This window comes from Bradyrhizobium sp. USDA 3650 (genome assembly GCF_054057395.1).
This window is the reverse complement of the sequence record NZ_JBSRZG010000001.1, coordinates 4428762-4540130: the sequence shown is the minus strand read 5'-3', so window position 1 is coordinate 4540130 and position 111369 is coordinate 4428762. Positions and strand designations below refer to the sequence as shown.

Sequence of the window (111369 nt, the reverse complement as noted above, 5' to 3'; positions counted from 1 at the left end):
ACGAAGGGCGGCCTCGCGGCCGCCCTTTTTGTTGAACACGTCTTCTGGCATCTCATCGCAGGATGCGAGCAGCCGAATAGCCAATTAATCCTTCTTCAGAATCACCGGCGGAGACGAGGCAGTGAGACTGTCTGCCGGATTCCTCGGAGCCTCTGCGGCGACCGTTGGCGCCGGCGGGCCAGGAAGCTTGGTCGCTTCGTCCATGACCAATTGATTGATCGCACAGATGAAAGACGAAAGACGATAGCCGCTGTGCTCGGCAATCACGTCGTCGAAAGCCCGCATATTCCAGAAAGGATCATTCGCACGCGTGACCGGCGTGATGCCGGCCATGTCGAAACCGTGAGTGATTCGCGTCGATAATGACTTCGCTGCCGGATCTTCATCTGGAGCGACCGCCGCCAGCTCGTTGCTATTCCAATTCGTGCCATGGGGCGACTGCTGACGGCGTGCCCGGCTCAGCCAAAAATGACTGATCGGACATTCCGCCAACTGGCTCGTTGCGAGGCTCGAATACGACATCGACTTGGCAGCATTCGCGAGGCCGCGCATCTCGTGTGTCGTTCCGAAAGGCTGGGAGGGGATCAGATAATCATCAAGGGTTCCAGCCGCGTGCCTGGGGACGTCCAAATTGCCAATGGTTCTGGTCTCCTCCATGTCCGAGTTCTGGAATGGCGCATCGCGCAGATGCGCCGCAACCTTTGCCAACAGCCATGGCCACCACGACTTGATCTCCGGTTCCCTTGCGCAGGAGAGTCGTGGCACCTTCTGCTCGGCAAGGTACCGCGCGTATCGATCGAGTCGATCCGCCATCGGACGGAAATCGAATTTGAAGAAGGGAAACAGATCGTGCGTCGCGGTATCGTAGACTACGCCGCCCTTCTTTGACTTCTGATCGACGTCATCGATTGCCGTGTGTAGCCGCTCTTCCTTCCGGCGCAGGGTATCCGCGCCCCCCGTCACAGGGGGATTGTCCCTAAACTCCTTGTCGAAGTTGAATGCGACGGCGCAGTCCTCCGTACGGATTCCGCCTGGCGGCCAGGCGAACGCAGACGTAACAGCGACGACAACCGGACGCTGGTAGTCCGGGAAGAACTCATGACCATAGTCCTCCTCCGATCTTGCCTCGCCTTCCCGGAAGACCATGTGCCGCCAAACCGCCCGCTGAATCGACGTCCATTTTCGGGCCTCCGCCGCCGGATTGATCAAGACGACAAGATTTCCGAGCGGTGGCTCAAAATAATTCTGCTGCTTCGCCGTCGATGAAGTGCGCTCCCCTGTTTGGAGTCTGCCTGCTCCCGCGCGAATCGGCATTACGGGCGGACTGCCATTCAACGCGCTTGAGCGCGTCGTGCTCGAGTGCAGTCGCTAATAGATTCCCACCCAAGCTGTGACCGACCACCAAGAGACGATTCGGATTCTGCTCCCTGTCGTAGTAGTGCAGCAGCTGCCCATTCTTGACGACGTCGAACGTGCTCTCGATTGATCGTATGGCGGTGAGGACATGTGGCGCGATCGTTTCACTGACCGGCTTCCGGTCAAACAACGTGAGGGCTGTAACGAGCGACGCCGCACCATTACCCCAGCTGCTCATAATTCTCCGCCAGCACCTTTGAGCACTTGGGCCTCCGCCGGCAGGCTTGGCGGAATCGTCTGCCCGGCATTTATCTGGTCCGCCGTCGAGCCAGTCTCCGATTGCGACAAGGGGGTCGACAATACGTGGTTCGTCGATCCTTGCCCCTCGCCATCCGATGTAGACCGCCGTCACAATACGTTCGCACTGCTCTTGTTCGCCGGCTCTGCATCGCTCCTTCAGGTAACGTGCGGCGTGTGCCGCATATCTACGAAGCGCGCCAACGTTGTCGTCTCCGATCCGAGCGTCATGCCGCCAGCCGTGGACGAACACCACCACGTAGTTCCGGCCGCTCGTTTGTCGCAGCAGGTTTGTCAGAGCCCGCAGCTGCGTGATCGGCTCGCGCTTGTTGCTACTGACAAAGCGAATGCGGCTCGATAGCTCTTCAATGGTATAGGGCTGCCCAAGGTCCTTGATCAGTTCGTAGGGCGAGCCATCTTCCCTGAACTCAACGAATGCCAGGTTGTAGAAGAGTGGCTCGCCACCGTTGACACCGGGGATGGTGTGCCGCTGAAGCGAACAGGAGAATTTCTTCTCCCATCCGCCAGATGGGAAATTCCTGATCGCCTTGATCTCGTCATTGTCAACCGGACCATCGGCCGCTCCAGCTGGATCGGCAAGAATCGCCCAAGCTCGATCGGGAGCGAAGCCGCAGGTTTCGGAAGCGGGATCTATGTTTCGATAGGCCACGTCGCGGGACGTCGTCGGCACGACCAAAACCAAAACCGCCAGCACCGCAATAGCAAGGGAGATTAGCCAGACGAACGGCTTGATAAGGTAGCGAATTGTACGAACGAAGAACCAGAGGACAACCGTGACCGCGGCCCAAGCTTTCTTCCACATGGCACACCCGGCGATTAACTATCTGAAAATTAATAAGCCAAACAATCTCCTTAAGATTGCATAGTCCAAGGACACCCGCAATGCCAACATTGCGAAGCGGCTGGCGAGTAAATCTCGCTACCTGCCAGAAACACGAAGGGCGGCCTCGCGGCCGCCCTTTTTGTTTGTCGCTTGCTGAGCTTCGGAATCAGGCCGCGATGTCGAACCGGTCCAGGTTCATCACCTTGGTCCAGGCCTTGGCGAAGTCCTTGACGAACTGCTCCTTGGAATCCGACGTGGCATAGACCTCGGCGTAGGCGCGAAGCTGCGAGTGCGCTCCGAAGATCAGGTCGACACGCGTGCCGGTCCACTTGACCGCGTTGGTCTTGCGGTCGCGGGCCTCATAGACGCCGTCGGTGCCGGCCGGCGTCCACTGCGTGCTCATGTCGAGCAGGTTGACGAAGAAGTCGTTGCTCAGCGTTCCCACCTTCGAGGTGAGGACGCCGTTCTTCGAACCGTTCGCATTGGCGCCGAGCACGCGCAGACCGCCGAGGAGCGCCGTCATCTCCGGGCCGGTAAGCCGGAGCAGCTGCGCACGATCGACCAGAGCTTCCTCGGGCATCATGAACTGCTGCCGCTTGCCGATGAAGTTGCGGAAGCCATCGGCCCGCGGCTCCAGCGGAGCAAACGAAGCGGCGTCGGTCTGCTCCTGCGAGGCATCCATGCGGCCCGGCGTGAAGCCGACCTTGACCTCGACGCCGGCATCCTTCGCGGCCTTCTCGACCGCGGCGGTGCCGCCGAGCACGATGAGGTCCGCCAGCGAGACCTTCTTCGCACCGGATGACGCGTTGAAGTCCTTCTGGATCGCTTCGAGCTTGCCCAGAACCTTCGAGAGCTGAGCCGGCTCGTTCACCTCCCAATCCTTCTGCGGGGCAAGGCGAATGCGCGCGCCGTTGGCGCCGCCGCGCTTGTCCGAGCCGCGGAACGTCGAGGCCGACGCCCATGCGGTCGAGACCAGCTCCGAGACCGACAGACCCGAGGCCAGGATCTTGGTCTTCAGCGAGGCGATATCCTGCTCGCTGGCCAGCTCGTGATTCACGGCGGGGATCGGGTCCTGCCAGATCAGCGTTTCCTTCGGCACCAGCGGGCCGAGATAGCGCACGACCGGACCCATGTCGCGATGGGTGAGCTTGAACCAGGCACGGGCGAAGGCGTCCGCGAACTGATCGGGATTCTCCAGGAAGCGGCGCGAGATCTTCTCATAGGCCGGGTCCATACGCAGCGAGAGATCGGTCGTCAGCATCGTCGGCCGATGCTTCTTCGACTTGTCGAAAGCGTCGGGAATCACGGGGTCGGCGCCCTTTGCCGTCCATTGGTTCGCACCGCCCGGGCTCTTGGTCAGCTCCCATTCGAAGTTGAACAGGTTCTCGAAGAAGTAGTTGCTCCACTTGGTCGGGGTCTGCGACCAAGTCACCTCGAGACCGCTGGTGATAGCGTCGCCCGAGTGGCCCGAAGAGTGCTTGCTCTTCCAGCCGAGACCCTGATCCTCGAGCGCGCCCGCTTCCGGCTCCGGTCCGACCAGCGACGGATCGCCCGCGCCATGGGTCTTGCCGAAGGTGTGGCCGCCGGCGATCAGCGCGACGGTTTCCTCGTCGTTCATCGCCATGCGGAAGAAGGTTTCGCGAATGTCCTTGGCCGCGGCGATCGGATCCGGCTTGCCGTTCGGGCCTTCCGGATTGACGTAGATGAGGCCCATCTGCACCGCGCCGAGCGGCTCGGCGAGCTGGCGTTCGCCGCTGTAGCGCTCATCGCCCAGCCACGTGCCTTCCGGACCCCAATACAGTTCTTCCGGCTCCCAGACGTCGACGCGGCCGCCGGCAAAGCCAAACGTCTTGAACCCCATCGATTCCAGCGCGACGTTGCCGGCCAGCACCATCAAATCGGCCCAGGAGATCTTGCGGCCGTACTTCTGCTTGATCGGCCAGAGTAGACGGCGGGCCTTGTCGAGATTGGCGTTGTCGGGCCAGCTGTTGAGCGGCGCGAAACGCTGCTGCCCGGCGCCGGCGCCACCGCGACCGTCGGTGGTGCGATAGGTGCCCGCGCTATGCCAGGCCATGCGAATCATGAGGCCGCCGTAGTGACCGAAGTCAGCGGGCCACCATTCCTGCGATTCGGTCATCAGAGCGGTCAGGTCCTTGATGACCGCGTTCAGGTCGAGCGACTTGAATTCCTTGGCGTAGTCGAAGTCCTTGTCCATCGGGTCGGACTTGGCCGAATTCTTGTGCAGCATCTCGATGCTGAGCTGGGTCGGCCACCAATCGCGGTTCGCCGGCACGCGTTTTCCACCCGAAAACGGGCACTTTGAAGAGTCGTCCATGAATACCTCCTCTGGTGGCGTCGAACTCGCGCCTTTGACCAGGTGGAAGCACTCTAAGCTTCACGTTCGATCAGGGGAAGTTGACTTTAATGATCGCAGCGATAAGATTTTCTGATGCTAAACCTCACCCTGCGCCAGCTCCGGTATTTCGACGCCCTGGCGCGTCACAGTCATTTCGGCCGCGCGGCTGAGTCCTGTTCGATCTCGCAGCCTGCCCTGTCGATGCAGATCAAGGAGCTGGAGGAGGCGCTCGGCGGCCTGCTGCTGGAGCGCAGCGCCCGGCAGGTGGCGCTGACCCGGTTTGGCGAGGAGCTCGCGCAGCGCGTCCGCGACATCTTGCGCTCGGTCGACGAACTCGGCGACTTCGCCCGCGCCTCGCAGGACCGGTTCTCCGGACGGCTGCGCATCGGCATGATCCCGACGATTGCGCCCTATCTGCTGCCGACGATCACCAAGAATCTGACCCGCATGCATCCGGAGCTCGACATCCGCGTCCGCGAGACGATGACGCCGCGGCTGATCCAGGAACTGGTGGAAGGCCGGCTAGATACCGCCATCGTGGCGTTGCCGGTGTCCGAGCCCGCGCTCACCGAGGTCGCCCTGTTCGAGGAAAAATTCCTGCTGGTGCGACCGAGCGCGGACGAGGGAACGCCGGCACCATCGCGGGAGATGATGCGCGAGATGCGGCTGCTGCTGCTCGAGGAGGGGCACTGCTTCCGCGATCAGGCGCTGTCATTCTGCAACATGCAATCGGCGCCGCCGCGCGAGATGCTGGACGCCAATTCGCTGTCGACGCTGGTCCAGATGGTCAGCGCCGGCATCGGCGTCACCTTGATCCCGGAGATGGCCGTGTCGGTGGAGACGCGATCGGCCTCGGTCTCGCTGGCGCGCTTCCGCGACCCGCAGCCGTCGCGCACCATCGGCATGGTCTGGCGCAAGACCAGCCCGCTGGCGCGGCAACTGCTGCAGATCTCCGAGGTGGTGTGCCTGTCGGCGGGCAAGGTTCGCGCGCGTCCATCCGTGCGCAGCAAGCCGACCTGAGGCCTCGATGTCGCATCCCACCATCCGCCCGGCCCGCGCGGACGAATACGACGAGATCGGCCGTGTCTGGATGGAGAGCTGGGTCTCGACCGAGCTCGGCGAGGCGAGCGAGTTCCTGCTGGCAAACCTGCGTGCACGCATCCGGCGCGAGATCGAGGACGGCTGGAGCCTGTTCGTTGCCGACGACAACGGCACGATCGCCGCGATGCTGGCGCTGCATCTGCCAAAATTCTATCTCGACATGCTGTTCGTCGCGCCCGCCTATCAGGGCCAATCGCTCGGCCGCCAATTGCTCGCCTTCACGCGCATGCAAATGCCGGATGAGATGTCTCTGCGCTGCGTCCGCGAGAACGAAAAAGCCTGGCGCTGGTACGAGCGCGAGGGCTTTGTGTTCGAGAAGGAAGAGGTCGAGCCGTCGAACGGGTTCATGATGAAGTATTATCGGTGGCGGCGGCAGCGGCCCGCCGGATAAGGCAGTGGTCGCCTGGTGCAGCTTGCGGTTGTCACGGTTCCAATTTAGTGTGGCGTACCCGCCGTCCTCCTGCCCCTGATCTCCCGGAATCGATGTTTCGAATTGCTGTCTCGCTGATCGCGGTGCTGTCCCTGCTCACTACGGCAGCCGCGCAGACCCCTCCCGCAACCGCCGCGCCTCCCGCTCGGACGGCGGCGCCGGCCAAGAAGGCAGTCAAGAAGGCGGCGCCGAAAGCCAAACCGGCTGCACAACTGCCAGCCGCGGCGGAGAGTGGCCCCTGTCAGATCGGCGTCATTTCCGCCATCGGAGACCAGTTCTCGGTGCAACATGTCGGCCTCACGATGCTCGGAAACGAGTACATGGAGGCGCCGATCGAGACGTGGGGTATCGATGATCTGTTCGTCGCGAGGGTTCGCGCCGCGGCGCCCGGCACCGCTGTCCGAAAGATCGCTTACGCAAGCGGAGCCTTCAAGCCGTACTATCATCCGGAAGTGAAACTGTTCCGCAAGGACCGCGACGACCTGACGGCGCTGGTGCGGCAGATCGCCGGAACTTCAAATTGCGAACGTTACGTCGTAGCCACGAAAGCCCGCGTTTCGGTTGATGGCACCAATCAATCAATCGAGGGCCTCGGGGTCTACAAGAATTGGGCGAGCCCTTCCGGGCGCGGCGTCGTTGTTTCCTATTTCCGCATCAACGTTTTTGACGGACGGACTTTCGACATCCGTCGGGCGCCTACCCGCAGCTTCGGCGATGTGATTGCTTCGAGTTTCTCCCACAAGAACGACAATATGCGAATCCTCAACAATCTCGAATTTCCCAAGACCCCTGAACAGGTGACCAGCAGTGCATTGCTGCGTGACAGCACACGCGGCCTGCTCACGGCCCAGCCGGACCAGTATCTACCCGCATACATCAAGGGCGAGTAAGCGCCTTTGCCGACGGGTCGCGACAAAGGCTATCGTTCGTCCGCTTCCTGCGGCTGGGCTGCATTTGAGGTCATGGCCCGGCTGCTCGTGGTGGCGGCTGTCGTGTGGTGCTTTTCGACATCTGCTTGGGCGCAGACCAAATCGGGACCACCAGGAACGGAGACAGCAGGATCAGCCGTCAAGCAAGCCAACGGCAAGACAACCACGCGGACGGCCAAGCCTGCTCCCGTGGTCGGTGGCCTGTGCGACTTCGGGGTCGTCGTCACCACCGGCGATGAGTTCACCGTGCTGACGACCGGCCTGACCGTATTTCAGAACAAGAAGACGGTCGTCCCGATCCCGGGCTGGGGACTCAATGATCTTATCTTCGCGCGGACTCGCGCCGCGATCCCTGCCGGCGTGTCCGTTCTGAGAATCCCCTACAACCCGGCGAAATTTCCTCCCCACGACGAGTCCAAGGACACATTGAAGGACAGGTTGTTCCGCGATCTCAATGCGGAGCTGGCCCAATACATGCGCGAGGTCGTGAAAGGAACGAATTGCCGGCACTACATCCAGATCCTCAATTCAATCAGCCCTTTCGGGTCATCCAACTATACGGTCCGCGGCTTCGGCATCCTCAACCATGATGTGGTGCTCGGGCGTCGCATCTATCTCTACGCCCTGGCGTTTGTCCGCATCTTCGACGGCCGCGACTTTTCCGTTGTCAGACAGAGCTCTGCGCTGATCAACACGCATCATTCCCTCATGGTGCAGAGGCTTCTGGGCGTGCAAATCGGCGGCCCCTATCGCGAACTACCCGCAGAATCGTTTCCAACCCGCCCTGAAGATGCCGCCGACAATCCCGCACTGCGCGACGGCGTGCGCGCCATGCTGGCGGAAAGCCTCGACAAGACGCTGCCGCTCTTGCTCGGGTTTCAACGAGCGACACGCAACAGCGACGCGCGCTGATCGACACGTCGCTCGCGGCAAAAGTTCGTGGCCCCAATTTTAAGAAATCGTGGGCACGTCGCTTGCGCGCCTTTGCCCACTCTACGAGAGCTAATCCGGCGTCTTCAGATCGTCCGGCCGCGGCATCAGGACGGTGTTGTAGCCGCTATCGACATAATGGATTTCGCCGGTCACGCCGCCGGAGAGATCCGACAGCAGGTACAGCGCCGAGCCGCCGAGCTCGTCGAGCGTGACGCCGCGGCGGAGCGGCGAATGTTTTTGCATGAAGGCAAACATCGCGCGCGCCTCGCCGATGCCGGAGCCGGCGAGCGTGCGGATGGGACCGGCGGAGATCGCGTTGACGCGGATGCCGCGCGGTCCGAAATCCGAGGCGAGATAGCGCACCGAGGCTTCAAGTGCCGCCTTGGCCACGCCCATCACGTTGTAGTTCGGCATCGCGCGTTCCGAGGCGCCGAAGGTCAGCGTGATCATGCTGCCGCCTTCCGTCATCAGCTCGGCGGCGCGTTTTGCCACTTCCGTGAAGGAGAAGCAGGAGATCACCATGGTGCGCGAAAAATTCTCGCGGCTGGTGTCGGCGTAACGGCCCTTGAGCTCGTTCTTGTCGGCGAAGCCGATCGCGTGGATCACGAAATCCAGCCGGCCCCACTTTTCGCGCAAGGCCGTGAATGTGGCGTCGACGCTGGCGATGTCCTCGACGTCGCAGGGCAGCACCATGTCGACACCAAGCTGCTCCGCCAGCGGCTTGACGCGCTTGCCCAGGGCCTCCCCCTGGAAAGTGAAGGCAAGCTCGGCGCCGTGAGCATGCAGCGTCTTCGCCATGCCCCAGGCGATCGAATGATCATTGGCGATGCCCATGATCAGACCGCGCTTGCCTTTCATTAATTCCTGCATCGTTTCGATCGCTTTCCGCTTTCGTCATGCCCGGGCTTGTCCCGGGCATCCACGCCCTTCGAAGCCGGAGGCCAAGACGTGGATGGCCGGGACAAGCCCGGCCATGACGAGAAAATTACCAGCGCGTCCGCAAGGACGTCACGCATCCAGCCGGCTGAACACCAGCGTGGCATTGGTGCCGCCGAAGCCGAAGGAGTTCGACAGCACGGTGCCGATCTTGACGTTGTCGATGCGCTTGCGCACGATCGGCATATCGGCGAACGCGGGGTCGAGTTCCTGGATGTGGGCGCTCTCGCAGATGAAACCATTGTTCATCATCAGCAGCGAATAGATCGCTTCCTGCACGCCGGTCGCGCCCAGGGAGTGACCGGTCAGCGCCTTCGTCGCCGAGATCGGCGGGCACTTCTCGCCACTTCCGAACACCCTGCGGAGCGCGTCGATCTCCGGCGGATCGCCGGCCGGCGTCGATGTCGCGTGCGGATTGATGTAGTCGACCTTGGTCTTCACGGTCGACATCGCCATGCGCATGCAGCGCTCGGCGCCCTCGCCTGACGGTGCGACCATGTCGTAGCCGTCGGACGTCGCGCCGTAGCCGACGATCTCGCCGTAAATGCGCGCGCCGCGCGCCTTGGCATGCTCGAGCTCTTCCAGCACCAGCACGCCGGCGCCGCCGGCAATCACGAAGCCGTCGCGGTTGACGTCGTAGGGACGCGAGGCCGTGGAGGGCGTGTCGTTGTACTTCGAGGACATCGCGCCCATGGCGTCGAACAGCACCGACAGCGACCAGTCCAGCTCCTCGCAGCCGCCGGCGAAAATGACGTCCTGCTTGCCGATCTGGATCGTTTCATAGGCGTTGCCGACGCAATGGTTCGACGTGGCGCAGGCCGAAGAGATCGAATAGTTCACGCCCTTGATCTTGAACCAGGTCGCGAGCGTCGCGGAGGCCGTGGAGGACATCGCCTTCGGCACTGCAAACGGCCCGACGCGCTTCGGACCCTTGGTGCGGGTGATGTCGGCGGCCTCGACGATGGTGCGTGCGGACGGGCCGCCGGAGCCCATGATGATGCCGGTGCGAATATTGGAAATTTCGTCAGGCGAGAGACCGGAATCCTGGATTGCCTGTTCCATCGCGACGTGATTCCACGCCGCGCCCTGACCGAGGAAACGCATGGCGCGGCGATCGACCACCGTCGAAGGATCGAGCGTCGGTGCACCCTGCACCTGCGAACGGAAGCCGAGCTCGGCATATTTCTCAGCCCGCGAAATGCCCGACTTCGCCTCGTGAAGGCTCGCAAGCACTTCCTGGGTGTTGTTTCCGATGGAGGAGACAATGCCCATCCCGGTGACCACAACCCGCCTCATGACAGCCTCGCCTCAATCGTTGTCTTCGTGGTGATGCGCTCAGCCCAGGCTCGTGCCCTGCTTGAACAGGCCGACCTTCAAATCCTTCGCGCGATAGATAATCTGGTCATCGACCGAAAGCCATCCGTCGGCGATACCAAGCACCAGCTTTGAACGCATCACGCGCTTGATATCGATGTTGTACACAACCTTGCGGGCCTCCGGCAGCACCTGGCCGCTGAACTTCAGCTCGTTCAGGCCAAGCGCGCGACCGCGACCTTCACCGCCGCTCCAGCCCAGATAAAAGCCGACCATTTGCCACAGCGCATCGAGCCCGAGGCAGCCGGGCATCACCGGATCGTTCTTGAAGTGGCAGCCGAAGAACCAGAGGTCGGGCTTCACGTCGAGCTCGGCGCGCACCACGCCCTTGCCGAATTCACCGCCGGTCTCGCTGATGTCCGCAATGCGGTCGAACATGAGCATCGGCGGCAGCGGCAATTGCGCATTGCCAGGGCCGAACATCTCGCCGCGGGCACATGCCAGCAGATCTTCATATTCGTAACCGTTGCGCCTGTTCAGCATGCGGAAGCCTTTGTGTTCAAACCCCGATTGAGCGGCGTTTCCGGCGAAAATGGGCCCTCTCCTGTTCGAAAGGCAACAGCTGTTGCCATTGTCGGACGAGAATACCGAAGGGCCCTGGATCGATAGCGAGCGGCCTTCAATGCCGGGTCGCGCCAAAATCGGTTAAGCGGAACCGCGGGCTCTCTAACACAGGCCATTTCGGGTAGCAAAGCGCTCTCATGAAGGTAAAATGACGGGCCAGCAAGCCGGTTCCCTACCTGATTAGAACCACTCTAGTTGCGAGAAACTTGCATCTGCATCTATCTCTCCATATATGTTTGGGGATCACAGTGTTCACGCGTGCCCGAAGCTGGAAATGAACGAAAATAACGCGCCCCATCGCGACGAAGAGGCCCATGCGGCGGCTCTTATGTCCGGCCGTCAGCCGGCTTTGACCGGTTGCCCGTGGCACGACGTCAACGAAATGCTCCAGTCCGCCGGGCTTCGCCCGACGCGCCAGCGCATGGCGCTCGGCTGGCTCCTGTTCGGCAAGGGTGCACGTCACCTCACGGCTGAAATGCTCTACGAAGAAGCGACGCTGGCCAAGGTGCCGGTCTCGCTGGCGACCGTCTACAACACGCTGAACCAGCTCACCGACGCCGGTCTGCTGCGTCAGGTCAGCGTCGACGGCACCAAGACCTATTTCGACACCAACGTCACGACCCACCATCACTACTACCTCGAGAACAGCCATGAGCTGGTCGATATCGAGGATCCGCATCTGGCGCTGTCCAAGATGCCGGAGGTGCCCGCGGGTTACGAGATCGCCCGCATCGACATGGTCGTACGGCTGCGCAAGAAGCGCTGAGCTTCGAATCTCGCGTCGTCCCGGCGAAGGCCGGGACCCATACCGCGTGATTTATCGATAATCACAGCAATCTGTATCGCAGGACGACCGGGTAACTACCCGTCTTCCTCAAACTACTGCCTGTGGTTATGGGTCCCGGCCTTCGCCGGGACGACAACGAGATCAGTTCACCTGCTCGTCCGAGTAGACGCCCCAGAGGCGCTCCTGCTGGATCCAGCCGTCAAAGCCGTTGCCGAGAACGTGGCACCAGTTTGCGCTGCACTTCTTCACCTGGGTGACGACGCCGGCCTGGAGCTTTGCGGCCACCGCGCTGTCGGGATCGGCGCGATCGTAGATCGGCGCGAGCTCGTCCTTGTGCTTCATCGTGACGACCGCGGTGCGGCGGCCCGACAGCAGCGAGTGATAGACCCAGCCCTCGGCGCCCTCGGAATCGCGCACCCGGCGCCAGTTCTCGAACTCGGCGGTGATTTCGACCGGCAGGCCGGAGCGGGTGTAGACCCAGGCGACGTCATTGTCCTTGGTCGGGCCGGCGCGGACGTTGACGTGATCCGATTTCAGGCTGACGTAGCGCGGCACCGGGAGGCCCGAGGCCGTCTGGGGTGTGCTGTCCTTTGCCGAATGCCCGGGACTGACCGAAGCGCTCAACCAGGTGCAAACGAGCGCCATCACCGAACAAAAACGCCCCAACGCCATCAACCCGTCTCCTGTCGAAGGTCCGGCCGAGCCGGGCCCTCACCCCAAAATTCCAAAACCAGGCCGCTGTCGCCCCTGACCCGCCCCACGCGGGTGTTCCCGAGCCCTTTGCCCGTGGTTCTTGTCTTGGCCCGGCCTTCTGCTAGAGAGGACGGACGTCTGAACAACCGGTTTGTCCCGATTTTCCGGCCGGAAATGTCGGGAGAGCTTGAAGGAAACGCCGGGGACGACACGGCAAGCGCAGTGTCGAACAACCGGGTTAATGAGGCCTCAACGGCCGGCCTTTGGCGACAGAGGCGGCTCGCAACGCCTCATGAGGGCAGGACATGTCGGTGAAGAAAAAGCCCCTCGTCGTCGTGACGCGCAAGCTTCCGGACTCGATCGAGACCCGGATGCGCGAGCTGTTCGACGCGCGGATCAATCTCGACGACACGCCGATGTCGCCCGAGCAGATCGCGGAAGCCGCCCGCACCGCCGACGTGCTGGTCCCCACCGTGACCGATCACATCTCCGCCGATATCGTCAACCAGCCCGACTGCAGACTGAAACTGATCGCCAATTTCGGCAACGGCGTCGACAACATCGATGTCGAGGCCGCGCATGCCCGCGGCATCACCGTCACCAACACGCCGAAAGTTCTGACCGAAGACACCGCTGACATGACCATGGCGCTGATCCTCGCCGTGCCCAGGCGGATGATCGAAGGCGCTTCGATCCTGACGGAAGGAAAACCCTGGCCCGGCTGGTCGCCGACCTGGATGCTCGGTCATCGCATCGGCGGAAAGCGCCTCGGCATCATCGGCATGGGCCGCATCGGCCAGGCGGTCGCACGCCGCGCACGCGCCTTCGGCTTGCAGATCCACTACCACAACCGCCGGCCGGTGGCGCCGAAGATCGCCGAAGAGCTGGGCGCGACCTATTGGGAAAGCCTCGACCAGATGCTGGCGCGGATGGACATCATCTCGGTGAATTGTCCGCACACGCCGGCGACCTACCATCTGCTGTCGGCGCGCCGGCTGAAGCTGATCCGCAAGGACGCCTACATCGTCAACACCGCGCGCGGCGGGGTCACCGACGAGGACACGCTGATCAAGCTGATCGAAGGCGGCGAGATCGGCGGCGCCGGCCTCGATGTCTATGAGCACGAGCCCGCGGTGAACCCGAAGCTGGTGCGGCTCGCCAAGGCCGGCAAGGTGACGTTGCTGCCGCATATGGGCTCGGCCACGATCGAGGGCCGCGTCGAGATGGGCGAGAAGGTGATCATCAACATCCGCACCTTCCTCGACGCCCACAAGCCGCCGGATCGCGTGCTGCCGAGCATGCTGTGACGTCTATTTGTTGCGTGTTTCGCGCTTGCGCCAGTCGGCGACGAAATCGATGAAGGCCCGCAGCGCCGGGGGCGTCTGGCGCCGGCTTGGATAATACAAGAACGGGCCCGGAAACGGCTCGCACCAGTCTTCGAGCAGCCTGACCAGCGCGCCCGACTTCAGGGCTTCGCCGACATAACCATCAAGCGTCGCCCAGACACCGGCGCCGTCGAGCGCAGCGCGCATGGAAAGGCCCATGTTGGTCGAGATCAGCTTTGCCGGCGGATCGACTTTCACCAGCTGACCGGCCTTCTCGAACTCCAGATCATGCATGACGCCGCTGGAGTAGCGGGCGCGGATGCAATCATGGTCGAGCAGATCCTTCGGATGCTCAGGCTTGCCGCGGCGCGCGAGATAATCGGGCGAGGCGATCACGACATAGCTCTGCGGACCGCTGAGCGAGATCGCGACCATATCCTGCGCGAGATGCTCGCCATAGCGCACGCCGGCATCGAAGCCCGCGCTGACGATATCGACGAACCCGCTCTCGGAGACGATGTCGAGATCGACCTGCGGATAGGCCTGAAGGAACGGCCCGATCATCGGCGCCAGCACGAGATCGACCGCCGGCGGCGGCGCGTTGATGCGCAGCCGGCCCGAAGCCACTTCGCGCAGGCCGCGGACCTGATCCAGGGCGTCGCCGACATCGCGCAGCGCCGGCGCCAAGCGCGACAGCAGCAGATCGCCCGCCTCGGTCAGGGCGACGCTGCGGGTGGTGCGGTTCATCAGGCGGACGCCGAGGCGCTCCTCCAGATCCCGAAGCCGCTGGCTAAGGCTCGACACCGACACGCGAATCTCGATCGCCGCGCGCCGGAAATTGCGGGTGCGGGCGACTGCCACGAAGACGTCGAGATCACGCAGGTCGGGCTCAGCCATTGTTCGCTAATGTGAACAAGCCATTCTCGATTGTCCAGCTTATCGGCGCAATCGATCAGGCGCATATCAGGCCTCGTCACGCGGCGCAGTCAGCGCCTTTTCGAGGAGAGCCATCATGGAACAGCGCAAACTCGGTTCAACCGGTCCCACCGTCTCCGCTCTCGGTCTCGGGTGCATGGGCATGTCCGAGGTCTACGGCCCCGCCGATCGCGGCGAGAGCATCGCCACGATCCACGCCGCGCTGGATGCCGGCATCACCCTGGTCGACACCGGCGATTTCTACGCCATGGGCCACAATGAAATGCTAGTGCGCGAAGCGCTCAAGGACGTGCCGCGCGAGAAGGTGCAGATCAGCGTCAAATTCGGTGCGCTGCGCGGTCCTGCCGGCGAATTCACCGGCATGGACACGAGGCCGGCCGCAACGAGGAACTTCCTGGCCTATTCACTGCAGCGGCTCGGCACCGACTACATCGACATCTACCGTCCGGCGCGGCTCGATCCCAACATTCCGATCGAGGAAACCATCGGCGGCATCGCCGATCTCGTGAAGGCCGGCTACATCAAACATATCGGCCTGTCCGAGGTTGGCTCCGACACCATCCGCCGCGCGCATGCCGTGCACCCGATCGCCGATCTCCAGATCGAATATTCGCTGATCGAGCGCGGCATCGAACGCGACATCCTGAAGACCTGCCGCGAGCTCGGCATCGGCATCACGGCTTACGGCGTGTTGGCGCGCGGCCTCATCAGCGGCCATTGGTCGAAGGACTCCGGCAAGACGGGCAAGGACTACCGGCTGATGACGCCGCGCTTCCAGGGACCGAATCTCGATGCCAATCTCGCACTGGTGGAGCAGCTGCGCGCCATCGCCGCCGAGATTGGCGCGACGCCGGCACAAGTCGCGATCGCCTGGGTGGCGGCGCAAGGGAAGGAGATCGTGCCGCTGGTCGGCGCCCGCACCCGCAACCGCCTCAGCGAGGCACTTGGTGCGGCCAAGGTCACGCTGACGCCGGCTCATCTCGCGCTGCTGGCAAAGGCCTTCCCGCCTGATGTCGCCGCCGGTACGCGTTACGCCGCCGAGCAGATGGCGCATCTCGACAGCGAGAAGCCGGCCACGGCGTAGCGGCTGCGGTCAGGTGCGATGGGCGCTGAGGTCAGTGATCACAGGCCCATCGCCGTTGAGCGGATTAGCCGGATCGCGCGCGTAACGCAGCGTCTCGAAGCGCATCGCGCGCGCATCGATCATCAGGAGGCGGCCAACCAGGCCGTCGCCAAAGCCGACGATCTCGCGGATCGCCTCCAGCGCCATCATCGAGCCCATCACGCCCGCGAGTGCGCCCATGACGCCGGCTTCGGCGCAGGCCGGCACGGTCCCGGGCGGCGGCGCCTCCGGAAACAGGCAGCGATAGGTCGGATTGAATTCGCCCTGCTCGTTCTTCTCATGGGCGCGGATGGTGGTCAGCGAGCCATCGAAGGTGCCGAGCGCCGCTGTGATCAGCGGCCTCTTGGCGAAGAAGCAGGCGTCCGAGGCCAGATAGCGGGTGGAGAAATTGTCGGAGCCGTCGAGCACCAGGTCATAGTCGCCGATCAGCGCCAGCGCATTGTCGGCATTGAGCCAGGTGGCGTGGCCGACGAAGCGGACATGCGGATTGAGCGCCGTGATCCGTTCGGCCGCGCTCTCGACCTTGTGCCGGCCGATATCGGGCGTGGTGTGAATGACCTGGCGCTGGAGGTTCGACAGCGACACCACGTCGTCATCGACCACGCCGAGCGTACCGACGCCGGCGGCCGCAAGGTACATCAAGGCGGGCGCACCGAGCCCGCCAGCGCCGATCACCAGCACGGAGGCCCGCTTCAGCGCTGCCTGGCCGGGACCACCGACATCGCGCAGCACGATATGGCGGGCATAACGTTCGAGTTCGTCCGGGCTCAGCATCGTTATCCTTCCAGATCCTCCCCTCATGGTGAGGAGGCGCGAAGCGCCGTCTCGAACCATGAAGGCCCCGCTGCAGCTGAACGGCCTTCATCCTTCGAGACGCCGCTTACGCGGCTCCTCAGGATGAGGAGCTAGACCTCTCCTGCCCGGCCTGAACCACCCCGAGATTGTTCGCGACCAACGAGATGTGCTTCAATGGCATTGCGTTCAATGGGCTGGCTGGATTTGTCATGAGATCGATGCTTGCGGCAACACTGATGTTTGCGGCTGCGACAGGCGCACACGCCCAGATGACGACACCGCAAATCCCCGGCACCAAGCCGAAGCCGGTCCAGACCGTTCCGATCCGGCCTCCTGCCTTGCAGACGCCGGCCGCGACGGCCGATGCCATGGCGCAGGCAGAGCGGTTGTCGCTGCAGTCCGACCTCGCCTGGGTCGGCCAATATAACGGCGCCATCACCGGCGACGTCAGCGCGCGCCTGGTCGAGGCGATCAAGGAGTATCAGAAGGCGAAGGGCGGCAAGCCGACCGGCGTGCTCAATCCGCAGGAACGCGCCGCGCTCGCCGAGACCGCGCGCCGCAAACAGGAGAGCGTCGGCTGGAAGATCGTGACGGAGATGACCAGCGGCGCGCGGCTTGGGATTCCCTCAAAGCTGGTGCCGCAGCAGGCGACCGACGCCAACGGCTCGAAATGGACCTCGCCCACGGGTACGGTGCAGGTGCTGCTCGGCCGCCGCAAGGAGGCGAACCCGACCACGGCCAAGCTTGCCGAAGCGGAGAAGAAAGAGCCGGGTCGCAAGGTCGACTACACCGTGGTGAAGCCGGACTTCTTCGTGCTGTCGGGTCTGCAGGGCCTGAAGAAATTTTACATGCGCGGCACTTCTCGGGGTGATGAAGTCCGCATCATGACGATCCTCTACGACCAGGCGACCGAGAACACGGTCGAGCCGGTCGTGATCGCGATGTCGAGCGCGTTCAATGCATTCCCGTCGGGGCCACAGGCCGGGCCGCCGCCACGCAAGACCGTCGAATATGGCACCGGCCTTGTCGTCAGCGAGGATGGCGCGATCGTCACCGACCGCCTCGTCACCGATTCCTGTCTCGCGATCACGGTCGCCGGCTATGGCAACGCCGACCGTCTCGCCGAGAACCGGGAACACGATCTCGCGCTGCTGCATATCTATGGCGCCCGCGGCCTGAAGCCGTTCAGCCTCGGCAGCGGCGCGGCGAAGTCGACTGTCGATGTCGTCGGTATCGCGGATCCGCAGAGCCAGGGCGGAGCGGCCGTCGCGTCGAGCCTCAAGGCTGCGCTGGCATCTGTCGGTGGCGGCGATTCCCCGCTCTCACCGCCACCGGCTGTTGGCTTCTCCGGCAGCGCCGCCATCGACGGCGACGGCAAGTTCGCCGGCATCGCGTTGTTGAAGCCGGCGATGGTTGCGGGCGCCGCGACGTCGGTACCGGCGTCGCAGGCGGTGATGGTCTCCGCGGAGACGGTGCGCGATTTCCTGAAGACAAACGGTGTCACCGCGAACGGCACCTCGATGGATGCGAAAGCCGCCGTCGTGCGCGTGATCTGCGTGCGGAAGTAACCTCGCCGAAGGCGCGCAACCTCTCCCGCAAGCCGAAGAGGTGATCGAGCCCGCGATCAGCGCGCCATTAGCTCAGCCTGAACCTGATCCCGGCCTTCGCGAGCCCGCCGGAAATTCCGACCGGCGTGCCGTCCGCACGCCAGCAGGCGGCGCCGATCATGGTGCCGTCGTCGTGGAAGGCGATACCGTTCATGCCGCCGGCGACTGTCGCAACAGGCTGCACCTTGTGGCCGAGGCGCTCGAGCTTCGCGCGCACGCTCGCCGGTACGTTCTGCTCGACTTCGAGCACATTGCCCTCCGTCCAGACCCGCGGCGCCTCGACTGCTTCCTGCAAGCTCATACCGTGGTCGATCAGATTGAGCAGCGCCTGCATCGCGCTCGGGAAGATTCGTTTTCCGCCGGGCAAACCCAGCGCATAGCGCAGCTTTCCATCACGGAGTGCCATCATCGGCGACATCGAGGTCGTCACCCGCTTGCCCGGCGCCAGCGACAGGGCGTGGCCTGGACGCGGATCGAACAGGTTCATGTAATTGTTGGCGATGGCGCCGAGGCCCGGGATCATGATCTTGGCGCCGAACAGATTGTTGATGGTCTGCGTGGTCGCAACCACGTTGCCGAACGCATCGGCCGCCGTCATGTGCGTGGTGTGCGCGCCTTCAAGCTGCGACACGCCGGCGCCCCAGCTCTGCGCCCGCGCCGGGTCGATCGCAGCGCGGCGCTCCTCGGCATAGGCCTTCGAGGTCAGCCGCTCCACGGGGACGCCGACATAATCAGGATCGCCGCTGGCAGCGGCGCGATCGGCGAATGCGATCTTCAGGACCTCCGCGAGATAGTGGATCGTTTCCGGTGTGCCGAAGCCGAGGCTGCCGACGTCGTAACCCTCCAGGATGTTCAGCATCTGCGCGATATGCACGCCGGAGGCCGCGGGCGGCGGCGGGCCAAAGATGGTCCAGCCGCGGTAATCGGCACGGATCGGTTGCCGCTCGACGGTCTTGTAGCTGGTGAGGTCGTTGCGCCGGATGAAGCCGCCGGCTTTTTCCATGTAGTCGACGAGGATGTCGCCAAGCGGCCCCTCATAGAGCGCCTTTTCGCCGTGGTCGGCGATATGCCGCAACGTCTCGGCATATTCGGCCTGTACCACGCGCTCGCCGACCTTGAGCGGCTCGCCGTCTGGCAGATAGATCGCCGCGATCGGCTTGTCCTTGCGCATTTCGGCGGCGCTCTCGCTGATGCATTCGTGCAGATAGGCTGTCGCCGCGTAGCCGCGCGCGGCGTGCTTGATCGCGGGCTGCATGACATCGGCAAGGCTCATGGTGCCGAAGCGGCGCAGCGTCTCGCACCAGGCTTTCAGCGAACCCGGTGTGGCGACCGCCTTTGGGCCGTTGAGATTTTCATTGCCGACGGTGTCGAACACGTCATGCGCGGAGCCCGGCATGGGGGTGTAGCTGGTGTCAAGCACCGCCCCGGGCACGGTGCTCTGCCCGTCGATGAAACGGTGGCTGCCGTCGGCGAGCCGGATGTGCGCCATGCCACCGCCGATGATGCCCACCATCATCGGCTCGACCACGGTCAGCGTGAACAGGGTCGCTATCGCGGCGTCGATGGCGTTGCCGCCGGCGGCCAGCATCTCCGCGCCGGCGCTTGAGGCCAGTGGATGGTTGCTGACCACCATGCCGCGGCTCGATACCGCGGGCATCTTCTGGCATTCAAAATTCGTCGCCGTCCGGTCGCGCCAGTTTCCGCCCATGCCTCTTGTCCTTCTTATTCACGGCAGCAAGCACAGCACACGTACGAGTACGGGTCCAGTAATGGTACGGATTCGCTGGCATTCCGGATTCCGACATCATCGTGACTGCTGATTCGGACCTCCGCGATCCCCTTTGGATTGGGCCGGCACGTCCTGAGCGAGAAGAGCTCAGCATCGAGATCGATGCACGTTCGCGTGGCGTTTCCCGAGACCCAAGCACTCCAAAGGATTGATCTTCAATGCACACGATCGTACTGGCCACCCAAAAGGGTGGCAGCGGCAAGAGCACGCTCGCCATCGGCCTCGCGCTGGCAGCCAAGCAGGCCGGCTTCACCGTTCGCCTGATCGAAACCGACCCGCAGGGCACATTGTCCAACTGGCAGCGCCGCCGCACCACCGATGATCTCGTCGTCGAGCCGATCTATCACGCCGCCGATATCGAGCCGCGCCTGAAGATGCTCGCCGACAGCGGCCTCCAGCTCGCGATCGTCGATACCGCCGCCGGCCTCAGCGCCGCGACCACCGCCGCGATCCGCCATTCCGACCTCTGCCTGATCCCGGCCCGCCCGAGCGTCGCCGACATCGAAGCCACCGTTTCGACGCTCAGCGTCGCGCGTGCCTGGAAGCGGCCTTACAGCTTCGTGCTGAACCAGACTCCTATCCGCGGCCAGCGCATCGACAACGCCGCCAACACGCTCGCCGAGGAAGCCGCGCTCGATCTCGCCGAGGTGCTCGCGCGTCCCCTGATCGTGATGCGCAACGACCACCAGGACTCGCTCGCAAGCGGCCTTGCGGTGAGCGAATTCGCCCCGAACGGCAAGTCGACCGAGGAGATCCGCGGCCTCTGGCATTGGATCGAGACCCGGCTCGAGCTCGCCGCCACCACCAAGGTCTTGATCGACCAGGTCATCGCGGCCGCGGACGGAATGTTGCACGTCGCCGCCGAGCTTGCAGCCGACGAGACCACGATACTGGCGTCCTGAGCGGGGCAATCGCTCAGACGCCAGCCGGCCCTTCGCCATCCGGAAGGGGCCTCAGCGACGAAGCAATCCGGCCACCAGCCCGGCCGGATTGCTTCGCTTCGCGTTTTTGGGGAAACTCTATCTCGGCCGTCATTGCGAGCGCAGCGAATTCGCTTTCGTAGCCTGGATGGAGCGAAGCGCAATCCGGGACGCCTCCATCCATTGCATGAAGATCCCGGATTGCGCTGCGCTCCATCCGGGCTACGGCACTCCATCATCGCGACGCTGCTGACTCACTTCTGACATTTCGGACACCAGAACGTCGACCGGCCGTTCTGCGTAAAGCGCTTCACGGTGCCGCCGCAGCGCGGCGTGGTGCATTTCTCGCCCTCGCGGTCATAGACCTTGAACGAGTGCTGGAAATAGCCGAGCTCGCCCGAGGTCTGGCGATGATCGCGCAAGCTGGAGCCGCCGGCCTTGATGGCGTCGTTCAGCACGGTATGGATCGCGCCGACCAGTCGCTTCGCATGGTCGGTGGTCTCGCCCTTCTTGGTCGACAGCGTCGCGGCGATCCGGCGCGGCGACAGATGCGAGCGATGCAGGGCTTCGCAGACATAGATATTGCCGAGCCCGGCGACCACGCGCTGATCGAGCAGCGCGGCTTTCAGGCTCGTGGTCTTGCCAGCACAGGACCGCGCCAGCATCGCTGCGTCGAATTCATTGCCGAGCGGCTCGGGGCCGAGCCCGCGCAACAGCGGCTCGTCGTCGAGCGCACTGCGCGCGATCACTTTCATGTAACCGAAGCGGCGCGGATCGTTGAAGATGATGTCGGCGCCGGAGGACATCCGAAACAGCACGTGGTCATGCGTGGAGTCCTTGGCCTTCGGATAGTGAAACTCGCCGGGCGCTACCTCGTTGTCCGGCTTGATGACGCGGAACGAGCCCGACATGCCCAGATGCATCAACAGCACGTCGCCGGAGGCGAGATCGGCCATGAGATATTTTGCACGGCGGCCGAGCCCCGTGACGACCTGCCCCTTGAGTCGGGCCACGAAGTCGGGCTGGAAGGGAAAGCGCAAATCCGGCCTGCGGGCCTCCGCGACCAGGATTTTCGCACCCTCCATGACAGGCTGAAGGCCGCGGCGGACGGTCTCGACTTCGGGCAATTCGGGCATGGTCAGGCATTCACCTTATGAGGGCGGTGTGATAGCGCCATTGCGGCGGGCGCGCTATGGTCCGCCTCGTGGAGTAGAGTAATGGATCGGCCGGGCGAAACCACGCATTTTGGCTTCAGGGACGTTCCCCTGGGCGACAAGCAGACGCTGGTGAACGATGTGTTTCACAGCGTGGCGTCGCGCTATGATTTGATGAACGATTTGATGTCCGGTGGCCTGCACCGGGTCTGGAAGGACATCATGATCACCGCGCTCGACCCGCCCAGAGGCGACCGGCCGTTCGCGCTGCTCGACGTTGCCGGCGGCACCGGCGACATCTCGTTCCGTGCCGCCAAGGCCGCAGGCGCGGGTTTCCATGCCACCGTCTGCGACATCAATTCCGGGATGCTGGAGGTCGGCCGCGAACGTGCCGCAAAGCGGCATCTCGAGACCCAGGTCGATTTCGTCGAGGGCAATGCCGAAGCGCTCGCTTTCGCCGACCGCAGCTTCGACGCATATACGATCGCCTTTGGCATTCGCAACGTGCCGCGGATCGATCGCGCTCTGGCCGAGGCCTATCGCGTGCTCAAGCCAGGCAGCCGCTTCCTCTGTCTGGAATTCTCCACCGTCGAGATGCCCGGGCTCGATCGCCTTTATGACCTGTTCTCGTTCAAGGTGATCCCGCCGCTCGGCCGCATGATCACGGGTGACGCCGAGTCCTACCAATATCTGGTCGAGTCGATCCGCAAGTTTCCAAGACCCAACGCCTTCGCCGACATGATCCGCAACGCCGGCTTCGCCCGCGTGAACTGGCAGATATTGTCCGGCGGCATCGTCGCACTGCATTCGGGCTGGCGTTTGTGATCTCTGCCATAACCCATAGTGCGCGCCTGATGCGCGCCGCGTTCGTATTCGCGCGCGAGGGCGTGTTCGGCGCCGTCGATCCGAGTTTGGTACCGCCGCACGGACAACTCGCGCTGAAACTTGCGCGCATCATCGAGCGGCGCGGTCCGAAGCAGGGCCCGCGGCTGTCGCGCGCGCTGACCCGGATGGGCCCGGCCTATCTCAAGCTCGGACAATTTCTGGCGACGCGTCCCGACGTCGTCGGCGTCATCATGGCGCGCGACCTCGAAAGCCTGCAGGACCGCTTGCCGCCGTTCTCGCAAGCCGAAGCGGAGGCTGCGATCGCGACGTCGCTGGAACGGCCGCTGACCGATGTGTTCGTGAGCCTCAGTGCGCCGGTCGCAGCCGCCTCGATCGCACAGGTGCATCGCGGCGAAGTCCTGCGCGACGGCATCCGCAAGGCGGTCGCCGTGAAAGTGCTGCGACCCAACGTGGCCGCTCGCTTCCGCCGCGACCTCTCCGACTTCTTCTTCGTCGCCTACAAGGCCGAATCCTATTCGTCCGAAGCGCGGCGCCTGCGCCTGATCGAAGTCATCAACACCATGTCGCGCTCGGTCGCGATGGAGATGGACCTGCGCCTCGAGGCCGCGGCGTTGTCGGAGATGGCGGAGAACACGCGCGACGATCCTGATTTCCGCGTACCGACCGTGGACTGGGACCGTACCACGCACAACGTGCTGACGATGGAGTGGATCGACGGCATCGCGCTGAACGATCACAAGCGCCTGGCCGAGTCGCAGGTCGACCTGCCCGATCTCGGCCGCAAGGTGATTCAGAGCTTCCTGCGCCACGCGCTGCGCGACGGCTTCTTCCACGCCGACATGCACCCGGGCAATCTGTTCCTGGATGACGCGGGTCGCCTCGTCGCGGTTGATTTCGGCATCATGGGCCGGCTCGGCATGAAGGAGCGGCGCTTCCTCGCCGAAATCCTGCTCGGCTTCATCACCCGCGACTATCGTCGTGTCGCCGAAGTGCATTTCGAGGCGGGCTATGTGCCCGCGCATCACTCGGTCGAGAACTTCGCGCAAGCGATCCGTGCCATCGGCGAGCCCATTCACAACCGCACGGCGGAAGAGATCTCGATGGCGCGGCTGCTGACGCTGCTGCTCGAGGTCACCGGCCTGTTCGACATGACCACGCGGCCCGAGCTGATCCTGCTGCAGAAGACCATGGTGGTGGTCGAGGGCGTGGCACGCGGCTTCGATCCCAAGCTCGACATCTGGAAGGTCGCCGACCCCGTGGTGCGGGAATGGATCGAGCGCAATCTCGGCCCGATCGGCCGGGTCCAAGGCGCGATCTCCGGCACAGGTGATCTCGCGCGGATCCTGATGCGTCTGCCTGATATCGCCGCGCGCTCGGTTGCGGTGCTCGAACAGCTGGAGACCATGACCCGGGAGGGCATCCGGCTGTCGCCGGAGAGCATCGCGGCGATGGGCCGCAGCGAGGGCCGCAAGAACCGTTGGCGCACCGTGGCGCTCTGGATCATCGCCGCGACCTTCATCGGCATCCTGATCGCCGTCCGGAATCTTTGATTGCAGTGCAATCATGCGAATGATAGCATCGCTATCATTCCGCGCCGGAGAGTGCCGTGGCAAGTCTGACCATCCGCAAGCTCGACGAGAACGTCAAAACCTTCCTCCGCCTGCGCTCGGCCAAGAACCGCAGGTCGGTCGAGGAAGAGGTCCGGGTCATCCTCGGGGAGCTGATCGAGGGCCGTGAGGAGCCCCTGACGCCATTCACGGCGCCGCCTGCGGCCTCGGCCACCCCGCTGCCCCAACGCACCGGCGCCGTTCCAGAAGCCAGCGTCACCCTGATCATCGGCGGCGGGATTGCGGCCTACAAATCGCTCGACCTGATCCGAAGGCTCAAGGAGCGGCGGATCGAGGTGCGTTGCGTGCTGACCAAGGCGGCACAGCAATTCGTCACGCCGCTGGCCGTAAGCGCACTCTCGCATGAGCGCGTCTACACCGACCTGTTCGATCCCCAGAGCGAGTTCGACGCCGGTCATATCCGCCTCGCGCGCGAGTGCGACCTGATCGTGGTGGCGCCCGCGACCGCGGATTTGATGGCCAAGATCGCCAATGGCCATGCCGACGATCTCGCCAGCGCCATCCTGCTCGCGACCAACCGCAAGGTCCTGCTCGCGCCGGCGATGAATCCGCTGATGTGGAACAACGCGGCGACACGGCGCAACGTCGCGCAGCTTCAACGCGACGGCGTGATGCTGATCGGGCCGAATTCCGGCGAGATGGCGGAAGCAGGTGAAGCCGGGATCGGCCGCATGTCCGAGGCGATCGAAATTGCGACCGCCGCCGAGCGCCTGCTGCGGCCGCCAGTGCCGCGCCCCCTCGCCGGCAAGCGCGTGCTGATCACAGCGGGGCCGACCCACGAGCCGATCGATCCGGTGCGCTACATCGCCAACCGGTCCTCCGGCAAGCAGGGCTTTGCGATCGCCGCCGCCGCACAGGCTGCAGGCGCCGAGGTGATCCTGGTCAGCGGCCCGGTCGAGCTTCGTGATCCCCCCGGCGTAACGGTCAAGCATGTGGAATCGGCACGACAGATGCTGGAGCAGGTGCAGGCCGCGCTTCCCGCCGACATCGCGATCTTTGCCGCCGCCGTCGCCGACTGGCGGGTCGCCAATGAAGGCGAGCAGAAGCTGAAGAAGACCTCGGCCGGCATGCCGCCGCTCCAGCTGGTCGAGAACCCCGACATCCTGGCGACGATCTCGAAACTGACCGACACGCGTCCGCCGCTGGTGATCGGCTTTGCCGCCGAGACCGAGCACCTCATCGACAACGCCAAGTCGAAGCTTGCCCGCAAGGGCTGCGACTGGATTGTCGCCAACGACGTCTCCCCCGCAACCGGCGTCATGGGCGGGGACCGCAACACCGTGCACCTCATCAGTCGCAAGAGCGGTGAGAAGAACGATGAGAAGGATGGCGAGATTGCCGTTGATTCCTGGCCGGCGATGACCAAGGAACAGGTCGCCATTGAATTGGTCGCGCATATCGCAAGGAGCGTGACCGGCAAATCCTTGAACGACAAAGCCCCGGAGCCCGCATCTTGAGCACCAAAGTCACGGTCGAACTGCAACGCCTGCCCCATGCGGAGGGGCTGCCGCTGCCGGCCTATCAGACCAATGATGCCGCCGGTCTCGACCTGATGGCGGCGGTGGCCGAGAACGAGCCGTTGACGCTCGCGCCCGGCCAATACGCGCTGGTGCCGACGGGCCTCGCGATCGCGTTGCCGCCCGGGTACGAGGCCCAAGTGCGGCCGCGTTCTGGGCTTGCGGCCAAGCACGGCGTCACCGTGCTGAACTCGCCAGGCACGATCGACGCGGACTATCGCGGCGAGATCAAGGTGATCCTGATCAATCACGGCCAGGCCGCCTTCGTGGTCAAGCGCGGCGAGCGCATCGCGCAGATGGTGATCGCGCCAATGGTGCAGGCCGCGCTGGTTCCCGTGGCGACCCTGTCCGCGACCGACCGCGGCGCCGGCGGATTCGGCTCGACCGGTCGCTAGGCGCGGCACATCCGGCCGAATCACCGAGGAACTACGTGAATCGGAACACCGCGCCCCGCATTTTTTTGGGACCGCCTTTGCGTTCACGATCTGGACTCTTACCGGTGGAGTCACGGTGAGGGTATTGTCGTTTGATTCGCGCGCGACGGGGGTCGCCGCGCGCAAATTCGTGCGATCTTGGGGCAACTATGTCAGGCGTGATCGTGTCGATGCGTCGGACGCTGCTGTCGTGCACATCGCTCGTGCGCAACGGCTTGTTGGGAAGCGCTCTCGCAGCGCTGCTGCCGGCTGCGCCGGCTGAAGCCGCCGACCTCGTCGACACACTCTCATCGTTGCTGGATTTCAACCGGCAGGAGCTCGCGGTGCTGGCCACCGCGCTGGCCTTGCTCGGCTTCTCGGTGGTGGCCGCGATCCTCCTGATGCGCACGCGCGTGCGCACGGCGAAGAACGAGGCGCGGCTGCGCGCACGGATCGGGGAACTCCAGCTCCAGGCCGACCGGTTCGGCGCACTGCTGTTCGCCGAGCCGCAGATCCTGATCTCCTGGCCGGCCGGCGACAATCGCGCACAGATCTCCGGTGACACCTCCATGGTGCTGCCGCGCGACTCCTCTCCACAGCGCGTGCTGGCGTTTGGAACCTGGTTGCCGCCGGAACCGGCGCTCCGGATGGATCACGCCGTCGATGCGCTGCGCGACCGCGGCGACGGGTTCCAGCTGACGCTCACCACCGCGCATGGCCACACGCTCGAGGCGATCGGCCGCGCCATCGGCGGCCAGGCCATCGTCAGGATTCGCGAACTCTCAGGGCTCCGCCGCGATCTGGCCGAGACCAATCTGCGTTACAAGGCCCTCTCCGACGAGACGGAGATGCTGCGCGGCTTCGCGACCGCCGCACCCTGGCCGATCTGGGCCAAGGGCGAGAACGGCGCGCTGGCTTACGCCAACCCCGCCTATGTCCGGGCGACCGAGGCGGCCAGCATCACCGACGCCCAGGAGCGCAAGCTCGAGCTGCTCGACAGCGCCGACCGGAGCGCGATGGAGCGGGGGCTGAAGGAAGCGGCCAATTTCACCTCGCGCCTGCCGATCGTGATCGGCGGTGAGCGGCGCATCTATGACGTGCGCGCCGTCAATGTCGGCGGCGGCAATGTCGGCGTTGCCATCGATGCCAGCGAGGCGGATGCGTTGAGCTCGGCGCTGGTGCGGATGGCGGAGGCGCATCGCCGCACGCTCGACCAGCTCTCCTCCGGCGTTGCCGTGTTCGACGGCCAGCGCCGGCTCGCCTTCTACAATGATTCCTACCGCCAGCTGTGGGACTTCGACCGCACCTTTCTCGACGCCAACCCCGATGATTCCAGCGTGCTCGACAAGCTCCGCGCCGCGCGCAAATTGCCGGAGCAGCCGGACTTCCGCGCCTGGAAGGCCAAGCTGCACGAGGCCTATCGCGCGGTCGAGGCTGCCAAGGACACCTGGTACCTGCCCGACGGCCGCGCGCTCTCCGTCGTCACCACGCCGAACCCCGAAGGCGGCGTCACCTATCTGTTCGACGACGTCACCGAGAGCCTCGAGCTTGCCCGCCGCTTCGACGGCATGATCCGCGTCCAGCGCGAGACGCTGGACAGCCTCGCCGAGGGCGTCGCGGTGTTCGGCAGCAACGGCAAGGCGCAGCTGTTCAACCCGGCCTTCGTCCGGATGTGGAAGCTGTCCGTTGACGCCATGCGCGACGAGCCGCACATCCAGACGGTCGAGGGCTGGTGCCATCAGCTGTTCGACGACGCGATCGTCTGGCGACAGATCCGCGAGGCCGTCACCTCGATCGAGAGCCGCGCCGACATTCCGCTGAAGCTGGAGCGCAAGGACGGCAGCGTTCTCGACGGCATGATCCGGCCCCTGCACGACGGCGCCACGATGCTGACGTTCCAGGACATCACCGACACCGAGAATGTCGAGCGCGCGCTGCGCGAGCGCAACGAGGCGCTGGAGGCGGCCGACCAGATGAAGGTGGATTTCGTCCACCACGTCTCCTACGAGCTGCGCTCGCCGCTCACCACCATCATCGGCTTCGCGCATTTCCTCAGCGATCCCTCGACCGGGCCGCTGACGCCGAAACAGGCCGAATATCTCGACTACGTCACCAAATCGACCAATGCGCTGCTGGCGCTAACCAATAACATCCTGGATCTCGCCACCATCGACGCCGGCGCCATGAAGCTGGAACTCGGCCCGGTCGACGTCAGCAAGACCATCGAGCTCGCCGCCGAAGGTCTCCAGGACCGGCTCGCCACCGACCGCATCCGCCTCAAGGTCGAGATCGCGCCCGATGTCGGCAGCTTCACCGGCGACGAGAAGCGCGTGGTGCAGGTGCTCTATAACCTCCTGGCCAACGCCGTCGGGTTTTCTCCCCCGGATTCCACCGTCGGCATCAGCGCCCGCCGCACCGAACGCAGTGTGGTCTTTACCGTGACAGATTCCGGGCCTGGAATACCTGCCGACATGAAGGACAAGGTGTTCAACTGGTTCGAAAGCCGCTCGCAAGGCTCGCGTCACCGCGGCGCCGGGCTCGGCCTGTCGCTGGTGCGCTCCTTCGTCGAGCTGCATGGCGGCAATATCCGGGTCGATTCGATCGTGGGCAGGGGCACGGTCGTGATCTGTGACTTCCCGACCGACCAGGCGGCGCATCGCGACGCCGCCGAATGACTGCGTCAACCACATTCTCCGTCGCGCTCCACAACGAGACGGCCACCGCGCAACTGATGGCCGACCTCGCGCTGCTGGTCGGCCCCGGCGATGTCATCACGCTCACCGGCGATCTCGGGGCCGGCAAGACCGCGGCGGCGCGGGCCATGATCCGCTACCTCGCCGGCGACGATGCACTGGAAGTGCCGAGCCCGACCTTCACGCTGGTGCAGGGCTACGAGCTGCCGCCATTCCCGGTGATGCATGCCGACCTCTACCGCGTCGAGGACGAGAGCGAGCTCGAAGAGATCGGGCTGTCGCCGTTGCCGGAAGCAACCCTCGTCCTGATCGAATGGCCGGAGCGCGCACCGTCGGCGATGCCTCAAGATCGCATCGACATCGCGCTGACGCACCGGCCGGCACTGGGCTCGAATGCACGCGCCGCCGACATCACCGGCCATGGCAAGGCCGTCGCCATCGTCGCGCGGCTGCAGGCGCTGCGCGAATTCCTCGATGCATCCGGCTACATGGAGGCAACGCGCAAACGCATGGCGGGCGACGCCTCCACCCGCTCCTATGCGCGGCTGCTGCGCGACGACCAGATCGTCATCCTCATGAATTCTCCGCAGCGCCCGGATGGTGCTGCCATGTACAACGGAAAATCCTACAGCGCCGCGGTGCATCTCGCCGAAAACATCAAACCCTTCGTCGCCATCGACGAGGGCCTGCGCGCGCAAGGAATCTCCGCGCCCGCGATCCATCATTGCGACCTCGAGCATGGATTCCTGATCAGCGAAGACTTCGGCAGCGAAGGCGTGATCGAGGGCGATCCGCCGCGCCCGATCGCCGAACGCTACGAAGCCGCGGTCGATTTGCTGGCCGTGCTGCACGGCAAGACGCTGCCGGAAACGTTGCCGCTCGGGGGCCAGACCTACACTATTCCCGTCTTCGATGCCGAAGCGCTGCTGATTGAAATCGGCTTGATGCCGGAATGGTACCTGCCCGATCGCAATGCCCCGCTGGACGACGAGAAGCGCGCCGAATTTTTCGCGATGTGGCGCGAGCTGCTGAAGAAACCGCAGGCCTCACCGAAGACCTGGATCATCCGCGACTATCACTCGCCAAACCTGATCTGGCTCGAGAATCGCACCGGCATCGAGCGCGTCGGCGTGATCGATTTCCAGGACACCGTGCTGGGGCCGCAATCCTACGACGTGGTGTCGCTGCTCCAGGACGCCCGCATCGACGTGCCCGAGGCGATCGAACTGACGCTGCTGTCGCGCTACATCAAGGCACGCCGCGCCAGCGCCGCGAGCTTCGACGCGGCCGGCTTCGCCGAGCTCTACGCCATCATGTCGGCGCAGCGGAACACGCGTCTGCTCGGCACCTTCGCCCGCCTCAACCGCCGCGACGGCAAGCCGCATTATCTGCGTCACCAGCCGCGGATCTGGACCTATCTCCAGCGCTCCCTGGCGCATCCCGCGCTTAGCTCTCTGCGCGACTGGTATCTCGCCAACGTCCCGCCACCCCAAAGGCCGGCCCAAGGCTGAAAGGCTATTACGGGCTGAAAAGGCTGATTCGGGGCCCGATTTACCGGCTGTTAGCCAAGACACCGGTAATCTGGCGGCGAGCAGCCGGGATGATTACGGGGCTGGAGCAGGGCAGATGGCGGTGAAGACGGACCAGCGCGGCAACAGCCGGGTTGTTTTCGAGCGCGGGATCGCGGCCCAGATGATGGGTATCGACGGTACCTGGCGGCGCGAGTGCACCATGGAGGACGTCTCCGACAGCGGCGCCAAGCTGACCATCGACGGCTCGGTCGAAGGCTTGCATCTGAAGGAGTTTTTTCTGCTGCTGTCGTCCACCGGACTGGCGTATCGGCGCTGCGAGCTCGCCTGGGTCAATGGCGACCAGATCGGCGTCAACTTTCTCAAGCTCGGCGACAAGAAGAAAAAAGCGCGTTCCACATCCATCGGGGCGTAACGGCAACACCCGTCGTACAAGCGTCACGGCAGGTGGTTAAGGCGGTTAAGACGCGGTGCGGCCAGTCGAACCTCGTGTTAGGATTGCTGCGAACGCGAAATCAGTAGGTCTGAGAAAGCGAAGGATGTCCGTCAAACCGACCAAAGCCATGGTGCTCGCCGCAGGGTTCGGCCTGCGCATGCGTCCGTTGACGGACAAGATGCCGAAGCCGATGGTTCCGGTGGCGGGCCAGCCGCTGCTCGACCACGTGCTCGACAAGCTCAGCCAAGCCGGCGTAAGCGAGGCGGTGGTCAACGTGCACTACCTGCCGGACCAGATCATCGATCACACCGCATCGCGCCAGCATCCGCGCGTGACCATCTCGGACGAGCGCGATCAGGTGCTCGGCACCGGCGGCGGCGTGGTCAAGGCACTGCCGCTGCTCGGGGACGCACCGTTTTTTCACGTCAATTCCGACACGCTGTGGATCGACGGCGTGCGCTCCAACCTGACGCGGCTCGCCGAAAACTTCGATCCTGAGCGCATGGACATTTTGCTGCTGATGGCGCCGACGGCGACCAGCATCGGCTATAGCGGCCGCGGCGATTACGGCATGCTGGCTGACGGCGCCCTGCGCAAGCGCAAGGAAAAAGAGGTCGTTCCGTTCGTGTATGCCGGCGCTGCGATCCTGTCGCCGTCGATCTTCGCCGATGCCCCGACGGGCGAGTTCTCGCTGACCAAGATGTTCGACCGTGCCAACGAGCAGGAGCGGCTGTTCGGCCTTCGCCTCGACGGCGTCTGGATGCATGTCGGCACGCCTGATGCCGTGCATGCGGCGGAAGAGGCGTTTCTGGAGAGCGTGGCGTAGGGCCGCAGCGTCGTGCCCCGCCTAGTGCGCAATTGCGCACGGGGGGCGGGGCATCCAGTACGCCGCGGCTTCTCGGCTGAATCTCCACCGTCTCTGGAATACTGGATCATCCGCCTTCGCGGATGATGACACCGGTCCAGGTGGCGCGAACAGCGGGGACTATCTCCCCTCCACCCATATCCATTTGAGTCCGCCTCCCTATATTGGCGCCTGATTCCCGAATCAGGCAGCTCATGCGCGTTTTCAGCGTTCCCGTCTCAGTTCCGTTCCTGCGCACCGTCGTCGCAAGCCTGCTCGACGGTCGGCTGGTCGACGGCTTTGAGGCGCGCAAGGAGCCGGCGCGGCTGGCGGACGCCACGCTGTACCTGCCGACACGACGCGCCATGCGCGTCGTCCGCGAGATCTTCCTCGATGAGATGAAGGCAGACGCTGTCGTGCTGCCGCGCATCGTCGCGCTCGGCGACATCGACGAGGATGAGCTCGCTTTCGCCGATGAGGGCGAACAGTTTTCGGGCGCAACGCCGCTCGACATTCCGCCGCGGCTCGGCGAGCTCGAACGGCGGCTGACGCTGGCGCAGCTCGTCGCCGCCTGGGCCAAGGGCCCGGTGCTGTCTCCGCTGGTCGTCGGCGGCCCCGCCTCGACACTGGCACTGGCGTCCGATCTCGCGCGGCTGATCGACGACATGGTCACGCGCGGCGTCGACTGGAGCGCGCTCGACGGCCTCGTGCCCGATATGCTCGATCGCTATTGGCAGCACTCGCTTGAATTCTTGCGCATCGCGCGCATCGCCTGGCCCGGTCATCTCGCCGAGATCAAACGCATCGAGCCCGCTGCCCGCCGCGACCTTCTGATCGATGCCGAAGCCAGGCGGCTGACCGCGCATCCCCATGGCCCCGTGATCGCGGCCGGCTCGACCGGTTCGATGCCGGCCACGGCAAGATTTCTCCACGCAGTCGCCTCGCTACCGCATGGCGCCGTGGTGCTGCCCGGCCTCGACACCGATCTCGACGACGATGCCTGGCGCAGCATCGGCGGCGTCCGCGACTCGCTCGGCAAGTTCGCGGAGCATCCGGTCTCGAACCATCCGCAATATGCCATGCACGCGCTGCTGGATCGGTTTGGCATCAAGCGCAGCGACGTCGAGATTCTCCAGCCACCGGCGGAAGGCGGCCGCGATCTGCTGGCGTCCGAATCGATGCGGCCGTCGGCCAAAACCGAGATCTGGCACGACCGGCTGAAGCAGCCGGATGTGGCCTTAAAGATCACCGGCGGCATGAAGAACCTCGCGGTTGTCGAAGCCCCCAACCCTGAAATGGAAGCGCTCGCGATCGCGATCGCGATGCGCGAGGCGCGGCATCTCGACAAATCCGCGGCGCTTGTCACGCCCGATCGCGCGCTGGCGCGGCGGGTGATGGCCGCGCTGAGCCGATGGGATCTCGCATTCGATGATTCCGGCGGCGACGTCCTGATGGAAACGTCCGCCGGCGTCTTTGCGCGGCTGACAGCGGAGGCCGCGACCAAGGGATTGGAGCCGCCGACGCTGCTGGCGATGCTGAAGCATCCGCTGTGTCGGCTCGGCCGGGCGCCCGGCGCATGGAAAGTGGCGATCGAAGGCCTGGAGCTCGCTTTGTTGCGCGGCACGCGCCCGCCCGCGGGCACCGCCGGCCTGCTGCGCGAATTCAATCGCTTTCGCGAGGAGCTGGCAAAGCTGTGGCGCAGCGAGGTCTCCGCGCTGCACAAGGCCGAGCCGCGCGCACGTCTCAAAGCGGAAGATCTCGATCGCATTCAGGTGCTGATCGATGGCTTGCGACAAGCCTTGGCGCCGATCGAGAGTCTTGCTTCATCAAAGCCGTATGACTTCGCCGAGCTCGCGCATCGGCATCGCGAGATCATGATCGAGCTGTCGCGCGACGAGCAGGGCATCCCGCTGGCGTTCGAGGAGCGCGAAGGCCTTGCGCTCGCGAGCGCCTTCGACGATCTCCTGCGCGGCGGCACCACCAGCGGATTGATGGTCACGCTGCCCGACTACGCAGATGTGTTCCAGACCGCGTTCAGCGATCGCGCGGTGCGGCGGCGGGACAGGCCGGGCGCGCGGCTGCAGATTTACGGCCCGCTGGAATCACGCCTTATGCAGGCCGACCGAATCATCGTCGGCGGGCTGATCGAGGGGGTCTGGCCGCCGGCGCCGCGCGTCGATCCGTGGCTGAGCCGGCCGATGCGGCACCAGCTGGGCCTCGATCTGCCGGAACGCCGTATCGGCCTCTCCGCGCACGATTTTGCGCAATTGCTCGGCGGCGACGAGGTCATCCTCACCCACTCCGCCAAGGCAGGCGGTGCCCCTGCGGTCGCCTCGCGCTTCCTGCACCGGTTGGAGGCCGTCGCGGGCGATGCGCACTGGAAGGCCGCGATTCGCGCGGGCGAGACATACGCGCAGTTCGCAGCCGCGCTGGACCAGCCCGACGAGGTGAGGCCGATCAAGCAGCCCGAGCCGCGACCGCCACGCGCGACCCGGCCGCTCAGGATGTCTGTGACTGGGATCGAGGACTGGCTGCGCGATCCCTATACGATCTACGCAAAACACATTTTGCGGCTCGACGCGCTCGATCCCGTCGACATGCCGCTGTCGGCCGCCGACCGCGGCTCGGCGATCCATGATGCGCTCGGGGAGTTCACGGAGCGCTACGCCACGAATCTGCCCGATGATCCCGCGCGCGTGCTGCGCGCGATCGGCGAAAAATACTTCGCGCCGCTGATGGAGCGACCCGAGGCGCGGGCGCTGTGGTGGCCGCGCTTCCAGCGCATCGCGCGCTGGTTCGGCGAATGGGAGACGGCGCGGCGCGACGCGATCGAGGCGATCGCCGCGGAAACTCGCGGCGAGATTTCGATCCCGCTCGACCATGGGCGCAGCTTCCGTCTCTCCGCCCGCGCCGACCGCATCGAACGGCGCCAGGGCGGCGGCTACGTCATCCTCGACTACAAGACCGGCCAGCCGCCGACCGGCAAGCAGGTCCGCATGGGCCTGTCGCCGCAGCTCACACTGGAAGCCGCAATCCTGCGCGAGGGCGGTTTTCGCGACATCGATGCCGGCGCGTCCGTGAGCCAGCTCGTCTATGTTCGCCTGAGCGGGAACAATCCGCCGGGCGAGGAGCGCGTTCTCGAGCTTAAGTATAGGCAAGGCGACGAGCCGCAGCCGCCGGACACCGCGGCTGCCGAAGCACGGGCCAAGCTCGAGGCGCTGATCCGCGCCTTCGAGGACGAGAACCAGCCCTACACCTCGTTAAACCTGCCGATGTGGACCAACCGCTACGGCGCCTATGACGATCTTGCCCGGATCAAGGAATGGTCCGCGGCCGGTGGATTGGGGATCGAGGAATGGTGAAGGCACCGCGCCCCATCCCGGATGAGGTGCGCGCGCGACAGGCGCGGGCATCGGATCCGACCGCGTCGGCTTTCGTGTCGGCCAATGCCGGCTCTGGCAAGACGCATGTGCTGGTGCAGCGCGTGATCCGCCTGCTGCTCTCGGGCGTGCCGCCGGAAAAGATTCTCTGCATCACCTTCACCAAAGCGGCTGCCGCCAATATGGCCGAGCGCGTGTTCACCACGCTCGGGCATTGGGTGACCCTCGACAACACCGCACTCGATGCGGCGATCCGCGCGGTCGGCATCCCGCACCCCACTGCAAAATTGCGGCGCGACGCACGAAAGCTGTTCGCCTGTGCGCTGGAGACGCCCGGCGGGCTCAAGGTGCAGACCATCCACGCGCTGTGCACCCGCCTTCTCCAACAGTTCCCGTTCGAGGCCAACGTTCCCGCGCGCTTCGCCGTGATCGACGAGCGCGACCAGACCGACATGATGGAACGCGCCAATCTGAAGGTGCTGCTGGAGGCCGCGCGCGACCCCGAAAGCATCACCGGCCGCGCGCTGCTGACCGCGATGGCGAGCGCGGCCGACGTGACCTTCAAGGAAGTGGTGCGCGAGGCCTGCCTGAGCCGCGATCATTTCATGGCCTGGACCGACGAAGCCGGCAGCGCGGAGCTGGCTACCGCGCAGATGGCAGCCGCGCTGGGCGTGGACGCGAGCGACCGGATCGAGGACGTCGAGACGGAGATTGTCGACGGTCCGTTCCTGCCGCGATCGCGCTGGGACGACATCGCTTTTGCACTGGAGGACGGCAGCAAGTCCGACAACGACCAGGCCTGCCGGCTCCGCGAGGCAAAGGTCTTTTCCGGCGCCGCGCAGGTCGATGCCTATCTCAGCGTTTTCCTGACCGACGAAAAGCTGCCGCGCAAGGCGGTACTGACCAAGAAGTTTTGCGATCACAACCCGTCCGTCGCCCGCCTGTTCGAGAACGAGGCGCAGCGCGTCAGTGGGTTGGTCGAGAAGCGCCGTGCGGTGACCATGCGCGATCGCACCGCAGCCCTGCTGCATATCGCGACCGCGGCTGCCGCAAACTACCGCCGCGAGAAGCAGGAGCGCGGGCTTCTCGACTATGACGACCTCATCGACAGGACGCTGGCGATGCTCGATCGCGTCTCTTCAGGTTGGGTGCATTACAAGCTCGACCGCGGCGTCGATCACGTGCTGATCGACGAAGCCCAGGACACCAGCCCGCGGCAATGGGACATCGTCGCGCATATCATCTCGGAATTCACCGCCGGCGAAGGCGCGCGCGAGGGGCTGAACCGCACCGTCTTCGCTGTCGGCGACGAGAAGCAGTCGATTTTCTCCTTTCAAGGTGCTCAGCCCCGAGAATTCGACGCGCGCCGGCGCGAGCTGCACCGCAAGTTCACCGCTGCCGGGCTGAAATTCGATCCGGTCGCCTTCACCTATTCGTTCCGCTCCGGCGCCGCGATCCTCCATTCCGTGGACCACGTCTTCCGCGAGCCCGCGATCTACAAGAGCATCCATTCGATCGAGACCGGCCATCCCCTGCACAATGCACTCGGCGATGCAGGTCCCAGCGTGATCGAGCTGTGGGACCTTGCGGAAGCCGACGACAGGCAGGAGATCGAGGGGTGGCGCGCGCCGTTCGACGGCGTCGCCGCCACCAGCCCCGAGGTGAAGCTCGCGCGCCGGATCCAGACCGAGATCAAGCGGCTGGTCGAGAGCGGCACGCTGACCGGGCACGAAGGCGAACGCCGTCCCCTGCGCTATGGCGATATGCTGATCCTGGTGCGCCGGCGCGGCAATGCGTTCGACGCGGTGATCCAGGCGCTGAAGCACGCCAATGTTCCGGTCGCCGGCGCCGATCGGCTCAAGCTCACCGAGCACATCGGAATCATCGACCTGATGAACCTTGCGGACGCGCTGCTGCTGCCGCAGGACGATCTCGCGCTCGCGGTGGCGCTGAAGAGCCCGCTGTTCGGGCTCGATGACGACGATCTGTTCCAGCTGGCCCATGACCGCAAGGGATCGCTGCGCCGCGCGCTTGGCGAGCATGCGGCTACAGCTGAGAAGTTCGCGGCGGTGTTGCGGCGCCTGGAAGCCTGCGAAATCCGCGCGCGCGAGGAGACGCCGTTCGCCTTCTATGCCTGGCTGCTCGGGGGCGACGGCGGACGCGCGCGCATGCTGCGCCGGCTCGGTCATGAGGCCAATGACGCGCTCGACGAGTTCCTGGAGCTGGCGCTGAATTACGAGCGCAAGGCGCCTGCGTCGCTGCAGGGTTTCATGGCTTGGCTGCGCTCGGCCGACACCGAGGTGAAGCGCGACATGGAGATCTCGCGCGACGAGGTGCGGGTGATGACCGTGCACGGCGCCAAGGGCCTGGAGGCCTCGGTCGTGTTCATGGTCGACACCACATCGTCGCCCGCGGATTCGCAGCGGCTGCGGCTGATCCATGTCCCGCGCGGCAATGGCGGCGAGGTGGTTGTCTGGGCCGGACGCAAGGCGGACGATCCCAAGCCTGTCGCCGACGCCCGCAAGGCGATGCTCGAGGAGACCGAGGACGAATATCGCCGCCTGCTCTACGTCGCGATGACGCGCGCCGCCGACCGGCTCATCATCGGCGGCTGCATGCCCGGCAACATGAAGACGGTCCGCAAGCTGAGCTGGTACGATCTGGTCGACACCGGCCTCGCCGGCTCGGGCCTGGCGAAAGAGACAATCGAGACGCCGCTCGGAAAGGTGACGCGCTTCTCCCGACCGGAGGATGTCGTGGCGCTGGGCACGCCTGCGACCTCGTTGGACCAGACGACCGCGCTCCCGGACTGGCTGCGGACGCCGGCACCGCGCGAGACCATCGACGACGATCCGGTGCGCCCCTCCGGCCAAGCGTCCGGGGAAGGCCGCGCCGTGCTGTCGGGCGAATCAGTGCAGTCCCGCGCGCTCGCGCTGCAACGCGGCACGCTGGTGCACCGGCTGCTGCAATCGCTCCCCGACATCGCCACTGAGCGCCGGCGCGAGGCCGCGCTCGGCTTCATGGCACGCAATGCCGCGGACTGGGCGGAGGCTGACCGCGCCGCGCTGGCCGACAAGGTGCTCGCCTTGATCGCCGAGCCGCGGTTTGCGCCGGTGTTTGCCGCCGGCAGCCGGGCGGAGGTCGCGATCGTCGGCCGGCTGGAGCGGCAGGGCCGCTCCCCAGCGCTGGTGTCAGGCCAGATCGACCGGCTGGTCGTTCGGCGGGATGAGGTCCTGATCGTCGATTTCAAGACCAATCAGGCGGCTCCCAAAAGCGCCGCCGCGGCGCCCGCCGCCTATGTCCGGCAGCTGGCGCTGTACCGGGCGGTGCTTTCGAAGCTTTATCCCCAAAAGCCGGTCCGCGCCGTCCTGCTCTGGACTGAGGCCCTTGAATATATGGAGATTTCGGCTCCCGCGCTGGACGCGGCGCTGGCATCTCTTCATCTCGGTGTGAGCGTCCTTGACCCGGCAAGGAGCCATTCATAGGTTGACGCCATGATCTCGGGCGCGATTCCCGTCGCGCCCTTCTCTCAGGTACGAGGTACTCCCATGGCCGTTGGTAAGGTTTCTGACACCGATTTCGAAGCCGAAGTGCTCAAGGCAAACGGCCCCGTGGTCGTCGATTTCTGGGCCGAATGGTGCGGCCCCTGCCGCATGATCGCACCTGCGCTCGACGAGATCGCCGGCGCGATGGGCGACAAGGTCAAGATCGTGAAGCTCAACGTCGACGAGAGCCCGAAGACCGCGTCGAAATACGGCGTGATGTCGATCCCGACCCTGATGATCTTCAAGGGCGGCGAGATGGCCTCCCGCCAGGTCGGCGCGGCACCGAAGGCGAAGCTGCAGCAGTGGATCACCTCCGCGGTCTGATCCGCCTCGCACAAGAATATTTTTGGAAGCGGCCGGCGAAAGCCGGCCGTTTTGCGTTGATGGGACAGTTCCAGCGTAAGACGAGTCCCTGCCTGTGCCTCCCCCTGCAAGACGCGCGCGAAAGTCGGCTCCCCTCGTGGCGATGGAGGCGCGCTCGGTCGACGCGATCCCGCGCGGCAAGGAGTGGCAATACGAGCCGAAATGGGATGGCTTCCGCTGCCTGCTGTCGCGCGCTGGCGGCAGCATTGATCTGCGCTCGAAATCCGGCGAGGACCTCGCGCGTTATTTCCCCGAGATCGTCGCCGCGGCGCTAAAGCTGAAGGCGGATCGCTTCACGTTGGACGGCGAGATCGTCGTACCGCACGGCAAAGGCTTTTCCTTCGACGCGCTGCTGCAACGGATTCACCCGGCGGCGAGCCGTGTGAAGAAGCTCTCGCAGGAAACGCCAGCGCTGTATCTCGCCTTCGATCTGCTTGCGACGACCAGGGAGAAACAGCTTGCCGAGCAGCCGCTGAGCGAACGACGGCCGGCGCTGGAAGCGTTTGCCAAAGCCAATCTGACAGGCAGCCTCTTCCGCCTCTCACCGGCGACCACGAGCTACGCCATCGCGAAAAAATGGCTGGCGCAATCCGGCGGCGGCTCGGACGGCGTCATCGCCAAGCGCATCGACCTGCCCTACCAGGCGGGAAATCGCGACGGCATGCAGAAGATCAAGAAATTCCGCAGCGCCGATTGCGTGGTCGGCGGCTTCCGCTATGCCACCAACAAGATCGCCGGCCGGAAGGTGGTGGGGTCGCTGCTGCTCGGACTGTATGATGACGAAGGTCTCCTGCACCATGTCGGCTTCACTTCGGCGATCAAGGCGACGGAGAAGCCTGATCTGACCGATCGACTGGAAGCGCTGATCGGCGAGCCGGGCTTCACCGGCAACGCGCCGGGCGGGCCGAGCCGCTGGTCCACCGAGCGCTCGGCGAGGTGGTGTCCGCTCAAGCCGAAGCTCGTGATCGAGGTCTGCTACGACCATTTCAGCGGCGAGCGCTTTCGCCACGGCACCTCGATCCTGCGCTGGCGCCCCGACAAGGCGCCGCGGCAATGCAGCTTCGAGCAGTTGAAGCAGAAGGTGGCCGATCCGATGAAGCTGTTGAAACAACCGTAGCCGGTAGCCCGGATGGAGCGCAGCGTAATCCGGGGCGGTCGTCATTTGTGGTGCGATTCCCGGATTACGCTGCGCTCCATCCGGGCTACGAACCGACCACTATCCGATCCATCCCGTCGCCAGCGCGTTCGCCAACTCCGGCTGGCCGTTGCGGCGAGCGAGCGCAGCCATCGTCTCGTGATCGTAGACGACATGGCGGAACGTGACCTGCCAGGCACCATCGGTTAGCTCGAGAATCGCATAGCGCGCGTGCGGCGTGCCGGCCTCGACGACATGCGGGAATGGATGCTTGTCACGAAAGCCCGGGCCGCCGACGCTGCCGGGATTGACGATCAGCCTTCCATCGCGAAGTCGCACCGCACGGGCGAGATGGGTGTGGGCGCACAGGATCAGCGATTGCGCGATGCCTTGCGCAAACTGCTCGATGCGATCGAGCGGCGACAGCGCCACCGCGCCGTCCGGATGCACGGTTTCGAGCCAATAGACTTCGTCATTGTCGGGCGTCGCATGACACATGAAAACCTGCTCGCGAAAGACGCGCGTCATCGGCTGCGCGCGCAGCCAGTCGAGTTGCGCGGCATCGAGCGCGGCATGGGCCGGGCGATCCCACGAGCCCATCTTCTCCGGCGGACGATCGAGCAGGTAGCGGTCGTGATTGCCGAGCACGTGTACGGCGTCGAGCTTCATCAGGATCTCGATGGTCCGGCGCGCATCGAGCGGGCCGCTGAGCATATCGCCGAGATTGACGATGTCCGAGACGCCCTGCGCGCGGATGTCGGCGAACACAGCTTCCAGCGCGAGGTAGTTTCCGTGGACGTCGGCAATCGCTGCAAAACGCATGGAGATTCCTGTAGCCCGGATGGAGCGAAGCGTAATCCGGGGCCTTTGTCGCTTTTGGTTCGGGCCCGGATTGCGCTTCGCTCCATCCGGGCTACGCAACCTCTATGCAGGAGGCGTGCCGTTGATGGCGAGCACGTGGCCGGCGAGATAGAGCGAGCCGGTGATCAGGATGCGCGGCGGCACTTCGTAGGCGAGTTTCGCCAAGGCGCGCAGTGCGGCCTCGACGCCGGGCGCGGGCTCGACGCGCATGCCGAGGCTGCGGGCGGCGTCCGTGAGGCGGTCGACCGGCATGGCGTTGTCGGTGTCGGGAATCGGCACCGCGATGATATGGCGGGTCAGACCGGCGAAATTGGCGAGAAAACCCCGCGCGTCCTTGTTGGCCATCATGCCCGCGATCACGACCAGCGGCCGCGACACCCGCTCTTCGAGATCGCCAAGCGCGGCCGCCGCAACGCGGCCGCCTTCCGCATTGTGGCCGCCGTCGAGCCAGATCTCCGAGCCCTGCGGCCCCCAAGCGAGCAGCTCTCCAGACGCAATGCGCTGCATCCGCGCCGGCCATTCCGCACCGACGATCCCGGCCTCGAATGCCGCCTGGTTGATCTTGAAGGCGTTGGTGGCCCGCAGCGTCGCGATGGCGAGGCCGGCATTGTCGAACTGGTGGCGGCCGAACAGGCGCGGCGCCGTGAGATCCATCAAGCCGCGCTCGTCGGAATAAACCAGCCGCCCGTGCTCGACATTGACGTGCCAGCTCTCGCCAGCGGCAAACAACGGTGCGCGCATGCGCTTGGCATGCGCCTCGATCACGGCCATCGCCTCACCCGGCTGCTCGGCGCACACCACGGGCACGCCACGCTTGATGATCGCGGCCTTTTCGCCCGCGATCGACGTCAAGGTGTCGCCCAGGAAATCCATGTGGTCCATGCTGACAGGCGTGATCACGCAGGCTGCTGGCGCATCGACCACGTTGGTTGAATCAAGCCGGCCGCCAAGGCCAACCTCCAGCAGAACCACATCGGCCGGGTTTTGCGCGAACAGATGAAACGCCGCCGCCGTCTTGAGCTCGAACACGGTGGCCGGCTCGCCGGCATTGACACGCTCGACCTGTTCCAGCGCCGCGCGCAACTCGTCGTCGCTGACGAGCACGCCGCCCCCGACGCGGCCGAGCCGGAAACATTCGTTGATGCGAACGAGATAGGGCGATGTGTAGGCGTGGACGCGCAGGCCGGCGGCCTCCAGCGTCGCGCGCAGATAAGCGAGCGTCGAGCCCTTGCCGTTCGTACCGGCGATGTGGATCACCGGCGGCAGCTTGCGCTCGGGATGACCGAGCCGCTCGAGCAGGCGGTGCATCCGCTCCAGCCCGAGATCGATGCGTTTCTGATGCAGGGCCGACAGCCGCCCGATCAATTCGCCGAGCGGCGGCTTTGTGCTGTCGGAGGAAGCGTTCACGCGTGCGGCGCGGCCGGCGCCGTTTCGGGAGCCGATACGATCTGCGCCGGGCTCACGACCGGCTGCACCGGTTTCGAGGCGGTCTCGAGCGCCGGCGCCCTGGTCAACAGTCGGCAGAGCCGCGCCAGGGTCGGGCGCAATTCGTGGCGATGCACGACCATGTCGACCATGCCGTGCTCCTTGAGGTATTCGGCGCGCTGAAACCCCTCGGGGAGTTTTTCGCGAATGGTCTGCTCGATCACGCGCGCGCCGGCAAAGCCGATCAGCGCACCCGGCTCGGCGATCTGCACGTCGCCGAGCATCGCATAGGACGCGGTGACGCCGCCGGTGGTCGGGTTGGTCAGCACGACGATGTAGGGCTGTTTTGCTTCACGCAGCATCTGCACCGCGACCGTGGTGCGCGGCATCTGCATCAGCGACAGGATGCCTTCCTGCATCCGCGCGCCACCACTGGCGGCGAACACGATGAAGGGCGACTTCTTCTCGACCGCGAGTTCGAGCCCGCGCACGATGGCTTCGCCCGCGGCCATGCCGAGCGAGCCGCCCATGAAGTCGAAATCCTGCACGGCGACAACGACGGCGGCACCTTCGAGCTTGCCGTAGCCGACCTTGATCGCATCGTTGAGGTTGGTTCGTGCGCGCGCATCCTTAATGCGATCGACGTACTTCTTCTCGTCACGGAACTTGAGCGGATCGGGCGTGACGTCGGGCAGCGCGACGTCGTACCAGGTCTCGTTGTCGAAAATCGACTTCAGACGCGCCACCGCATTCATGCGCATATGATAGTTCGAGCCGGGGATGACGAACTGGTTGGCCTCGACGTCCTTGTAGAACACGAGCTGTCCGGAATCCGGGCACTTGATCCACAGATTCTCCGGCGTCTCCCGCCGCAGCATGTTGCGGATCTTCGGCCGGACCACATTGGTAAGCCAGTTCATGGTTTGCTCCGATGTGCGATCCCGCCTGGGGACCGCCTGAAGGGATATATGGCGGCCGGGACCCGGCCCGGCAAGCCGCCGTATCGTCCGCCTTGCTCGTCGGACTTGCTCGTCGGACTTGGCAGCGGAATTAAGGCCTATTCCGCCGCCTGTTGCGCGCCTTTGACGCCCTGGGCCAGGGCCGCCGTCAGCTCGGCGACGGCGTTGACGGTTTTGCCGGTGGCGCGCCCGTCCGCATCGAGGCTGTTCTTGAGGGCGTCGACCAGCGCGGTGCCGACTACCGAACCATCGGCCTTCTCGGCAATGGCGCGTGCCGCCTCCGGTGTGCGGATGCCAAAACCAACGCAGATCGGCAGCTTGGTATGCCGCTTGATGCGCGCGACAGCTTCACCGACGGCGTTCGCATCCGCCGCTGCCGCACCGGTGATGCCGGCGATAGAGACGTAATAGACAAAGCCTGATGTGTTCGCGAGCACCGCGGGCAGGCGCTTGTCGTCCGTGGTCGGGGTCGCGAGGCGAATGAAGTTCAAGCCCGCCTTCAGCGCGGGAATGCAGAGCTCCTCGTCTTCCTCTGGCGGCAAATCGACGATAATCAGACCGTCAACGCCGGCCGTCTTGGCATCAGCCAAAAACTTGTCGACGCCGTAAATGTAGATCGGATTGTAATAGCCCATCAGCACCAGCGGCGTGACGTCGTCGTCCTTGCGGAAGCCGCGCACCAGATCGAGCGTCTTCTTCAGTGTCATGCCGACCTTGAGCGCGCGGAGCCCGGCGGCCTGGATCGACGGACCGTCCGCCATCGGATCGGTGAAGGGAATGCCGAGTTCGATGACGTCCGCGCCTGATTTCGAGAGCGCCTTGACGATCTCGAGCGACGTCGCCGGATCGGGATCGCCGGCCATCACATAGGTAACGAAGGCCGCGCGGCCCTGTTTTTTCAGCTCGGCGAAACGGTTGTCGATACGCGTGGTCACTTGCTCTTGCCCCTCAGGATGTCGCCGACCTGCGGGACGTCCTTGTCGCCGCGGCCGGAGAGGTTGACGACCATCAGGTGATCCTTCGTCCGCTTCGGCGCGAGCTCCATCACCTTGGCGATGGCATGTGCCGGCTCGAGCGCGGGGATGATACCTTCCAGCTTTGACAGCAACTGGAACGCTGCGAGGGCCTCGTCGTCGGTCGCGGAGAGATAGTTCACGCGGCCGATCTCGTGCAGCCAGGAGTGCTCGGGGCCGATGCCGGGATAATCGAGCCCCGCGGAGATCGAATGCGCGTCCTGGATCTGGCCGTCCGCATCCATCAGCAGATAAGTGCGGTTGCCGTGCAGCACGCCGGGACGGCCGCCGGCGATCGACGCCGCATGCAGTTGTGTCAGCCCATGGCCCGCAGCTTCGACGCCGAAGATCTCGACCGTGGAATCGTCGAGGAACGGATGAAACAGGCCCATCGCGTTGGAGCCGCCGCCGATACAGGCGACCAGCGAGTCCGGCAGGCGGCCTTCGATCTCCTGCATCTGCGCCTTGGTCTCGTTGCCGATGATCGACTGGAAGTCGCGCACCAGCGTCGGATAGGGATGCGGACCCGCGACCGTGCCGATGCAGTAGAACGTTTTGTGCACGTTGGTGACCCAGTCGCGCAGCGCCTCGTTCATGGCGTCCTTCAGCGTGCGCGTGCCCGACTGCACCGGAATCACCGTCGCGCCCAGCATCTCCATGCGGATGACGTTGGGCTGCTGCCGCTCGACGTCGACGGCGCCCATATAGACGATGCATTCCAGGCCGAAGCGCGCGCACAGCGTCGCGGTGGCAACACCGTGCTGGCCGGCGCCGGTCTCGGCGATGATGCGCTTCTTGCCCATGCGTCGCGCCAGCATGATCTGGCCGAGCACGTTGTTCACCTTGTGCGAGCCGGTGTGGTTGAGCTCTTCGCGCTTGAGGTAGATTTTCGCGCCGCCGAGATGCTCGGTCAGACGCTCGGCGAAATAGAGCGGCGAGGGCCGGCCGACATAATTCTTGAGATAGCCGTTCATCTCGGTCTGGAAGGCCGGGTCGGCCTTGGCCTCGGTGTAGGCTTTCTCCAGATCGAGGATCAGCGGCATCAGGGTTTCGGCAACGAAGCGTCCGCCGAAAATGCCGAAATGGCCGCGCTCGTCGGGGCCGCTGCGATAGGAATTTGGTTTTACAACATTCATCGGACGCTCAACTCTTGACTTGCATCTTGGCTTGCGCGCGCGGCGCGAATGAAGGCCTTGATCATCTCGGGGTCTTTCACGCCCGGGGCGCTCTCGACACCGGAGGAGACATCGACACCGCCGGCGCGGGTGACGCGAACGGCCTCGGCAACGTTGTCGGCGCTGAGGCCGCCCGAGACCATATACGGCAACGCGAGCTCCAGGTTTCCGAGCAGATGCCAATCGAACGGTGCACCGAGGCCGCCCGGCCGCGTTGCGTCCTTCGGTGCGCGCGCGTCGAACAGGATGCGTTCGGCAACCTCCGCGTAACCGGGCAGCACGGCGAGATCGGCTGAGGTCGCGACCGGCACGACCTTCATCACCGGGCGACCGAACCGCTGCCTGATGTCGCGCAGCCGCGCTACGCTCTCCGTGCCATGAAGCTGGAAAATGTCCGGCGACAGCGCGTCCATGATGTTGTCGAGCGTGGCGGCGTCGGCATCGACGGTGAGGGCGACCTTGAGCGCGCGCCGCTTCACCTGCCGTCCGAGCTCCCGGCCGGCCTCCAGCGATAAATGCCGCGGCGACGGCGGGAAGAACACGAAGCCCACCATGTCGGCACCCGCCTCGAGCGCCGTTTCGAGCGTCTCGGGCGTGGACAGGCCGCAGATTTTGACGAGCAAGGACATGTTCTCGACGGATGGGCTCAAAGCACAGGGAGGCCGCAGGTCCGCGGCCGGAAAACAGGCTTTTCGGTTGCGGCCGCTTCTACAACGTCGCGCGCTGCTTGTCTCGCCCGACGGGCCCGTAAAGCCCCACCCCGGAGGGAACGGGGAGGCGCTGGGACTCAGGCCTTGCTGCGGCCGCCTGGGCCCGCAGATCAGCCAGCTCGCCTCGCGCGGCCCGGGCATCCGCGTCATGCCGGCGCGCCGCACGCCGCCAGTGCCGCTGGCCCAACCAGACGGCACAACCGCCCGTGAGGACCCCAAGCGCAGCCACCACGATCAGGAGCAGGAACAGCGGCAGCGTGACCGAGAATGACGGGTCGTTGGCAACAAAGGGATCGAACGAGACCGTGACGAAATGCCGGTTGGCGACGGCAAAGACCATCAGGATCAGGCCCAGCGGAATTACGACCAGCGCGGTCAGGAATTTTCGCATCTCGGCTCGCTCGCCTTGAATCAAGCTTGCGGCCGCATCAATGGCGACCGCGGGAAACCCTGAGGTGGACCTCAGTCTGGCGCGCCTGGATCCGGGTGGTCGCGATTCAGCCGTTCGCGCATTTCCTTGCCGGTCTTGAAGAACGGAACGCTCTTCTGATCGACAGGCACATGGGCGCCGGTGCGCGGATTGCGCCCTGCGCGTGCAGGGCGATGCTTGACCGAGAAGGCACCGAAGCCGCGCAACTCGACGCGATCACCGCGCGCGAGAGCCGCTACGATCTCTTCGAGAATCGCATTCACAATGTTCTCGACATCCCGCTGGTACAGATGCGGGTTGTGCTCGGCGATACGCTGAACAAGTTCGGATTTGATCATCGAGAGATAGGACCCGGGAGCGTGCGGACGACCATTTCCGTGAAAATACCGTGATCTGTCAAGACGCTAAATGAAGGTTGAGCGTCGTGAAAATACGTGACAAATGCCGAAAAAGCGGGCTGGCCCTGCACGCGCCGAACGGGAAAAACCTCTGGGGCTCGCCCGGTTCCGGTCAGTTCGACGCCGCCGGCTGCCACAAAGCCAGCATCCCATCCATTCCGAGCCGATCGACCGCCTGCACGACGCCGGTTTGCGCGATTTGATGCGCAATCGAGCCTAAACCCAGTGCTTCCAGCGTCACTGCGGCCGCCGCCTTGAGGAACGGCAGATCGCTGAAGCGCGGCTGCAGCTTGTAATCGCGCACGGAGAGCCCCTTCTTGACGCCCTTCTGCTCGACCAGCCAGGTCACCGCGGTCTTCTCGTCGCCGATCTGATCGATCAGCTTGAGATCGATGGCCTGGCGTCCGGTGAAGACACGGCCATCAACCACTTTCTCGAGCTGCGTGTCATCCATGCCACGCCGTTCCTTCACCAATCCCTTGAACCAGGCATAGGAATCCTTCACCAGCGCATCGAGCGCCGCCCGTGCCTCGGGGCTGGTCGGCTCGAAACCGTTGGGCGCGGCCTTCAGCGGCGTGGATTTTACCTCCTCGACCTTGACGCCGACGGTCTTCAACAGCTCCGAGACGTTCGGGAATTGGAACAGCACGCCGATCGAGCCGACCAGCGAGCTCTGCTGGGCGATGATGTGATCGCTCGCGATCGCGGTGATGTAGCCGCCGGAGGCGGCGAGGCCTTCGACGACCACGACGAGCGGCTTCTTTGCCTTCAGCCGTACAAGCGAATCATAGAGCTGCTCGGAGCCGGCGGTGGTGCCGCCCGGCGAATTGACGTGAACGATGACGGCGGCAGCCTGCGAATTCTCCAGCCGCTCGAGCGCCTGCGTGCGATCGGAATCGCTGCGAATCAGGCCGTCGATCTGGACCCGCGCGATCGAGCCGGCGGACGCGAACGTGCCGCGCGCACCCGGCGTCGCGACCAGCGCGAAGCCTGCGATCGCCGCGACCGCGATCAGCGCGGCCAATACGCGCCAGAACGTCAGCTTGCGGCGGATCCTGCGGCGATCGACGATGATGTCCGAATCGAGCGACATCTCAGTATCTCCAAATGAAAGGCCAGGCGCGTTGTGCCGTCGCAGCGTCAGCATTGGCTTATCTGGATACATCAATTGCGGCGCAATTAGAAGAAAACAAGGCCTGGCACAGCCCGGATGGAGTCCGTAGCCCGGATGGAGCGGAGCGCAATCCGGGAGAATCCCGCCGGCCGCACGAATCCCGGATTTCGCTTTCGCTCCATCCGGGGCTACGGCCTCAACAACAAAAAAGCCCCGGCTCGCGCCGGGGCTTTGATGCAGCGAAACCTGCGTTTCGCTTACTTGGTGTCGCGGTTCTTGAGCGCGGTGCCGAGGATGTCGCCGAGCGTCGCCCCCGAATCGGAGGAGCCGTACTGCGCGATGGCTTCCTTCTCTTCGGCGACTTCGAGCGCCTTGATCGACACCTGGACCTTGCGGGCCTTCTTGTCGAACTGGATCACGCGGGCATCGACCTTCTCGCCGACGGCGAAACGTTCGGCGCGCTGATCGTTGCGGTCACGGGCGAGCTCCGAGCGCTTCACGAAAGTGGTGAAGTCGGTCCCGGTGATCTTCACCTCGATGCCGCTCTCCTTCACTTCGATCACTTCGCAGGTCACGACCGCGCCCTTCTTGACATCGCCCGGCTCGGCGAAGGGGTCGCCTTCGAGCTGCTTGATGCCAAGCGAGATGCGCTCCTTCTCGACGTCCACATCGAGCACCACGGCTTTCACCATGTCGCCCTTCTTGTAGTTGTCGATCACCTGCTCGCCCGGCTGCTTCCAGTCGAGGTCGGAGAGATGGACCATGCCGTCGACGTCGCCCTCGAGGCCCAGGAACAGACCGAACTCGGTCTTGTTCTTGACTTCGCCCTCGACCGTCGAACCGGTCGGGTGACCTTCGACGAAGACCTCCCACGGGTTGCGCATGGTCTGCTTGAGGCCGAGCGAGATGCGGCGCTTGACGGAATCGACTTCGAGCACCTGCACTTCGACTTCCTGCGAGGTCGAAACGATCTTGCCGGGGTGCATGTTCTTCTTGGTCCACGACATCTCGGAGACGTGGATCAGGCCTTCGATGCCCGGCTCAAGCTCGACGAACGCGCCGTAGTCGGTGATGTTGGTGACGCGACCGGTGAAGCGGGCACCCAGCGGGTACTTGGCTTCGATGCCCTGCCACGGATCATCCAACAGCTGCTTCATGCCCAGCGAGATGCGGTGCGTCTCGTGGTTGATCTTGATGATCTTGACCTTCACGGTCTGGCCGATCGAGAGCACCTCGGTCGGATGGTTGACGCGGCGCCACGCGATATCGGTGACGTGCAGCAGACCGTCGATGCCGCCGAGATCAACGAACGCACCGTAATCGGTGATGTTCTTGACCACGCCGTCGATGACCTGACCCTCTTCGAGGTTCTGCACCAGCTCCTGACGCTGCTCGGCGCGGGTCTCTTCGAGAACCGTGCGGCGCGACACGACGATGTTGCCGCGGCGACGGTCCATCTTGAGGATCTGGAACGGCTGCGAGTTGTTCATCAGCGGCGCAACGTCGCGGATCGGACGGATGTCGACCTGCGAACGCGGCAGGAAGGCCACGGCACCGTCGAGGTCGACAGTGAAGCCGCCCTTGACCTGGTTGAAGATGACGCCGTTGACCTTCTCATTGTTCTGGAAGGCCTTCTCGAGCTTGCCCCAGCTCTCTTCGCGGCGCGCCTTGTCACGCGACAGCACGGCCTCGCCGAGGGCGTTCTCGATCCGATCGAGGAACACTTCCACCTCGTCGCCGACCTTGAGCTCGCTGTCGCGGCCGGGGCCGGAAAATTCGCGCAGGGCAACGCGGCCCTCGGTCTTCAGGCCGACGTCGATGACGGCCATGTCCTTTTCGATTGCAACAACCTTGCCCTTGATGACTGAGCTTTCCTGCAGGTTGCCACCTGCGAAGGACTCGTCGAGCATCGCGGCGAAATCGTCGCGCGACGGGCTATAGGTATCAGCAGAAGTCGAAGCCATTTGTTCTCCAGTTGCGGATGTCGTGCCGGCCGTTGGGTTCTTGGGCGCATCGTACGCGCAGTGTCGGAAGGTCCGCAGAACCTTCGAGCGACCGCTCGCTGTTCCGACCTGGAGGCGGAACAGCGGAAGCGGGCCGGCTGAGGCCCGCGCATTCGATACGTGGAAATCTTTTGTCCGGAACCTGGATCGCGTCGGCCCGAGCAGGGACCGAGAGTATCGACCTCAAAGAGCGGGAGCGGGCGCTTCCTCCAATGACGGCAGCGGCTTAACCCCGCGACCGGCCCGCTCGGACGGCCTCGATAATGTCGATGGCGGCCCGGACGCCGCCTTCTATATCCAGTTGGGAGTTATCTAGCAAGTAAGCATCCGCGGCCGGCTTCAGGGGCGCGATCGCCCGGTTCTTGTCGCGTTCGTCGCGCTGGATGATGTCGGCGAGCACGGCCGCCTCGTCGGCCTCCTCGCCCCGCGCCTTGGCCTCCATGGTCCGGCGGCGGGCGCGAACCTTGGGGTCGGCGACGACGAAGATCTTCACGTCGGCATGGGGGCAGATCACGGTTCCAATATCCCGACCGTCAAGCACGGCGCCGGGCGGATCGGCGGCGAACTGCCGCTGAAAGCTGATCAGGGCCTCGCGCACTTTGGGGATTGCCGAGACGATGGAGGCGCCCTCGCCGGCCTTCTGGGTCTTCAGGGCGGGATTGCCGAACTTTTCGGGATCGAGTTCCAGCGCCGCAGCGATCGCCGCCGCCTCGTCCCGGAGATCATGACCGGACTGCATCAGGGAATAGGCCACCGCGCGATAGATCACGCCGGTATCAAGATGACGGTAGCCGTAATGGTGAGCAAGGCGCTTGCCGAGCGTGCCCTTGCCCGACGCCGCGGGCCCGTCGATGGCGATGATCATGAAAAATCGGCCCCAAGCGAACGCATCATCGGGATGAAATCCGGAAAACTGGTGGCGATGAAGGCGGTGTCGTCGACGGTCACCGGCTGGTCCGACGCGCAGCCCATCACCAGCGCGGACATCGCGATGCGATGGTCCATGTGGGTGGCCACAACGCCGCCGCCGGGAACGTGGCCGCGGCCTTCGACGATCAAATCGTCGCCGGAGACCTCGACCTTGACGCCGTTGACGCGGAGCATGGCGGCAGTGGCTTCGAGACGGTCGGATTCCTTGACGCGCAGCTCCTGGAGGCCGCGCATGATGGTCGTGCCCTCGGCAAAGGCGGCCGCCACCGCCAGCACCAGATATTCGTCGATCATCGACGGTGCGCGCTCCGGCGGCACCTCGACACCGCGCAATTTCGAGGCACGTACGCGCAGCTTTGCCATCGGCTCGCCGGCGTCGCCGCGAACTTCGCTTTCCTCGATCGAGGCACCCATTTCGCGCAGCGTGGTGAAAAGACCGGTCCGCAGCGGATTGGTCATGACATCGGACAGGACGAGGTCGGAACCTTCGACGATCAGCGCAGCAACGATGGGGAACGCCGCCGACGAGGGATCGGCGGGCACGACGACATTGGCGCCATGCAGCTCAGGCTGCCCTACGAGCGTGATACGGCGGCCGTGCTGACCTTCCCGCACCGAGCTGATCTCGGCGCCGAAATGCTTGAGCATCAGCTCGGTGTGGTCGCGACTGGCCTCGGTCTCGATGACGGTGGTGGTGCCCGGCGCGGCCAGGCCCGCGAGCAGCACGGCGGATTTGATCTGAGCCGAGGCCACCGGCGTCTTGTAGGTGATCGGCAGCGGATCGCGCGCACCCTGGACGGTCAGCGGCAGACGGCCGCCCTCGCCGCCGGCGACGACCTTCGCACCCATCTTTTCCAGCGGGTCCAGAATCCGGCGCATGGGCCGGGTGCGCAGCGAGGCATCGCCGTCGAAAATCGCAGAGATCGGGCAGCCGGCGACGGCGCCCATGACGAGCCGGCAGCCGGTGCCGGAGTTGCCGAAATCCAGCGGCGCTTTGGGCTCCGCGAAGCCCGCGACACCCACGCCGTTCACCTTCCAGGCGAAATCTCCGGTGCGCTCGACCCTGGCGCCGAGCGCCTGCATGGATTTGGCGGTGTTAAGGACGTCCTCGCCCTCCAGGAGGCCCGAAATCCGCGTCTCTCCGACCGCGAGCGCGCCGAGGATGAGGGCACGGTGGGAGATCGACTTGTCTCCGGGCACCCGTACTTTCCCGGTCAGGGGACCGCTGGCGCGCGACTGGAGCGGCGTCGGCTTGTCGGAATCGGTCAAGTTTGTGTCCTTGGATAGGCCCGAAACGTCCCTGCGGGACTCGCGGGGCAGGTACCACATGGTCTCCCCGCCGTCACGAGCATGTCGTTCTCCCGCAATGCGCTATTGACAGCGGGCCGCCAACTAGCCAAGTGAAGCACCGCTTTTCAGACATTTCCAGGATTCCTCTGCCGTGGCCAAGTCCGAACTCGGAACTAAACGTATTTGCCCGACCACGGGCAAAAAGTTCTATGACCTCAACAAGAATCCGGTGATCTCGCCCTATACCGGTGAAGTCGTGCCGATCGCGCCCATCGCGCCGGCTCGCGCACCCCGCGGCGCCGAAGCCCGCCACGCAGCCGCTGCCGCCGACGCCACGCCGGAGCCGGCGGAGGTCGAGGAGGTCTCGCTCGAGGAGGCCGATGCCGAGGAGAACACCGGCAAGGTCAAGGCCGTCGTGCCCGAATCCGAGGACGACATCGAAGTCGATGAGACCATCGAGGACGATGACGACGACGATTCGACCTTTATCGCCGACGACGAAGAAGGCGACGAGGACGTGACCGACATCATTGGTGATGTCGGCGGTGACGAAGAGACTTGAGATAATTCCAGAACTGTGGTTCTGGGTCTTTCCCGACGCGTCGCCCAAGGCGCGTCGGACGGTTAAGGGGCCATAGCTCAGCTGGGAGAGCGCTTGCATGGCATGCAAGAGGTCGGCGGTTCGATCCCGCCTGGCTCCACCAGCCTTCGCTGGCTTCGCCAGCTACGGCTCGGCAAGCCAGCTCCGCTCCATCGTAGCGAAGCTAGCGAAGGCTGCCGCGGCGTAGCCCGAAGGGCGAAGCCGGGCTTCAGCAGATCAGAAGCGGATGTAAGCTCTCCCTCGACAACTGGGGAGTGTGCTGTGAAGTACGTCTACATCCTTGAAAGCCTCAACTCGCTCCACTTCTACGTCGGGATTACCGACGATCTGCGCGCCCGACTGACAAAGCACAATGCTGGCGAGGTGCCCCACACCTCGAAATACGGGCCTTGGCGTCTCAAGACTTACGTTGCGTTCAGCAACGAGAAGCAAGCCGTAGCATTCGAGAAGTATCTGAAGTCAGCGTCCGGTCGCGCCTTCGCCAAGAAACGGCTCTAACCCTACTCCCCGATCACCGCATTCAACCGATCGCGCAACGCCACAATCTCGTCCTTCATCGCGACCAGTTCCGAGACTGAACAATCCGATGCCGCCAGGATCGATTGCGGCACGGCGCGGGCCTTGTCCTTCAGGGCGTGGCCCTGCGGGGTCAACGCGATCAGCACCTGACGCTCGTCCTCGCTCGAGCGCGTGCGCTTGACGAGGTGGGCCGCCTCGAGCCGCTTGAGCAGCGGCGTCAGCGTACCCGAATCCAGGTGCAGCTTTTCGCCGATGTCCTTGACCGGCACGTCGTCGCGCTCCCACAGCACCAGCATCACCAGATATTGCGGATAGGTCAGGCCGAGCCGGTCCAGCAGCGGCTTGTAGACGCGGTTGAAGGCATGCGCGGCCGAATAGACCGCGAAGCAGATCTGGTTATCGAGGCGCAGCGGCGCGTCCGCTGCCGAATGTTTCCGGGGCATCGAGAATCTCACAGGACTTGCTCCATTCTGGGGCCGGCCGGCGGCATATTCAATTGCGAACAATTAAATGTGAGGCCTCATAATTTCAATTGCGCGCAATCTAATTGTTTGCGATAAAGATCGCACCCCACCCGAAAACACAGGGAGACGAAAATGTCAGTGAACGTCCTTTACAAGACCAGCGCAAAAGCCACCGGCGGCCGCGACGGCCATGCTGCGACCCTCGACGGCGCGCTCGACGTCAAGCTCACCACGCCGAAGGAACTCGGCGGTGGAGGCGGTGCCGGCAACAATCCCGAGCAGCTGTTTGCGGCGGGCTATGCCGCCTGCTTCATCGGCGCGATGAAGTTCGTCTCCTCGCAGGGCGGCCCCAAGGTTCCGGCCGACGCCTCCGTGACCTCGACCGTCGGCATCGGCCCGCGCGCGGCCGGCGGCTTCGGTCTCGACATCGACCTCGCCGTCTCACTGCCGGGCCTCGCCCGCGCGGAAGCCGAGGCGCTGGTCGAGAAGGCACACCAGGTGTGCCCGTATTCCAACGCGACGCGCGGCAATGTCGATGTTCGCCTGACGGTCGTCTGATTGGTTAGCTGAAGCCGCTGGCCCGGGATGCCCTCGGACCGGCCGCTTCCGTTTGATTTGCCATCCCGCGGGATTGCGGCGAGCGGCCTGCATGACGCCCTACGCGGGAAGCCATTGCCGGCTCGGACGAACCTCGTTAGGCCTGTGATCATATCGACACAGGGGACGCGAAGGCATGACTGAAGCCGCCAGTTCTGGAGCTGCCACGGGCGCAATGAGCGGCCTGCGCGTCATCGATCTCACGCGCGTGCTCGGCGGTCCCTATTGCACCCAGATCCTCGCCGACCACGGCGCCGACGTGATCAAGGTCGAGCCGCCCGCAGGCGACGAGGTACGCGACTGGGGCCCTCCCTTCCACGAGGAAGACGCGGCCTATTTCATCGGCATCAACCGCAACAAGCGCTCGATCGGCCTCGACCTCGCCTCCGAGGGCGGCCGGACCGTGCTGCTCAAGATGCTGGAGAGCGCCGATGTCCTGATCGAGAACTTCAAGCCGGGCACGCTGGAGAAATGGGGCATCGGCAACGAGGTCCTGCGCGAAAAATTTCCGCGCCTCGTGCATTGCCGGATCTGCGGCTTCGGCGCCGACGGCCCGCGCGGCGGCAACCCCGGCTATGACGCCATCATCCAGGCCATGACCGGTATGATCGCGGCGACCGGCTCGCCCGAGAGCGGACCGATGCGGATCGGCGTGCCGCTGGTCGACATCGGCACCGGCCTCTATGCGGCGATCGGCATCCTGATGGCGCTCTCGGAGCGGCAGCGCTCGGGCCAGGGCCAGTTCCTGGAGACCACGCTGTACGAGACCGGTCTCGCCATCATGCATCCGCACACCGCGAATTATTTCATGCATGGCAAGCCGCCGGCGCTCACCGGCAACGAGCATCCCAACCTCGTGCCTTATGCGATCTTCCCGACCAAGACCGACGACATCTTCATCGGCGTCGGCAATGACGGCACCTTCCGCAAGCTCGCCAAGGAGATCGGCAAGCCCGAGCTCGGCACCGATCCGCGCTTTGCCCGCAACAAGGACCGCATCGCCAATCGCGAGGCACTGCGCGCCGAGCTCGCCGCCGTGTTCAGCCAGCACGAGGCCGAGCCGCTGTGCAATCGCCTGCTCGCCGCGGGCCTGCCCGCAGGGCCCGTGCAGAAGATCGACCAGGCGTTGACCAACCCGCACACGATCGCGCGCGGCGATATTATCGAGAAAGATTGGTACAAGGGCGTGGCATCCCCGATCCGGCTCGATCGCAGCAAGCCGAGCCTGCGTCGGCTGCCGCCGAAATTCAGCCAGCACGCGGCCGAGGTGCTGGGCGAATTCGGCTACTCCAGGTCCGAGATCGACGCGATGGTCGAGCAGGGCACGGTCTGCGGACCCGAGCGCGAGCGCTAGCGCCTCGCCTTCCTCATCCGACGGCAATGCCGCACTGCGGCGCGGGCGCTCTGTGCATCGCGAACGGAGGACGCTGCGCGCGCGGCATTCGCCTATTTGACGACTTCCCTTTTGCCGCGCTTGCCGCTTTCGTTTCGGCCGCTTACACAGTCATGTGAACGTCATATGGCGCTGCTAGCGCAAGCGATCATTTTTGACGGCCCAAGAGAACGGCCAAGGGAGGTTTACTTGATGGCTCTTAGACACTTTGGAGCGGCTGCCGCCATTGCGCTCACGGTTGGACTATCGGCCTCGCCGGCCTTGGCCGCGACCGAAATCCAGTGGTGGCACGCGATGACCGGCGCCAACAACGACGTCATCGTCAAGCTCGCCACCGACTTCAACGCGTCGCAGAGCGACTACAAGGTGATCCCGACCTACAAGGGCAACTATCCCGATACGATGAACGCCGGCATCGCGGCGTTCCGCGCCGGCAACGCCCCGCACATCATGCAGGTGTTCGAAGTCGGCACCGCGACCATGATGGCCGCGACCGGCGCCGTGAAGCCCGTCTACAAGCTGATGGCCGACGCCGGCGAGAAGTTCGATCCCAAGATCTACCTGCCCGCCATCACCGGCTATTATTCGACGTCGAAGGGCGAGATGCTGTCGTTCCCCTTCAACTCGTCCTCGACCGTGATGTGGGTGAACCTCGACGAGCTGAAGAAGGCGAACGTGGAGATCCCGAAGACCTGGCCCGAAACGTTCGAGGCCGCCAAGAAGCTGAAGGCTGCCGGTCACGACACCTGCGGTTTCTCCGGCTCCTGGGTCACCTGGGTCAATCTCGAGCAGCTCTCGGCCTGGCACAACGTGCCGCTCGCCAGCAAGGCCAACGGCCTCGACGGCTTCGACACCGTGCTCGAGTTCAACGGACCGCTTCAGGTCAAGCACCTCGAAACCCTGGTCGAGCTGCAGAAGACCAAGACCTACGACTATGCGGGCCGCACCAACACCGGCGAAGGTCGCTTCACCTCGGGCGAATGCCCGCTCTACCTGACCTCCTCGGCGTTCTTCGGCAACGTCAAGGCGCAGGCCAAGTTCGCCTTCACCGCCGTGCCGATGCCGTATTATCCCGACGTCAAGGGCGCACCGCAGAACTCGATCATCGGCGGCGCTTCGCTGTGGGTGATGGGTGGCAAGTCGGCCGAGGAATACAAGGGCGTCGCAAAGTTCCTGACCTTCCTCTCGGACACCGATCGCCAGGTCTATATCCACAAGGCCTCGGGCTATCTGCCGATCACCAAGGCGGCCTACGCCAAGGCGAAGGAAGAGGGCTTCTACAAGGACCAGCCCTATCTCGAGACCCCGCTGCTCGAGCTGACCAACAAGGAGCCGACCGAGAATTCGCGCGGACTGCGCCTCGGCAACATGGTGCAGCTGCGTGACGTCTGGTCGGAAGAGATCGAGCAGGCGCTGGCCGGCAAGAAGTCCGCCAAGCAGGCGCTCGATTCCGCCGTCGAGCGCGGCAACACGATGCTGCGGCAGTTCGAAAAGACGGCCGTAAAATAAGGCGAAGACGCCGGCAGGCCGCACGGCCTGCCGGCGTCGCCCATCATGCAAAAGCAAGCGATTTTCCAGTCAAGGCTGTTACCGTACGCGCTGGTTGCGCCGCAGCTCGCGATCGTCCTGATTTTCTTCTATTGGCCGGCGCTGCAGGCGGTGATCCAGTCCTTCCTGCTCCAGGATGCGTTTGGGCTGTCGACCACCTTTGTCTGGTTCGAGAATTACGTCGAGCTGTTCAAGGACGCGGCCTATTTCGAGGCGATCGTCCGGACCTTCTTGTTCTCGTTCGCCATCGCGGTCTCGTCGCTATCCTTCGCGCTGCTGCTCGCCGTGATGGCGGACAAGCCGCTGCGTGGCTCGATGCTCTACCGCACGCTGCTGATCTGGCCCTATGCGGTGGCGCCGCCCGTGGTCGGCGTGCTCTGGATCTTCATGCTGCATCCCTCGCTCGGCGTGCTCTCGCGCTATCTGCGCAACATGGGCATCGACTGGAATCCGCTGCTCGACGGCGACCAGGCCGCCGCTCTGATCATCCTCGCCGCCGCGTGGAAGCAGATCTCCTATAATTTCCTGTTCTTCCTCGCCGGCCTGCAAGCGATTCCGAAGAGCGTGTTCGAGGCCGCCGCGATCGACGGCGCCCGTCCGATGCGGCGGTTCTGGACCGTGACCTTCCCGCTGCTGTCGCCGACCATCTTCTTCCTGCTGGTGGTCAACATCGTCTACGCCTTCTTCGACACGTTCGGCATCATCGACACCATGACCCGCGGCGGTCCCGGAACGTCCACGGTCACGCTGGTCTACAAGGTCTATTCCGACGGCTTGCTCGGCGGCAATCTCGGCAGCTCGGCGGCGCAGTCGGTGATCCTGATGGTTATGGTCATCGTGCTCACCGGAATCCAGTTCCGCTTCGTCGAACGCAAGGTGACCTACTGATGGTCGAGGAAGAGGGCTTCCGGCGCTACATCGCCCACGCCATTTTGTGGATCGGGATCGCGATCGTCGCCTTCCCCGTCTACATCGCGTTCGTCGCCTCGACCCAGGACAACGCGCTGATCGCCAACGGGCAGATGTCGCTGTTGCCGGGCGGCCATTTCTTCGAAGTCTACTACCAGACCATTTTCGTCGGCACGAGCGGATCGACCCGCGAGCCCGTCGGCAACATGATGCTGAACTCGCTGGTGATGGCGCTGCTGATCGCGGTCGGCAAGATCGCGATCTCGATCATCTCGGCCTATGCGATCGTCTATTTCCGCTTTCCGTTCCGGATGCCGATCTTCTGGATCATCTTCATCACCCTGATGCTGCCGGTCGAGGTCCGCATCTATCCGACCTACAAGATCGTCGCCGATCTGCACATGCTCGACAGCTATGCGGGCCTGTCGCTGCCGCTGATCGCCTCGGCCACCGCGACGCTGCTGTTTCGCCAGTTCTTCATGACGGTGCCGGACGAGCTGCTGGAGGCCTCGCGCATCGACGGCGCGGGTCCCCTGCGCTTCTTCTGGGATACGCTGCTGCCGCTGTCGCGCACCAACATGGCGGCGCTGTTCGTGATCCTCTTCATCCTCGGCTGGAATCAATATCTCTGGCCGCTGCTGATCACCACCCGTGACGACATGCAGACCATCCAGGTCGGCATCCGCAAGATGATCACCACCACCGACGCGCTGACCGAATGGCCGATCGTGATGGCGACCGCCGTGCTTGCGATGCTGCCGCCGGTGTTCGTCGTCGTCGTGATGCAGAAATTGTTCGTGCGCGGACTCGTGGAGACGGAAAAGTAAATCCCATGGCTAACGTCACCCTGCGCAACGTCCGCAAAACCTACCCCGGCGGCTTCGAGGCCATCAAGGGCGTCAACGTCGATGTCGGCGACGGACAGTTCTGCGTGCTGGTCGGTCCCTCCGGCTGCGGCAAGTCGACATTGCTGCGCATGGTCGCGGGCCTCGAAACCGTCACCGGCGGCGAGATCGACATCGGCGGCCGCATCGTCAACCAGATCGAGCCCGCCGACCGCGACATCGCGATGGTGTTCCAGAACTACGCGCTCTATCCGCATATGAGCGTCTTCAACAACATGGCCTACGGCCTGCGCAACCGCGGCATGAAGGAGGCCGAGGTCAAGACCCGCGTCGACGAAGCCGCGCGCGTGCTCGAGCTCACGTCCATGCTGGAGCGCAAGCCGCGCCAGCTCTCCGGCGGTCAGCGCCAGCGCGTCGCCATGGGCCGCGCCATCGTGCGCCAGCCCAAGGTGTTTCTGTTCGACGAGCCGCTGTCCAACCTCGACGCAAAGCTCCGCATCGCGATGCGGGTCGAGATCCGCAAATTGCAGCGCCGGCTCAACACCACGTCGATCTACGTCACCCACGACCAGCTCGAGGCGATGACGCTCGCCGACATTCTCGTGGTGATGAATGGCGGCCAGGTCGAGCAGGTCGGCAATCCGCTCGCAATCTACGAGAAGCCGGCGACGACCTTCGTCGCCTCCTTCATCGGTGCGCCGCCGATGAATCTGATGTCGATCCGCGCCGAGGAGATCAAGTCGCAACTCGGCAGCACCGATGCCGGCATCCTCGGCATCCGCCCGGAGGATTTCGTCATCACCGACCAGACCCCGGCCGGCGGCGTCGCGCTCCCGCTCACCGTGGAAGCGATCGAGCGCGTCGGCGCCGAAACCTTCGTCTACGGCACGCGGGCTCAGGACGAGCAGCGCATCGCCGCCAATCCCGGCGAACTGCCGCCCGGCGAGGTCATCGTCCGCATTCCCGGCTCAGAGGCGCCGCCGATCGGCGCGAAGATCCGCGTCGCAGCGACGCGCCAAAAGCTGCATCTGTTCAGCGGCGACGGCCGGACGCGGATCGAGGCCTGACCTGGTTCCACAGGGCCGTCGATTAAAAACCGCGAAAACAACCCCATGCACAGTAGAAGGGGGTTTGTTTTCGTTGAGAGAATTCGGCCGGCTAACTCGTCGTCATGCCCGGGCTTGTCCCGGGCATCCACGTTCTTCACGCGCGAGTAAAGGTCGTGGATGGCCGGGACAAGCCCGGCCATGACGATGCGGAAGCAACGGTGCACGTAAGCGGAAATGGCCAATCCACAGCCCCCGGCTACGTCCTTGAACCCACACGCGGATATGCCCATATTGCTGATCAAGGGGTGCCTGTACGGGCCCTGATGCACCAAAGTCGCTTCGAGAGGACTTTGTAAACTATGTCTCGTGTTCCCACGCTTTCCAGTCCGTTCCTTCTGGGCTTCGACGAGATCGAGCGCGTGCTCGATCGGGTCGTCAAAGGTGCCGACGGTTACCCTCCCTACAATATCGAGAGGTGCGACCGGTCGGAGGGCCAGCCCGAGCGGTTGCGAATCACGCTGGCGGTCGCCGGATTCACCCGCGACCAACTCGATGTAACCATTGAGGAAAACCAGCTCGTCATTCGCGGACGGCAGCAGGACGACAAGTCCCGGCAATACATCCATCGCGGCATCGCCGCGCGCCACTTCCAGCGCACCTTCGTGCTGGCGGAGGGGATGCTGGTGCTGGGTGCGGATCTGAAGAACGGATTGCTGGCGATCGATCTTGCCCGGCCGGAACCGGAGAGGATCGTTAAGACAATCGCTATCAATGAGCACGAATAATGGAACGAGTAGCGGACTCGACCGCTTAGTGTTCCAGAGGAGTCGAGACCATGAGTGAAGGTCACGTTGCGTTCGAATACGAAGCCAAGAACGTCTCGCCGGAGACGCTGGCAACCCTCGGCGAAGGCCATATCGCCTATGTGAAGCAAATCCGATCAGAAGATGTGCCGGGCCTGTTTCCCGAAGCGCCGAAGATCGCGCCGGGCCTCAAGCTCTTCGCGCTCCACGCCGCCGACGGCACGCCGATCATGCTGACCGACAGCCGCGAAGCCGCGATCGCCAACGCCTGGAGCAACGAGCTGCAAGCGGTGAGCGTGCACTGAGCACGCGCGCGTCGCACGAATAGAGTTTCAAGCGGGCATGCCTTCGCAGGAAGGCGTGCCCGTTTTGCTTTTGCGGCCGAATTCGGATACTCTAAATTCTGGTTGATCCGACCAGAAGGCACAGCATGTCGACAAAGCGTCCCTCGCCGAAGAAGCGCTCCCAATCCGGTCGATGGAGCCTTCAGGATGCGAAGACTCACCTCAGCCAGATCGTCAGGGAGGCCCAACGCACCGGACCGCAGCGCGTTACGCTGCACGGGAAAGACGCCGCGGTTATTATCGCGGCGGAGGAATTCGACCGCCTCAAAAGTCCCGTAAGTGGACGCGACATCGTTACGGTCCTCGCCAAATCGCCGTTGGGCGACGTGGAGTTTGAGCGCCTGACGATCAAATCCAAAGTTCGGGACGTTGAGCTTTGAGAGGATGGCTGCTCGATACCAACGTGGTTTCGGAACTACGCAGGCCCAAACCCAATCCTGGCGTTGCCGATTTTGTTGCCAGCCAAAGCGGCGATGATCTCTATGTCACCGAGGTCACCTTCGCCGAAATCGTCTACGGCATCGAACAACTGTCCGATCCCACCAGACGCGCAGACCTTCGATCGTGGTTAGACAACACGCTGCGACCGCTGTTTGCGGGGCGGGTTCTTCCCATCACCGAAGATGTCATCGTGCGGTGGAAAACGATGGTCATCGAGGGCCGCAAGCGCCGCCATACGTTCGGGCAGCCTGACTTGTTCATCGCGGCTATCGTCGCGCTACAGGATCTGATTGTTGTTACACGTGATATCGACGAATTCGTCGAAGCGCGCGTGCCGGTGTTTGATCCGTGGACGCACAAATTCTACTGCGACGGCGACGAGACGCTCATGCGGCCACCCGTGACTCTCGAAGCGATATCGAGTTTGTAGCAAAGCAGATCGTCCCAAGCCCCACGGAAGATGGCGGCCCCGGCTCCGCGATCACTTCACAAAGCCGAGTCCTTCGCGCGCCGTGTCCACGGCCCATTTGTCGCTCAGTGGCAGCGCGAGCACGCTGTTGAAATCCGCGCGCGCATGTTTTGGGTCGGACATCATCATGTAGAGGAGGGCACGATTGACCAGGGCGAGCTGGCTGTTCGGATCGAGCCGGATCGCCTCGTTGTAGTCGGCGAGCGCGCGATCGTGCTGTCCGATGTCCCGAAACAGACCGGCGCGACTATTGTAGGCCTCCCAATTCCCCGGCTGTAATCGGATTACTTCGTCGAAATCGGCAAGGGCGCGTTTGTCGTCGCCCTTTCCGTGCAGGACGACGCCGCGAACGAGATAGGCCTTTGCGAAAGATGGTCTCATCCTCGTCACGTCATCCAGTTCCCGGATGGTGCTGTCGGCATCGTCCTTCTTCAGGAACACCATGGCCCGGCAGTAGTGGCCGCCGGCATTTCCGGGTTCCAGGCGGACGGCGCTGTCGCAATCGTCCAGAGCTGCATCGATCTCGCCCTTGTGGGAGCGAATGGTGCTTCGCAACTCGTAGGGCCAGGCGGCGGCCGGATTGCGCTGCATCGCCTCGCTGTAATCGGCGACGGCGTGATCGGTGTCGCCCTTCGCTGCATACGCCTCCCCTCGCATGACGAGCGCACGGTAAGCCTGCTTGGGGCTGCGTTCGATGGCCGCGGTGAAGTCGGCGATCGCACGATCGAAATCGCGCCTGTTGAAATATTCCTCGGCGCGCGAGGTGTAGGACGGCCCATAATTTGGGTCGAGGCGAATGGCCTCGTTGTAGTCGAGCATGGCGTGATCGCCATCGCCCTTCGCCGAATAGGCGCGACCGCGGCAATTATAGGCCCGCCCGAAATTCGGATCGATCCGGATCGCGGCGCTGCAATCCTCGAAGGCGCGATTCCAGTCGTGCTTGATGTAGTAGGCTTCGCCGCGCAGCTCGTAAGCGACCGCATTGGTTGGGTCGGCTGCGATGATCTCGGTCTTCTCCGCGATGACGCGGTCGTTGGACGCCTCGTCGGCGCGGGCCACGGCGGTGGCGACAATGGTGATGGAGCAAAGCAGACTGAAGACCCGCCCGATCGAACCGCCCATCATCTTGCAAAATCCCCGCGCCGAAAACCGTGCCGGAGACGATCTATCGCAGCGCCCGGCTGCACAATATGTCGCAGACGGCGCTGCGTCGGTTCGAGGGAGAAGGGTTAAGCCGCAGTCGCCGGCGGCAGCGCGAGCACCGAATAGATCGCCTGGGCGTCGCGCGAGGCGCGGAGCTTCTTGGCGATGTCCTGGTCGCGGAGGAGACGGGCGATGCGGGCCAGTGCCTTCAAATGATCGGCGCCGGCGCCTTCGGGGGCGAGCAGCAGGAAGACGAGATCGACCGGCTGGCCGTCCATCGATTCGAAATCGATCGGACGATCGAGACGGGCGAACAGCCCGAAGATCTTTTCCAGCTTGGGCAGCTTGCCGTGGGGAATGGCGACGCCGTAGCCGACCGCGGTGGTGCCGAGCTTTTCACGCTGCAGGAGCACCTCGAACACGGAACGCTCGTTCTGCCCGGTCAGCTCGGCGGCCTTGGCCGCGAGTTCCTGAAGCGCCTGCTTCTTGCTGTTGACCTTCAATGCCGGGAGAATCGCCTCGGGCGCGACCAGATCGGTAATCGGCATGGAAGTCTTCCGAGGTGAATGAAAACGTCAGGTTCCGAATTGGCCAGCCTGGACAAAGAACCTAGGCGGGCCGACGTCAAGAAGTTGAAGCAGGAGGCGGACTTAGCTCGCCCCTGATGTGGGGGGCTTCTACTCCAACGCAATCCCGGTGCCAACTCCCGCGTGCAGCTTTGCCCCGGTCATTGTTAAGGCGGAAAGGGGCACCCGGCGCGGGGGCCGCAGGGTGTCGCCCAGCGGCCTCAGGCCTTGCCGTCCGTCTTGACCCCCGGGGGGTCGATCCAGCCGACATTGCCGTCCGCCCGGCGGTAAATGATGTTCACCCGGCCCGAGGAGCCGTGCTGAAACACCAGGCAGGGCGCCCCGCTGAGGTCGAGTTCCATGACCGCTTCGCTGACGGACAGCGGCTTCAGCGAGGTGGTGGCCTCGGCGATGATGACGGGGCTGTAGCCGGTGATCTCGTCCTCGTCCTCACCTTCGCCCGGGGCCTCCAGCACGTAGCTGGTGGCATCCATGGCGGCCAGCGCCGCGGAGGCGACATGGGCCTTGCGGGCGGAGCGGTCCTTGAGCCGGCTCTTGTAGCGCTTGAGCCGCTTCTCGATCATCACCAGGGCCTGGTCGGCACTGGCATAGGCATCCGGTGCGTTCGAATCGGCCTCGAGCGTGATTCCCGAATCGAGATGCAGCGCGCAGTCGGTGCGGAAGCCGAAGCCGTCCTTGCTCAGCGTGATGTGGCCGGAATAATTGCCGTCGAAATATTTGCGCAAGACCTCTTCAGTCCGGTCGGTGACGCGGCCGCGCAGGGCCTCGCCGACATTGACGCTCTTTCCCGAGATGCGGAGAGTCATGTGAACCTCGCTTGGTCCGTGCCTGGCCTGGATTCGGGCCCGATAGCAGATCGAGAGTAGCGCGATTTGGCGCCGGCGCAATCAGGCCGGTTCGGGATTGCGGGAGCGATCGGCCATGGCGGTGGAGAGGACGTTACCAAGAGCGCTCTGCTTGTCGCGACGGCGTTGCACCGAGGAAGGAATGCGCATGGCTTCGCGGTACTTCGCGACCGTGCGGCGGGCGATATCAATGCCCGAGCCGCGCAAGCGTTCCACGATGGTGTCGTCGGACAGGATCGCGGACGGCGCCTCCGCATCGATCAGCAGCTTGATGTGGTGACGCACGGCTTCCGCCGAATGCGCCTCGCCGCCATCGGCCGAGGCGATCGAGGCCGTGAAGAAATATTTCAGCTCGAACGTGCCGCGATTGGTCGCCATGTATTTGTTGGCGGTGACGCGCGACACCGTGGATTCATGCATCTGGATGGCGTCGGCGACGGCCTTCAGATTCAGCGGCCGCAGATGCGCCACGCCATGGGTGAAGAAGCCGTCCTGCTGGCGCACGATCTCGGTTGCGACCTTCAGGATGGTGCGGGCGCGCTGGTCGAGCGCGCGCACCAGCCACGTCGCGTTCTGAAGCGCGTCGGTGAAATAGGATTTGTCGCCGTCCTTGCCGATCTTCTTCGAGAGCTGCGAATAGTAGGTCTGGTTGACCAGCACGCGCGGCAAGGTGTCGCTGTTGAGCTCGACATGCCAGCCGCCGTCGGGACCCGGGCGGACATAGACATCGGGCACCATGGTCTGGAGCCGGGCCGTACCGAACTTCATGCCGGGCTTGGGATTGAGACGGCGGATCTCGCCGATCATGTCGGCGATGTCCTCGTCGTCGACGCCGCAGAGCTTGCGCAAGGCCGCGACGTCGCGCTTGGCGAGGAGATCGAGATGCTCGACCAGGGCCTGCATCGCGGGATCGTAGCGGTCGAGCTCGCGGAGCTGGATCGCCAGGCATTCGCTCAGATTGCGCGCGCAGACGCCGGGCGGATCGAATTTTTGCAGCACGGCAAGAACGTTCTCGACGTCCTGCTGCGATGCGCCGAGCCGTTCGGCGGCCTGGCCGAGATCGCCCGGCAAATAGCCGGCCTCGTCGACGAGGTCGATCAAATACTGGCCGATCATGCGCTGCGCGGCGCCGGTGAAGGCAACCGAGAGCTGCTCGGCGAGATGGTCGCCGAGCGTAATCTCCGCGGCGACGAAGGCTTCGAGATTGTAGTCCTCGTCACCGGAGGCGCCGCCGCCCCATTCGGTATAGGTGGTCGGCGCCGCATCCTGGGCGTTGCGCGCGGCCGCCTCGGCCGGTTCCTCGGAGAAGACGTTGTCCAGCCCGGTGTCCATGGTCTGCTCGATCTCGGCGCGGGTGCCGAGATCCTTGCTCATCCACTCTTCCTGGCCGGGCTCGAAGGCTTCGCCCGGGCCGCCGCCGGGCTCGTCGTTGTGGCCGCCGTCGCTATCGTTGAACTGGCCGGTCTCGGCCGGGCCCTCGCCCGCGGGCGGCTCGTCATTGGCCCGCTCCAGCAGCGGATTACGCTCGAGTTCCTCTTCCACGAAGGTCGTGAGATCGAGATTGGACAATTGCAGCAGCTTGATCGCCTGCATCAACTGCGGCGTCATGACCAGCGACTGCGATTGCCGGAACTCTAATCTCTGCGAAAGCGCCATGAAGCAAGAACCGATCCCAAAAAGTTGGTCCGATTTTTGCTTATCCTAGTCCAAGCCCGATGTACACGTCTTGACGAATTGGAAAAACGGGCTAGAGGCGGAATTCCTCGCCAAGGTAAAGGCGGCGCACGTCCGGATCGGCCACGATCTCATCCGGGCTCCCCTCGGTCAGGATTTCACCGGCATAGACGATGTAGGCGCGATCGGTGAGGCCGAGCGTCTCGCGCACGTTGTGGTCGGTGATCAGCACGCCGATGCCGCGGTTGGTGAGATGGCGGACGAGGTCCTGGATGTCGCCGACCGCGATCGGATCGATGCCGGCAAAGGGCTCGTCGAGCAGCATGTAGTTCGGACGCGTCGCCAGCGCACGCGCGATCTCGACGCGGCGCCGCTCACCGCCGGACAGCGCGATCGACGGCGATTTCCGCAGGCGCGTGATGTTGAATTCGTCGAGCAGCGAGTCGAGCTGCTGCTCGCGCTTCTTGCGCGAGGGCTCGACTACTTCGAGCACGGCGCGGATGTTCTGCTCGACGGTGAGGCCGCGGAAGATCGAGGCTTCCTGCGGCAGATAGCCGATGCCGAGCCGCGCACGCTGATACATCGGCAGCTTGGTGACGTCGTGGCCGTCGAGCTCGATCGCGCCGCGATCGGCCTTGATCAGGCCGGTAATCATGTAGAACACGGTGGTCTTGCCGGCGCCGTTGGGCCCGAGCAGGCCGACCGCTTCACCGCGGCGCACATAGATGCTGACGCCGCGCACGACCTGGCGGCTGCCAAAACTCTTTTCCACGCTATGCACAGCCAGGAAGCCCGGCCGCTTCAAGAGCTGAGGCCCGCCGGACCCGTTGGGCCTGCCGGCAGCCCGCACGGGGTGAACCGCCTGGGCCCGGGGCGGCTCGGCCTGATAGTCGCCTTGGAAATCCCCTTGGAACTGATCGGGCGCATGCATCGGTTGGTTACGGGCGATCGGCGGCGCGTCCCTGACCGGGCTGGCCACGAGGCCGCCGACGCTGTCACCGAGCGCGGTGATGTCCTGGCGCGCAAATCCTGGCCGGCCGCGTTTGGCGGGGCGCCGACGGAACATGCTGAAGAGATCGACCATCCCCGCCTTCTAGCCTTTCGCGACGATCCTGCGCGGTTTTCGCGCGATCTGCCGCGCCGGCCTCAGGATTCGCCGACGCAGCATGAATGAAGGGATGTCTCATGCCCAGTGAAACACGCCCGAAAAGCGGCGAACCCCGCTTCGAAAGCCCTTCGCGCTAGATACAGTCTCGACGGGCAAGCTTCAACCTCGGATCGGCAGTATTCGATCCAAGCATCTGAAATCATTCTTCAAATTTACTTTGTCTGACTTCAGCTCATTTGGGCTTGGTTGCGCCAGGCAATTGCAGAGGTCCCGCGCCGGGCTTGCCCGCGCCGCCGGATCCGCAATCATTGCCGCCGCCCTGCGGCAGCAGGGCCTGCACCCGGCCGCTGTCGGATTCCACACGCGACACACCCGTGGTCATGTCGACCGCCAGCCGGTCGCCGCGCAGCACGTTCTTGCACTGCGTCAAGACGACGCCGCCAAGCATGGTGATGAGGTTGGTGCGGGTGTCGAACACGGCGGTCTCGCCCGTTACCACCTGGTCCTTCTGGGTGACGACGACATTGCCGCGCGCTTCCAGCCGCTTGATCGAGGAGTTCCCCCCCGGCCCCGGCGTCGCCGACTGCATCGGCGCCCCCTTTGCCGCCTTCGCCGCAGGCTGTGGCGCGGCCGGCTTGTCGCCGCCCGAATCGTAAAACACCACCAGCGTCTTCGACGTCATGGTGGTGTCGCCCTGGATGACCTTCACATTGCCGGAGAAGGTCGCCTCCTTCTTCTTGTCGCGCATCTCGAGCGAGGCGGCTTCGATCTGGATCGGCTGATCGCGGTTCTGCGAAAAACCCTGCATCGCGTTGGGCACGCCTTGCATCGTGCTCTGCGCGCTTGCCACACCCGTTGCGACCAGTGCGATGCCGACGGCGAGCGCGGCCGCGCCAGGGATGACGCGCCGCTTGTCGTCGTTGCGCGGGAAAAACCTGATCATGAAAATCACTTTGAATTGGCGGACTTGTTCTGGGGCGTACGTGTCTTCGCCGCCGGCGCGGGTTCGGCCGGCGCAGGCTGAGCAGCGGCGGGATCGTCCAGCTTGTCGAGGTGCATCACCACATTGCCTTCGAAGCGGATGACGTCGCCGCCTTCGGTGATCCGCAGCCGATCGGCGGTTAGCGTTCCGTTGGTCAGCTTAACGTCGACATGCTCATCCGAGGAGACCGTGCCCTTGCCCATGTCAACGAAGGCCGAGTTCAGCCGCGCCTCGTAGCCGGTCGAGGTGCGCAGGAAGATGTCCTTGTGCAGGTCGAGCTGCTGTTGCTTGTTGTCGAACCTTCCGGTGCGGGCATCGAGAAACAGGGTCGATTGGTCTTCCATCAGCACTTTCGCGCGCAGATCATGGAGATCGACATGATCGGGATCAGTGATGTCCTGGGTCGCGGTCTTGGCCCAGAGCTCGTAGGGTCGCTGATCCGGGGTGAAGCCGGACATATGCGGCGATTCCATCGTGATCTTGGTGCCTGTCACAACGAGATTTCCGGAGTCGAGCTTCACGGGGATCTGGAACGGGTTGAAGATGGTCGAGATGAGGACGAGCAGACCCATTGCCGCAGCCACTGTCGCCGGCACCGCGACGCGCAGAATCCGCACCAGGCGGCTGTGGCGCGCCGCGCTGGCGAACTTCGCCGCAAGCGCGGCGTCGTAGGTGACATTATGGGCCGAATTCACCTGGGCTCCTGAGGTGTCGCCCGCCTTGTCCGGCTGGCGGGCGCCCCATTGTAGCCGGCAACGCCAAAATATGCAGCCAGCGACAGGCCGTCACGAAAGTGTCTGAAACGGGGCGACCGCCCAACCTGGCCGCTCCGCGAAACGCTAGGAATGCGCGAAAATGTCCTGTTCGGCCCAGCCCTGGAGGTCGAGCAAGGCGCGGGTCGGCAGGAAGTCGAAACAGGCTTTGGCCAGCGCGGTGCGGCCTTCGCGCGCCAGCATGGCATCGAGCCGCTCGCGCAAGCCGTGCAGATGCAGCACGTCGGAGGCGGCGTAGGCGAGCTGCGGCTCGGTCAGGCTGTCGGAACCCCAATCGCTCGATTGCTGCTGCTTGGAGAGATCGACATTGAGCACCTCGCGCACGAGGTCCTTGAGACCATGGCGGTCGGTATAAGTGCGGATCAGGCGGGAGGCGATCTTGGTGCAGTAGATCGGCCCGGTCATGACACCAAACGTCTGATACAGCACTGCGACGTCGAACCGCGCAAAGTGGAAGATTTTCGTGTTCGCGGGATTGGCCAGCAGGGCCTTCAGGTTCGGCGCGTCGGTATGACCTTTGGGAATCTGCACCACGTCCGCGCTGCCGTCGCCGGGCGAGAGCTGCACCACGCAGAGCCGGTCGCGGTGCGGGTTCAGGCCCATGGTCTCGGTGTCGATCGCGACCGCTCCGGTGTAGCGGGACAGATCGGGCAGGTCGCCGCGGTGCAGGCGTACGGTCATGGCGTTTCAAACCTCAATCGAATCGATGCGCCTTGGCAGGCTCTTGGCAGGCTAATCCCCGGGACAGACGCTGGCGAGGGCCGGTCGCGATGTATCCGCTGGCAGCCGCCGGCGCAAGCATCAGGCGCGGCTAGTAGTTCAGGCGCACCAGCACGTCGTTGGTGCCGAAGGGGCTTAAGGACGCATCGCAAGCCCCGCGCCGCGCGAAGACGCAGGCCGGCTTGTCATCGCTCATCATTGCGCAACTTCGTGGCGAGAAATCCGCCGGCAATTCGCTGGCCAGGCTCGCCGGGCCGATGATGCGGTTGAACCCGGCCTGGTGCGTCTGCACCACAGCCGGAAGGCGTCCCTTGGCCAGCGGGTCGTCCCGATAAAAGGAATAGATCGGGCGGCGCGCCGCGAGCTGCCCGCGTCCGGGCACAAAGGGATAGTTGATCGCGTACAGGGCCAGACCGCAAAATTCAGGATCGGCCTCGAGCTCCGCCATCAGCTGGGCCACGCCGATGCCGCGCATCCAGTTGTCACGCATGATGAGCGTTGCGCCCGACAGACCGAGCGAGAGCAGCAGCCAGCCGCCACAAACGACGGCAAGTGCCCGGGAGCGCCACGCGCTTTGCCGGCGCATCATCTGGACCCAATCGGCGGAGCCAAGTGCCGCCGCGATGATCAGCAGGGCGATCGACAGGAAAATGAACCGGTATTCCTTGTGCACGATCATGCTGTGAAACGCGACGTTGACGACGGCCGCGACGATCAGCAGGGGGGCATGTCGCCAGCCGCGCCAGAGCGCCAGCAGCATCAGCAGTGTCGCTCCCGACCACAGAATTGAAGCCTGCAGAACGTAGGCGGCCGCCGGCGCGTCACCGAATTCCGATGCGCGGTCATGCAGGAGGTTTTGCTGAATATTCTGAACGAGCCACGCAAACGGCGCTGAACCGTGGGCCAGGTCGAGGGCGCCGGACAGCACCAAGACCACGCATCCGCCCGCGACCAGGGCGATCGCGTTTCGCAGGTCGCGCCAGCACGCCGCCAACGCAAACACCGCGCAAGCCGGCACATATTGAAAGCGCCAGACGCAGGCGAGAGCAAGCAATGCGCCCGCGGTGAAGAGCCGGTTTCGCGCCAGTTCGCCAGTCAGCAGATAGGCCGCCGGCAGGATCACGGCCGTCGCCAGCGGTTCGCTCAGCGTGTGGGGCGCGTAATAGACCAGCTCGAACCAGACCGCGGCGGCAAACGCCGCAACGACGGCATGCGACCGGGAGATGCGTTCGCCGAGATGCCAGGCCGTCACGACGATCGACAGCGAGGCAAGCCCGACCACCAGGCGAGGCACGACGAAGGCGCCCCACCCGCCCGGCGCAAGCCAGTCTCCGAGAGCGACCGGCCCTGCGAACAAGGTCGGAAGAAACCAGCTCCGGATGCCGTCGCGCCATTCCCAGGTGACGACCCCCTGGTGGCCAAGCAGGCGCCAGGCCGGCTCCAGATATTGATACAACTCGTCGACGTGAACGATGTTCGGCCAGAAGGCGAGCGGCAGCCGGACTGCCGCAGCCAGCAGCAGCAATGCGCACAAGGCGCCGTACCGCGTCGCGAAGCTTTCGGCTTTGGCCGCGGGCGCGACGGCGGGCAGAGCTGCGGCGCTGATCGTCATTGTCTTTTGGCTTCGCCAGCCAAACCGGATTGAGGCCTGACGTAAACGGTCACGTAAGCGCCGGTGTATTGCTCGCGCCAGCCTCGCCGCTCCACCAGAAACTGCCGCAGCTGTTCGTGCGCCTTGACCCACAGCACGGCATCGATCCGGTATTTATCGAGCACCGCGTCCCACGCGGCTTCGTCGATCTCCCAGCTCACCAGCTTGAAATAGTCGTGCAGCAAATCGTCCGGATAGGCGGTCGCGGCGCGGCCATCGACGAACGGGCGAACGGTGCCGTGCGTCGCGAAAATCAGGTATCCGCCGATATTCCAATGATTCAGGACCCGCGCATCGGTGAGGTGCTTTTGCAGATAGCCGGCATCTTCGCTCGACAGCATCGTCGGAAGTGCGAGCGCCGGCGCGACGCGCAAGTAAGCCAGCGGCAGGGTGCCGAGACCGACGATGCCGGCGGCCAGCAACGCTCCACGCACGTCAACGTCGGTGAGACGCCGAGGCAGCAAGCGGCTGAGGTGAAGCGCCATCGGCGCGGTGGAGAAGATGAAGAAGAACGCGATGTACCTGAACTGATACAATCCCAGAATCAGGAACAGCCAGGACATCAATCTCGGTTCGAGCGGGATGGGCCTGGAGTTTCTGTAGCGAAGCTCGAGCGCGACGAAAGTGAGCATGTACAGGATGCCGGGAATGCTGCCGGGTATTTGAATGTTGTCGTAGTAGGACCGCCATTCGGTAATATTACCCTGGACGAAGTGCCCCATCGTCGCGGCGGCGCCGGCATAGATATTCCAGCCGAGCGGATTGACGAATGTCGCAGCGAGGCACCCGATCCCGGCGAGAGCAAGGACCCTGAGATCGGCCCAGGCGCCTCTGAGCAAGGCGGCGCCGCAGAAGACGCCAATCACGAAAAAGCCGAGCAGGAAACCGCCGTGCAGATTGGCCCAAAACGCCATCAACACGGGAAGCACGAACCATCGCGTGCGTCGCAGGCATTCGCGATAGAAGACGACGCAGAACAACATCGTGCATGTATTCGGCGCGACCGCGAGATACATGTTCGGCGCAACTTCGTAGGCGGGATAGAGCAGGCAGGCGAGGAAGACCGCCACGCAAACCGCGATCGCCGAGGCGCCGTAGCCGAGAGAGATCGCAATCAGGATGCCGGCGATCGCTGCGCCACAGGCCACCGTCGACAGGACGAGGCCGCCGAAGCCCGCGTATTGAAGCGTCGCACTGGCAAGCGCGTCCCAGAGCCAGGACAGATTGAGCCACGGCTTGTCGCCGTGGGTGAACGACCAGGGGTCGTGGAGCGGGATGGCGTTGCGTTCCCGGATGAGATCCCCGGCCGCCAGATGCCAGCCCAGATCGTAATGACCGAGCAGAAGCGGCGCGTTCAAGACGTAGAACAGGCAAATGAACGAGATCAGGAACAGATAAATTCCCGATCTCAGGAAAAGCGCGCTGATCGCGTTCGCAACCTTGTCGAATGCCGGCTCGTGCCAGACCTGGTGCTGATCCACCGCTTCCCTCACGACAAAGCGAGCCCGATGGCTCCGTGCTCGCGGATGGCCGGATGCGAGCCTGCCCGCTGACTTAGGGCCAGTTTGTCTAAAGTGGGGTAAATTCGGACGGTGCAATCGATGGGGTTTGGCGGAATGAAAATCGGCCCGACGGCCGGCTTCGAAAGCCTCCAAGCGGCTGTTCCGACTTGAAAATTTTAACGCCCAGGAGGCAGAGGCCGTGCGTGCCTTAACCGGTCCCGCCGTCATTATTCGTCAGCGTAGCGCCTGTTCCACATTCAGGTGAACCAACGCTGGGCCTTCGATGACCAAAGTTGCATGTATCACCTATTGGTCGAAAATCTCGTAAGTCAGGTCAAGGCGCATTCAAAGGCATCGATTGGAGAGGGCGTAGCCGAAGCCGCAGACCCCCTCGTTTTCCCTTCCCACGCGCCGTCCGGCCCTTCCGCCACACCCGCCGGTCTACCGTCTCGCTGAGCTTCATGCGCTCGCAGTGGTATTGTTTTCCATATTTTCGATGCGCCGAACGGAGATCTCCAATGAAGCTCAAACTTGCCGCCGCGATGCTCGCCGCAAGCCTCCCGCTCGCATCGATGGCTTTCGCCCAGGGCACCGCTCCAGCCGACCTTGCGGTGATCGATGGCTGCCTGAAGACTGCGGAGAAAACCGGCGGTTTCGGCGGCGCGTGCGTCGGGCTCGTCGCCGACCCCTGCATCAAAGCGGCAGAGGGCGCGAATGACGATGTCGCCAAATGGAAAGCCTGCGCGGCGCGCGAACTCGCCGTTTGGACGCAGAAAACCAATGAGGCGCTAAAGAAAGTTCAGGCCGGCGGGTTCGCCGACGTGATCAAGGCGGTCAATGACTCGCAGAAAACTTTCGCCGCCTCGCGTGATCGCTTCTGCGCGGTCTTCGACAAGGTCGAGCCCGGCATGTACCCGGGCGACGCGAGCTACTGCCGCCTGCGCGAGACGGCGAACCGCTCGCTGAGCCTGATCAAGCTCGGCGCCGCGGTCAATGAGCACTGAGATGCCTGAGCGACTGAAGCCAGCCGCCTTCAGATCGCCTGCGATCCGCAGCCGACCCGACGAGCGATCTAGGCCATTCGGTACGCCATGAGCGCCGTGCCTCGGTTTTGTATACCGGTCAGCAGCTCAAATTCCCTGCAAAAGCGATTTCAATCGCTTGAGTAGGAGGTGGTGCCCAGGAAAGGACTCGAACCTTCACGGCCGTTAAGCCACTGGCACCTGAAGCCAGCGCGTCTACCAATTCCACCACCTGGGCATGCCGGTTAGGCACGGAGGCGGTTACTACGGTTCGGTGACGCGGTTGTCAATTCATGCTTGAACCCCGCTTCGGGATGCGGATTGCGCATCGCAAACCGGCCCGATACAAGCCTGACGAGACGCACTCTTCCCGCAGGAATGACCCTAGGAATGGATCCCATGGCATCGAATCTGGACACGCTCGTCACGGTTTTCGGCGGATCGGGGTTTTTGGGCCGGAATGTGGTCCGCGCACTGTGCCGGCGCGACTACCGGGTCCGGGTCGCGGTGCGGCGGCCGGAGCTGGCCGGGTACCTCCAACCCTCCGGCAAGGTCGGACAGGTCCACACCGTGCAGGCCAACGTGCGCTATCCGGCCTCGATCGAGGCGGCACTGCGTGATTCGCATATCGTGATCAATCTGGTCGGCATCCTCGCCGAGGGCGGCGCGCAGAGTTTTGACGCCGTCCAGGCCAAGGGCGCCGAGACCATCGCCAAGGCGGCGGCGGCCGCGGGGGCACAGCTGATCCATGTCTCGGCGATCGGCGCCGACGCGGAATCGCCCTCGCGTTATGCCAGGGCCAAGGCGGCCGGCGAAGCCGCGGTCATGACCGCGGTGCCGTCGGCGACGATCTTCCGCCCCTCCGTGATGTTCGGCCCCGAGGACCAGTTCACCAATCGCTTCGCGGCGCTGGCGCGGATGTCGCCGGTGCTGCCGCTGATCGGCGCCGACACCAAGATGCAGCCGGTCTATGTCGGCGACGTCGCCACCGCGGTCGCGGATGCCGTCGACGGCAAGGCCAAGGCGGGCGCGACCTACGAGCTCGGCGGGCCGGAAGTGCTGACCATGCGCGAGATCATCGAGGCCATTCTCGAGATCGCCGATCGCAAGCCGATGCTGATGCCGCTGCCGTTTGGCCTCGCCCGCTTCAAGGCCAACTTCCTGCAATTCGCGCCGGGCGCGCTGAAGTTGACGCCGGACCAGGTCATGCTGCTCGCGCGCGACAATGTGGTGTCGGACGCGGCGAAGGCCGCTGGCCTGACGCTGGAAGGCCTCGGCATCACGCCCGACTCGCTTGAAGCGATCGCCCCGCAATATCTCTGGCGTTTCCGCGCCGCCGGGCAATTCCAGCGCAAGAGCGCGTAGTTTTTTTCACCTCTCCCCGCTTGCGGGGAGAGGTCGGATCGCCCTTGCGATCCGGGTGAGGGGGTACGGGTCCCACCGCGATCTCACGCGTGGAGAGAGGCCCCTCACCCCAACCCTCTCCCCGTAAGAACGGGGCGAGGGAGTGCACCGCAGCCTTGCTTCAGAAGTTTACCGCCCCAGCGCCAGCGCGATCAGGCCGAGCGTGCCGACGATCACGCGCCACCAGGCGAACACCACGAAGCCGTGGCGGGTGACGTATTCCAGGAACGTCTTCACCACGATGATCGCGGTGACGAACGACACCACGAAGCCGATCGCGACGATGCCCATGTGGTCCATCGTCATCTCGGAGCGGTTCTTGTAGAAATCGTAGGCGAACGCGCCGATCATGGTGGGGATGGCGAGGAAGAACGAGAACTCCGCCGCCGCGCGCTTGTCGGCCCCCAGGAACATCGCCGCGACGATGCTGGCACCGGAGCGCGACACGCCCGGGATCATCGCGATGCACTGCGCGATGCCGATATAAAGATACATCAGCAGCGGAAACCGGGTGGCGTCGTGCTCGCGCGCCTTGAGATCGAGCTTGTCGACCCAGAGCAGGATGGCGCCGCCGACGATCAGCGAGAAGCACACCACCCACGGATTGAACAGCATGCTCTTGATGTATTTGCCGGCGACGAGACCGACGACGACAGCGGGCAGGAACGCCACCAGCACGCCGATCACGAAGCGGCGTGCATAGGCGTCGCCCGTGAACATGCCGATCGCGACGTCCCACAATTTCTTGAAGTACAACACGACGATCGCGAGGATCGCACCGAGCTGGATCAGGACCGTAAACGAATCCCAGAACGCGCCTTCGCCGAGATGAAAAAAGCGCTCCGCGAGCAGCAAATGGCCGGTCGAGGACACGGGAAGGAACTCGGTCACACCCTCGATGATGCCGAGGATCACTGCCCGTATTGCATCTGACATATTTACGGTCCATTTCGGCTGGAAAAGCGGGGTTCTTCTCGCCCATCCGCTCCCTTGCTGCAATCGCAAAATGTGGCGGCGCGCCCTTGCTTCGCGGTTTTGAATGACTAGTGTGGCGCCGCACGAACATTGATGGATTCTTAAGCACCATCACATAGTCAAAGGCTTCATGTTTACGCTGTTTCATCATCCGTTCTGCCCGCACTCGCGGTTCATCCGCCTGATCGCGGGAGAATACGGGCTTGAGCTGAAGCTGATCGAAGAGCGCAGCTGGGAGCGGCGCGAAGCGTTTCTGCTGCTCAATGCGGCGGGCACGACGCCCGTCCTGGTCGACGACGAGCAGTCGCCGATCCCTGGCGCGGCGATCGTCGCCGAATATGTCGACGAGGCCTATGGCTCCGAGATGGGACTGAAGCGCCTGATGCCGGACACGATCGGCGAGCGCGTCGAGGTCCGCCGGCTGATGGCCTGGTTCAACGAAAAGTTCTTCGAGGAAGTCTCCCATCCGCTCGTCACGGAGCGCATCTACAAGCGCTTCATGAGCGAGGACAACGGCGGCGGCCCGCCCTCGGCCGACGTGATGCGCGCCGCCAAGGCAAATGTGCGCTATCATCTGGCCTATATCGGCTGGCTGGCGCAGACGCGTAATTTCCTCGCCGGCGACCGGCTCAGCTACGCGGATCTCGCCGCCGCGGCGCACCTCTCGGCGATCGACTATCTGGGCGACGTGCCATGGAGCGAGGACGACGCGGCAAAGGCGTGGTACGCGCGGGTGAAATCCCGCCCGTCGTTCCGTCCGCTTCTGAGCGAATGGCTGGCCGGCGTGCCGGCGTCGCGGACCTACGTGGACCTGGACTTCTGAACTCCGATCCGACCGAACTGAAGACCGCGCTCGCAAACGAGGCGCGCGCGCTCGGCTTCGACTGCATCGGCATCACGGAGCCCGGCACGATCGAAAGCGCCGGACAACATTTTCTCGAATTCATCGCATCCGGCGGCCATGGCGACATGGATTGGCTCGCCGCGCAGCCGGAGCGCCGGGTCGATCCGCGCGGGCTGTGGCAGGACGTGCGCAGCGTCATCATGCTCGGCGTCAATTACGGCCCCGACCAGGATCCGCTCGCGATCCTGCAACAGCGCACGCGCGCGGCGATCTCGGTCTATGCGCAGGGCGACGACTATCACGACCTCATCAAGAAGCGCCTGAAGGCACTGGCGCGATGGCTGGTCGCGACCGCAACTTGCGAGGTGAAGCCTTGCGAAGTGAAAGTGTTCGTCGACACCGCGGCCGTGATGGAGAAACCGCTGGCGCAAGCCGCGCATCTGGGCTGGCAGGGCAAGCATACCAATCTGGTCTCGCGCGAATTCGGCTCATGGCTGTTTCTCGGCGCGATCTACACCACGCTGGAGCTGCCGCGCGACGATTCCGAGATCGATCATTGCGGCTCGTGCCGGGCGTGTCTCGACATCTGCCCGACCGCGGCCTTCCCCGCGCCCTACAAGCTCGATGCAAGGCGATGCATCTCCTATCTCACCATCGAGAACAAGGGACCCATCCCGCGCGAATTTCGTGAAAGCATCGGCAACCGCATCTATGGCTGCGATGATTGCCTCGCCGCCTGTCCCTGGAACAAGTTCGCGCAGGAGGGCCGCGAGGCCAAGCTCGCCGCACGTGACGCTTTGCGCGCGCCGGGTCTCGCCGAGCTCGCGCGGCTCGACGACGCGGCGTTCCGTGCGCTGTTCACGAAGTCTCCGGTGAAGCGCATCGGCCGCGACCGCTTTTTGCGCAACGTGCTGATCGCGATCGGCAACTCCGGCGATGCGGCACTGGCGGACGAGGCGCGGCGATTGCTGGGCGATGAGAATCCTCTGGTGCGCGGGGCTGCGGTGTGGGCGCTGGGGCAGTTGATGCCACGGGATGAGTTCGAGGTGATGAAGGCTTGCGCATTGGGCAACGAGCGCGACGAGAGCGTGCGTGAGGAGTGGCAATCAGTCTCCTAACATTGCGCTGTCATGCCCCGCGAAGGCGGGGCATCCAGTACGCCGCGGCGTCTCGATGCAATCACAACCGCATCGGAGTACTGGATCGTCCGCCTTCGCGGACGATGACAGCAGTTGTGTCGTGCGCAGTGCTGCGCCGCTGACATCTCGCCGTCACCCTTGATTTCCCCGCACGTTCCTCCAATCTCGCGCATCATGACAAACATGCCTTTCTTCACCCGCGACGGCGACACATTCCACCCGACGGAAGTCGCCAACGGCCCGTGGGATCCGAAATCGCTGCACGGACGCGTCATCGTCGGCCTGCTCGGCTTCGCCATCGAGGAGCGGCATTCCGGCCCTGAATTCGTGCCGGCGCGGCTGACCGTCGACATGTTTCGGCTGCCGACCATCGACAAGCCGATCGAGGTGACGACACGGCTGGTGCGCGACGGGATGCGCATCCGCGTCGTGGAAGCGGAGTTCTTCTCCGGCGGCGTCGGCATGGCGCGCGCCTCGTGCCAGCTGTTGCGGCGAACGCAGAATCCAGACGGCAATGTCTGGTCGCCGCCGAACTGGGACGTACCGAAGCCGGCCGACATTCCCAAGCCGACCGATCCCAGGCTCGGCATGAACGGCAAATGGACCACGCGACCGATCGTCGGCCAGATGGGCTCGCTCGGGCCACGAAAGCTCTGGATGAGCGAGGTGCGCGAGCTGGTCGCGGGCGTGCCGATGACGCCGTTCGTCCATGTCGCCACCGGCGCCGACTTCGCCAGTCCGTTCGCGAACGCCGGCGACAAGGGGCTCGGCTACATCAACAGCGACGTCACGATCTATCTGCACCGCCTGCCGGTGACGAACTGGATCGGCTTCGAGGTGGTGAACCACCAGGCCACCGACGGTGTCGCGATCGGCGAATGCTGGCTGTACGACGAAGCGGGCCCGATCGGCACCGCCACGGTCGCGGCGCTGGCGCAGCGCAAGCCGATGGTAAATCCGTCGAAGCGGTAGGTGCGCAAGAACGACGGCTAGCCAAAATGCCGCTGCATCTCCGGCCGCGCCTTGAGCTCCGCGCCCTGCCTGGCGACGATCTTCGCGATTCTTTCCGGCGCAAACTTCAAATCGACAAACGCCGGCGCGGTGTTGGCGACCTCGTGATAGCTGACGATCCTGCCGTCGCGAAGCGTCATGATTGCCACACCCTCGAACATCGCCCGCGCGCCATTCGCCTCCGGCAAGGTCGAGCGATAGCTGAACGTGTAGCGCGCATAGAGCGTGGTGTCGTTCGACACCGGGTCGTGCATGTCCCAGCGGAAATCGGTCGCCGTGCGATAGAACCAGTCGTCGATCATCGCGGCGATCTTCTCGCGGCCGGCGAAGGCGCCATAGAACACGTCGTGATAGACGCCGTCCTCGGTGAAGAGATCCGCAAAGGCTTTTCCGTTGCGTTGTTCGACGGCATCGCAGAACGCGCGCAGCATGGCGGTGGTGGTTGTCATGGTGCCTCACGGTGTTTCTTGTTGCGCCCTCGCCCCTTGCGGGAGAGGGCAGCTCTGCTCGTTGACACGCATTCACTTGGGTGAGGGGTCTGTTTCCGCGAATGCGCCACTCGCGTTCGCGGAAGCAACCCCTCATCCGGCGCTGCGCGCCACCTTCCCCCACAAGGGGGGAAGGAAGAAAGCACTTCACCCGATCTCGGCCACCGCGGCAAGAATGCGGGCGATGTCCTGCGGGCGCGAGAGGCGGTGATCGCCGTCCTGGATCATGGTCAGCACGACGTCGTCGGCCGGCAGGCGATGGGTCAGCGCGAACGCGTGCTGCCAGGGCACGTCAGGATCCTGCGCACCTTGCAGGATGCGGACGGGACAGCCGAGATCGATGGCGCTGCCAAGCACGAGATGGTTGCGCCCCTCCTCGATCAGATTCCGCGTGATCGGATAGGGCGAGCCGTCGCCATAATCCGATGGTCTCATCCAGACGCCTTTGGTCTCGATCTCTTTCTTCACCGCTGCCGGAAAATTCTTCCACATCAGCTCCTCGGTGAAGTCGGGCGCCGGCGCGATCAGCACCAGGCCCGCCAGCGAGGCTTTGGCTTGCTGTTTCTCTTGCCGCTTTTTGATTTCGCGCGCGAGCAGGAGCGCCATCCAGCCGCCCATGGACGAGCCGATCAGGACTTGCGGGCCGTCGCAGAACCGCTCGAAGACCGCGACGCTTTCCTCGAGCCAGCGCCCGATGGTTCCGTCGGCGAAATCGCCACCGGATTCGCCGTGACCGGAATAATCGAACCGGACCAATGCACGGCCGTGATCACGAGCCCAATCGTCCAGCGCCACGGCCTTGCTGCCCCGCATGTCCGATTTGAACCCGCCGAGCCAGACGAGCCCAGGTCCTTCCCCAGATCCTTGCCCAGATTCTTGCCCAGATTTTTGGGCCGAGCGGCGGCGCACCGCGATCCGGCGTGCGGAGGGGCCCTCGCCCACATCGATGAAGTCGAGCACGGCATCGGGAATTGGGTGATTCATGGAACGTTTACTCTGGCTGTGCGGTTTGAGCTGTCCGGACGTGCTCCGCAGCGCAGCTGGACGTCGGCATTTGCCCTTTCGGACGCTTGCGGAACAGAAGCAAGGTGTCTATGTCCCTCTGCGTGCCCCGCCGTGGCCAAAATGCCTCGCATTTGCGGCTTTTTCGACCGCCGCACGAGCGATTGCTTGCCGGCAACCGTATCTTCCTGCAAAATAGCCGCCTCTTTTCATAACTTTGGAGAACCACCCATTCGCCGTCCAAATAAAGCCCCGCCCACTGCCGCCAAAGACGGGCCGCGCATCAATGACGATATCCGCAATGCGCAGATCCAGCTGATCGATCAGACCGGTGACAACAAGGGCACCATCGAGACCGTCGCGGCTATCCGCCTGGCCCAAGAAGCCGGCATGGATCTGGTCGAGATCTCGCCGAACGTCAGCCCTCCCGTCTGCAAGATCATGGACTACGGGAAGTATAAGTATTCCGCGCAGAAAAAAGCCGCCGAAGCGCGCAAGCGGCAGAAGATCGTCGAGATCAAGGAGATCAAGCTCCGCCCGATGATCGACGACCACGATTACGAAGTGAAGATGCGCGCCATGCAGCGGTTCTTCGAAGAAGGCGACAAGGTCAAGATCACCCTGCGCTATCGCGGCCGCGAAATGGCGCACCAGGAGATCGGCACCAAGCTGCTCGACAAGATCAAGACCGACGTCGCCGAACTCGCTAAGGTCGAGCAGGACGCGCGGTTCGAGGGCCGTCAGGTCGTCATGGTGCTGGCGCCGCGCTGACGCCGATCCTTTGAATTCGCAAATTCAACGGCCCGTCCGGATGTCCGGCGGGCCGTTTTGTTTTCCTTGGGCGCCCGTCCTGTTGGCGATAGTTACGTCCTCGTCGCCTGCCAGGTGCCGCTGCATTGATCGCCGGAGATGATACCCCTCCACGAACCGGCGCCGTTCACGCCAGCGAGCCGGCCGCCGCCGCTGGCATGGGATGCCCCGACCGAGACCTGGACCGCGACGGTACCGCTGCGCTTGACCGTGCCGGAGACCCGGCCACCGCCGGCGGACGACACCCGGCTGCCCGCGACGGTGAAGGGAACGCTGTAGCCGGAGCTGCAATTGCCGCGGGTGGTGGCGAAGGTGACGTTCCAGACGCCGTCATAGCCGCGGATGCGAGCATCGGCAGTCGAGGGACACGCAGCGATGGCGAGCACAGCCAACAGCGCCAGGCGGCACGGACGAGCGACATCCGTCAAAGACGGAAGCGATTGGGAAAAATAGGGCATTTTAATCCTGCTCCGGGCGACACGGCCCGGACATGAGGTTAGCAATTCCGGATAGTCGGCGGCTAGGTTCCACCGGTTCATCGTTGCCAATTCGCCCGTCCTCTGTCATAAGCCCAGCCTTCATTGCCCGGCTGATTAAGGGCTGCCGTGGCGGTGTCCGTGCGGGTTTCGCGCTTGTTCGTAAAACCTGAGCACAATCAACGCTCTAACGAGCATTTTGACGGCCAGCCGCCTTCGCGGACGGATTTCTATGGCCATTAGGAGAGCCAAATGCCCAAGCTGAAGACCAAATCGGGCGCTAAAAAGCGCTTCAAGGTGACTGCCACCGGCAAAGTGATGTTCGCTCATCGCAGCAAGCGTCACGGCATGATCAAGCGGACGAAGAAGCAGATCCGGCAGCTGCGCGGCACCGCCGTGCTGTTCAAGACCGACGGCGACAACGTCAAGAAGTACTTCTTGCCGAACGCCTGATCGCGTCCAAGATCGTTCAAGATCATTGCCACCCGCGCCGCAGCTTCGCGGCGATCCGAACATCAAGTCACTTCTGAAGGATATTTGTCATGGCTCGCGTCAAACGCGGTGTGACCGCCCACGCCAAGCACAAGAAAGTCTACAAGGCCGCCAAGGGTTTCCGCGGCCGCCGCAAGAACACGATCCGCACCGCCAAGCCGGCGGTCGAGAAGGCTCTCGTGTATGCCTTCCGTGATCGCAAGCGCAAGAAGCGGACGTTCCGCGCGCTCTGGATCCAGCGCATCAACGCTGCCGTGCGTCCGTTCGGCCTGACCTACAGCCGCTTTATCGACGGCATGGCCAAGTCCGGGATCACCGTGGACCGCAAGGTGCTGTCGGATCTCGCGATCAACGAGCCCGCGTCGTTCCAGGCGATCGCCGAGAAGGCCAAGGCCGCTCTGGCGGCCTGAGCACGCCCGCGCTAACGGCCGGCTCCGCCGGCCTTCAGCGCGCGTTGCGAGTAGCGCTGGGCGATCTCCGCCCGGCAGAATGCCGTGAACGACAGATACATGGTGCCGGATTTATTCCGGTACTTCCGGTCGCACACGCGCATCTCGCGTTGGTAAGCCTGTTTCCGCGCAATGTTGAGGCCGGGCATGAAGTCCGCCTCGCATTTCTTCTCGACGGCGGTGCCGAGCTGGACATCGCCGCTCGCGGTCAATTGGCAATCCTGAAACATTTTCATCGCGCTTTCGCAGCCCTTCTGGGCAGCGATGGTGTCGACGACCTCGTCCAGCGTCATGGATTTCTCCATGCAGACCATGGCGCGCGCCGGGGTGCTCGCGACGGAGAGAACGACGGCGACAGCAGCCAGACCGGATCTTGAGAGCATCGCGAAAGCCTCCTCGTATCCCCCTTGGTGCCAGCCTCCCGCGCGAGGTTCAACCCAGCCGCTCGTCAGCCCGAATGACCGGCTTTTCGCTTGACGTTACGGCCTTCGGGCGGCGACAACCCAGCCGAATTTGGCAGCAGGGATTTGACCGTGTCCGACCTCGCAATGCTCGAAACATCCATCCTCGACCAGATCGCCGCCGCCGGCGACGAGGCCGCCCTCGAAGCGGTACGCGTCGCAGCCCTCGGCAAGAAGGGTTCGATCTCGGCGCTGCTTGCCACGCTCGGAAAAATGTCGCCGGACGAGCGCAAGACCCAGGGCGCTGCCATCAACCAGGCCAAGGACAAGGTCACCGAAGCGCTCGCCGCGCGGCGCGACGTCTTGAAATCGGCGGCGCTCGACGCGCGGCTTGCGTCGGAAACCATCGACGTCACCCTGCCGCTGCGCGATGCGCCGGTCGAGGCCGGCCGCATCCATCCGCTGAGCCAGGTCTGGGACGAGCTGACCACGATCTTTGCCGACATGGGATTCTCGGTCGCCGAAGGCCCCGATATCGAGACCGACGACTACAATTTCACCAAGCTGAATTTTCCGGAAGGCCATCCCGCGCGCGAGATGCACGACACCTTCTTCTTCCATCCGAAGGAGGACGGCTCCCGCATGCTGTTGCGCACCCACACCTCGCCGGTGCAGGTGCGCACCATGCTGAGCCAGAAGCCGCCGATCCGCGTGATCTGCCCGGGCCGCACCTATCGCATCGATTCGGATGCGACCCACACGCCGCAATTCCACCAGGTCGAAGGCCTCGTCATCGACAAGCACTCCCATCTCGGCCACCTCAAATGGATCTTGCACGAGTTCTGCAAGGCGTTCTTCGAGGTCGATCACATCAACATGCGCTTCCGGCCCTCGTTCTTCCCGTTCACCGAACCGTCGCTGGAAGTCGACATCCAGTGCCGCCGCGACAAGGGCGAGATCCGCTTCGGCGAGGGCGAGGACTGGCTCGAGATTCTCGGCTGCGGCATGGTGCATCCAAACGTGCTGCGCGCCTGCGGCATCGATCCCGACGAGTACCAGGGCTTCGCCTGGGGCATGGGCATCGACCGCATCGCCATGCTGAAATACGGCATCGCCGATTTGCGCCAGCTGTTCGACAGCGACGTCCGCTGGCTCTCCCATTACGGCTTCAAGCCGCTCGAAGTGCCGACCCTCGCGGGAGGGCTGAGCTCGTGATGGGCTTGCTCGGACATGCGAAGACTCTCTCCGTTCCCTCCGCGGAGAGAACCCTCTCCCTGCCCCTCCCCCGCAAGCGGGGGAGGGAATGGATGGAGCGTGAGCGCGGCGTATTTCACATGGATACGTATTCTCTCTCCACGCGAAAGGTCGGACTCCCTCCCCCGCTTGCGGGGGAGGGTTGGGGTGAGGGTTTCTCCGCAATGGGGCTGCCGATGGTCGATCCCAAGCATCCGGACTGGAAAGTACCGGCCAAGCTACGAGCCAATGCGCGCGCGCTCAGACGCAATTCGACCGACGCGGAGCGCATTCTTTGGTCGGAGCTACGCGGAGGCCGGCTAAAAGGTGCGAGTTTCCGGCGTCAGGTACCAATTGAGAATTACGTCACCGACTTCATCTGCCACGCGGCTAAGCTCGTCATCGAGCTCGATGGCGGCCAACACTTCTCGGATGAAGGCGAGCGCGCCGACGCGCGGCGATCTGCCGTGATCGAAGCGAAGGGCTTCAGGGTGCTCCGCTTCAGCAATCTCGACGTCATGATCAATCGTGCCGGCGTTCTCGAAACAATTGCCACCACCATTGCGGAGAGAGCCCCCACCCCAACCCTCCCCCGCAAGCGGGAGAGGGAGCAGACCGTTCCCGTGGAGAAAAAGCAGCCATGAAATTCACCCTCTCCTGGCTGAAAGACCATCTCGAGACCGACGAGCCGCTGGAAAAGCTCGCCGAGAAGCTCACCATGATCGGGCTCGAGGTCGAGAACATCGAGGACAAGGCGAAGGCGCTGAAGCCTTTCACCATCGCGAAGGTGATATCCGCCGAGCAGCATCCGAATGCGGATCGGCTGCGCGTCTGCATGGTCGACACCGGCGACGGTGGCGCACCGGTGCAGGTCGTGTGCGGCGCGCCGAATGCGCGGACGGGTCTCGTCAGCGTATTTTCGCCGCCCGGCACCTACATTCCCGGCAAGGACATCACGCTCGGTGTCGGCACCATCCGCGGCGTCGAGAGCCGCGGCATGCTGTGCTCGGCGGCTGAATTGCAGATTTCCAACGACCATGACGGCATCATGGAATTGCCCGCGGATGCGCCGATCGGCGCTGCTTACGCCGCATGGGCCGGCCTCGGCGATCCCGTGGTCGAGATCAATCTGACCCCGAACCGGCAGGACTGCACCGGCGTGCATGGTATCGCGCGCGACCTTGCCGCCGCCGACATGGGCAAGTTCAAGGATCCGACCATCAAGCCGATCAAGGGCGAATTCCCGTGCCCGGTGAAGGTCACGGTCGAAGACGCCGCGCTGTGCCCCGGCTTCGCGCTTCGTCTCGTGCGCGGCGTGAAGAACGGGCCGTCGCCGGAATGGCTGCAGAAGCGGCTGACCGCGATCGGCCTGCGCCCGATCAACGCGCTGGTCGACATCACCAACTTCATGACTTACGACCGCGCGCGGCCGCTGCACGTGTTCGACGCGAAGAAAGTGAAGGGCAATCTCGTGGTGCGCCGCGCCCGTGACGGCGAGACGCTGCTCGCGCTTGACGGCCGCAGCTACAATCTCGATCCCGCAATCTGCGTGATCGCGGACGAGCACGGCGTCGAATCGCTCGCCGGCATCATGGGCGGCGAGGCCTCGGGCTGCGACGAAACCACCACCGACGTGCTGATCGAATCGGCGCTGTGGAACGAGATCAACATCGCCCAGACCGGGCGCAAGCTCGGTATCAATTCGGACGCGCGCTATCGTTTCGAGCGCGGTGTCGATCCGGCCTTCATGGTGCCGGGGCTGGAGCTCGCGACGAAACTGGTGATGGAGATGTGCGGCGGCGCGCCGTCGGAGAACGTCGTGGTCGGCAAGACCTTCGGCGACGACCGCGTGATCGATTTTCCGGTCACCGAGGTCAAGCGGCTCTCGGGCATCGAGGTGCCGATGCCGGAGATGAAACGCATCCTGACCCATCTCGGTTTCATGATGGCGGGCTCGGGCCCCGTCGTAAAGGTCGCGGTGCCGTCGTGGCGCACCGACGTGCACGGCAAGGCCGACATCGTCGAGGAAGTCATCCGCATCCACGGCGTCGACAAGGTGCCGATGACGCCGTTCGAGCGCGGCGAGGACGCACGCAAACCCGTGCTGACCCCGCTCCAGCTCCGCACCCGCCGCGCCAGGCGCGCGCTGGCGAGCCGCGGCATCATCGAAGCGGTGACCTGGTCCTTCATCACCAAGTCCGCCGCAAAGCTGTTCGGCGGCGGCCAGCGCGAACTCGAGGTCGCCAACCCGATCGCGTCGGATCTCTCCGACATGCGCCCGACCCTGCTGGCCGGCCTGATCGCAGCGGCGCAGGCCAATGCCGATCGCGGCTTTGGCGATGTCGCGCTGTTCGAGGTCGGGCAGGTGTTCAAAGGCGATCGCCCGCAGGATCAGTTCATGGCGGCAAGCGGCGTCCGCCGCGGCTTTGCGTCGTCGCAAGGCCTCGGACGGCACTGGTCGGGTTCGGCGCAGGCTGACCTGTTCGACGCCAAGGCCGATGCGCTCGCGGTGCTGGCCGCCGCCGGCGCACCGATGCAGGCGCTTCAGATCGTCGCGGGCGGCCCATCCTGGCTGCATCCCGGGCGATCCGGTACGATCCAGATCGGGCCGCAAAACGTGCTCGGCTATTTCGGCGAGATGCATCCGCGCGCGCTCGAAGCGCTCGGCGCCGGCGGCCCGCTGATGGTGTTCGAGGTGATCCTCGACCGCATCCCCGAGGCGAAGAAAAAGCCGACCCGTGCCAAGCCCGTGATCGAGCTGTCGGCATTCCAGCCGGTCTCACGCGATTTCGCCTTCATCGTCGACCGCACCGTGAAGAGTGGCGACATCGTGCGCGCGGCTCAGAGCGTCGACAAGAAGCTGATCACCGCCGTGAACGTGTTCGACGTCTACGAAGGCAAGGGCATCGACGACGGCAAGAAGTCGATCGCCATCGCGGTGACGATCCAGCCGCGCGAAAAGACCCTGACCGACCAGGAGATCGAGGCCGTTGCCGCGAAGATCGTGGCGGAGGTGACGAAGAAGACCGGCGGCACCTTGAGAGCATGATCATGCTCGAGAAATCATAGAGCATGAGTCTCACTGACTTTCTTCCGAAGGACGTCAGCCTCACCATTGCGATGGCGCTCTGCGCCGTCGCTTTCGTTTCGGGCACGGCGCGCGGCTTCTCCGGCTTCGGCTCGGCGCTGATCTTCATGCCGCTGGCGAGCAGCATCGCGGCGCCGCGTCTGGTTGCCGCGCTGCTCCTTGTGATCGACTTCGTCGCGGCCGCGCCGCTGCTGCCCGACGCCTGGCGCAAGGCCGACCGCAAGGCCACCGCCGTGATCGTGCTGGGCGCGCTGGTCGGCGTGCCCGTCGGCACCTATTTCCTCAGCGTGCTGGAACCCGTTACGACGCGATGGATCATCTCCTGCTTCGTCGCCGCGCTGTTGCTGCTGCTGCTGTCGGGCTGGCGCTATCGCGGCAAAGACCACGCCTGGCTCTCGGTCGGCATCGGCAGCCTCTCCGGCTTCTGTAGCGGCCTCGCCCAGACCGGCGGCCCCCCAATCGTCGGCTACTGGCTAGGCCGCCCGATTGCATCGATCGTCGCGCGCGCCAACATCCTGCTGTTTTTTGGCGCGTCGGATTTTTTCTCGATGGTCAGCTACGCGACCACCGGCCTGATCTCACGCGAATCGCTCGTGCTCTCGCTCATCGTCGGGCCGGTCTATGCGATCGGCGTCGCCTTCGGCGCGTCGCTGTTCGGCCGTGCCAGCGAAAAGGTGTTTCGCGCGATTTGCTACGGGCTGATCGCGCTGGCGGTGGTCGCGGGACTGCCGGTGCTGGATGGGATTTTGCGGTAGGTCTCCAAGTCGTCCCGGCGAAGGCCGGGACCAATACCGCGTGATGTATCGGTGTAGCCGGTAGGAGTACCGAACGCCGTGTCTTCGCCAAACCGCGTTTTGTGGTTATAGGTCCCGGCCTACGCCGGGACGACAGCGGAGTATGTTGCGGCTTAGTTACCCTATTGCCGCGGCGCCCTGCGCTTCTTCGTCGACTGCGTCGGGACATCGGCCGGCTCATCCTTCAGCGCGCCGATCTTGCGCAAGGCTGCGTCCGCGGCGCGCTCGCCGCTTTCCCAGGCGCCGTCGACGGTGCCCCACAGCGTCTCGTGCGTGGCTTCGCCGGCGAGGAACATGTTGCCGATCGGCTCGGCCAGGATTCTTCGCGAGAGCTGACCGCCGGGCGAGGCCGCCGACATCGCACCCATCACGAAAGGCGAGGCGTTCCAGCGCGTCACGCTGGCTTTCTGCACGGCGGCGGCGACTTCGCTGCCGAACAGCTTTGTGATCCATTCTCTGGCGAAGGCCGTCATCGCCTTTTCGCCTTGCTGGGTGAGATCGCGGCCGAACGAGCCGCCGACATCGATCGAGCACAGCGAGGATCCGCCGATATTGGCGAACATCAGCGCCGTGCGCGTCGAATTGCTCTGCTCGATCAGGATGTCGTCGCGCGACAGGCCGAGCGGATTGCCCGGCAGCTGCAATACGATGTGATCGTAGCTGCCGAGCGTGAGCTTTGATGCGGCATCGAGCGTGCGCTTCGGAATGTCAGGCCCAAACTTGATCGCGCCCGAAATCAGCACATTGGTCGAGACCGTGATGATGGCGGCGCGGGCGGCGATCCTGCCAGCCTGTGTCTCCACGCTGACGTCGCGATTGCTCCAGACGATCCGGCTCGCCGGCGTCGACAGCGCGACCGGCGCCTGCTCACCGAGTTTGGTGATCAGGGTCCCCAGGCCCTGGCGGCAGGTGATCGCGGCGTTGCGATCCAGTGCCCGCGCCTTGTCGATCGCAGACAACTCCTTCAGGTCCTTGCCGGCGAAGCTCGCACCCAGCATGAACTCGGCCGCGCCGGCCCAGTCGCCCAGATCCTTCGGCAGCACCGAGGCGCAGGCGGTGTCGAGCTTGCCGCGCGCGGCCTCGTCGATGGCGCGGTTGGCGCGCACCAGCGCCGCCAGGAATTCCTCGGTCTCGCCGGCGCGTGCGTTGCGGCGACCTATGCGCATCTTCTGGCCTGACGGCGCCGGCAGAACGTCGAGCCCGGCGCTGCGCGCCAGCCGGATCATTGGATTGGTGTCGGGATTGTGCATCCAGCGCGCGCCGCGATCGAACGGCGTGTCGAAGGTGGTCGTATCCGTCATGCAGCGGCCGCCGATCTGCGACGCCGCTTCCACCACCACGACCTTGCGATTGGCCGCCATGATGCGCCGCGCCGCGGCAATTCCGGCCGCGCCCGCGCCGATCACGACAATGTCAGCCTCGCGCGGCAGGGGCGCGGCGGTTGCGCGCAGGACCGGCATCGCGGCAAGGCCCGCCGACGCCGATAGGAAGCTGCGGCGCGTGATTGTCATGGCATGGTTTCCGGAGACTTGCAGCAAACGGGAACAGCTAGCGAACCTTGCCGTATCTGATGTTGCGCGGCAACCATCATGGTGAATCAATCGTGCTTGATGTCACGGAGCGATGAACCGAATTGCAACACGTTCAGACCATGGTAGAGAAGAGAAAAAGACGGCCGGAAAAGGCCGTGGGGGAGTTTTGAAATGGGGACGGTCCTGGATTCGGTCGGCAAGCTGATTGCCGCGTACCTCTCGAAGGAGGTGCCGGGCTATGAGCCGTTCACGCCGAGCGACCCCGAGCATCTGCGCGGCGTCATCGAGCCGGGCGACGTGCTGCTGGTCGAGGGCAACAATCGCATCTCGGGCATCATCAAATATCTGACGCAGTCGACCTGGTCCCACGGCGCACTCTATGTCGGCCCCATCGAAGGCGCGGAAGAGCCCGACGGCGAGCCGCACGTGCTGATCGAGGCCAATATCGGCGAGGGCGTCACCTCCGCACCGCTGTCGAAATATTTCCCCTATCACACCCGCGTCTGCCGCCCGGTCGGGCTGTCCTATGAGGACCGCACCACGGTCTGCCGCTATGCGATCAACCGCATCGGCTTCGGCTACGACACCAAGAACATCGTCGACCTGATGCGCTTTCTGTTTCCGCTGCCGATCCCGCAGCGCTGGCGGCGCCGCATGATCTCGATCGGCTCAGGCGATCCCACGAAGATCATCTGCTCGGCTCTGATCGCGCAGGCCTTCGACGCCGTGCGCTATCCGATCCTGCCGAAGATCACCAAGGCCGGCAGCCGTGCTGCCCGCCGCGAGATCCTGCACATCCGCGATTCCTCGCTCTACATGCCCCGCGACTTCGACATCTCGCCCTATTTCGAAGTCGTCAAACCCACCATCGTGCACGGCTTCGACTACACCGCCTTGCATTGGGCCGACAAGCAGAAGCCGCTCGAGGAGGTAGCCGGCACCTTCGGTGTGTTTCCAGAAACGTTCAGTGCGCCGCCGCTCGTTCCTGAAGCGATTGACGAAGAGGCGCCGATTCCGGCTGAAGAAGTGATGCGTGAGGCGGCTGCGGAGATGAGCGTTGCCTTCTCCGAGCATTTTGTGCTGCTGAACGATCTCGCAAAGTACCGCGCGCGGGCACAGACGCGGGCGATGGCGGCGTAGGCTCTCTGGGGTCGTCCCGGCGAAGGCCGGGACCCATACCGCGTAATTTATCCACTGCGTTCAGTAGCCGTACCGAACAACGAGTCTTCGCCAAACCCTCCCTGGGGTTATGGGTCCCGGCCTGCGCCGGGACGACGAGCAGAACCTACCGCTCCGCCCGCCCAATCACCGCCATCAGCTCCGCGATCTTCTCGCGCTGATCGGCCTTGTCGCCGCTCGCGATCGCATGCTCGACGCAATGGGCGACGTGATCTTTCAAAACCTCTTCCTCGACCCGGCGCAGCGCGGCGCGCACCGCCGAGATCTGCGTGACGATGTCGATGCAATAGCGGTCTTCCTCGACCATTTTCGAGAGGCCGCGAACCTGCCCCTCGATCCGGCCGAGACGTTTTCCGACGGATGCCTTGATGTCCTTGCGCATGCGGCCTATATACCCCCCCAGGGTATAACTTGCAAGGCCGGAGCGTGGCAATGAACGGCGCCGAACACGAACACCATCACAAGCCGGAAACACATTCCGGATGCGGCTGTTCCAGCAAAGTTGCCCCGGTCGACAAGCCCGCCGCTGCCGCCTGCTGCGGCGCGCACGGCGATCACGCGCATGACCACGGCGCCGCGGCAAAAGTCCGCGATCCCGTCTGCGGCATGACGGTCGATCCCGCGACGTCCAAGCACCGCTTCGACCATCACGGCGAGACCTTCCATTTCTGCTCAGTGGGCTGCCGCACCAAATTCGCCGAGGATCCCGCAAAGTACCTCGCCAAGGACAAGACGCCCGAGCCCGAGATGCCGGCGGGCACGATCTACACCTGCCCGATGCATCCGCAGATCCGCCAGGTCGGGCCCGGAAGCTGCCCGATCTGCGGCATGGCGCTGGAGCCGGAAGTGGCGAGCCTGGAGACCGGCCCTAATCCCGAGCTTGCCGACATGACGCGGCGGTTCTGGATCGGCGGCGCGCTGGCTTTGCCGGCAGTGGTGCTGGAGATGGGCGGCCATCTCGCGGGCCCGCACAACTGGATCGATGCGACGCTGTCGAACTGGATCCAGCTCGTCTTCGCCACACCTGTGGTGCTGTGGGCCGGCTGGCCGTTCTTCGTTCGCGGCTGGCAGTCGCTGCTGACGCGCAACCTCAACATGTTCACGCTGATCGCGATGGGCACGGGCGTTGCCTATGTCTACAGCCTGATCGGCACCATCGCGCCGCAGATTTTTCCGGCCACCTTCCGCGGCCATGAAGGCGCGGTCGCGGTCTATTTTGAGGCCGCGGCGGTCATCACCGTGCTGGTGCTGCTCGGTCAGGTGCTGGAGTTGCGCGCCCGCGACGAGACCTCGGGTGCGATCAAGGCGCTGCTGCAGCTCGCCCCGAAGACCGCGCGCCGCGTCGATGCTGACGGCGGCGAGCACGAGGTCGAAATCGACGCCCTCCATGCCGGTGACAGCTTGCGCGTGCGTCCCGGCGAGAAAGTGCCGGTCGACGGCGTCATTCTGGAAGGCCGCTCCTCGCTCGACGAGTCGCTCGTCACAGGCGAATCCATGCCGGTCACCAAGGAGACGGGCGCGAAGGTGATCGCGGGCACGCTCAACCAGTCCGGCAGCTTCATCATGCGCGCCGACAAGGTCGGGCGTGAGACGCTGCTGTCGCAGATCGTGCAGATGGTCGCGGACGCGCAGCGCTCGCGCGCGCCGATCCAGCGCCTCGCCGACCAGGTCGCGGGCTGGTTCGTGCCGATGGTGATCGCGGTCGCGGTCGCTGCCTTTGCGGCCTGGGCCTGGTTCGGGCCGGAGCCGCGGCTGGCCTTCGGCCTCGTCGCCGCCGTCAGCGTGCTGATCATCGCCTGCCCCTGTGCGCTCGGCCTGGCGACCCCGATGTCGATCATGGTCGGCGTCGGCCGCGGCGCGCAAGCAGGCGTCCTGATCAAGAACGCCGAGGCGCTGGAGCGGATGGAGAAGATTGATACCCTGGTGGTCGACAAGACCGGCACGCTGACCGAGGGCAAGCCGAAAGTGGTCGCGATCGTGCCGGCGGCCGGCTTTGCGGAAGAGGACATCCTCCGCATGGCCGCGAGCGTCGAGCGCGCCAGCGAGCATCCTCTGGCCGACGCGATCATGCGCGCGGCGAAGGAGAAGCAGCTCGCGCTCGGCCAGGTCGAACAATTCGATTCGCCGACCGGCAAGGGCGCCACCGGCAAGGTCGACGGCAAAACCGTCGTGCTCGGCAATGCCAAATATCTGACGTCGATCGGCATCGACACCAAGGCGCTCGATGGCGAGGCCGAACGGCTGCGCGGCGATGGCGCGACTGTGATCAACATGGCGGTCGACGGCCGGCTTGCCGGCCTGTTCGCGATCGCCGATCCGGTCAAGGCTTCCACGCCGGAGGCGCTGAAGGCGCTCGCGGCCGAGGGCATCAAGGTCATCATGCTGACCGGCGACAACCGCACCACGGCGCAGGCCGTGGCGCGCAGGCTCGGCATCGCCGATGTCGAGGCCGAGGTGCTGCCGGACCAGAAGAGCGCGGTGGTGACAAAGTTGCAGAAGGCCGGCCGCAGCGTCGCCATGGCCGGGGACGGCGTCAACGACGCGCCGGCGCTGGCCGCGGCCGAAGTCGGCATCGCCATGGGCACCGGCACGGACGTGGCGATGGAGAGCGCCGGCGTTACCCTGCTCAAGGGCGATCTCACCGGCATCGTGCGGGCGCGAAAACTGTCGCAGGCGACCATGAGCAACATCCGGCAAAATTTGTTCTTTGCCTTCATCTACAACGCCGCCGGCATTCCGATCGCGGCCGGCATCCTCTATCCGACCTTCGGCGTGCTGCTGTCGCCGATCATCGCCGCGGCCGCGATGGCGCTCTCTTCGGTGAGCGTCGTTGGAAATGCGCTGCGGCTGCGGGCAACGCGGCTGTGACAGTGGACTCCCTCGCCCCGCACTTCGCGGGCAGAGGGTTGGGGTGAGGGGGAGTCTCCATGGCGACGGTGGCAATTGGACTCGCGGATGCTCCCCCTCACCCGGAATTCAAGCTACGCTCGAATTCCGACCTCTCCCCGCAAGCGGGGCGAGGTAAGAAAGAGCAGTACCTGCAGAGAGGACCTGATGCAGCGAATTACGATCACGATCGAAGACGATCTGCTGGCGGAGATCGACGCTGCGGCGGAAGCGCGCGGCTACCAGAACCGCTCCGAGATCATCCGCGATCTCGCGCGCGCCGGCTTACAACAGAGCAGCGAGGACACCGCACAGACCGGTTCTTGCGTCGCCGGTCTCGTCTATGTCTACGACCACGCCGCCCGCGATCTCTCAAAACGCCTGGTGCAGGAATTCCATGGTCACCACGACCTCGCGCTGGCGACGCTGCACGTCCATCTCGACGACAATAATTGCATGGAGATGACGGCACTGCGCGGCGACGCCTCCGAGGTCCGACATTTCGCCGACCACATCATCGCCGAACGCGGCGTGCGCTATGGACGTGTGGTGATGATCCCGACGGGGGACGGCAAGCAGGCGAAGGCGCGGAAGCAGGCGCACCGGCATGAGTAGGTTCGACTAGCACCGCGGCACTTTTGCCCTCTCCCCTTGTGGGAGAGGGTGGCTCGCCGCGAAGCGGCGAGACGGGTGAGGGGTATGTCTCCGCGACTACTCCTCTTCGAGCTCGCGGTGAGAGACCCCTCATCCGGCGCTTCGCGCCACCTTCTCCCACAAGGGGAGAAGGGAAGAGCATTCCGCTTGCGGATTTAAGCCGCTTTCGCGCTCCCACCCGGCAGCCCCGCCCGGGCGAGGCCGCCGTAGAGCTGCTCGTTCGGCATCTCCTCGCGCAGGATCCTGCGCACCGTGATCAGTTTCTCCAAATCGATGCCGGTCGGAAAACCCTTGCTCTCGCACAGGAAGACGAGATCCTCGAACACGACATTGCCGGTCGCACCGGGCGCGAAGGGGCAGCCGCCGAGGCCGCCGAGCGAGCCGTCGAGGATGCGCGCGCCTTCGTCGAGCGCGGCGGCCGCGTTCGCGATGCCCATCCCGCGGGTGTCGTGGAGATGGATGCAGATCGGCTTTGAGCCTGCGAGCTTCACCGCGGCGCGCGTCAGCTCCGCCACTTGCTTCGGCCCGGCATAGCCGACGGTGTCGGCGATGCCGACGAAATCGACGCCAGCCTCCAGGCATTTATCGACCAGCCGCAGCACCTCCGCAGGGTCGACCGCCCCGGTGATCGAGCAGCCCAGCGCCATCGAGATCGCTGCGTTGACGAGTGGCTTGTGGCTGGTGGCATCGCGCATCTCGCACAGGCGTTTCAGATTGGCGATGGCGGACTCGCGCGAGCGGTGCGCATTGGCCTGGCTGTGCTCTTCCGTTGCCGAGACCACCGATGCGATCTCGCCGACGCCTGACGCCAGCGCCTCGTTCACGCCGCGTTCGTTGAGTGCAAGCGCGATGCCATGCGCGCCGGGCAATGAAGCGACGGTGGCGACGACGTCTCGAACATCGACGAATTGCGGAAACGTCTTGGCCGGCAGGAATGAGCCGACTTCGAAATGGCGCACACCGGCGGCATATTCCTCGCGCACCCAGCGCTGCTTGGCGTCGGTCGACGGAATTTTCTTCACGAGCTGGAGCCCATCGCGCAGGCCGACCTCGCGCAGGCTGACGCGCTCTGCGGGGTAAATCTCCTGAATCCGGCTCATCCGCGCCTCCCTGTTGTTTTTGACGTGACGTCCTCATTTTCGGTGTCGATCTCGGCGCGAACGGCCGCCGTGTCGGCGCCGAGCGGCGCGACCTTCAGGCCTTCGCCGATATGGCTACCGTTCCATTCGATCGGCAGCGCCGGCACCCGGAACGGCTTGCCGTCGGCGGTGACATTGTTGACGAGCCCGCCAGGCCGCAGCACATGCGGATCGGTGAAGAGATCCTCGGGCCGGTTGATCGGCGAGAAGCAGATGTTGAGCGCATCGAGCCTCTGCGACAGTTTTGCCACGTCCCACTGCCTGATGATATCGGCGGCGCGCGGAATGATCCGCCCGCGCGCCAGGATGCGATCGGTCGTGGTGCGCAAGGCGGGATCATCGAGGAATTCAGCCAGGCCGAATTCGCGGCAAAAGCTCTGCCAATGGCCTTCGGTGACGACGCCGATGAAGATACGCTCGCCGCCGGCGGTCTCGAAGATGTCGTAGATCGGCCAGGCATGCTCGCGCTCCGGCATCGAGCGCGGCTTGTTGCCGGTCATCTCGTATTCGACCATGTGCTGGGCAACCAGGAACAGGCAGTTCTCGAACAGACCGATGCGGATGTCGGCGCCATCGCGTTTCCCCCCGCGCTTCTGATAGAGCGCCGCGAGGATCGCGATCACGCCGAACATGCCGCCCATGATGTCGTTGGCGGACGAGCCGACGCGCTGCGGCTTTTCGCTGGTGCCGGTCATGGCGGCAAGGCCCGCCATCATCTGCACGACCTCGTCGAGCGCGGGGCGGTGCTCGTAGGGACCTGAGAGAAAACCCTTGTGGCCGGCGATGATCAGCTCCGGATGCCGGCGGCGCAGTTCGTCGGCGCCGAGCCCCTGCTTCTCGAGCTGTCCGTCGCGAAAATTCTCAAGGAACACGTCGGCCGTCGCCAGCAGCCGGTGCATGGTGTCGCGATCCTCAGGCTTTTCGAAATCCAGCACCACGCTGCGCTTGCCGCGGTTGAACAACGGGAAGAAGGCGGTGCCCATGCCTCCCAGGCTCCGGGTCTTGTCGCCCGCGGGCGGCTCGACCTTGATCACGTCGGCCCCGAGCTGCGCCAGGATCATGCCGCAGGTCGGGCCCATGACCATGTGGGTCATCTCGACGACGCGCACGCCTGCAAGTGGCAATCCGGCCGCCGATTCTTCCATTGCCATATGCGCCTGTTCCTTTGCCCGGCTGGTTCCGCGTGTTGTCAAGCGGGTTGGTGAAGCAACGGTCTTGCCGCATTCATCGTGGCTTCGTTGATGCGAGCGGTCAATCCGACCATCAGCGGTGCCGCCGATCTCCCTTGCCGAAGTGGCCCGGGGTGTCTACCTCTCGCGGGTGATTTCGTGAGAGGAACTCCCATGCTGGATGCCGCCGTCAAGGCGCTGTCGCAAATGATCTCGCCGCCGATGCGATCGATCCTGTGGCGGTCGATCGGCGTCGCACTGGTGCTGATCATCGTGCTGGCGATCGGCTTGCAGCGGCTGCTGAGCTGGTTTGCGACCTATGGCGAGGCCTGGCTGGAAGGCCTGCTCGGTCCGGGCTGGCACTCATCGCTCGAGGTATTGTCCTGGATCATTTCGATCGCCGCGGGCCTCGGCGTCGTGTTCGGAGCTGTGTTCCTGATGCCCGCCATCACCTCGCTGGTGGCGAGCCTGTTCGTGGACGACGTGGCCGACATTGTCGAGCGCGAGCACTATCCGGCCGAGCGGCCGGGCGTCGCGCTGCCGTTCAGCCAGGCAATCTACGAGGGCGTCAAGACCGCGCTGCTGACGATCCTGGTCTATCTGGTCGCGCTGCCGCTGGTGCTTTTCGCCGGCGCCGGTTTCCTGGTCTTCTTCCTCGCCACGGCATGGCTGCTGGGCCGCGAGTATTTCGAGCTCGCGGCGATGCGGTTTCGCTCGCCGGAGGACGCCAAAGCGATGCGGCGCGACAATGCCGCAACCATCTTCACCGCGGGCCTCTTCATCGCAGCCTTCGTCTCGATCCCAATCGTCAATCTGGCAACGCCGATCTTCGCCATGGCCTTCATGGTGCACATGCATAAGCGGCTCTCAGGACCACGGCCCGAGCTGATCGAGCCGGCGCGGCAGATGCGGTGAGGGTGTCTACCTCACCGACACCCCGCATTTGCGCAGGAGCATCCTGGCGAAGCCGAACGGCGCCGGCGTGAACGGGCCGGGCGGAGCACGGGTGACCAGGGCGACGACGCCGAGCGCGGCCATCGCGACCCAGAAGCACAGCCAGAAGCCGTCGATATAAGCGAGCACATTGGCCTCGCGCTGAACCAAGCCCGCGAGCGTACCGACCGCGCGGGCCTGGGCCGAGCCGGCGCCATGGGCCGCAAAATGGTCGGCGAGCTGTTTCAGCATGCGGACCACGTCGACGTCGCCGACGCCGAGATTCTGGCCGAGATAGAAGGAATGGATCTGCTCGCGGACGCGCAGCCACGTCCCCATCACCGCCACGCCGATCTCGGCGCCACCGAGCCGCATGATCTGGATATAGGCGGCAAATGAGGTGGCGCGGCTCGGATCGGAATTGGACAGCAGCGTGATGATCAGCGGCAGCAAGGTCAGCGACTGCCCGATGGCCTGGAGCAGCACGATGCCGGCGAAATCCTCGCGCGCCCAATCATGGCTGAGCTGCGTGCCCCAGAGATTGGCGGCGGCGAAGCAGGCAAATCCCACGACCACCACCGTTCGCGTATCGAAATGCCGCAGCAGCCAGATCGAAAGCGGCACCAGCACGAACATCGGCAACGCGCCGTAGGTCAGCAGCAGCAAGCCACTCTGCTCCGGCCTGAGCAGGGCGATGGTGGCGAGGAAATTCGGCACCAGCGACGCGTTGGAGAGGCTGGTCAGCGTGTAGAGCAGGATCAGGACCAGCCCCAGGCCGATATTGCGCGAGAACAGCACGTTGATATGCGCCCATGGCTGTCGCACCAGGGCCTCGTTGACGAGGAAGCCCGCGACCAGCACCGCGCCGGCAATAATCAACGCCATCACCGTTCCCGACCCGAGCCAGTCCAGCCGGTTGCCCTGGTCGAGCCCGGCATAGATCATCGAAACGCCGGCGCCGAGCAGCAGCATGCCGCCCCAATCGGCCTCGCGCAGCAACGCGCGATTCACCGGCTCGTTCGGCGTGCCCCAATAGACCATCAGGCCCATCAGGGGCGCGATCAGAACGCTCTGCCAGTACAGCCATTGCCAGCCGAGATGGTCGACATAGAAGCCGACCAGCGAGCTCGAAGTATCAAGCGCGAAGCCGACGCGGATCGAATAGATCGAGATCGCCGGGAGCCACCAGCGGATCGGCAAATTGCGGAACACGATCATCAGCGTCGCCGGCACGAAGGTGCCGAGCAAGAGGCCATGCACCACGCTGAGCGCGAGCAATGTCGGATAATCGTGCACGAACGGGATGATCAGCGAGACCGCGGCATAGACGAGGCTGGGGATACCCAGCACGCGGCGCAGGCCGAATACGGTGGCAAGCCAAGCCACCGCGGGCGCGATGAAGATCTGCGAGCCGATGCCCGCCGTGGAGAGCCATGCGCCTTCGTCGAACGAGAGCGAGAACGCGCCGCGCAGGTCCGGCAGGCCAATCGTGGTCAGGCGGCTGTCGAAATTGGCGAGGAACGAGCCGAGCAGCACCGCCGCCACCGCAAACAAGGGTTGCGGGGCGACGCCGCCGCGCGAGAGCGGTCCGCGACTGGAATCATCATTTTCCGCCATTGCCGGCCTTGGTGTCGATGCTGGTGACGACCGACATGCCCGGCACCAGCCGCGTCAGCAGCGGCTGGTTGTCGTCGAACTGGATGCGCACGGGAATGCGCTGCACGACCTTGGTGAAGTTGCCGGTTGCGTTGTCCGGCGGCAACAGCGCGACCTGCGCGCCGGTCGCAGGCGCAATGCGCTCGACCCGGCCGCGCAGCTTCTCGCGCGGGAAGCTGTCGACGGTGATCTCGACCGGCTGGCCCGGCGCAACGTGCGTAAGCTGGGTCTCCTTGTAGTTCGCGATCACATAGACCTTCGGCAACGGCACGACGTTGATGAGGTTGGTGCCGATGTTGACGTAGTCGCCGGGCTGGACCTGTCGCTCGCCGACGACGCCGTCGAACGGTGCCGTGATCTTGGTGTAGCCGAGCTTGAGCTTCGCACTCGCCAGTGTCGCCTTGGTCGCTTCGAGATCGGCGGCGCGCTGTTTCCTGGTGCCTTGCAGGACTTCGAGCTGGTGCTGCTGGGCCGCGATCACGGCGCGGCTCGCGCGCACATCGGCCTGCGCCTTGGCATAGCCTGCGACCGCCTGTTCGAAGCGCTGCCGGGTACCGGATTCGGTCTGCGACAGCGACTGCTGACGCTCCTGCTCCTGCCGCGCCTCGACCTCCACGGCTTCAGCCGAGAGCCGCGCGGCTTGCGCCTGCGCGATCGTCGCATATTGCAGCTCGATCTGATTGGCCAGATTGTCGAGCACGGCTTGCGCGGCGGCGACCGCCGCTTCGGACTGCGCGACTTGCGCCTCATAGTCGGCAGGATCGATCTGGATCAGGAGATCGCCGGCCTTGACGCGCTGGAAGTCGGTGACGCCGACGGTCAGCACTTCGCCGGAGACCCGACTGGCAAGCCGCGTCAGCTCGGCGCGCACATAGGCGTCGTTGGTGGTCTGGACCACCGAATTGCCGACCCATTCGTCGAAGCGCTGCGTTGCCAGCGCGACGAAGCCGAGCGCGACGATCACCGCGAACAGCGGAATCGCGAGCCGGCTCCACAGGGAGCTCGGCGGTCGCTGCGAGGGCTTCGGTGGCGGCGCCGGCGTGGCAGCAGGTGGCGACGACGAGATTTGTTCCTGCTGACTCACGCTAGACTCCAAAACCACTTTTCCGAACGCCAGCCTCAGATCGTCTTTTCCGGCCACCTACAGAGATCGTTGATCAGGCATACCTCGCAGCGCGGCTTGCGCGCGAGGCAAGTATAGCGGCCATGCAGGATCAGCCAATGATGGGCATGCAGCATGAACTCGGCCGGGATCACCTTTTCGAGACCGAGCTCGACCTCCAGCGGCGTCTTGCCGGGCGCAAGTCCGGTCCGGTTGCCGACGCGAAAGACATGCGTATCGACCGCCATGGTGTGCTCGCCGAAGGCCATGTTGAGCACGACGTTGGCGGTCTTGCGCCCGGCGCCCGGCAGCGACTCGAGCCCCGCGCGCGTGCGCGGCACCTCGCCGCCGAACTCGCTGAGCAGCTTCGCCGACAGCGCGATCACGTTCTTCGCTTTGGTGCGGTAGAGGCCGATGGTCTTGATGTACTCGCGCAGGCGTTCCTCGCCGAGGTCGAGCATCTTCTGCGGCGTGTCGGCGATCGCAAACAACGCACGCGTCGCCTTATTGACCCCAGCATCGGTCGCCTGCGCCGACAGCACCACGGCGACCAGCAGCGTAAAGGGATTGACGTGCTCGAGCTCGCCTTTCGGCTCCGGGTTGGCCTTGCGGAAACGGCTGAAGGCTTCGTGGACCTCGGGCGGCGTCCAGGGCTTCATGGCCTTAAGCGATTTCTTCGCGGGTCCCTTCGGTTTGGCCGCGACCGGCTTTGCCTTTTTCTTCGGCACGGACGTTTTACGCGGGACCGGCTTGCGGGTGATTTTCGCCATGATCGGGATATACTGAGGGACGATGAGCACAGGCAACGAAATTGAGCGCGAACGATCCGGAAGCGAGGCTGAGCCTCAGATCTTTTCCGCGCGCCTGACGCCGCACCGCTCGCTGAACCGCACCGGCTTCCTCGCCGTGATGCTGTTCCTGAGCGTCGTCAGCTTCGTCACCGGCCTCGTCTTCCTGATGATGGGGGCGTGGCCGGTGTTCGGCTTCTTCGGGCTGGACGTGCTGGTGATCTGGTGGGCCTTCAAAGCCAATTTCCGCGCGGCGCGGGCCAGCGAGGAGATCGTGGTCACGCCATCTGAATTGCGCGTGCGGCGCGTCAGCCAGCACGGCCAGGTGGTCGAGTGGACCTTCAACCCGCTCTGGGTCCGGCTCGACATGGAAATCGACGAGGATTTTGGCATCGAGCACCTCTATCTGATCTCGCGGGGTCACCAGATCCAAATCGCCCGCTTCCTGGGACCGGACGAAAAGGCAAGTTTTTACAAAGGCTTGGTTGAGGCATTAAATGCTGCCCGGCGCGGCCCGACCTACAATCCGGTCACCTGATTTGCGGATCGGAAATCGGGTGGTTTCGCACCCTGCCCTCTCCTACATTTGTGGTCATGATGACACTCGCGATACATGACCAGCGCCTGGCCGGGCCGGGCTCCCAGAACGCCGCGATGCGCGACTATGATTCCGTGCGCCGGGCGATCGCCTTCATTTCGGAAAACTGGCGCGCCCAGCCGACCATCGAGGCGATGGCGGATGCGGCCGGCGTCACCCCGGACGAGCTGCACCATCTGTTCCGCCGCTGGGCCTCGATCACGCCGAAGGCCTTCATGCAGGCGCTCACGCTCGATCACGCCAAGGGCTTGCTCAGGGACTCCGCCAGCATCCTCGATGCGGCGCTCGACTCCGGCCTGTCGGGTCCGGGCCGGCTGCATGATCTCTTCGTCACGCATGAGGCGATGTCGCCGGGCGAATGGAAGAACGGCGGCGCGGGGCTGATCCTGCGCTATGGCTTTCATCACTCGCCGTTCGGTACCGCGATCGTGATCGCGACCGATCGCGGATTGTCGGGACTCGCTTTCGCCGATCCCGGTGAGGAACAGGTGGCGCTCGCCGACATGACGCGGCGGTGGCGGAACGCAACTTACGTCGAGGATCACGAAGGCACCGCACCGCTGGCGCAGCGCATCTTCGACACGAAACTGTGGCGGCCGGACCAGCCGCTGCGCGTGGTGATGATTGGGACCGATTTCGAGGTGCGGGTGTGGGAGACGCTGCTGAAGATCCCGATGGGCCGTGCGGTGTCCTATTCGGACATCGCCTGCAACATCAACAGCCCGAAAGCCTCACGCGCCGTCGGCGCTGCCGTCGGCAAGAACCCGGTGTCGTTCGTCGTGCCCTGTCACCGCGCGCTCGGCAAGAGCGGCACGCTCACCGGCTACCACTGGGGCATCACCCGCAAGCAGGCGATGCTGGGCTGGGAGGCCGGGCAGCTCGGGATGCAGTAAAGTAAACTGCTCCACATGGTCGTCCTGGCGAAAGCCAGGACCCATTACCCCAGGAAGGGGTTTTGGCGCCGACTGCCAACCACCAGTCATCGCAAAACCAACGACGGTGGTTATGGGTCCTGGCTTTCGCCAGGACGACGCCGAGTGTTTGGCCGGCTCCGTCGCGCGCGGACGTAGCTACCCCGCCAGATCCAGCTTCGAGGCCACCGTCGAATCCGCATTGATGCGGTAGATGATCGGCACGCCGGTGGCGAGCTCGCGCTTCAAAATGCCTTCGGGCGAGAGCTTTTCCAGCACCATGATCAGCGCGCGCAGCGAGTTGCCGTGAGCCGCAACCAATGTGCGCTTGCCGTTGAGCACGCCGGGCAGGATCTCCTGCACGTAATACGGCAGTGCGCGCGCGAGCGTGTCCTTCAGGCTTTCGCCGCCGGGCGGCGGCACGTCGTAGGAGCGGCGCCAGATCAGCACCTGGTCCTCACCCCATTTCTTGCGGGCGTCGTCCTTGTTGAGGCCGGAGAGATCGCCATAGTCGCGCTCGTTCAGCGCGAGGTTCTTCGTCGTCGGCAGGCCCTTCTGGTCGAGCTCGCCGAGAATGAGATCGAGCGTGTGCTGCGCGCGCGTCAACACCGAGGTGTAGGCGACGTCGAACACGAGGCCCTGCGCCTTCAGCTTGCGGCCGGCTTCCGAGGCTTCCTTCACGCCGAGCTCGGTGAGGTCAGGGTCCTTCCAGCCAGTGAACAGGTTCTTCAGATTCCATTCGCTCTGGCCGTGCCGCACCAGCACGAGAAGACGTTCGCTCATTGACTGCTTTCCGTTTCGTTCGTTGTCTAAGCATGATCTTGTCGGAAAACCGCTTCACACTTTCCGGATCATGCTTCGTTCAGATGTCAGACAGGCCGAGCACGTCAGCCATGGAGTAGTGCCCCGGCTTCTTGCCATGCGCCCAGAGCGCCGCCTTCAGTGCGCCGTGGGCGAACAGCATGCGATCCTCCGCGTGATGCGACAGCGTCAGCCGCTCGAACGCGCCGAGGAAGCTCACGCTGTGATCGCCGGCCGCGGTGCCGCCGCGCAACGACGCAAAGCCGATGTCGCCGGGCTTGCGCGCGCCGGTGATGCCGTCGCGGCCGCGATCCGCATGCTCGTCGAGCGCGATGCCGCGGCCGCTCGCTGCCGCCTGGCCCAGCATCAGTGCCGTGCCCGAAGGCGCGTCGATCTTCATGCGGTGATGGGTTTCGACGATCTCGATGTCGAAGCTCTCGTCGAGCGCCTTGGCGACGCGCTTGACCACGGCGGCGAGCAGATTGACACCCAGGCTCATATTGCCGGACTGCACCACGACCGCGCGGTTGGTGACACTCTTGATCACGGCGTTGTCGGAGCCCGACAGCCCGGTCGTGCCGACCACGTGCACGAGGCCGCGTTCGGCGGCGATCGCGACATTGGCGAGCGTCGCCGCCGGCACCGTGAAATCCAGAATGCCGTCGGCATCCTTCGACAACGCCCAGAGATCGCCGGAGAGTTTGATGCCGTTGGCCGGCAGGCCTGCGAGCACGCCGGCGTCCTTGCCGAGCAGCTCCGAGCCCGGCGCCTCCAGCGCGCCGGCCAGCACCGCGCCTTTGCTTTCGGCAATCGCCCGCGTCAGCGCCCGGCCCATCCGGCCGCCGGCTCCAGCAACAATCAAGCGCATGTCGGACATGGTGCGATCCTCTCACGGTCGTTGTAGCGGGGGGAGGCAGTTCCGGCAACCGTGGGGCAAACGCCACCGTCATGCCCGGGCTTGTCTCGGGCATCCACGAACGGCCACGCATATGAGCGTGAAGACGTGGATGGCCGGGTCAGGCCCGGCCATGACGGAGCTGAGCGCGCCTCAGCCGTCTGACGGCTGCGGGCCGTCATAGCCCTCGATGATAATGAGGTCGGCGACGGAGTGCGGCTGGCGCACCTTGATGTTGGCCTGGTATTCCGGCGAGTTGTAGCAGGCGATCGCGGTCTCGTAGTCCGGGAATTCGATCACGACGTTGCGGGTGCGGCTGGCACCTTCGACGGTGGTGAACTTGCCGGCGCGGACGACGAAGCGGCCGCCCCATTTCTTGAAGATCGGACCATTGGCGACGGCATAGGGCTTGTAGCCCTCGTCACTGCTCACGTCGACGCGTCCGATCCAGTAGCCTTTTGCCATTGTTCTTCTCCCTGTGTTGTTGATTAGCCAAGCGCTTGCGCGATCTCCGCCTGAATGGCCTCCGCGATCGCCTTGGGGTCCGTGGCTTCGACCACCGGCCGCCCCACGACGAGATAATCCGCGCCGGCCGCAATCGCGCGGCCCGGCGTCATGATGCGCTTCTGGTCGCCGCTCGCCGCGCCCGCCGGCCGGATGCCGGGGGTGACGAGGCTCATCTGGTGGCCGACGATCTTGCGCAAGGCTCCGACTTCCTCCGGCGACGATACCAGCCCGTCGATGCCGAGCACCTGCGCCTGCTGCGCGCGCGCTTCGACGAGCTCGGAGACGCCGAGCCGGAAGCCTGCCGCGTGCAGATCGTCCTCGTTGTAGGACGTCAGAACAGTGACGGCGAGGATCTTCAGGTTCGAGCTGCCGCGACCTTCGACGGCACCCTTCATGGTCTGCGGATAAGCGTGCACCGTGAGGAAGGTCGCGCCGAGCCTGGTGATGCTGTCGACGCCTTGCGCCACGGTGTTGCCGATGTCGTGCAGCTTGAGATCGAGAAAGACCTTCTTGCCCTTGTCGGCGAGCTTGCCGACCAGCGGCAAGCCGCCGGCATAAGCCAGCCGATAACCGATCTTGTAGAAGGTGACGCTGTCGCCGAGCCGGTTGACCATCGCTTCCGCGGCATCAACGCCGGGCAGATCGAGCGCGACGATCAAGCGGTCTTTCGGGGCAATCTCGGCTGGCGTCATGTCACCTCACATCATGCGTTGGGAAAAATCGATCAACTGCCGCACCAGTTCCTTCAACGCGGCGATATCGCCCTCGTGCTTCAGCCTGTCCATATCGTCATAGGCCTGGTCGGCAAAGGCGAGCGTCAGCTGGTTGGCAATCACATTGGCGTGGCAGGAGGTCAGGATCAGCCGCAACGCCTGCAGCGCGCGAGCCGCGCCAAGCCGGCTCTGCGAGGCGCCGGCGAGCGCGAAGACGCGGTTGCGGAACACTTCGCCACGCGGCTCGTGCAGCTCATGCACGCGACTGACCCAGTCGATCGCGTTCTTCAGCAGCGGCGGCACCGAGGCATTGTATTCGGGCGAGACGATCAGCACGCCATGATGCGCGCCGATCATGCGCTTGAGATTGATCGCGTGCTTGGGCACACCCGACTTGGCCTGCAGGTCGCCGTCATAGATCGGCAGCGGAAAATCGGCGAGCGAGATGCGGGTGACGTCGACGCCGGCCTGGTCGAATGCATAGGCGGCGATCGCTGCCAGCTTCGCATTGTGCGAGCCGGTGCGCAGTGAGCCGGGAATGATCAGGATTTTCGGTGCGGACATCCGCTTCCATGCGTTCGGCGAAACGAGCCCGCCACGCAAACAGGAATGCCGGCGGATTTAGTCCTTGCGATACACCCAGACGCGGGCCGGCGGAAGGTTCATCCAGATCCGTTCCGAGGCCTCTGTGGACACGCCGGGCAGCGATTTCGGAATCGGCGGCACCACCGCATAGGTGAACTGGACGAAGGGCGCACCGGGCGCCAGGGCCGTGAAGGCGTCGCGGATGAGCCGCAGCCGCGTCAGCATCGGTTTTGTGACCAGCGGCAGGCCGGAGACGACCGCGGAGGCCGGCGCGCTCAGCACGTTCCACAGCGTGTCGCGCAGGCGATAGGCATCGCCCTGCACCACCTTGGCCTGCGGATAGCGGTCGCGCAGCAGGGCGCAGAAGCCAGGATTGTACTCGACGAGGACGAGACGCTTCTGGTCGACGCCGCGCTCGACCAAGGCCGAGGTGATGGCGCCGGTGCCGGGCCCGAGCTCGACCACCGGTGCGTCCGAATTGACGTCGACGTAATGGGCCATGGTCCGGGCCAGCAGCTTGCCCGACGGCATCACCGCGCCCATGTGGAGGGGCTTTTCGATCCATGACCGGAGAAAACGCACCTCGTCATCGAGACGGGGCTTCTTCAACGCACGCGCGGACGATGGCAATGGCATGTCGGGACCGGCCGGGACCGCGTGACCGCGGCGTGTCAGAAAATGGTCATAAAGACGTATAGGCCGAAGGCGGCACGGTCAAGACGCGTCAACTTGCCCGATTACCGAAGAAATCCTTGACCTTGGTGAAGAAACCCTCGGATTCCGGCTGGGTGTTGCCGGAGGAGAGTTTTTCGAACTCGGCCAGCAATTCCTGCTGTTTCTTGGTGAGATTTTGCGGGGTCTCGACCACGACCTGAACATACATGTCGCCCATCTGGCGCGAGCGCAGCACCGGCATGCCTTTTGATGCGATGCGGAATCGGCGGCTGGACTGCGTCCCTGCGGGGACCTTCACCTTGGTCTTGCCCTTCTCGATGGTCGGCACCTCGAATTCGCCGCCAAGCGCCGCCGTCACCATCGAGATCGGCACACGACAATGCAGATCGGCGCCGTCGCGCTGGAAGAACTGGTGCTGGGCCAGCGACAGGAAGATGTAGAGGTCGCCGGGCGGGCCGCCGCGGACCCCGGCCTCGCCCTCGCCGGCGAGCCTGATCCTGGTGCCGTCCTCGACTCCAGGGGGAATGTTGACCGACAGATTCCGCTCGCGGGTGACACGCCCCTGACCCGAGCAGGACGGGCAGGCGTCCTCGATCATCTGGCCGCGCCCCTGGCAGCCGGGACAGGTCCGCTCCAGCGTGAAGAAGCCCTGCGACTGCCGTACGCGTCCGGCGCCGCCGCAGGTCGAGCAGGTCTTCGGCTTGGTGCCGGCCTTGGCCCCGATGCCCGAGCAGGCTTCGCAGGTGACCGAGACCGGGATCTCGATCTGCGCGGTCTTGCCGCCAAAAGCTTCCTCGAGCGTGATTTCCATGTTGTAGCGCAGATCGGCGCCGCGCTCGCGGCCGCCACGGCCGCCGCGCTGTCCGGCCATGCCGAACAGATCTTCGAAAATGTCGGAAAAAGAGGAGGCGAAGCCCGCGCCGAAACCGGGGCCGCCACCGCCGCCGCCCTGCTCGAAGGCGGCATGGCCGTAACGGTCATAGGCGGCGCGCTTGTCCTTGTCTTTCAGGACCTCGTAGGCCTCGTTGATTTCCTTGAATTTGACTTCGCTGGTGTCGTCCCCGGGATTGCGGTCGGGGTGAAACTTCATCGCCAGCTTGCGGAACGACGATTTCAGGACGGAATCGTCGGCATCGCGTTCGACTTCGAGGGTTTCGTAGTAGCAGCGCTTGGTGGACGTGGACATGATGAGCTCAGTCTATCCGATCGCGATTCAAGTCGGAGCGAAGCAACGTCGCCATGCAACGATATAGGCAGCCTTCCGCCTCGCGGCAGAGGATTGCACGGCAGCATTCAGAATAACGGCTGGGAATTGATCGATCGTAACGGGGCCGATTTTAGCAAGGCCTTGCCCCGTCGAGCCCGACACGATGGCCTCCCCCGCGAGGGAGGAGGCCGTTGGCGCGTGTGGGGTCCAAGCCGTCCGCATCATCACCCTCGCGGGGTTCAGGCGGACTTCTTGTTGTTCTTGTCGTCGTCGACTTCGGTGAACTCCGCGTCGACGACGTCGTCCTTGGCCGCATCCTTCTTGGCGTCGGCCTCGGCCTGCTGCTTGTACATGGCCTCGCCGAGCTTCATCGACGCCTGGGCCAGCGTTTGGGTCTTGGCCTTGATGGCTTCGGCATCGTCGCCCTTCAGCGCTTCCTTGAGGTCGCTGACCGCATCCTCGATCGCGCGGCGCTCGGTCTCTGCGACCTTCGAACCGTGCTCGGCCAGTGCCTTCTCGGTCGAATGCACCAGACCATCCGCGTCGTTCTTGGCAGTCACGGCCTCGCGGCGCTTCTTGTCCGCCTCGGCATTGGCCTCGGCGTCCTTGACCATCTTCTCGATGTCGGCTTCCGACAAACCGCCGGAGGCCTGGATGCGGATCTGCTGCTCCTTGGACGTGGCCTTATCCTTGGCCGAGACGTTGACGATGCCGTTGGCGTCGATGTCGAAGGTCACCTCGATCTGCGGCATGCCGCGCGGGGCCGGCGGAATGCCCATCAGGTCGAACTGACCGAGCATCTTGTTGTCGGCCGCCATTTCACGCTCGCCCTGGAAGACGCGGATGGTGACCGCGTTCTGGCTGTCCTCGGCGGTCGAGAACACCTGGCTCTTCTTGGTCGGGATCGTGGTGTTGCGGTCGATGATGCGGGTGAACACGCCGCCCAGCGTCTCGATGCCCAGCGACAGCGGGGTCACGTCGAGCAGCAGCACGTCCTTGACGTCGCCCTGAAGCACGCCGGCCTGGATCGCGGCGCCGATCGCCACGACTTCGTCCGGGTTGACGCCCTTGTGCGGCTCCTTGCCGAACAGCTGCTTCACGACTTCCTGGACCTTCGGCATGCGCGACATGCCGCCGACCAGCACCACTTCGCCAATCTCGGCGGCGGTGAGGCCGGCATCCTTCAGCGCCTTGCGGCAGGGCTCGACGGTCTTCTGGACGAGGTCATCGACCAGCGCCTCGAACTTGGCGCGGGTGAGCTTCATCGTCAGATGCTTCGGGCCGGTCTGGTCCGCGGTGATGAAGGGCAGGTTGATCTCGGTCTGCGTCGTCGACGACAGCTCGATCTTGGCCTTTTCAGCAGCTTCCTTCAGGCGCTGCAACGCAAGCTTGTCGTTGCGCAGGTTGATGCCCTGCTCCTTCTGGAATTCGTCGGCCAGATAGCCGACCAGGCGCATGTCGAAGTCTTCGCCGCCGAGGAAGGTGTCGCCGTTGGTCGACTTCACCTCGAACACGCCGTCGCCGATTTCGAGAATCGAGATATCGAACGTGCCGCCGCCGAGATCGTACACGGCGATCGTGCCGGTCTTGGTCTTGTCGAGGCCATAGGCGAGCGCGGCCGCGGTCGGCTCGTTGATGATGCGCAGCACTTCAAGGCCCGCGATCTTGCCGGCGTCCTTGGTCGCCTGGCGCTGGGCGTCGTTGAAGTAGGCGGGCACGGTGATGACGGCCTGGTCGACCTTCTGGCCCAGATGGGCTTCCGCGGTCTCCTTCATCTTCTGCAAGATGAACGCCGAGACCTGCGAGGGCGAGTAGGTCTGGCCGTCGGCCTCGACCCAGGCGTCGCCGTTGGAAGCCTTCACGATCTTGTACGGAACGAGCTTCTTGTCCTTCTCGACCATCGGGTCGTCGTAGCGGCGGCCGATCAGGCGCTTCACTGCGAAGAACGTGCGCTCGGG

At 64.5% G+C, this 111369-nt stretch carries 105 protein-coding genes and 2 tRNA genes (1 of these 107 cut by a window edge); 52 read left to right on the top strand and 55 right to left on the bottom strand.

Annotation, left to right across the window (positions count from 1 at the left end; genetic code table 11):
• Window positions 1–84: 84 nt before the first annotated feature.
• From ACVIN2_RS21205 to katG, 3 genes are all read right to left on the bottom strand, one after another.
• On the bottom strand, window positions 85–1209 hold the full coding sequence (locus ACVIN2_RS21205; protein ID WP_456767026.1) for a hypothetical protein: 1125 nt from the start codon (window positions 1207–1209) through the stop codon (window positions 85–87).
• Between the two features lie 25 nt (window positions 1210–1234).
• Window positions 1235–2476 (bottom strand): hypothetical protein, encoded by a 1242-nt coding sequence (locus ACVIN2_RS21200; protein WP_456767025.1) that lies wholly within the window; start codon window positions 2474–2476, stop codon window positions 1235–1237.
• Window positions 2477–2663: 187 nt separating this feature from the next.
• A complete protein-coding gene (katG, locus tag ACVIN2_RS21195; RefSeq protein ID WP_456767024.1) occupies window positions 2664–4832 on the bottom strand; it encodes a catalase/peroxidase HPI in 2169 nt (722 codons plus the stop codon).
• 114 nt (window positions 4833–4946) lie between these two features.
• Between katG and ACVIN2_RS21190 the strand changes: the two genes are divergently transcribed.
• The 4 genes from ACVIN2_RS21190 (at window position 4947) to ACVIN2_RS21175 (ending at window position 8225) form a co-directional block, all read left to right on the top strand.
• Window positions 4947–5873: a LysR substrate-binding domain-containing protein gene (locus ACVIN2_RS21190; RefSeq protein WP_456767023.1), complete on the top strand. Its 927-nt coding sequence runs from the start codon at window positions 4947–4949 to the stop codon at window positions 5871–5873.
• A 7-nt stretch (window positions 5874–5880) separates the two neighbouring features.
• Window positions 5881–6345, top strand: coding sequence for a GNAT family N-acetyltransferase (locus ACVIN2_RS21185; protein ID WP_456767022.1), 465 nt, complete (start codon window positions 5881–5883; stop codon window positions 6343–6345).
• 92 nt (window positions 6346–6437) lie between these two features.
• A complete protein-coding gene (locus tag ACVIN2_RS21180) occupies window positions 6438–7274 on the top strand; it encodes a hypothetical protein (protein WP_456767021.1) in 837 nt (278 codons plus the stop codon).
• A 72-nt stretch (window positions 7275–7346) separates the two neighbouring features.
• On the top strand, window positions 7347–8225 hold the full coding sequence (locus ACVIN2_RS21175) for a hypothetical protein (protein ID WP_456767020.1): 879 nt from the start codon (window positions 7347–7349) through the stop codon (window positions 8223–8225).
• Between the two features lie 90 nt (window positions 8226–8315).
• Here the strand turns inward: ACVIN2_RS21175 and fabI are convergent, their stop codons facing one another.
• The 3 genes from fabI to fabA all read right to left on the bottom strand — a co-directional run bounded on the left by fabI (window position 8316) and on the right by fabA (window position 11039).
• Window positions 8316–9116, bottom strand: a complete 801-nt coding sequence (gene fabI / locus ACVIN2_RS21170; protein WP_456767019.1) for an enoyl-ACP reductase FabI — start codon at window positions 9114–9116, stop codon at window positions 8316–8318.
• Between the two features lie 138 nt (window positions 9117–9254).
• Entirely contained in the window at window positions 9255–10478 is a 1224-nt protein-coding gene (gene fabB / locus ACVIN2_RS21165; protein ID WP_219678846.1) for a beta-ketoacyl-ACP synthase I, read from the bottom strand.
• A 39-nt stretch (window positions 10479–10517) separates the two neighbouring features.
• Entirely contained in the window at window positions 10518–11039 is a 522-nt protein-coding gene (fabA, locus tag ACVIN2_RS21160) for a bifunctional 3-hydroxydecanoyl-ACP dehydratase/trans-2-decenoyl-ACP isomerase (protein ID WP_456767018.1), read from the bottom strand.
• A 355-nt stretch (window positions 11040–11394) separates the two neighbouring features.
• Here fabA and irrA point away from each other — a divergent pair, with 355 nt between their 5' ends.
• A complete protein-coding gene (irrA, locus tag ACVIN2_RS21155) occupies window positions 11395–11886 on the top strand; it encodes an iron response transcriptional regulator IrrA (protein WP_018455787.1) in 492 nt (163 codons plus the stop codon).
• Window positions 11887–12048: 162 nt separating this feature from the next.
• Here the strand turns inward: irrA and ACVIN2_RS21150 are convergent, their stop codons facing one another.
• Window positions 12049–12579, bottom strand: coding sequence for an SH3 domain-containing protein (locus ACVIN2_RS21150; protein ID WP_456767017.1), 531 nt, complete (start codon window positions 12577–12579; stop codon window positions 12049–12051).
• Between the two features lie 326 nt (window positions 12580–12905).
• Between ACVIN2_RS21150 and ACVIN2_RS21145 the strand changes: the two genes are divergently transcribed.
• Window positions 12906–13907 (top strand): 2-hydroxyacid dehydrogenase, encoded by a 1002-nt coding sequence (locus ACVIN2_RS21145; protein ID WP_018455785.1) that lies wholly within the window; start codon window positions 12906–12908, stop codon window positions 13905–13907.
• 3 nt (window positions 13908–13910) lie between these two features.
• On the opposite strand, the gene ACVIN2_RS21140 is transcribed toward ACVIN2_RS21145, so the two are convergent.
• Window positions 13911–14822: a LysR family transcriptional regulator gene (locus tag ACVIN2_RS21140; RefSeq protein WP_456767016.1), complete on the bottom strand. Its 912-nt coding sequence runs from the start codon at window positions 14820–14822 to the stop codon at window positions 13911–13913.
• A gap of 115 nt (window positions 14823–14937) precedes the next feature.
• Here ACVIN2_RS21140 and ACVIN2_RS21135 point away from each other — a divergent pair, with 115 nt between their 5' ends.
• Window positions 14938–15945, top strand: coding sequence for an aldo/keto reductase (locus ACVIN2_RS21135; RefSeq protein WP_456767015.1), 1008 nt, complete (start codon window positions 14938–14940; stop codon window positions 15943–15945).
• Between the two features lie 9 nt (window positions 15946–15954).
• On the opposite strand, the gene ACVIN2_RS21130 is transcribed toward ACVIN2_RS21135, so the two are convergent.
• Window positions 15955–16758 carry a HesA/MoeB/ThiF family protein gene (locus ACVIN2_RS21130; RefSeq protein ID WP_456767014.1) on the bottom strand — a complete coding sequence of 268 codons (804 nt, stop codon included), beginning with the start codon at window positions 16756–16758 and terminating at the stop codon, window positions 15955–15957.
• Between the two features lie 230 nt (window positions 16759–16988).
• Between ACVIN2_RS21130 and ACVIN2_RS21125 the strand changes: the two genes are divergently transcribed.
• Window positions 16989–18347: a serine protease gene (locus ACVIN2_RS21125; protein WP_456767013.1), complete on the top strand. Its 1359-nt coding sequence runs from the start codon at window positions 16989–16991 to the stop codon at window positions 18345–18347.
• 67 nt (window positions 18348–18414) lie between these two features.
• Here ACVIN2_RS21125 and ggt read toward each other — a convergent pair whose 3' ends face one another.
• Entirely contained in the window at window positions 18415–20094 is a 1680-nt protein-coding gene (gene ggt / locus ACVIN2_RS21120; RefSeq protein ID WP_456767012.1) for a gamma-glutamyltransferase, read from the bottom strand.
• A gap of 239 nt (window positions 20095–20333) precedes the next feature.
• On the opposite strand from ggt, the gene ACVIN2_RS21115 reads away from it, so the two are divergent.
• Window positions 20334–21077 (top strand): nucleotide-binding protein, encoded by a 744-nt coding sequence (locus ACVIN2_RS21115; protein ID WP_456767011.1) that lies wholly within the window; start codon window positions 20334–20336, stop codon window positions 21075–21077.
• A gap of 272 nt (window positions 21078–21349) precedes the next feature.
• Here ACVIN2_RS21115 and mutM read toward each other — a convergent pair whose 3' ends face one another.
• Window positions 21350–22231 (bottom strand): bifunctional DNA-formamidopyrimidine glycosylase/DNA-(apurinic or apyrimidinic site) lyase, encoded by an 882-nt coding sequence (mutM, locus tag ACVIN2_RS21110; protein ID WP_456767010.1) that lies wholly within the window; start codon window positions 22229–22231, stop codon window positions 21350–21352.
• Window positions 22232–22312: 81 nt separating this feature from the next.
• On the opposite strand from mutM, the gene ubiE reads away from it, so the two are divergent.
• The 12 genes from ubiE to ACVIN2_RS21050 all read left to right on the top strand — a co-directional run bounded on the left by ubiE (window position 22313) and on the right by ACVIN2_RS21050 (window position 40560).
• Window positions 22313–23074 carry a bifunctional demethylmenaquinone methyltransferase/2-methoxy-6-polyprenyl-1,4-benzoquinol methylase UbiE gene (gene ubiE, locus ACVIN2_RS21105; protein ID WP_456767009.1) on the top strand — a complete coding sequence of 254 codons (762 nt, stop codon included), beginning with the start codon at window positions 22313–22315 and terminating at the stop codon, window positions 23072–23074.
• Window positions 23071–24645, top strand: coding sequence for a 2-polyprenylphenol 6-hydroxylase (gene ubiB / locus ACVIN2_RS21100; protein WP_247817709.1), 1575 nt, complete (start codon window positions 23071–23073; stop codon window positions 24643–24645). Before ubiE ends, ubiB begins: the two co-directional genes overlap by 4 nt.
• 56 nt (window positions 24646–24701) lie before the next feature.
• Entirely contained in the window at window positions 24702–26180 is a 1479-nt protein-coding gene (gene coaBC, locus ACVIN2_RS21095) for a bifunctional phosphopantothenoylcysteine decarboxylase/phosphopantothenate--cysteine ligase CoaBC (protein WP_456767008.1), read from the top strand.
• On the top strand, window positions 26177–26635 hold the full coding sequence (dut, locus tag ACVIN2_RS21090) for a dUTP diphosphatase (protein ID WP_456767007.1): 459 nt from the start codon (window positions 26177–26179) through the stop codon (window positions 26633–26635). Before coaBC ends, dut begins: the two co-directional genes overlap by 4 nt.
• 188 nt (window positions 26636–26823) lie before the next feature.
• On the top strand, window positions 26824–29328 hold the full coding sequence (locus ACVIN2_RS21085; protein WP_456767006.1) for an ATP-binding protein: 2505 nt from the start codon (window positions 26824–26826) through the stop codon (window positions 29326–29328).
• Window positions 29325–30857: a tRNA (adenosine(37)-N6)-threonylcarbamoyltransferase complex ATPase subunit type 1 TsaE gene (tsaE, locus tag ACVIN2_RS21080; RefSeq protein ID WP_456767005.1), complete on the top strand. Its 1533-nt coding sequence runs from the start codon at window positions 29325–29327 to the stop codon at window positions 30855–30857. Before ACVIN2_RS21085 ends, tsaE begins: the two co-directional genes overlap by 4 nt.
• Before the next feature lie 115 nt (window positions 30858–30972).
• The gene (locus tag ACVIN2_RS21075; RefSeq protein ID WP_456767004.1) at window positions 30973–31290 is read left to right on the top strand and encodes a PilZ domain-containing protein; all 318 of its coding nucleotides are present in this window, start codon (window positions 30973–30975) and stop codon (window positions 31288–31290) included.
• 124 nt (window positions 31291–31414) lie between these two features.
• Window positions 31415–32137, top strand: a complete 723-nt coding sequence (locus ACVIN2_RS21070) for a nucleotidyltransferase family protein (protein ID WP_456767003.1) — start codon at window positions 31415–31417, stop codon at window positions 32135–32137.
• A 233-nt stretch (window positions 32138–32370) separates the two neighbouring features.
• A complete protein-coding gene (addB, locus tag ACVIN2_RS21065; RefSeq protein ID WP_456767002.1) occupies window positions 32371–35517 on the top strand; it encodes a double-strand break repair protein AddB in 3147 nt (1048 codons plus the stop codon).
• Window positions 35511–39020, top strand: a complete 3510-nt coding sequence (addA, locus tag ACVIN2_RS21060; RefSeq protein ID WP_456767001.1) for a double-strand break repair helicase AddA — start codon at window positions 35511–35513, stop codon at window positions 39018–39020. Before addB ends, addA begins: the two co-directional genes overlap by 7 nt.
• 63 nt (window positions 39021–39083) lie before the next feature.
• Window positions 39084–39404: a thioredoxin gene (gene trxA / locus ACVIN2_RS21055; RefSeq protein WP_007598398.1), complete on the top strand. Its 321-nt coding sequence runs from the start codon at window positions 39084–39086 to the stop codon at window positions 39402–39404.
• 136 nt (window positions 39405–39540) lie between these two features.
• Window positions 39541–40560: an ATP-dependent DNA ligase gene (locus tag ACVIN2_RS21050; protein WP_456767000.1), complete on the top strand. Its 1020-nt coding sequence runs from the start codon at window positions 39541–39543 to the stop codon at window positions 40558–40560.
• A 99-nt stretch (window positions 40561–40659) separates the two neighbouring features.
• On the opposite strand, the gene ACVIN2_RS21045 is transcribed toward ACVIN2_RS21050, so the two are convergent.
• The 12 genes from ACVIN2_RS21045 to aroA form a co-directional block, all read right to left on the bottom strand.
• A complete protein-coding gene (locus tag ACVIN2_RS21045; protein WP_456766999.1) occupies window positions 40660–41400 on the bottom strand; it encodes a metallophosphoesterase family protein in 741 nt (246 codons plus the stop codon).
• 102 nt (window positions 41401–41502) lie between these two features.
• A complete protein-coding gene (locus ACVIN2_RS21040) occupies window positions 41503–42846 on the bottom strand; it encodes a bifunctional folylpolyglutamate synthase/dihydrofolate synthase (protein ID WP_456766998.1) in 1344 nt (447 codons plus the stop codon).
• Complete coding sequence (accD, locus tag ACVIN2_RS21035; protein WP_456766997.1) at window positions 42843–43784, bottom strand: acetyl-CoA carboxylase, carboxyltransferase subunit beta; 942 nt, start codon at window positions 43782–43784, stop codon at window positions 42843–42845. The genes ACVIN2_RS21040 and accD overlap by 4 nt, the downstream gene beginning before the upstream one ends.
• A 137-nt stretch (window positions 43785–43921) precedes the next feature.
• Window positions 43922–44758 carry a tryptophan synthase subunit alpha gene (trpA, locus tag ACVIN2_RS21030; RefSeq protein WP_456766996.1) on the bottom strand — a complete coding sequence of 279 codons (837 nt, stop codon included), beginning with the start codon at window positions 44756–44758 and terminating at the stop codon, window positions 43922–43924.
• Window positions 44755–45972, bottom strand: a complete 1218-nt coding sequence (trpB, locus tag ACVIN2_RS21025) for a tryptophan synthase subunit beta (protein ID WP_456766995.1) — start codon at window positions 45970–45972, stop codon at window positions 44755–44757. The genes trpA and trpB overlap by 4 nt, the downstream gene beginning before the upstream one ends.
• Complete coding sequence (locus tag ACVIN2_RS21020; protein ID WP_456766994.1) at window positions 45969–46640, bottom strand: phosphoribosylanthranilate isomerase; 672 nt, start codon at window positions 46638–46640, stop codon at window positions 45969–45971. Before ACVIN2_RS21020 ends, trpB begins: the two co-directional genes overlap by 4 nt.
• Window positions 46641–46719: 79 nt before the next feature.
• Window positions 46720–47112 (bottom strand): lipopolysaccharide assembly protein LapA domain-containing protein, encoded by a 393-nt coding sequence (locus tag ACVIN2_RS21015; protein ID WP_456766993.1) that lies wholly within the window; start codon window positions 47110–47112, stop codon window positions 46720–46722.
• 71 nt (window positions 47113–47183) lie between these two features.
• Window positions 47184–47489 carry an integration host factor subunit beta gene (locus ACVIN2_RS21010; protein ID WP_007598410.1) on the bottom strand — a complete coding sequence of 102 codons (306 nt, stop codon included), beginning with the start codon at window positions 47487–47489 and terminating at the stop codon, window positions 47184–47186.
• A gap of 172 nt (window positions 47490–47661) precedes the next feature.
• Entirely contained in the window at window positions 47662–48642 is a 981-nt protein-coding gene (sppA, locus tag ACVIN2_RS21005) for a signal peptide peptidase SppA (RefSeq protein ID WP_456766992.1), read from the bottom strand.
• A gap of 278 nt (window positions 48643–48920) precedes the next feature.
• Entirely contained in the window at window positions 48921–50627 is a 1707-nt protein-coding gene (rpsA, locus tag ACVIN2_RS21000) for a 30S ribosomal protein S1 (protein ID WP_027566167.1), read from the bottom strand.
• A gap of 265 nt (window positions 50628–50892) precedes the next feature.
• A complete protein-coding gene (gene cmk / locus ACVIN2_RS20995) occupies window positions 50893–51531 on the bottom strand; it encodes a (d)CMP kinase (protein ID WP_456766991.1) in 639 nt (212 codons plus the stop codon).
• Window positions 51528–52925, bottom strand: a complete 1398-nt coding sequence (gene aroA / locus ACVIN2_RS20990; protein WP_456766990.1) for a 3-phosphoshikimate 1-carboxyvinyltransferase — start codon at window positions 52923–52925, stop codon at window positions 51528–51530. The genes cmk and aroA overlap by 4 nt, the downstream gene beginning before the upstream one ends.
• Before the next feature lie 112 nt (window positions 52926–53037).
• Between aroA and ACVIN2_RS20985 the strand changes: the two genes are divergently transcribed.
• The 3 genes from ACVIN2_RS20985 (at window position 53038) to ACVIN2_RS20975 (ending at window position 53985) form a co-directional block, all read left to right on the top strand.
• On the top strand, window positions 53038–53448 hold the full coding sequence (locus ACVIN2_RS20985; protein ID WP_007598417.1) for a TIGR02300 family protein: 411 nt from the start codon (window positions 53038–53040) through the stop codon (window positions 53446–53448).
• A 66-nt stretch (window positions 53449–53514) separates the two neighbouring features.
• Window positions 53515–53590 (top strand) — tRNA-Ala (locus ACVIN2_RS20980).
• A gap of 158 nt (window positions 53591–53748) precedes the next feature.
• Window positions 53749–53985, top strand: coding sequence for a GIY-YIG nuclease family protein (locus ACVIN2_RS20975; protein ID WP_456766989.1), 237 nt, complete (start codon window positions 53749–53751; stop codon window positions 53983–53985).
• A gap of 2 nt (window positions 53986–53987) precedes the next feature.
• Here the strand turns inward: ACVIN2_RS20975 and ACVIN2_RS20970 are convergent, their stop codons facing one another.
• Complete coding sequence (locus ACVIN2_RS20970) at window positions 53988–54449, bottom strand: MarR family winged helix-turn-helix transcriptional regulator (RefSeq protein WP_456766988.1); 462 nt, start codon at window positions 54447–54449, stop codon at window positions 53988–53990.
• A 153-nt stretch (window positions 54450–54602) separates the two neighbouring features.
• Here ACVIN2_RS20970 and ACVIN2_RS20965 point away from each other — a divergent pair, with 153 nt between their 5' ends.
• The 10 genes from ACVIN2_RS20965 (at window position 54603) to ACVIN2_RS20920 (ending at window position 62829) form a co-directional block, all read left to right on the top strand.
• The gene (locus ACVIN2_RS20965; RefSeq protein ID WP_007598424.1) at window positions 54603–55028 is read left to right on the top strand and encodes an organic hydroperoxide resistance protein; all 426 of its coding nucleotides are present in this window, start codon (window positions 54603–54605) and stop codon (window positions 55026–55028) included.
• 175 nt (window positions 55029–55203) lie between these two features.
• Window positions 55204–56421, top strand: coding sequence for a CaiB/BaiF CoA transferase family protein (locus ACVIN2_RS20960; RefSeq protein ID WP_456766987.1), 1218 nt, complete (start codon window positions 55204–55206; stop codon window positions 56419–56421).
• A gap of 231 nt (window positions 56422–56652) precedes the next feature.
• On the top strand, window positions 56653–57969 hold the full coding sequence (ugpB, locus tag ACVIN2_RS20955; RefSeq protein ID WP_456766986.1) for a sn-glycerol-3-phosphate ABC transporter substrate-binding protein UgpB: 1317 nt from the start codon (window positions 56653–56655) through the stop codon (window positions 57967–57969).
• Window positions 57970–58014: 45 nt separating this feature from the next.
• Complete coding sequence (gene ugpA / locus ACVIN2_RS20950) at window positions 58015–58896, top strand: sn-glycerol-3-phosphate ABC transporter permease UgpA (RefSeq protein WP_027566174.1); 882 nt, start codon at window positions 58015–58017, stop codon at window positions 58894–58896.
• Window positions 58896–59744, top strand: a complete 849-nt coding sequence (ugpE, locus tag ACVIN2_RS20945) for a sn-glycerol-3-phosphate ABC transporter permease UgpE (RefSeq protein ID WP_354168476.1) — start codon at window positions 58896–58898, stop codon at window positions 59742–59744. The genes ugpA and ugpE overlap by 1 nt, the downstream gene beginning before the upstream one ends.
• Before the next feature lie 5 nt (window positions 59745–59749).
• Window positions 59750–60829: a sn-glycerol-3-phosphate import ATP-binding protein UgpC gene (locus ACVIN2_RS20940; RefSeq protein ID WP_456766985.1), complete on the top strand. Its 1080-nt coding sequence runs from the start codon at window positions 59750–59752 to the stop codon at window positions 60827–60829.
• Window positions 60830–61170: 341 nt separating this feature from the next.
• Window positions 61171–61596, top strand: a complete 426-nt coding sequence (locus tag ACVIN2_RS20935; RefSeq protein WP_027566176.1) for an Hsp20 family protein — start codon at window positions 61171–61173, stop codon at window positions 61594–61596.
• Window positions 61597–61646: 50 nt separating this feature from the next.
• On the top strand, window positions 61647–61919 hold the full coding sequence (locus ACVIN2_RS20930; RefSeq protein WP_007598581.1) for a BQ00720 family protein: 273 nt from the start codon (window positions 61647–61649) through the stop codon (window positions 61917–61919).
• A gap of 125 nt (window positions 61920–62044) precedes the next feature.
• A complete protein-coding gene (locus ACVIN2_RS20925) occupies window positions 62045–62338 on the top strand; it encodes a type II toxin-antitoxin system Phd/YefM family antitoxin (protein ID WP_456766984.1) in 294 nt (97 codons plus the stop codon).
• Entirely contained in the window at window positions 62335–62829 is a 495-nt protein-coding gene (locus ACVIN2_RS20920) for a PIN domain-containing protein (RefSeq protein WP_456766983.1), read from the top strand. The genes ACVIN2_RS20925 and ACVIN2_RS20920 overlap by 4 nt, the downstream gene beginning before the upstream one ends.
• Window positions 62830–62880: 51 nt before the next feature.
• Here ACVIN2_RS20920 and ACVIN2_RS20915 read toward each other — a convergent pair whose 3' ends face one another.
• From ACVIN2_RS20915 to ACVIN2_RS20870, 10 genes are all read right to left on the bottom strand, one after another.
• Window positions 62881–63993: a tetratricopeptide repeat protein gene (locus ACVIN2_RS20915; RefSeq protein WP_456766982.1), complete on the bottom strand. Its 1113-nt coding sequence runs from the start codon at window positions 63991–63993 to the stop codon at window positions 62881–62883.
• Between the two features lie 104 nt (window positions 63994–64097).
• A complete protein-coding gene (gene ptsN, locus ACVIN2_RS20910; protein WP_027514736.1) occupies window positions 64098–64559 on the bottom strand; it encodes a PTS IIA-like nitrogen regulatory protein PtsN in 462 nt (153 codons plus the stop codon).
• 239 nt (window positions 64560–64798) lie between these two features.
• Complete coding sequence (hpf, locus tag ACVIN2_RS20905; protein ID WP_456766981.1) at window positions 64799–65404, bottom strand: ribosome hibernation-promoting factor, HPF/YfiA family; 606 nt, start codon at window positions 65402–65404, stop codon at window positions 64799–64801.
• Window positions 65405–65485: 81 nt separating this feature from the next.
• Window positions 65486–67099, bottom strand: a complete 1614-nt coding sequence (gene rpoN / locus ACVIN2_RS20900) for an RNA polymerase factor sigma-54 (RefSeq protein WP_456766980.1) — start codon at window positions 67097–67099, stop codon at window positions 65486–65488.
• A gap of 91 nt (window positions 67100–67190) precedes the next feature.
• On the bottom strand, window positions 67191–68201 hold the full coding sequence (gene lptB / locus ACVIN2_RS20895; RefSeq protein ID WP_456766979.1) for an LPS export ABC transporter ATP-binding protein: 1011 nt from the start codon (window positions 68199–68201) through the stop codon (window positions 67191–67193).
• Between the two features lie 256 nt (window positions 68202–68457).
• A complete protein-coding gene (locus ACVIN2_RS20890) occupies window positions 68458–69168 on the bottom strand; it encodes an LptA/OstA family protein (protein WP_456766978.1) in 711 nt (236 codons plus the stop codon).
• 5 nt (window positions 69169–69173) lie between these two features.
• On the bottom strand, window positions 69174–69902 hold the full coding sequence (lptC, locus tag ACVIN2_RS20885; protein WP_027566182.1) for an LPS export ABC transporter periplasmic protein LptC: 729 nt from the start codon (window positions 69900–69902) through the stop codon (window positions 69174–69176).
• A gap of 144 nt (window positions 69903–70046) precedes the next feature.
• Entirely contained in the window at window positions 70047–70661 is a 615-nt protein-coding gene (locus ACVIN2_RS20880) for a ribonuclease D (RefSeq protein WP_027514742.1), read from the bottom strand.
• 130 nt (window positions 70662–70791) lie between these two features.
• Window positions 70792–72312, bottom strand: coding sequence for a 4-amino-4-deoxy-L-arabinose transferase (locus ACVIN2_RS20875; protein WP_456766977.1), 1521 nt, complete (start codon window positions 72310–72312; stop codon window positions 70792–70794).
• The gene (locus ACVIN2_RS20870; RefSeq protein ID WP_456766976.1) at window positions 72309–73832 is read right to left on the bottom strand and encodes a hypothetical protein; all 1524 of its coding nucleotides are present in this window, start codon (window positions 73830–73832) and stop codon (window positions 72309–72311) included. Before ACVIN2_RS20870 ends, ACVIN2_RS20875 begins: the two co-directional genes overlap by 4 nt.
• Before the next feature lie 539 nt (window positions 73833–74371).
• Between ACVIN2_RS20870 and ACVIN2_RS20865 the strand changes: the two genes are divergently transcribed.
• Window positions 74372–74857: a lysozyme inhibitor LprI family protein gene (locus tag ACVIN2_RS20865; RefSeq protein WP_456766975.1), complete on the top strand. Its 486-nt coding sequence runs from the start codon at window positions 74372–74374 to the stop codon at window positions 74855–74857.
• A gap of 169 nt (window positions 74858–75026) precedes the next feature.
• Here ACVIN2_RS20865 and ACVIN2_RS20860 read toward each other — a convergent pair.
• Window positions 75027–75113 (bottom strand) — tRNA-Leu (locus ACVIN2_RS20860).
• Between the two features lie 161 nt (window positions 75114–75274).
• Here ACVIN2_RS20860 and ACVIN2_RS20855 point away from each other — a divergent pair.
• Window positions 75275–76240: a complex I NDUFA9 subunit family protein gene (locus tag ACVIN2_RS20855; protein ID WP_456766974.1), complete on the top strand. Its 966-nt coding sequence runs from the start codon at window positions 75275–75277 to the stop codon at window positions 76238–76240.
• Window positions 76241–76408: 168 nt separating this feature from the next.
• Here ACVIN2_RS20855 and ACVIN2_RS20850 read toward each other — a convergent pair whose 3' ends face one another.
• Complete coding sequence (locus ACVIN2_RS20850; protein ID WP_027566187.1) at window positions 76409–77215, bottom strand: undecaprenyl-diphosphate phosphatase; 807 nt, start codon at window positions 77213–77215, stop codon at window positions 76409–76411.
• 169 nt (window positions 77216–77384) lie between these two features.
• Between ACVIN2_RS20850 and ACVIN2_RS20845 the strand changes: the two genes are divergently transcribed.
• From ACVIN2_RS20845 to ACVIN2_RS20835, 3 genes are all read left to right on the top strand, one after another.
• Entirely contained in the window at window positions 77385–78077 is a 693-nt protein-coding gene (locus tag ACVIN2_RS20845; RefSeq protein WP_456766973.1) for a glutathione S-transferase family protein, read from the top strand.
• Window positions 78026–79216: a tRNA epoxyqueuosine(34) reductase QueG gene (gene queG / locus ACVIN2_RS20840; RefSeq protein ID WP_456766972.1), complete on the top strand. Its 1191-nt coding sequence runs from the start codon at window positions 78026–78028 to the stop codon at window positions 79214–79216. The genes ACVIN2_RS20845 and queG overlap by 52 nt, the downstream gene beginning before the upstream one ends.
• A 195-nt stretch (window positions 79217–79411) precedes the next feature.
• The gene (locus ACVIN2_RS20835) at window positions 79412–80209 is read left to right on the top strand and encodes an acyl-CoA thioesterase domain-containing protein (RefSeq protein WP_456766971.1); all 798 of its coding nucleotides are present in this window, start codon (window positions 79412–79414) and stop codon (window positions 80207–80209) included.
• A gap of 17 nt (window positions 80210–80226) precedes the next feature.
• On the opposite strand, the gene ACVIN2_RS20830 is transcribed toward ACVIN2_RS20835, so the two are convergent.
• Window positions 80227–80697, bottom strand: coding sequence for a nuclear transport factor 2 family protein (locus tag ACVIN2_RS20830; protein WP_456766970.1), 471 nt, complete (start codon window positions 80695–80697; stop codon window positions 80227–80229).
• Between the two features lie 186 nt (window positions 80698–80883).
• A complete protein-coding gene (locus ACVIN2_RS20825) occupies window positions 80884–81720 on the bottom strand; it encodes an alpha/beta hydrolase (RefSeq protein WP_456766969.1) in 837 nt (278 codons plus the stop codon).
• Between the two features lie 249 nt (window positions 81721–81969).
• Here ACVIN2_RS20825 and infC point away from each other — a divergent pair, with 249 nt between their 5' ends.
• The gene (gene infC / locus ACVIN2_RS20820) at window positions 81970–82509 is read left to right on the top strand and encodes a translation initiation factor IF-3 (RefSeq protein WP_085349942.1); all 540 of its coding nucleotides are present in this window, start codon (window positions 81970–81972) and stop codon (window positions 82507–82509) included.
• A gap of 92 nt (window positions 82510–82601) precedes the next feature.
• Here the strand turns inward: infC and ACVIN2_RS20815 are convergent, their stop codons facing one another.
• Entirely contained in the window at window positions 82602–83006 is a 405-nt protein-coding gene (locus ACVIN2_RS20815) for a hypothetical protein (protein ID WP_456766968.1), read from the bottom strand.
• Window positions 83007–83276: 270 nt separating this feature from the next.
• Between ACVIN2_RS20815 and rpmI the strand changes: the two genes are divergently transcribed.
• Both rpmI and rplT read left to right on the top strand, forming a co-directional pair.
• Window positions 83277–83477, top strand: coding sequence for a 50S ribosomal protein L35 (rpmI, locus tag ACVIN2_RS20810; RefSeq protein WP_007598540.1), 201 nt, complete (start codon window positions 83277–83279; stop codon window positions 83475–83477).
• Window positions 83478–83566: 89 nt separating this feature from the next.
• Window positions 83567–83926 (top strand): 50S ribosomal protein L20, encoded by a 360-nt coding sequence (rplT, locus tag ACVIN2_RS20805; protein WP_007598538.1) that lies wholly within the window; start codon window positions 83567–83569, stop codon window positions 83924–83926.
• Between the two features lie 11 nt (window positions 83927–83937).
• Here rplT and ACVIN2_RS20800 read toward each other — a convergent pair whose 3' ends face one another.
• The gene (locus tag ACVIN2_RS20800; RefSeq protein WP_456766967.1) at window positions 83938–84348 is read right to left on the bottom strand and encodes a hypothetical protein; all 411 of its coding nucleotides are present in this window, start codon (window positions 84346–84348) and stop codon (window positions 83938–83940) included.
• 150 nt (window positions 84349–84498) lie between these two features.
• On the opposite strand from ACVIN2_RS20800, the gene pheS reads away from it, so the two are divergent.
• From pheS to ACVIN2_RS20780, 4 genes are all read left to right on the top strand, one after another.
• The gene (gene pheS / locus ACVIN2_RS20795; protein WP_456766966.1) at window positions 84499–85581 is read left to right on the top strand and encodes a phenylalanine--tRNA ligase subunit alpha; all 1083 of its coding nucleotides are present in this window, start codon (window positions 84499–84501) and stop codon (window positions 85579–85581) included.
• A gap of 215 nt (window positions 85582–85796) precedes the next feature.
• Window positions 85797–86243, top strand: a complete 447-nt coding sequence (locus ACVIN2_RS20790; RefSeq protein ID WP_456766965.1) for an endonuclease domain-containing protein — start codon at window positions 85797–85799, stop codon at window positions 86241–86243.
• Window positions 86240–88648 carry a phenylalanine--tRNA ligase subunit beta gene (gene pheT / locus ACVIN2_RS20785; protein WP_456766964.1) on the top strand — a complete coding sequence of 803 codons (2409 nt, stop codon included), beginning with the start codon at window positions 86240–86242 and terminating at the stop codon, window positions 88646–88648. Before ACVIN2_RS20790 ends, pheT begins: the two co-directional genes overlap by 4 nt.
• Window positions 88649–88671: 23 nt before the next feature.
• Window positions 88672–89442 (top strand): sulfite exporter TauE/SafE family protein, encoded by a 771-nt coding sequence (locus ACVIN2_RS20780; protein WP_456766963.1) that lies wholly within the window; start codon window positions 88672–88674, stop codon window positions 89440–89442.
• Window positions 89443–89603: 161 nt separating this feature from the next.
• On the opposite strand, the gene ACVIN2_RS20775 is transcribed toward ACVIN2_RS20780, so the two are convergent.
• Window positions 89604–90992: a flavin monoamine oxidase family protein gene (locus tag ACVIN2_RS20775; RefSeq protein WP_456766962.1), complete on the bottom strand. Its 1389-nt coding sequence runs from the start codon at window positions 90990–90992 to the stop codon at window positions 89604–89606.
• 192 nt (window positions 90993–91184) lie between these two features.
• Between ACVIN2_RS20775 and ACVIN2_RS20770 the strand changes: the two genes are divergently transcribed.
• Complete coding sequence (locus tag ACVIN2_RS20770) at window positions 91185–92153, top strand: YiiX/YebB-like N1pC/P60 family cysteine hydrolase (protein ID WP_456766961.1); 969 nt, start codon at window positions 91185–91187, stop codon at window positions 92151–92153.
• Window positions 92154–92298: 145 nt separating this feature from the next.
• Here ACVIN2_RS20770 and ACVIN2_RS20765 read toward each other — a convergent pair whose 3' ends face one another.
• On the bottom strand, window positions 92299–92574 hold the full coding sequence (locus ACVIN2_RS20765) for a metal-sensitive transcriptional regulator (protein ID WP_007598521.1): 276 nt from the start codon (window positions 92572–92574) through the stop codon (window positions 92299–92301).
• A 50-nt stretch (window positions 92575–92624) separates the two neighbouring features.
• Between ACVIN2_RS20765 and ACVIN2_RS20760 the strand changes: the two genes are divergently transcribed.
• Window positions 92625–95060, top strand: a complete 2436-nt coding sequence (locus tag ACVIN2_RS20760; RefSeq protein WP_456766960.1) for a heavy metal translocating P-type ATPase — start codon at window positions 92625–92627, stop codon at window positions 95058–95060.
• A gap of 186 nt (window positions 95061–95246) precedes the next feature.
• Entirely contained in the window at window positions 95247–95693 is a 447-nt protein-coding gene (gene nikR, locus ACVIN2_RS20755) for a nickel-responsive transcriptional regulator NikR (protein ID WP_456766959.1), read from the top strand.
• Between the two features lie 194 nt (window positions 95694–95887).
• On the opposite strand, the gene ACVIN2_RS20750 is transcribed toward nikR, so the two are convergent.
• Window positions 95888–96832 carry a hydroxymethylglutaryl-CoA lyase gene (locus tag ACVIN2_RS20750; RefSeq protein WP_456766958.1) on the bottom strand — a complete coding sequence of 315 codons (945 nt, stop codon included), beginning with the start codon at window positions 96830–96832 and terminating at the stop codon, window positions 95888–95890.
• Complete coding sequence (locus tag ACVIN2_RS20745; RefSeq protein ID WP_456766957.1) at window positions 96829–98022, bottom strand: CaiB/BaiF CoA transferase family protein; 1194 nt, start codon at window positions 98020–98022, stop codon at window positions 96829–96831. Before ACVIN2_RS20745 ends, ACVIN2_RS20750 begins: the two co-directional genes overlap by 4 nt.
• A gap of 192 nt (window positions 98023–98214) precedes the next feature.
• Here ACVIN2_RS20745 and ACVIN2_RS20740 point away from each other — a divergent pair, with 192 nt between their 5' ends.
• A complete protein-coding gene (locus tag ACVIN2_RS20740) occupies window positions 98215–98955 on the top strand; it encodes a sulfate transporter family protein (RefSeq protein ID WP_456766956.1) in 741 nt (246 codons plus the stop codon).
• Window positions 98956–98961: 6 nt separating this feature from the next.
• Here ACVIN2_RS20740 and ACVIN2_RS20735 read toward each other — a convergent pair whose 3' ends face one another.
• From ACVIN2_RS20735 to nth, 3 genes are read right to left on the bottom strand one after another with little or no spacing between them, the layout of a single operon-like run.
• Window positions 98962–100590, bottom strand: coding sequence for an MFS transporter (locus tag ACVIN2_RS20735; RefSeq protein WP_456766955.1), 1629 nt, complete (start codon window positions 100588–100590; stop codon window positions 98962–98964).
• On the bottom strand, window positions 100577–101713 hold the full coding sequence (locus tag ACVIN2_RS20730; RefSeq protein WP_456766954.1) for an HlyD family secretion protein: 1137 nt from the start codon (window positions 101711–101713) through the stop codon (window positions 100577–100579). The genes ACVIN2_RS20735 and ACVIN2_RS20730 overlap by 14 nt, the downstream gene beginning before the upstream one ends.
• Before the next feature lie 35 nt (window positions 101714–101748).
• Complete coding sequence (gene nth, locus ACVIN2_RS20725) at window positions 101749–102501, bottom strand: endonuclease III (RefSeq protein ID WP_456766953.1); 753 nt, start codon at window positions 102499–102501, stop codon at window positions 101749–101751.
• A 22-nt stretch (window positions 102502–102523) separates the two neighbouring features.
• On the opposite strand from nth, the gene ACVIN2_RS20720 reads away from it, so the two are divergent.
• Both ACVIN2_RS20720 and ACVIN2_RS20715 read left to right on the top strand, forming a co-directional pair.
• Complete coding sequence (locus tag ACVIN2_RS20720; RefSeq protein WP_456766952.1) at window positions 102524–103057, top strand: DUF2244 domain-containing protein; 534 nt, start codon at window positions 102524–102526, stop codon at window positions 103055–103057.
• 56 nt (window positions 103058–103113) lie between these two features.
• The gene (locus ACVIN2_RS20715; RefSeq protein ID WP_007598507.1) at window positions 103114–104010 is read left to right on the top strand and encodes a methylated-DNA--[protein]-cysteine S-methyltransferase; all 897 of its coding nucleotides are present in this window, start codon (window positions 103114–103116) and stop codon (window positions 104008–104010) included.
• A gap of 177 nt (window positions 104011–104187) precedes the next feature.
• Here ACVIN2_RS20715 and ACVIN2_RS20710 read toward each other — a convergent pair whose 3' ends face one another.
• The 8 genes from ACVIN2_RS20710 to dnaK form a co-directional block, all read right to left on the bottom strand.
• The gene (locus ACVIN2_RS20710; protein ID WP_456766951.1) at window positions 104188–104811 is read right to left on the bottom strand and encodes a 2,3-bisphosphoglycerate-dependent phosphoglycerate mutase; all 624 of its coding nucleotides are present in this window, start codon (window positions 104809–104811) and stop codon (window positions 104188–104190) included.
• A 79-nt stretch (window positions 104812–104890) separates the two neighbouring features.
• Entirely contained in the window at window positions 104891–105706 is an 816-nt protein-coding gene (gene dapB, locus ACVIN2_RS20705) for a 4-hydroxy-tetrahydrodipicolinate reductase (protein WP_027566210.1), read from the bottom strand.
• Window positions 105707–105877: 171 nt separating this feature from the next.
• A complete protein-coding gene (locus tag ACVIN2_RS20700) occupies window positions 105878–106189 on the bottom strand; it encodes a DUF1330 domain-containing protein (RefSeq protein ID WP_027566211.1) in 312 nt (103 codons plus the stop codon).
• Window positions 106190–106212: 23 nt separating this feature from the next.
• A complete protein-coding gene (gene pyrF, locus ACVIN2_RS20695) occupies window positions 106213–106923 on the bottom strand; it encodes an orotidine-5'-phosphate decarboxylase (RefSeq protein WP_456766950.1) in 711 nt (236 codons plus the stop codon).
• 6 nt (window positions 106924–106929) lie between these two features.
• Window positions 106930–107508 (bottom strand): NADPH-dependent FMN reductase, encoded by a 579-nt coding sequence (locus ACVIN2_RS20690; protein ID WP_456766949.1) that lies wholly within the window; start codon window positions 107506–107508, stop codon window positions 106930–106932.
• Window positions 107509–107565: 57 nt separating this feature from the next.
• Window positions 107566–108165: a class I SAM-dependent methyltransferase gene (locus ACVIN2_RS20685; protein WP_007598495.1), complete on the bottom strand. Its 600-nt coding sequence runs from the start codon at window positions 108163–108165 to the stop codon at window positions 107566–107568.
• A gap of 88 nt (window positions 108166–108253) precedes the next feature.
• The gene (gene dnaJ / locus ACVIN2_RS20680) at window positions 108254–109390 is read right to left on the bottom strand and encodes a molecular chaperone DnaJ (protein WP_456766948.1); all 1137 of its coding nucleotides are present in this window, start codon (window positions 109388–109390) and stop codon (window positions 108254–108256) included.
• A 260-nt stretch (window positions 109391–109650) separates the two neighbouring features.
• Window positions 109651–111369: the 3' portion of a molecular chaperone DnaK gene (dnaK, locus tag ACVIN2_RS20675; protein ID WP_027566215.1), read on the bottom strand. Its footprint extends 183 nt past the window's final position; 1719 of the gene's 1902 nt are visible here — the last part of the coding sequence; the start codon falls outside the window, past its right edge; its stop codon occupies window positions 109651–109653.

What these genes read in the sequence shown, in the direction of transcription:
- ACVIN2_RS21200 (WP_456767025.1), bottom strand. Translation starts at nt 2,476, where the DNA reads ATGTGGAAGAAAGCTTGGGCCGCGGTCACGGTTGTCCTCTGGTTCTTC.
- katG (WP_456767024.1), bottom strand. Translation starts at nt 4,832, where the DNA reads ATGGACGACTCTTCAAAGTGCCCGTTTTCGGGTGGAAAACGCGTGCCG.
- ACVIN2_RS21190 (WP_456767023.1), top strand. Translation starts at nt 4,947, where the DNA reads ATGCTAAACCTCACCCTGCGCCAGCTCCGGTATTTCGACGCCCTGGCG.
- ACVIN2_RS21185 (WP_456767022.1), top strand. Translation starts at nt 5,881, where the DNA reads ATGTCGCATCCCACCATCCGCCCGGCCCGCGCGGACGAATACGACGAG.
- ACVIN2_RS21180 (WP_456767021.1), top strand. Translation starts at nt 6,438, where the DNA reads ATGTTTCGAATTGCTGTCTCGCTGATCGCGGTGCTGTCCCTGCTCACT.
- ACVIN2_RS21175 (WP_456767020.1), top strand. Translation starts at nt 7,347, where the DNA reads ATGGCCCGGCTGCTCGTGGTGGCGGCTGTCGTGTGGTGCTTTTCGACA.
- fabI (WP_456767019.1), bottom strand. Translation starts at nt 9,116, where the DNA reads ATGCAGGAATTAATGAAAGGCAAGCGCGGTCTGATCATGGGCATCGCC.
- fabB (WP_219678846.1), bottom strand. Translation starts at nt 10,478, where the DNA reads ATGAGGCGGGTTGTGGTCACCGGGATGGGCATTGTCTCCTCCATCGGA.
- fabA (WP_456767018.1), bottom strand. Translation starts at nt 11,039, where the DNA reads ATGCTGAACAGGCGCAACGGTTACGAATATGAAGATCTGCTGGCATGT.
- irrA (WP_018455787.1), top strand. Translation starts at nt 11,395, where the DNA reads ATGAACGAAAATAACGCGCCCCATCGCGACGAAGAGGCCCATGCGGCG.
- ACVIN2_RS21150 (WP_456767017.1), bottom strand. Translation starts at nt 12,579, where the DNA reads ATGGCGTTGGGGCGTTTTTGTTCGGTGATGGCGCTCGTTTGCACCTGG.
- ACVIN2_RS21145 (WP_018455785.1), top strand. Translation starts at nt 12,906, where the DNA reads ATGTCGGTGAAGAAAAAGCCCCTCGTCGTCGTGACGCGCAAGCTTCCG.
- ACVIN2_RS21140 (WP_456767016.1), bottom strand. Translation starts at nt 14,822, where the DNA reads ATGGCTGAGCCCGACCTGCGTGATCTCGACGTCTTCGTGGCAGTCGCC.
- ACVIN2_RS21135 (WP_456767015.1), top strand. Translation starts at nt 14,938, where the DNA reads ATGGAACAGCGCAAACTCGGTTCAACCGGTCCCACCGTCTCCGCTCTC.
- ACVIN2_RS21130 (WP_456767014.1), bottom strand. Translation starts at nt 16,758, where the DNA reads ATGCTGAGCCCGGACGAACTCGAACGTTATGCCCGCCATATCGTGCTG.
- ACVIN2_RS21125 (WP_456767013.1), top strand. Translation starts at nt 16,989, where the DNA reads ATGAGATCGATGCTTGCGGCAACACTGATGTTTGCGGCTGCGACAGGC.
- ggt (WP_456767012.1), bottom strand. Translation starts at nt 20,094, where the DNA reads ATGGGCGGAAACTGGCGCGACCGGACGGCGACGAATTTTGAATGCCAG.
- ACVIN2_RS21115 (WP_456767011.1), top strand. Translation starts at nt 20,334, where the DNA reads ATGCACACGATCGTACTGGCCACCCAAAAGGGTGGCAGCGGCAAGAGC.
- mutM (WP_456767010.1), bottom strand. Translation starts at nt 22,231, where the DNA reads ATGCCCGAATTGCCCGAAGTCGAGACCGTCCGCCGCGGCCTTCAGCCT.
- ubiE (WP_456767009.1), top strand. Translation starts at nt 22,313, where the DNA reads ATGGATCGGCCGGGCGAAACCACGCATTTTGGCTTCAGGGACGTTCCC.
- ACVIN2_RS21085 (WP_456767006.1), top strand. Translation starts at nt 26,824, where the DNA reads ATGTCAGGCGTGATCGTGTCGATGCGTCGGACGCTGCTGTCGTGCACA.
- tsaE (WP_456767005.1), top strand. Translation starts at nt 29,325, where the DNA reads ATGACTGCGTCAACCACATTCTCCGTCGCGCTCCACAACGAGACGGCC.
- ACVIN2_RS21075 (WP_456767004.1), top strand. Translation starts at nt 30,973, where the DNA reads ATGGCGGTGAAGACGGACCAGCGCGGCAACAGCCGGGTTGTTTTCGAG.
- ACVIN2_RS21070 (WP_456767003.1), top strand. Translation starts at nt 31,415, where the DNA reads ATGTCCGTCAAACCGACCAAAGCCATGGTGCTCGCCGCAGGGTTCGGC.
- addB (WP_456767002.1), top strand. Translation starts at nt 32,371, where the DNA reads ATGCGCGTTTTCAGCGTTCCCGTCTCAGTTCCGTTCCTGCGCACCGTC.
- addA (WP_456767001.1), top strand. Translation starts at nt 35,511, where the DNA reads ATGGTGAAGGCACCGCGCCCCATCCCGGATGAGGTGCGCGCGCGACAG.
- trxA (WP_007598398.1), top strand. Translation starts at nt 39,084, where the DNA reads ATGGCCGTTGGTAAGGTTTCTGACACCGATTTCGAAGCCGAAGTGCTC.
- ACVIN2_RS21045 (WP_456766999.1), bottom strand. Translation starts at nt 41,400, where the DNA reads ATGCGTTTTGCAGCGATTGCCGACGTCCACGGAAACTACCTCGCGCTG.
- accD (WP_456766997.1), bottom strand. Translation starts at nt 43,784, where the DNA reads ATGAACTGGCTTACCAATGTGGTCCGGCCGAAGATCCGCAACATGCTG.
- trpB (WP_456766995.1), bottom strand. Translation starts at nt 45,972, where the DNA reads ATGAATGTTGTAAAACCAAATTCCTATCGCAGCGGCCCCGACGAGCGC.
- ACVIN2_RS21020 (WP_456766994.1), bottom strand. Translation starts at nt 46,640, where the DNA reads ATGTCCTTGCTCGTCAAAATCTGCGGCCTGTCCACGCCCGAGACGCTC.
- ACVIN2_RS21015 (WP_456766993.1), bottom strand. Translation starts at nt 47,112, where the DNA reads ATGCGAAAATTCCTGACCGCGCTGGTCGTAATTCCGCTGGGCCTGATC.
- ACVIN2_RS21010 (WP_007598410.1), bottom strand. Translation starts at nt 47,489, where the DNA reads ATGATCAAATCCGAACTTGTTCAGCGTATCGCCGAGCACAACCCGCAT.
- sppA (WP_456766992.1), bottom strand. Translation starts at nt 48,642, where the DNA reads ATGTCGCTCGATTCGGACATCATCGTCGATCGCCGCAGGATCCGCCGC.
- rpsA (WP_027566167.1), bottom strand. Translation starts at nt 50,627, where the DNA reads ATGGCTTCGACTTCTGCTGATACCTATAGCCCGTCGCGCGACGATTTC.
- cmk (WP_456766991.1), bottom strand. Translation starts at nt 51,531, where the DNA reads ATGATCATCGCCATCGACGGGCCCGCGGCGTCGGGCAAGGGCACGCTC.
- aroA (WP_456766990.1), bottom strand. Translation starts at nt 52,925, where the DNA reads ATGTGGTACCTGCCCCGCGAGTCCCGCAGGGACGTTTCGGGCCTATCC.
- ACVIN2_RS20970 (WP_456766988.1), bottom strand. Translation starts at nt 54,449, where the DNA reads ATGCCCCGGAAACATTCGGCAGCGGACGCGCCGCTGCGCCTCGATAAC.
- ACVIN2_RS20965 (WP_007598424.1), top strand. Translation starts at nt 54,603, where the DNA reads ATGTCAGTGAACGTCCTTTACAAGACCAGCGCAAAAGCCACCGGCGGC.
- ACVIN2_RS20960 (WP_456766987.1), top strand. Translation starts at nt 55,204, where the DNA reads ATGACTGAAGCCGCCAGTTCTGGAGCTGCCACGGGCGCAATGAGCGGC.
- ugpB (WP_456766986.1), top strand. Translation starts at nt 56,653, where the DNA reads ATGGCTCTTAGACACTTTGGAGCGGCTGCCGCCATTGCGCTCACGGTT.
- ugpA (WP_027566174.1), top strand. Translation starts at nt 58,015, where the DNA reads ATGCAAAAGCAAGCGATTTTCCAGTCAAGGCTGTTACCGTACGCGCTG.
- ugpE (WP_354168476.1), top strand. Translation starts at nt 58,896, where the DNA reads ATGGTCGAGGAAGAGGGCTTCCGGCGCTACATCGCCCACGCCATTTTG.
- ACVIN2_RS20940 (WP_456766985.1), top strand. Translation starts at nt 59,750, where the DNA reads ATGGCTAACGTCACCCTGCGCAACGTCCGCAAAACCTACCCCGGCGGC.
- ACVIN2_RS20935 (WP_027566176.1), top strand. Translation starts at nt 61,171, where the DNA reads ATGTCTCGTGTTCCCACGCTTTCCAGTCCGTTCCTTCTGGGCTTCGAC.
- ACVIN2_RS20930 (WP_007598581.1), top strand. Translation starts at nt 61,647, where the DNA reads ATGAGTGAAGGTCACGTTGCGTTCGAATACGAAGCCAAGAACGTCTCG.
- ACVIN2_RS20925 (WP_456766984.1), top strand. Translation starts at nt 62,045, where the DNA reads ATGTCGACAAAGCGTCCCTCGCCGAAGAAGCGCTCCCAATCCGGTCGA.
- ACVIN2_RS20915 (WP_456766982.1), bottom strand. Translation starts at nt 63,993, where the DNA reads ATGATGGGCGGTTCGATCGGGCGGGTCTTCAGTCTGCTTTGCTCCATC.
- ptsN (WP_027514736.1), bottom strand. Translation starts at nt 64,559, where the DNA reads ATGCCGATTACCGATCTGGTCGCGCCCGAGGCGATTCTCCCGGCATTG.
- hpf (WP_456766981.1), bottom strand. Translation starts at nt 65,404, where the DNA reads ATGACTCTCCGCATCTCGGGAAAGAGCGTCAATGTCGGCGAGGCCCTG.
- rpoN (WP_456766980.1), bottom strand. Translation starts at nt 67,099, where the DNA reads ATGGCGCTTTCGCAGAGATTAGAGTTCCGGCAATCGCAGTCGCTGGTC.
- lptB (WP_456766979.1), bottom strand. Translation starts at nt 68,201, where the DNA reads ATGGTCGATCTCTTCAGCATGTTCCGTCGGCGCCCCGCCAAACGCGGC.
- ACVIN2_RS20890 (WP_456766978.1), bottom strand. Translation starts at nt 69,168, where the DNA reads ATGATCAGGTTTTTCCCGCGCAACGACGACAAGCGGCGCGTCATCCCT.
- ACVIN2_RS20880 (WP_027514742.1), bottom strand. Translation starts at nt 70,661, where the DNA reads ATGACCGTACGCCTGCACCGCGGCGACCTGCCCGATCTGTCCCGCTAC.
- ACVIN2_RS20875 (WP_456766977.1), bottom strand. Translation starts at nt 72,312, where the DNA reads ATGACGATCAGCGCCGCAGCTCTGCCCGCCGTCGCGCCCGCGGCCAAA.
- ACVIN2_RS20865 (WP_456766975.1), top strand. Translation starts at nt 74,372, where the DNA reads ATGAAGCTCAAACTTGCCGCCGCGATGCTCGCCGCAAGCCTCCCGCTC.
- ACVIN2_RS20855 (WP_456766974.1), top strand. Translation starts at nt 75,275, where the DNA reads ATGGCATCGAATCTGGACACGCTCGTCACGGTTTTCGGCGGATCGGGG.
- ACVIN2_RS20850 (WP_027566187.1), bottom strand. Translation starts at nt 77,215, where the DNA reads ATGTCAGATGCAATACGGGCAGTGATCCTCGGCATCATCGAGGGTGTG.
- ACVIN2_RS20845 (WP_456766973.1), top strand. Translation starts at nt 77,385, where the DNA reads ATGTTTACGCTGTTTCATCATCCGTTCTGCCCGCACTCGCGGTTCATC.
- queG (WP_456766972.1), top strand. Translation starts at nt 78,026, where the DNA reads ATGGCTGGCCGGCGTGCCGGCGTCGCGGACCTACGTGGACCTGGACTT.
- ACVIN2_RS20835 (WP_456766971.1), top strand. Translation starts at nt 79,412, where the DNA reads ATGACAAACATGCCTTTCTTCACCCGCGACGGCGACACATTCCACCCG.
- ACVIN2_RS20830 (WP_456766970.1), bottom strand. Translation starts at nt 80,697, where the DNA reads ATGACAACCACCACCGCCATGCTGCGCGCGTTCTGCGATGCCGTCGAA.
- ACVIN2_RS20825 (WP_456766969.1), bottom strand. Translation starts at nt 81,720, where the DNA reads ATGAATCACCCAATTCCCGATGCCGTGCTCGACTTCATCGATGTGGGC.
- ACVIN2_RS20815 (WP_456766968.1), bottom strand. Translation starts at nt 83,006, where the DNA reads ATGCCCTATTTTTCCCAATCGCTTCCGTCTTTGACGGATGTCGCTCGT.
- rpmI (WP_007598540.1), top strand. Translation starts at nt 83,277, where the DNA reads ATGCCCAAGCTGAAGACCAAATCGGGCGCTAAAAAGCGCTTCAAGGTG.
- rplT (WP_007598538.1), top strand. Translation starts at nt 83,567, where the DNA reads ATGGCTCGCGTCAAACGCGGTGTGACCGCCCACGCCAAGCACAAGAAA.
- ACVIN2_RS20800 (WP_456766967.1), bottom strand. Translation starts at nt 84,348, where the DNA reads ATGCTCTCAAGATCCGGTCTGGCTGCTGTCGCCGTCGTTCTCTCCGTC.
- ACVIN2_RS20790 (WP_456766965.1), top strand. Translation starts at nt 85,797, where the DNA reads ATGGTCGATCCCAAGCATCCGGACTGGAAAGTACCGGCCAAGCTACGA.
- pheT (WP_456766964.1), top strand. Translation starts at nt 86,240, where the DNA reads ATGAAATTCACCCTCTCCTGGCTGAAAGACCATCTCGAGACCGACGAG.
- ACVIN2_RS20780 (WP_456766963.1), top strand. Translation starts at nt 88,672, where the DNA reads ATGAGTCTCACTGACTTTCTTCCGAAGGACGTCAGCCTCACCATTGCG.
- ACVIN2_RS20775 (WP_456766962.1), bottom strand. Translation starts at nt 90,992, where the DNA reads ATGACAATCACGCGCCGCAGCTTCCTATCGGCGTCGGCGGGCCTTGCC.
- ACVIN2_RS20770 (WP_456766961.1), top strand. Translation starts at nt 91,185, where the DNA reads ATGGGGACGGTCCTGGATTCGGTCGGCAAGCTGATTGCCGCGTACCTC.
- ACVIN2_RS20765 (WP_007598521.1), bottom strand. Translation starts at nt 92,574, where the DNA reads ATGCGCAAGGACATCAAGGCATCCGTCGGAAAACGTCTCGGCCGGATC.
- ACVIN2_RS20760 (WP_456766960.1), top strand. Translation starts at nt 92,625, where the DNA reads ATGAACGGCGCCGAACACGAACACCATCACAAGCCGGAAACACATTCC.
- nikR (WP_456766959.1), top strand. Translation starts at nt 95,247, where the DNA reads ATGCAGCGAATTACGATCACGATCGAAGACGATCTGCTGGCGGAGATC.
- ACVIN2_RS20750 (WP_456766958.1), bottom strand. Translation starts at nt 96,832, where the DNA reads ATGAGCCGGATTCAGGAGATTTACCCCGCAGAGCGCGTCAGCCTGCGC.
- ACVIN2_RS20745 (WP_456766957.1), bottom strand. Translation starts at nt 98,022, where the DNA reads ATGGCAATGGAAGAATCGGCGGCCGGATTGCCACTTGCAGGCGTGCGC.
- ACVIN2_RS20740 (WP_456766956.1), top strand. Translation starts at nt 98,215, where the DNA reads ATGCTGGATGCCGCCGTCAAGGCGCTGTCGCAAATGATCTCGCCGCCG.
- ACVIN2_RS20735 (WP_456766955.1), bottom strand. Translation starts at nt 100,590, where the DNA reads ATGGCGGAAAATGATGATTCCAGTCGCGGACCGCTCTCGCGCGGCGGC.
- nth (WP_456766953.1), bottom strand. Translation starts at nt 102,501, where the DNA reads ATGGCGAAAATCACCCGCAAGCCGGTCCCGCGTAAAACGTCCGTGCCG.
- ACVIN2_RS20720 (WP_456766952.1), top strand. Translation starts at nt 102,524, where the DNA reads ATGAGCACAGGCAACGAAATTGAGCGCGAACGATCCGGAAGCGAGGCT.
- ACVIN2_RS20715 (WP_007598507.1), top strand. Translation starts at nt 103,114, where the DNA reads ATGATGACACTCGCGATACATGACCAGCGCCTGGCCGGGCCGGGCTCC.
- ACVIN2_RS20710 (WP_456766951.1), bottom strand. Translation starts at nt 104,811, where the DNA reads ATGAGCGAACGTCTTCTCGTGCTGGTGCGGCACGGCCAGAGCGAATGG.
- dapB (WP_027566210.1), bottom strand. Translation starts at nt 105,706, where the DNA reads ATGTCCGACATGCGCTTGATTGTTGCTGGAGCCGGCGGCCGGATGGGC.
- ACVIN2_RS20700 (WP_027566211.1), bottom strand. Translation starts at nt 106,189, where the DNA reads ATGGCAAAAGGCTACTGGATCGGACGCGTCGACGTGAGCAGTGACGAG.
- pyrF (WP_456766950.1), bottom strand. Translation starts at nt 106,923, where the DNA reads ATGACGCCAGCCGAGATTGCCCCGAAAGACCGCTTGATCGTCGCGCTC.
- ACVIN2_RS20690 (WP_456766949.1), bottom strand. Translation starts at nt 107,508, where the DNA reads ATGTCCGCACCGAAAATCCTGATCATTCCCGGCTCACTGCGCACCGGC.
- ACVIN2_RS20685 (WP_007598495.1), bottom strand. Translation starts at nt 108,165, where the DNA reads ATGCCATTGCCATCGTCCGCGCGTGCGTTGAAGAAGCCCCGTCTCGAT.
- dnaJ (WP_456766948.1), bottom strand. Translation starts at nt 109,390, where the DNA reads ATGTCCACGTCCACCAAGCGCTGCTACTACGAAACCCTCGAAGTCGAA.